101 protein-coding genes and 1 pseudogene (2 of these 102 cut by a window edge) are annotated in these 112,376 nt (G+C 71.5%); 52 read left to right on the forward strand and 50 right to left on the reverse strand.

Going from position 1 to position 112,376, the window contains the following annotated elements:
• Positions 1-450, forward strand: the 3' portion of a protein-coding gene (locus AC1MLT_RS16765; RefSeq protein WP_481035159.1) for a universal stress protein. 57 nt of this gene lie to the left of the window's left edge; 450 of the gene's 507 nt are visible here — the last part of the coding sequence; the start codon falls outside the window, past its left edge; it ends in the stop codon at positions 448-450.
• Here the strand turns inward: AC1MLT_RS16765 and AC1MLT_RS16770 are convergent.
• Both AC1MLT_RS16770 and AC1MLT_RS16775 read right to left on the reverse strand, forming a co-directional pair.
• The gene (locus tag AC1MLT_RS16770) at positions 444-2,954 is read right to left on the reverse strand and encodes a cation-translocating P-type ATPase (protein WP_481035161.1); all 2,511 of its coding nucleotides are present in this window, start codon (positions 2,952-2,954) and stop codon (positions 444-446) included. The genes AC1MLT_RS16765 and AC1MLT_RS16770 overlap by 7 nt on opposite strands.
• Before the next feature lie 5 nt (positions 2,955-2,959).
• Positions 2,960-3,163 (reverse strand): YgaP family membrane protein, encoded by a 204-nt coding sequence (locus AC1MLT_RS16775; protein ID WP_481035162.1) that lies wholly within the window; start codon positions 3,161-3,163, stop codon positions 2,960-2,962.
• A gap of 208 nt (positions 3,164-3,371) precedes the next feature.
• Between AC1MLT_RS16775 and AC1MLT_RS16780 the strand changes: the two genes are divergently transcribed.
• Entirely contained in the window at positions 3,372-4,157 is a 786-nt protein-coding gene (locus AC1MLT_RS16780) for a Crp/Fnr family transcriptional regulator (RefSeq protein WP_481035163.1), read from the forward strand.
• A gap of 8 nt (positions 4,158-4,165) precedes the next feature.
• On the opposite strand, the gene AC1MLT_RS16785 is transcribed toward AC1MLT_RS16780, so the two are convergent.
• The gene (locus AC1MLT_RS16785) at positions 4,166-5,239 is read right to left on the reverse strand and encodes a zinc-binding dehydrogenase (protein WP_481035164.1); all 1,074 of its coding nucleotides are present in this window, start codon (positions 5,237-5,239) and stop codon (positions 4,166-4,168) included.
• Between the two features lie 135 nt (positions 5,240-5,374).
• Between AC1MLT_RS16785 and AC1MLT_RS16790 the strand changes: the two genes are divergently transcribed.
• Positions 5,375-6,229: a universal stress protein gene (locus AC1MLT_RS16790; protein ID WP_481035165.1), complete on the forward strand. Its 855-nt coding sequence runs from the start codon at positions 5,375-5,377 to the stop codon at positions 6,227-6,229.
• A gap of 124 nt (positions 6,230-6,353) precedes the next feature.
• A complete protein-coding gene (locus AC1MLT_RS16795) occupies positions 6,354-7,181 on the forward strand; it encodes a universal stress protein (RefSeq protein ID WP_481035167.1) in 828 nt (275 codons plus the stop codon).
• 40 nt (positions 7,182-7,221) lie between these two features.
• Here AC1MLT_RS16795 and AC1MLT_RS16800 read toward each other — a convergent pair whose 3' ends face one another.
• Both AC1MLT_RS16800 and AC1MLT_RS16805 read right to left on the reverse strand, forming a co-directional pair.
• Complete coding sequence (locus tag AC1MLT_RS16800) at positions 7,222-7,875, reverse strand: BON domain-containing protein (protein ID WP_481035168.1); 654 nt, start codon at positions 7,873-7,875, stop codon at positions 7,222-7,224.
• A gap of 121 nt (positions 7,876-7,996) precedes the next feature.
• Positions 7,997-9,565: a bifunctional aminoglycoside phosphotransferase/ATP-binding protein gene (locus AC1MLT_RS16805; RefSeq protein ID WP_481035170.1), complete on the reverse strand. Its 1,569-nt coding sequence runs from the start codon at positions 9,563-9,565 to the stop codon at positions 7,997-7,999.
• A gap of 170 nt (positions 9,566-9,735) precedes the next feature.
• Here AC1MLT_RS16805 and AC1MLT_RS16810 point away from each other — a divergent pair, with 170 nt between their 5' ends.
• The 3 genes from AC1MLT_RS16810 to AC1MLT_RS16820 are packed head-to-tail and all read left to right on the forward strand — an operon-like array spanning position 9,736 to position 14,061.
• Positions 9,736-12,408: a bifunctional acetate--CoA ligase family protein/GNAT family N-acetyltransferase gene (locus tag AC1MLT_RS16810; RefSeq protein ID WP_481035171.1), complete on the forward strand. Its 2,673-nt coding sequence runs from the start codon at positions 9,736-9,738 to the stop codon at positions 12,406-12,408.
• A 47-nt stretch (positions 12,409-12,455) separates the two neighbouring features.
• The gene (locus AC1MLT_RS16815) at positions 12,456-13,364 is read left to right on the forward strand and encodes a murein L,D-transpeptidase (protein WP_481035172.1); all 909 of its coding nucleotides are present in this window, start codon (positions 12,456-12,458) and stop codon (positions 13,362-13,364) included.
• Positions 13,365-13,416: 52 nt separating this feature from the next.
• A complete protein-coding gene (locus AC1MLT_RS16820) occupies positions 13,417-14,061 on the forward strand; it encodes a hypothetical protein (protein ID WP_481035174.1) in 645 nt (214 codons plus the stop codon).
• Positions 14,062-14,153: 92 nt separating this feature from the next.
• On the opposite strand, the gene AC1MLT_RS16825 is transcribed toward AC1MLT_RS16820, so the two are convergent.
• Positions 14,154-15,062: a LysR family transcriptional regulator gene (locus AC1MLT_RS16825; RefSeq protein WP_481035176.1), complete on the reverse strand. Its 909-nt coding sequence runs from the start codon at positions 15,060-15,062 to the stop codon at positions 14,154-14,156.
• Positions 15,063-15,206: 144 nt separating this feature from the next.
• On the opposite strand from AC1MLT_RS16825, the gene AC1MLT_RS16830 reads away from it, so the two are divergent.
• From AC1MLT_RS16830 to AC1MLT_RS16860, 7 genes are read left to right on the forward strand one after another with little or no spacing between them, the layout of a single operon-like run.
• Positions 15,207-16,196, forward strand: coding sequence for a tripartite tricarboxylate transporter substrate binding protein (locus AC1MLT_RS16830; protein ID WP_481035178.1), 990 nt, complete (start codon positions 15,207-15,209; stop codon positions 16,194-16,196).
• A gap of 4 nt (positions 16,197-16,200) precedes the next feature.
• Positions 16,201-17,115, forward strand: coding sequence for an HTD2 family dehydratase (locus tag AC1MLT_RS16835; RefSeq protein WP_481035179.1), 915 nt, complete (start codon positions 16,201-16,203; stop codon positions 17,113-17,115).
• 22 nt (positions 17,116-17,137) lie between these two features.
• The gene (locus tag AC1MLT_RS16840; protein WP_481035180.1) at positions 17,138-18,319 is read left to right on the forward strand and encodes an acyl-CoA dehydrogenase family protein; all 1,182 of its coding nucleotides are present in this window, start codon (positions 17,138-17,140) and stop codon (positions 18,317-18,319) included.
• Positions 18,320-18,327: 8 nt separating this feature from the next.
• Complete coding sequence (locus tag AC1MLT_RS16845; protein ID WP_481035181.1) at positions 18,328-19,509, forward strand: CaiB/BaiF CoA transferase family protein; 1,182 nt, start codon at positions 18,328-18,330, stop codon at positions 19,507-19,509.
• The gene (locus tag AC1MLT_RS16850) at positions 19,509-20,900 is read left to right on the forward strand and encodes an MmgE/PrpD family protein (RefSeq protein WP_481035182.1); all 1,392 of its coding nucleotides are present in this window, start codon (positions 19,509-19,511) and stop codon (positions 20,898-20,900) included. Before AC1MLT_RS16845 ends, AC1MLT_RS16850 begins: the two co-directional genes overlap by 1 nt.
• Complete coding sequence (locus AC1MLT_RS16855; RefSeq protein WP_481035184.1) at positions 20,897-21,763, forward strand: HpcH/HpaI aldolase/citrate lyase family protein; 867 nt, start codon at positions 20,897-20,899, stop codon at positions 21,761-21,763. Before AC1MLT_RS16850 ends, AC1MLT_RS16855 begins: the two co-directional genes overlap by 4 nt.
• Complete coding sequence (locus AC1MLT_RS16860; protein ID WP_481035185.1) at positions 21,760-22,758, forward strand: tripartite tricarboxylate transporter substrate-binding protein; 999 nt, start codon at positions 21,760-21,762, stop codon at positions 22,756-22,758. The genes AC1MLT_RS16855 and AC1MLT_RS16860 overlap by 4 nt, the downstream gene beginning before the upstream one ends.
• A 43-nt stretch (positions 22,759-22,801) precedes the next feature.
• Here AC1MLT_RS16860 and rhmD read toward each other — a convergent pair whose 3' ends face one another.
• Complete coding sequence (gene rhmD, locus AC1MLT_RS16865) at positions 22,802-23,989, reverse strand: L-rhamnonate dehydratase (protein ID WP_481035186.1); 1,188 nt, start codon at positions 23,987-23,989, stop codon at positions 22,802-22,804.
• Between the two features lie 42 nt (positions 23,990-24,031).
• Positions 24,032-25,324, reverse strand: a complete 1,293-nt coding sequence (locus AC1MLT_RS16870; protein WP_481035187.1) for an MFS transporter — start codon at positions 25,322-25,324, stop codon at positions 24,032-24,034.
• Between the two features lie 177 nt (positions 25,325-25,501).
• Between AC1MLT_RS16870 and AC1MLT_RS16875 the strand changes: the two genes are divergently transcribed.
• Positions 25,502-26,494 (forward strand): LysR family transcriptional regulator, encoded by a 993-nt coding sequence (locus tag AC1MLT_RS16875; RefSeq protein WP_481035188.1) that lies wholly within the window; start codon positions 25,502-25,504, stop codon positions 26,492-26,494.
• A gap of 18 nt (positions 26,495-26,512) precedes the next feature.
• On the opposite strand, the gene AC1MLT_RS16880 is transcribed toward AC1MLT_RS16875, so the two are convergent.
• Positions 26,513-27,385, reverse strand: a complete 873-nt coding sequence (locus AC1MLT_RS16880) for an MBL fold metallo-hydrolase (protein WP_481035190.1) — start codon at positions 27,383-27,385, stop codon at positions 26,513-26,515.
• A 97-nt stretch (positions 27,386-27,482) separates the two neighbouring features.
• On the opposite strand from AC1MLT_RS16880, the gene AC1MLT_RS16885 reads away from it, so the two are divergent.
• Positions 27,483-28,880 carry an MmgE/PrpD family protein gene (locus tag AC1MLT_RS16885; protein ID WP_481035191.1) on the forward strand — a complete coding sequence of 466 codons (1,398 nt, stop codon included), beginning with the start codon at positions 27,483-27,485 and terminating at the stop codon, positions 28,878-28,880.
• Positions 28,881-28,890: 10 nt separating this feature from the next.
• On the opposite strand, the gene AC1MLT_RS16890 is transcribed toward AC1MLT_RS16885, so the two are convergent.
• Positions 28,891-29,646: an IclR family transcriptional regulator gene (locus AC1MLT_RS16890; protein WP_481035192.1), complete on the reverse strand. Its 756-nt coding sequence runs from the start codon at positions 29,644-29,646 to the stop codon at positions 28,891-28,893.
• A gap of 240 nt (positions 29,647-29,886) precedes the next feature.
• Here AC1MLT_RS16890 and AC1MLT_RS16895 point away from each other — a divergent pair, with 240 nt between their 5' ends.
• From AC1MLT_RS16895 to AC1MLT_RS16920, 6 genes are read left to right on the forward strand one after another with little or no spacing between them, the layout of a single operon-like run.
• A complete protein-coding gene (locus AC1MLT_RS16895; protein ID WP_481035193.1) occupies positions 29,887-31,335 on the forward strand; it encodes an FAD-binding oxidoreductase in 1,449 nt (482 codons plus the stop codon).
• A 21-nt stretch (positions 31,336-31,356) separates the two neighbouring features.
• On the forward strand, positions 31,357-32,715 hold the full coding sequence (purB, locus tag AC1MLT_RS16900; protein WP_481035194.1) for an adenylosuccinate lyase: 1,359 nt from the start codon (positions 31,357-31,359) through the stop codon (positions 32,713-32,715).
• Between the two features lie 41 nt (positions 32,716-32,756).
• Positions 32,757-33,764, forward strand: coding sequence for a tripartite tricarboxylate transporter substrate binding protein (locus tag AC1MLT_RS16905; protein ID WP_481035195.1), 1,008 nt, complete (start codon positions 32,757-32,759; stop codon positions 33,762-33,764).
• Between the two features lie 41 nt (positions 33,765-33,805).
• A complete protein-coding gene (locus AC1MLT_RS16910; protein ID WP_481035197.1) occupies positions 33,806-34,666 on the forward strand; it encodes a sulfurtransferase in 861 nt (286 codons plus the stop codon).
• 15 nt (positions 34,667-34,681) lie between these two features.
• Complete coding sequence (locus tag AC1MLT_RS16915) at positions 34,682-35,668, forward strand: Bug family tripartite tricarboxylate transporter substrate binding protein (protein WP_481035199.1); 987 nt, start codon at positions 34,682-34,684, stop codon at positions 35,666-35,668.
• 3 nt (positions 35,669-35,671) lie between these two features.
• Positions 35,672-37,996, forward strand: a complete 2,325-nt coding sequence (locus AC1MLT_RS16920; RefSeq protein ID WP_481035201.1) for a molybdopterin-dependent oxidoreductase — start codon at positions 35,672-35,674, stop codon at positions 37,994-37,996.
• On the opposite strand, the gene AC1MLT_RS16925 is transcribed toward AC1MLT_RS16920, so the two are convergent.
• The 3 genes from AC1MLT_RS16925 to AC1MLT_RS16935 all read right to left on the reverse strand — a co-directional run bounded on the left by AC1MLT_RS16925 (position 37,918) and on the right by AC1MLT_RS16935 (position 41,904).
• Positions 37,918-39,090, reverse strand: a complete 1,173-nt coding sequence (locus tag AC1MLT_RS16925) for a CaiB/BaiF CoA transferase family protein (protein WP_481035202.1) — start codon at positions 39,088-39,090, stop codon at positions 37,918-37,920. The two genes, AC1MLT_RS16920 and AC1MLT_RS16925, sit on opposite strands and share 79 nt — an antisense overlap.
• Before the next feature lie 17 nt (positions 39,091-39,107).
• Positions 39,108-40,091: a Bug family tripartite tricarboxylate transporter substrate binding protein gene (locus tag AC1MLT_RS16930; RefSeq protein ID WP_481035203.1), complete on the reverse strand. Its 984-nt coding sequence runs from the start codon at positions 40,089-40,091 to the stop codon at positions 39,108-39,110.
• 73 nt (positions 40,092-40,164) lie between these two features.
• Positions 40,165-41,904, reverse strand: coding sequence for an acyl-CoA dehydrogenase family protein (locus AC1MLT_RS16935; protein ID WP_481035205.1), 1,740 nt, complete (start codon positions 41,902-41,904; stop codon positions 40,165-40,167).
• Between the two features lie 106 nt (positions 41,905-42,010).
• Between AC1MLT_RS16935 and AC1MLT_RS16940 the strand changes: the two genes are divergently transcribed.
• Positions 42,011-42,916, forward strand: coding sequence for a LysR family transcriptional regulator (locus tag AC1MLT_RS16940; RefSeq protein WP_481035206.1), 906 nt, complete (start codon positions 42,011-42,013; stop codon positions 42,914-42,916).
• Here AC1MLT_RS16940 and AC1MLT_RS16945 read toward each other — a convergent pair.
• Positions 42,868-43,860, reverse strand: coding sequence for a LysR family transcriptional regulator (locus tag AC1MLT_RS16945; RefSeq protein WP_481035208.1), 993 nt, complete (start codon positions 43,858-43,860; stop codon positions 42,868-42,870). The genes AC1MLT_RS16940 and AC1MLT_RS16945 overlap by 49 nt on opposite strands.
• 98 nt (positions 43,861-43,958) lie before the next feature.
• Between AC1MLT_RS16945 and AC1MLT_RS16950 the strand changes: the two genes are divergently transcribed.
• The 3 genes from AC1MLT_RS16950 to AC1MLT_RS16960 are packed head-to-tail and all read left to right on the forward strand — an operon-like array spanning position 43,959 to position 47,061.
• Complete coding sequence (locus AC1MLT_RS16950) at positions 43,959-44,990, forward strand: tripartite tricarboxylate transporter substrate binding protein (RefSeq protein WP_481035210.1); 1,032 nt, start codon at positions 43,959-43,961, stop codon at positions 44,988-44,990.
• Positions 44,991-44,995: 5 nt separating this feature from the next.
• On the forward strand, positions 44,996-46,057 hold the full coding sequence (locus AC1MLT_RS16955) for a maleylacetate reductase (RefSeq protein ID WP_481035836.1): 1,062 nt from the start codon (positions 44,996-44,998) through the stop codon (positions 46,055-46,057).
• A gap of 38 nt (positions 46,058-46,095) precedes the next feature.
• Complete coding sequence (locus AC1MLT_RS16960) at positions 46,096-47,061, forward strand: SMP-30/gluconolactonase/LRE family protein (RefSeq protein WP_481035211.1); 966 nt, start codon at positions 46,096-46,098, stop codon at positions 47,059-47,061.
• Positions 47,062-47,087: 26 nt separating this feature from the next.
• Here the strand turns inward: AC1MLT_RS16960 and AC1MLT_RS16965 are convergent, their stop codons facing one another.
• The 11 genes from AC1MLT_RS16965 to AC1MLT_RS17015 form a co-directional block, all read right to left on the reverse strand.
• Positions 47,088-47,789, reverse strand: a complete 702-nt coding sequence (locus AC1MLT_RS16965) for a MarC family protein (protein WP_481035212.1) — start codon at positions 47,787-47,789, stop codon at positions 47,088-47,090.
• 12 nt (positions 47,790-47,801) lie between these two features.
• Positions 47,802-49,334 carry a BCCT family transporter gene (locus tag AC1MLT_RS16970; RefSeq protein WP_481035214.1) on the reverse strand — a complete coding sequence of 511 codons (1,533 nt, stop codon included), beginning with the start codon at positions 49,332-49,334 and terminating at the stop codon, positions 47,802-47,804.
• Positions 49,335-49,415: 81 nt separating this feature from the next.
• Positions 49,416-49,955: a DUF421 domain-containing protein gene (locus AC1MLT_RS16975; protein WP_481035215.1), complete on the reverse strand. Its 540-nt coding sequence runs from the start codon at positions 49,953-49,955 to the stop codon at positions 49,416-49,418.
• 49 nt (positions 49,956-50,004) lie between these two features.
• Positions 50,005-50,463, reverse strand: coding sequence for a BON domain-containing protein (locus AC1MLT_RS16980; protein WP_481035216.1), 459 nt, complete (start codon positions 50,461-50,463; stop codon positions 50,005-50,007).
• Positions 50,464-50,566: 103 nt separating this feature from the next.
• Complete coding sequence (locus AC1MLT_RS16985; protein WP_481035217.1) at positions 50,567-53,002, reverse strand: membrane-bound PQQ-dependent dehydrogenase, glucose/quinate/shikimate family; 2,436 nt, start codon at positions 53,000-53,002, stop codon at positions 50,567-50,569.
• Between the two features lie 129 nt (positions 53,003-53,131).
• Positions 53,132-54,007, reverse strand: a complete 876-nt coding sequence (locus AC1MLT_RS16990; protein ID WP_481035837.1) for a LysR family transcriptional regulator — start codon at positions 54,005-54,007, stop codon at positions 53,132-53,134.
• Between the two features lie 38 nt (positions 54,008-54,045).
• Entirely contained in the window at positions 54,046-55,026 is a 981-nt protein-coding gene (locus tag AC1MLT_RS16995; RefSeq protein WP_481035218.1) for a tripartite tricarboxylate transporter substrate binding protein, read from the reverse strand.
• Positions 55,027-55,117: 91 nt separating this feature from the next.
• Positions 55,118-56,119 (reverse strand): tripartite tricarboxylate transporter substrate binding protein, encoded by a 1,002-nt coding sequence (locus AC1MLT_RS17000; protein ID WP_481035219.1) that lies wholly within the window; start codon positions 56,117-56,119, stop codon positions 55,118-55,120.
• A gap of 61 nt (positions 56,120-56,180) precedes the next feature.
• Positions 56,181-57,068 (reverse strand): amidohydrolase family protein, encoded by an 888-nt coding sequence (locus AC1MLT_RS17005; protein ID WP_481035220.1) that lies wholly within the window; start codon positions 57,066-57,068, stop codon positions 56,181-56,183.
• Positions 57,055-57,924, reverse strand: a complete 870-nt coding sequence (locus AC1MLT_RS17010; RefSeq protein WP_481035222.1) for an isocitrate lyase/PEP mutase family protein — start codon at positions 57,922-57,924, stop codon at positions 57,055-57,057. Before AC1MLT_RS17010 ends, AC1MLT_RS17005 begins: the two co-directional genes overlap by 14 nt.
• 164 nt (positions 57,925-58,088) lie before the next feature.
• Positions 58,089-58,859 (reverse strand): DUF2076 domain-containing protein, encoded by a 771-nt coding sequence (locus tag AC1MLT_RS17015; RefSeq protein WP_481035224.1) that lies wholly within the window; start codon positions 58,857-58,859, stop codon positions 58,089-58,091.
• A 141-nt stretch (positions 58,860-59,000) separates the two neighbouring features.
• Between AC1MLT_RS17015 and AC1MLT_RS17020 the strand changes: the two genes are divergently transcribed.
• The 5 genes from AC1MLT_RS17020 (at position 59,001) to AC1MLT_RS17040 (ending at position 63,660) form a co-directional block, all read left to right on the forward strand.
• Positions 59,001-59,897, forward strand: a complete 897-nt coding sequence (locus AC1MLT_RS17020; protein WP_481035225.1) for a LysR family transcriptional regulator — start codon at positions 59,001-59,003, stop codon at positions 59,895-59,897.
• Positions 59,898-60,029: 132 nt separating this feature from the next.
• Positions 60,030-61,028, forward strand: coding sequence for a tripartite tricarboxylate transporter substrate binding protein (locus AC1MLT_RS17025; RefSeq protein ID WP_481035227.1), 999 nt, complete (start codon positions 60,030-60,032; stop codon positions 61,026-61,028).
• 23 nt (positions 61,029-61,051) lie between these two features.
• Entirely contained in the window at positions 61,052-61,852 is an 801-nt protein-coding gene (locus AC1MLT_RS17030; RefSeq protein WP_481035228.1) for an SDR family NAD(P)-dependent oxidoreductase, read from the forward strand.
• Between the two features lie 3 nt (positions 61,853-61,855).
• Positions 61,856-62,641 carry an SDR family oxidoreductase gene (locus AC1MLT_RS17035; protein WP_481035229.1) on the forward strand — a complete coding sequence of 262 codons (786 nt, stop codon included), beginning with the start codon at positions 61,856-61,858 and terminating at the stop codon, positions 62,639-62,641.
• Positions 62,642-62,688: 47 nt separating this feature from the next.
• A complete protein-coding gene (locus AC1MLT_RS17040; protein WP_481035230.1) occupies positions 62,689-63,660 on the forward strand; it encodes a tripartite tricarboxylate transporter substrate binding protein in 972 nt (323 codons plus the stop codon).
• 31 nt (positions 63,661-63,691) lie between these two features.
• Here AC1MLT_RS17040 and flhD read toward each other — a convergent pair whose 3' ends face one another.
• From flhD to AC1MLT_RS17075, 7 genes are all read right to left on the reverse strand, one after another.
• Positions 63,692-64,024 carry a flagellar transcriptional regulator FlhD gene (gene flhD / locus AC1MLT_RS17045; RefSeq protein ID WP_481035232.1) on the reverse strand — a complete coding sequence of 111 codons (333 nt, stop codon included), beginning with the start codon at positions 64,022-64,024 and terminating at the stop codon, positions 63,692-63,694.
• A gap of 186 nt (positions 64,025-64,210) precedes the next feature.
• Positions 64,211-64,840: an antibiotic biosynthesis monooxygenase gene (locus tag AC1MLT_RS17050; protein ID WP_481035233.1), complete on the reverse strand. Its 630-nt coding sequence runs from the start codon at positions 64,838-64,840 to the stop codon at positions 64,211-64,213.
• Positions 64,841-64,964: 124 nt separating this feature from the next.
• Entirely contained in the window at positions 64,965-65,198 is a 234-nt protein-coding gene (locus tag AC1MLT_RS17055; protein WP_481035234.1) for a DUF3072 domain-containing protein, read from the reverse strand.
• 109 nt (positions 65,199-65,307) lie between these two features.
• Positions 65,308-66,273, reverse strand: coding sequence for a LysR substrate-binding domain-containing protein (locus AC1MLT_RS17060; protein ID WP_481035236.1), 966 nt, complete (start codon positions 66,271-66,273; stop codon positions 65,308-65,310).
• A 43-nt stretch (positions 66,274-66,316) separates the two neighbouring features.
• Complete coding sequence (locus tag AC1MLT_RS17065; protein ID WP_481035237.1) at positions 66,317-67,750, reverse strand: FAD-binding oxidoreductase; 1,434 nt, start codon at positions 67,748-67,750, stop codon at positions 66,317-66,319.
• 70 nt (positions 67,751-67,820) lie between these two features.
• The gene (locus tag AC1MLT_RS17070; protein WP_481035238.1) at positions 67,821-69,146 is read right to left on the reverse strand and encodes an MFS transporter; all 1,326 of its coding nucleotides are present in this window, start codon (positions 69,144-69,146) and stop codon (positions 67,821-67,823) included.
• Positions 69,147-69,313: 167 nt separating this feature from the next.
• A complete protein-coding gene (locus AC1MLT_RS17075; RefSeq protein WP_481035239.1) occupies positions 69,314-70,207 on the reverse strand; it encodes a LysR family transcriptional regulator in 894 nt (297 codons plus the stop codon).
• Positions 70,208-70,343: 136 nt separating this feature from the next.
• Here AC1MLT_RS17075 and AC1MLT_RS17080 point away from each other — a divergent pair, with 136 nt between their 5' ends.
• From AC1MLT_RS17080 to AC1MLT_RS17145, 14 genes are all read left to right on the forward strand, one after another.
• Positions 70,344-71,345, forward strand: a complete 1,002-nt coding sequence (locus AC1MLT_RS17080) for a Bug family tripartite tricarboxylate transporter substrate binding protein (RefSeq protein ID WP_481035240.1) — start codon at positions 70,344-70,346, stop codon at positions 71,343-71,345.
• A gap of 36 nt (positions 71,346-71,381) precedes the next feature.
• Positions 71,382-73,433: a hydantoinase/oxoprolinase family protein gene (locus AC1MLT_RS17085; RefSeq protein WP_481035241.1), complete on the forward strand. Its 2,052-nt coding sequence runs from the start codon at positions 71,382-71,384 to the stop codon at positions 73,431-73,433.
• Between the two features lie 53 nt (positions 73,434-73,486).
• The gene (locus AC1MLT_RS17090; RefSeq protein WP_481035839.1) at positions 73,487-75,145 is read left to right on the forward strand and encodes a hydantoinase B/oxoprolinase family protein; all 1,659 of its coding nucleotides are present in this window, start codon (positions 73,487-73,489) and stop codon (positions 75,143-75,145) included.
• A 31-nt stretch (positions 75,146-75,176) separates the two neighbouring features.
• Positions 75,177-76,076: a LysR substrate-binding domain-containing protein gene (locus tag AC1MLT_RS17095; RefSeq protein WP_481035242.1), complete on the forward strand. Its 900-nt coding sequence runs from the start codon at positions 75,177-75,179 to the stop codon at positions 76,074-76,076.
• A gap of 173 nt (positions 76,077-76,249) precedes the next feature.
• Complete coding sequence (locus tag AC1MLT_RS17100) at positions 76,250-77,386, forward strand: NAD(P)/FAD-dependent oxidoreductase (RefSeq protein WP_481035243.1); 1,137 nt, start codon at positions 76,250-76,252, stop codon at positions 77,384-77,386.
• Positions 77,370-77,675, forward strand: coding sequence for a (2Fe-2S)-binding protein (locus AC1MLT_RS17105; RefSeq protein ID WP_481035244.1), 306 nt, complete (start codon positions 77,370-77,372; stop codon positions 77,673-77,675). The genes AC1MLT_RS17100 and AC1MLT_RS17105 overlap by 17 nt, the downstream gene beginning before the upstream one ends.
• A complete protein-coding gene (locus AC1MLT_RS17110) occupies positions 77,672-79,132 on the forward strand; it encodes an FAD/NAD(P)-dependent oxidoreductase (protein ID WP_481035245.1) in 1,461 nt (486 codons plus the stop codon). The genes AC1MLT_RS17105 and AC1MLT_RS17110 overlap by 4 nt, the downstream gene beginning before the upstream one ends.
• Positions 79,133-79,248: 116 nt before the next feature.
• On the forward strand, positions 79,249-80,751 hold the full coding sequence (argH, locus tag AC1MLT_RS17115) for an argininosuccinate lyase (protein ID WP_481035246.1): 1,503 nt from the start codon (positions 79,249-79,251) through the stop codon (positions 80,749-80,751).
• Between the two features lie 28 nt (positions 80,752-80,779).
• Complete coding sequence (locus AC1MLT_RS17120; protein ID WP_481035247.1) at positions 80,780-81,745, forward strand: Bug family tripartite tricarboxylate transporter substrate binding protein; 966 nt, start codon at positions 80,780-80,782, stop codon at positions 81,743-81,745.
• Between the two features lie 781 nt (positions 81,746-82,526).
• Complete coding sequence (locus AC1MLT_RS17125) at positions 82,527-84,722, forward strand: multicopper oxidase family protein (protein ID WP_481035248.1); 2,196 nt, start codon at positions 82,527-82,529, stop codon at positions 84,720-84,722.
• A 53-nt stretch (positions 84,723-84,775) separates the two neighbouring features.
• Positions 84,776-85,264, forward strand: a complete 489-nt coding sequence (locus tag AC1MLT_RS17130) for a hypothetical protein (RefSeq protein WP_481035249.1) — start codon at positions 84,776-84,778, stop codon at positions 85,262-85,264.
• 62 nt (positions 85,265-85,326) lie between these two features.
• Positions 85,327-86,283, forward strand: a complete 957-nt coding sequence (locus AC1MLT_RS17135; protein ID WP_481035250.1) for an SCO family protein — start codon at positions 85,327-85,329, stop codon at positions 86,281-86,283.
• A gap of 71 nt (positions 86,284-86,354) precedes the next feature.
• Positions 86,355-88,073 carry a hypothetical protein gene (locus AC1MLT_RS17140; RefSeq protein ID WP_481035251.1) on the forward strand — a complete coding sequence of 573 codons (1,719 nt, stop codon included), beginning with the start codon at positions 86,355-86,357 and terminating at the stop codon, positions 88,071-88,073.
• A gap of 46 nt (positions 88,074-88,119) precedes the next feature.
• Positions 88,120-90,204, forward strand: a complete 2,085-nt coding sequence (locus tag AC1MLT_RS17145; RefSeq protein ID WP_481035253.1) for a cytochrome-c peroxidase — start codon at positions 88,120-88,122, stop codon at positions 90,202-90,204.
• 110 nt (positions 90,205-90,314) lie between these two features.
• Here AC1MLT_RS17145 and AC1MLT_RS17150 read toward each other — a convergent pair whose 3' ends face one another.
• The 12 genes from AC1MLT_RS17150 to AC1MLT_RS17205 form a co-directional block, all read right to left on the reverse strand.
• Positions 90,315-90,644, reverse strand: a complete 330-nt coding sequence (locus tag AC1MLT_RS17150; RefSeq protein WP_481035254.1) for a hypothetical protein — start codon at positions 90,642-90,644, stop codon at positions 90,315-90,317.
• 266 nt (positions 90,645-90,910) lie between these two features.
• Complete coding sequence (locus tag AC1MLT_RS17155; protein ID WP_481035255.1) at positions 90,911-91,321, reverse strand: hypothetical protein; 411 nt, start codon at positions 91,319-91,321, stop codon at positions 90,911-90,913.
• Positions 91,322-91,461: 140 nt separating this feature from the next.
• Positions 91,462-91,965, reverse strand: a complete 504-nt coding sequence (locus AC1MLT_RS17160) for a Rossmann-fold NAD(P)-binding domain-containing protein (protein ID WP_481035256.1) — start codon at positions 91,963-91,965, stop codon at positions 91,462-91,464.
• 169 nt (positions 91,966-92,134) lie between these two features.
• Positions 92,135-94,267, reverse strand: a complete 2,133-nt coding sequence (locus AC1MLT_RS17165) for a PAS domain S-box protein (protein WP_481035257.1) — start codon at positions 94,265-94,267, stop codon at positions 92,135-92,137.
• A complete protein-coding gene (locus AC1MLT_RS17170) occupies positions 94,260-94,994 on the reverse strand; it encodes a response regulator (RefSeq protein ID WP_481035258.1) in 735 nt (244 codons plus the stop codon). The genes AC1MLT_RS17165 and AC1MLT_RS17170 overlap by 8 nt, the downstream gene beginning before the upstream one ends.
• A gap of 106 nt (positions 94,995-95,100) precedes the next feature.
• Positions 95,101-95,544 carry a universal stress protein gene (locus tag AC1MLT_RS17175; protein WP_481035260.1) on the reverse strand — a complete coding sequence of 148 codons (444 nt, stop codon included), beginning with the start codon at positions 95,542-95,544 and terminating at the stop codon, positions 95,101-95,103.
• 108 nt (positions 95,545-95,652) lie between these two features.
• Positions 95,653-96,495 carry a universal stress protein gene (locus tag AC1MLT_RS17180; RefSeq protein ID WP_481035262.1) on the reverse strand — a complete coding sequence of 281 codons (843 nt, stop codon included), beginning with the start codon at positions 96,493-96,495 and terminating at the stop codon, positions 95,653-95,655.
• A gap of 178 nt (positions 96,496-96,673) precedes the next feature.
• Entirely contained in the window at positions 96,674-97,585 is a 912-nt protein-coding gene (locus AC1MLT_RS17185) for an NAD(P)-dependent oxidoreductase (RefSeq protein ID WP_481035264.1), read from the reverse strand.
• Positions 97,586-97,675: 90 nt separating this feature from the next.
• Positions 97,676-98,140, reverse strand: a complete 465-nt coding sequence (locus AC1MLT_RS17190; protein WP_481035266.1) for a cupin domain-containing protein — start codon at positions 98,138-98,140, stop codon at positions 97,676-97,678.
• A 67-nt stretch (positions 98,141-98,207) separates the two neighbouring features.
• Entirely contained in the window at positions 98,208-99,185 is a 978-nt protein-coding gene (locus tag AC1MLT_RS17195) for a Bug family tripartite tricarboxylate transporter substrate binding protein (RefSeq protein ID WP_481035267.1), read from the reverse strand.
• A gap of 112 nt (positions 99,186-99,297) precedes the next feature.
• Positions 99,298-100,062, reverse strand: a complete 765-nt coding sequence (locus tag AC1MLT_RS17200) for a TetR/AcrR family transcriptional regulator (protein ID WP_481035268.1) — start codon at positions 100,060-100,062, stop codon at positions 99,298-99,300.
• Positions 100,063-100,115: 53 nt separating this feature from the next.
• A complete protein-coding gene (locus AC1MLT_RS17205) occupies positions 100,116-101,084 on the reverse strand; it encodes a Bug family tripartite tricarboxylate transporter substrate binding protein (RefSeq protein WP_481035269.1) in 969 nt (322 codons plus the stop codon).
• 90 nt (positions 101,085-101,174) lie between these two features.
• Between AC1MLT_RS17205 and AC1MLT_RS17210 the strand changes: the two genes are divergently transcribed.
• On the forward strand, positions 101,175-102,428 hold the full coding sequence (locus AC1MLT_RS17210) for an LVIVD repeat-containing protein (protein ID WP_481035271.1): 1,254 nt from the start codon (positions 101,175-101,177) through the stop codon (positions 102,426-102,428).
• 3 nt (positions 102,429-102,431) lie between these two features.
• On the forward strand, positions 102,432-103,532 hold the full coding sequence (locus AC1MLT_RS17215) for a CobW family GTP-binding protein (RefSeq protein ID WP_481035272.1): 1,101 nt from the start codon (positions 102,432-102,434) through the stop codon (positions 103,530-103,532).
• Positions 103,533-103,652: 120 nt separating this feature from the next.
• On the opposite strand, the pseudogene AC1MLT_RS17220 reads toward AC1MLT_RS17215, so the two are convergent.
• Positions 103,653-104,159, reverse strand: a pseudogene (locus tag AC1MLT_RS17220) (tripartite tricarboxylate transporter substrate-binding protein); the annotation flags it as partial.
• Here AC1MLT_RS17220 and AC1MLT_RS17225 point away from each other — a divergent pair.
• From AC1MLT_RS17225 to AC1MLT_RS17245, 5 genes are all read left to right on the forward strand, one after another.
• Entirely contained in the window at positions 104,153-104,506 is a 354-nt protein-coding gene (locus AC1MLT_RS17225) for a hypothetical protein (RefSeq protein WP_481035274.1), read from the forward strand. The pseudogene AC1MLT_RS17220 and the gene AC1MLT_RS17225 overlap by 7 nt on opposite strands.
• Before the next feature lie 366 nt (positions 104,507-104,872).
• Positions 104,873-105,793 carry a type VI secretion system Vgr family protein gene (locus tag AC1MLT_RS17230; protein ID WP_481035840.1) on the forward strand — a complete coding sequence of 307 codons (921 nt, stop codon included), beginning with the start codon at positions 104,873-104,875 and terminating at the stop codon, positions 105,791-105,793.
• Positions 105,790-106,950: a M23 family metallopeptidase gene (locus tag AC1MLT_RS17235; protein ID WP_481035275.1), complete on the forward strand. Its 1,161-nt coding sequence runs from the start codon at positions 105,790-105,792 to the stop codon at positions 106,948-106,950. Before AC1MLT_RS17230 ends, AC1MLT_RS17235 begins: the two co-directional genes overlap by 4 nt.
• A complete protein-coding gene (locus AC1MLT_RS17240) occupies positions 106,935-107,267 on the forward strand; it encodes a DUF2515 family protein (RefSeq protein ID WP_481035276.1) in 333 nt (110 codons plus the stop codon). The genes AC1MLT_RS17235 and AC1MLT_RS17240 overlap by 16 nt, the downstream gene beginning before the upstream one ends.
• Before the next feature lie 125 nt (positions 107,268-107,392).
• Positions 107,393-108,373 carry a hypothetical protein gene (locus AC1MLT_RS17245; RefSeq protein WP_481035278.1) on the forward strand — a complete coding sequence of 327 codons (981 nt, stop codon included), beginning with the start codon at positions 107,393-107,395 and terminating at the stop codon, positions 108,371-108,373.
• Positions 108,374-108,400: 27 nt separating this feature from the next.
• Here AC1MLT_RS17245 and AC1MLT_RS17250 read toward each other — a convergent pair whose 3' ends face one another.
• The 5 genes from AC1MLT_RS17250 to AC1MLT_RS17270 form a co-directional block, all read right to left on the reverse strand.
• The gene (locus AC1MLT_RS17250; protein WP_481035279.1) at positions 108,401-109,372 is read right to left on the reverse strand and encodes a Bug family tripartite tricarboxylate transporter substrate binding protein; all 972 of its coding nucleotides are present in this window, start codon (positions 109,370-109,372) and stop codon (positions 108,401-108,403) included.
• Positions 109,373-109,451: 79 nt separating this feature from the next.
• Complete coding sequence (locus tag AC1MLT_RS17255) at positions 109,452-110,594, reverse strand: acyl-CoA dehydrogenase family protein (protein ID WP_481035280.1); 1,143 nt, start codon at positions 110,592-110,594, stop codon at positions 109,452-109,454.
• 219 nt (positions 110,595-110,813) lie between these two features.
• On the reverse strand, positions 110,814-111,464 hold the full coding sequence (locus AC1MLT_RS17260) for an enoyl-CoA hydratase/isomerase family protein (RefSeq protein WP_481035281.1): 651 nt from the start codon (positions 111,462-111,464) through the stop codon (positions 110,814-110,816).
• Between the two features lie 3 nt (positions 111,465-111,467).
• Complete coding sequence (locus AC1MLT_RS17265; RefSeq protein WP_481035283.1) at positions 111,468-112,304, reverse strand: enoyl-CoA hydratase-related protein; 837 nt, start codon at positions 112,302-112,304, stop codon at positions 111,468-111,470.
• A gap of 61 nt (positions 112,305-112,365) precedes the next feature.
• Positions 112,366-112,376, reverse strand: partial view of a TetR/AcrR family transcriptional regulator gene (locus AC1MLT_RS17270; protein WP_481035285.1) — the 3' end only. 643 nt of this gene lie beyond the right edge of the window; 11 of the gene's 654 nt are visible here — the last part of the coding sequence; its start codon lies beyond the right edge, outside the window; it ends in the stop codon at positions 112,366-112,368.

Raw genomic sequence — 112,376 nt, forward strand, 5'->3', positions numbered from 1 at the left:
CGCGAAGCCATCCGGCTGGCCGGACTGATCGGCGCGCGCCTGCGGCTGGTCCACGTCATCGACGAACTCTCCTGCGCGCTCGCCATGGACGCATACGCCGGCCCTTCGGGCGACTGGCTCGGCGAACTGCGCGGCACGGGCGAGCGGCTGCTGGCCGAGGCCAGGGACCAGGCGGCCGACGCCGGCGTGCCGGCCGACTGCGTGCTGCTCGACAGCTTCCGCAGGTCGGTGCACGAGCAGGTGATCGCCGAGGCCGTGGCATCGGACGCCGAGCTGATCGTGCTCGGCACGCATGGACGCCGCGGCCTGGGCCGCTGGGTCATGGGCAGCAGCGCCGAGCACATCCTGCGCCACTCCCCGGTCCCGGTGCTGCTCGTGCGGGCGCCCGAGGCCGCCCGGGCCGAGGCGGAACGTTTCACCGTCCCGGCGGGCCTGCGGCCTCCTCAGTGAATCCGTGGCGCCGTGGCGCCGGGGCCATGGCGGTGGGCGAGCTGCCAGGCGGCCCAGAGCGCCGGCGCCAGCACCGCCCAGGCCCAGGGCGAGGACTCGGCGGGCAGGCCCAGCAGCGCGCCGGCGCCGGGTGCCAGCATCAGGGCCAGCCAGATCAGGCAGACACCGACGATCAGGGCATTGAAGACCGGGTTGGTCGCCAGGCGGGCCAGCCCCGCCGCCCGGAACCACACCAGCAGCAGCAGGTTGCCCAGCACGATCGATCCCAGGCTGGCGCGGCGCAGCTCCTCGACGCTGGCGTCGCTCCACAGGCGCAGGGCCCCCTGGACCGCGGCCACCCCGGCGAAGGCCAGCAGGCCCAGGGCCAGCGCGCGGATGGCCGTGGCGAGTGGAAACAGCCGCTCGTCGCGGGGCCGGGGCGGCACCCGCATGCCGTCCTCGGGCGCCGCCTCGGCTTCGAAGACCAGCGAGCAGGCCGGGTCGATCAGCAGCTCGAGCAGCACCACGTGCAGCGGCAGCAGCAGGACCGGCCCGCCCAGGACCACCGGCATCAGGGCCACGCCGACGATGGGGACATGCACCGCGAACAGATAGCCCAGGGCCTTGCGCAGGTTGAGGAAGATGCGCCGGCCGGCGCGCACGGCTTCGACCAGGGAGGCGAAGTTGTCGTCCAGCAGGACCAGGGAGGCGGCTTCCCGCGCGACGTCGGTGCCGCGCCGCCCCATGGCGACGCCGATGTCGGCGGCCTTCAGCGCGGGCGCGTCGTTCACGCCATCGCCGGTCATCGCGACGACGTCGCCCTGCTGCTGCAGCAGCTGCACGATCCGCAGCTTCTGCGCCGGATCGATCCGCGCGAACACGCTCACCTCGCGCAGGCAGCGGCCGAGCGCGATGTCGTCCAGCGCATCCAGCTCGGCGCCGGTCAGCACCCGGGCCGCCGTGTCGTCGACCAGGCCGGCGTCGCGGGCGATCGACCGCGCCGTCAGCGCGCCGTCGCCGGTGATCATGATCACGCGCACGCCGGCGGCGTGGCATTCCTCGATGGCGGCGGGCACCTCCGCGCGCAGCGGATCGGCGAAGCCGAGCAGGCCGAGTGGTTCGAGGCGCGGCGCCGGGGGCAGCGCGGCATCGGCGCCGGGGCCGGGGCCGGCGGCGCAACCCTCGGCCACGGCCAGCACCCGCAGCCCCTGGGCGCTCCACCGGTCGGCGGTCTCGCGCAGTCCGCGCAGCGTGTCCGCGTCGGCGTCGCAGCAGGCGAGCACGGCTTCGGGGGCGCCCTTGACGACCACGTGACGGGACGCGCCCCGCGGCGCGTTCCACCAGTGGATCACCATGGGCGAGCCGGCGCGGATGCCCCGGTGCGGTCCGGGCGTCCAGCCGGACTCGTCCGCCTCCAGTCCGGCCGCCCGGGCGGCGGCGCGCACCGCCTGGTCCATGGGTTCGATGCCCTCCGGTCCGCTCGCGCGGCGGGCGCCGGCCAGCAGCCGGCGCAGGCCCGGCGCCTGGATCCCGCCGCCCGGCTCGATGCTCTGGTCGCCATCGTGCAGCGCGACGAGCGTCATGCGGTTGTGCGTCAAGGTGCCGGTCTTGTCGACGCACAGGACCGTGGTGGTGCCCAGGGCCTCGATCGCCTGGGGCTGGCGCGTCAGCACGTTCAGGCGCGCCAGGCGCCAGGCCCCGATCGCCAGCATCACGCTCCAGACGACGGCGAATTCCTCCGGGATCAGCGACATCGCCAGGGTCAGGCCGACCAGCAGACCCTGCGTCCACGAGCCATCGCGCTGCGCGAAGACGGCCGCCGCGGCCAGGCAGGTGAAGGCCGCCAGCCAGGCCACCCCGACCACCAGGCGCCGCAGTTCCCGCTGCAGCCGGCTGTCGCGTGGCGTCAGCAGGGCGATCGAGCCGTGGATCGCTCCCAGCAGGGTGTGGGCGCCGGTGCGCGCGACCTCGGCCGTGCCCTCGCCCTGCACGACCAGGCTGCCGGCGAAGAGCCAGCCGCTGTCGCCGGCCCCCCCGGGGGACTTGTCCAGCGGCACCGGTTCGCCGGTGCGCTGCGATTCGTCGACGCGCAATCCGGCCGCTTCCAGCAGGCGCGCGTCGACCGACAGGCGATCGCCCTCGTTGACGATCAGGCGATCCCCACGCACCACGTCGCGACTGGCGATGCTCAGCATCCGGCCCTCCCGCACGACCGTGCAGCGCGGACTCGACAGGTCCTTCAGTGCCTCCAGCACGCGTTCCGTGCGCCGTTCCTGGAACACCGTGAGGCCGCCCACGAGCAGCACCGAGACCCCCAGCAGGGCCGCATCGGTCGCGCTGCCGAGCAGCGCGTAGAGCGCCGCCGTCGCGATCAGGAGCAGGAACATCGGTTGCGTCAGCACGCGAGCGACGAGGCGCGCCAGCGAGCCGCCGGGCGCCGCCGGCAGCACGTTCGGGCCATCGCGGCGCAGGCGTCGCGCCGCCTCGGCGGCATCCAGGCCCTCGGGCAGCGGGGCGGCCGGCACCGGGGCTAGTCCCGCAGGATGCGGCGGGTATCGATGCCCCACCACGCATAGAGCGGGCAGGTCCCGAAGGCGCCCGTGAGCAGCGGAACGAGACCGATGTAGCCCCACGCGCCGATCTCGCGCGTCGCCGCCAGGGTGATCAGCAGCAGGCCGACGCCAACGCGCAGCAGCCGGTCGACGAAGCCGACGTTGTTCGACAGGAACGCCATGGTGTTTCCCCCGGGGAGTGGACGAGGTCCCGATCGTCGGCCGTTTCCCGGTCCGGGTCGTTGCGGTGGATCAAGGCATGCGGACGGATACACCGGACACACGGCGTTCACACGGCGTTACCCATGGCGGCGCGGCATTGCCACGGCGGAGGGGCGGGCGGCCCAGCATCGGGGCATCGACCTTCCGACGACCTTCCAGGAGTTCCCCATGCTCACCCCGACCTCCGCGTTCCCCGCCACCGCCGCCACCGCCAACCCCATCCTGCGGCCGGCCGCGCCCTGGACCCCCGCCGGCCCCGACGCCGTGGGTCCGCCCACCATCGCCACGCTGCGCCTGCTGTGCGATCGCCTGCAATGCCAGCGCCGCGTGGTGCGCGGCGGCGAGGTGATCTACCGCGCCGGCGATGTCTTCGAGCGGCTGCACATCCTCGGCTCGGGCTTCCTGAAGATCGTCAACCTGTCGGTCGACGGGCGCGAACAGATGGTGAGCCTCAAGTTCCGTGGCGACTGGCTCGGCCTGGACGGCATCGCCACCGGTCGCCACTCCTGCGATGCCGTGGCGCTCGACACCAGCGAGGTGTGGTCGGTGTCCTATGCCGCGCTGATGGCCGCCGCCGGCGCCCATCCGGCGCTGCTGCAGGCCCTGCACGCGGCCATGAGCCGCGAGATCGCGCACGAGCGCCACTCGCTGATGTCCGTCTGCACCCTGTCGGCCGATGCCCGCGTGGCCGACTTCCTGCACCACTGGGCGCAGTCGCTGGCCGAGCGCGGCCTGCGCACCGATGCCATCACGCTGCGCCTGACGCGCGCGGAGATCGGCAACTACCTCGGCCTGACGCTGGAGAGCGTGAGCCGGGCACTGTCGCGGCTGGCCCGTGAAGGCGTCATCGCCTTCGCCACCCGGGGCCGGCGCGACCTGCTCATCCCCGATGTCGCGGCGCTGTCGGCGTTCGTGCAGCGCTGCCTGGGCCCGGCATCGCTGGTGCTGCAATAGCGCTGTCGTCAGGGCGTGATGGCGACCTTGATGACGCCATCGCGCTGGTGGGCGAACAGCTCGTAGGCGGCCTCGATGTCGTCGAGCCGGAAACGGTGCGTGACCATGGCGCCGAAGTCGACCCGCCGCGCCGCCACCATCGCCATCAGGCGGCGCATGCGTTCCTTGCCGCCGGGGCACAGCGTGGTGACGATGCGGTGGTCGCCCAGCCCGGCGGCGAAGGCGCCCAGCGGGATCCGCAGGTCCGACGAATAGACGCCCAGGCTCGAGAGCGTGCCGCCCGGGCGCAGCACGCGCAGGCAGGCCTCGAAGGTCGCCTGGGTGCCCAGCGCCTCGATCGCCACGTCGACGCCGCGGCCGTCGGTGAGCCGCATGATCGCCTCGACGGCGTCCACGCGGCTGGCGTCGATCACCTGGTCGACGCCCATGCGCCGCGCGACGTCCAGGCGCCCGGACAGGCGATCGACGCCGATCACCAGGCTGGCGCCGCTGAGGCGGGCGCCCGCGCTCGCGCACAGGCCGATCGGACCCTGGGCGAAGACCGCCACCGTGTCGCCGATGCGGATGCCGGCGTTCTCCGCGCCACCGAAGCCGGTGGACATGATGTCCGGGCACATCAGCACCTCCTCGTCGCCGAGCTCGTCGGGCACCGGCGCCAGGTTGGCCATGGCATCGGGCACGCGCAGGTATTCGGCCTGGCAGCCGTCGATGGTGTTGCCGAACTTCCAGCCACCCATCGCCTTCCAGCCATGCGCGGTGCCGGCGCCATCCTGCGAGCCCTGCCCGCACAGGCAGGCGTGACTCCAGCCGCTGGGCGTGATCGCGCCGGCGATGACGCGCTGGCCTTCGCGCAGTCCCGTCACCCCGCTGCCCAGGCGCTCGATCACGCCGACGGGCTCGTGGCCGATCGTGAGGCCGCGGGCGACCGGGTACTCGCCCCGCAGGATGTGCACGTCGGTGCCGCAGAGGGTGGTGGTGGTCACGCGCATCAGCGCGTCGAGCGGACCGATGTCCGGGATCGGCTTCTCGTCGAGCACGATGCGTCCCGGCTCGACGAAGATGGCGGCTTTCATCATGGGCATGGCGTGGGTCCTTGCAGCTTCGATGCGCTGGTCGGCCATTCTTCGCGCCCGGACGACAGCGCGCCTTGATCGGCCTCAACTCCGGGCCGCGCGACCCGCGCGAGCATCGCCATGTCGCCTCACCGGAGCCGTGGCATGTCGTTGCGAACCATCCTCGTCCATCTCGACCATGGCACGCCCTGCGCGGGGCGCGTCGATCTGGCCGCCGCGCTCGCGCGGCGCCACGATGCCCGCCTCGTCGGCCTGCTGCCCTCGGGCCTGCACGACGGCACCATCCCGGCGGCCCTGCTCGCGCCGGGCGGCGACGACTTCATCGCCGGGTCGGCGCATTTCCTGCGGGTGCGCTCGGAAGCCATCGCGCAGGTCTTCGAGGACCGCGTGCGCCAGGCCGGGCCCCTCTCGCACGAGGTGCGCAAGGTCGATGGCACGGCGGTCGACGCGCTGGTGCGGCATGCCCGCGCGAGCGATCTGGTGGTGGTGGGGCAGGTCGGCCAGCATGCCACCGAGCGCGACCCGACCTTGGGCGTGGGCGTGCGGACCCTGCCGCAGGATGTCGCCCTGGGCGCCGGCCGGCCGGTGCTGGTGGTGCCGAGCACCGGCCGGTTCGCCGATGCCGGCCAGCGCGTGCTGGTGGCATGGGACGGCTCGCGCGAGGCGGCCATGGCGCTGCGCGACGTCCTGCAGCTCGTGGATCGCACCTCGCGCCTGTGGCTGATGTCGATGCACGTCGACGAGCCGATCGACGATGAGACGCTCCAGATCGGTCCCGTGCTGGCCTGGCTGGCGCGCCACGGCATCGTGGCCGAAGCCCATCGGCAAGCCAGCTCGATCGACTTCGCGGGCGCGCTGCGCTCGAATGCCGCCGCCTCCGGCGCCGATCTGCTGGTGATGGGCTGCCACGGACACAGCCGCCTGCGCGAGCTGCTGCTCGGCGGCGTCACGCACGCCATGATGGCGCACCTGCACCTGCCGGTGCTGATGTCGCACTGAGGCGTCCGGCCGGGCGCTTGATCGGCGTCAAGGCGTCGCGCCGCCGGCGCCGGGATGATGGCGCCATGCGTCCGACGCCCTCCGGCGTCGGCCCGATCCGGGCCCGCATCCGCAGGAGACCGCCATGACCACGCCGCGCAGCATCCTCGTCCATGTCGACAGTTCCCGCCACGCGGTCGAGCGCGTGCGGACGGCCCGCCGGATCGCCGAGGCCTTCGATGCCCAGGGAACGGGCATGCATTGCGCCGTCTCGGCGATCCTGCGTTATCCCCATGGGCTGGACGCCCTGTCGGCGGAAGCGATCGATGCCTTCGCCGACATCGACCGGCGCTGCCATGCCCAGGCGCGCGCGGCCTTCGTCGAGGGCCGGGCCGGCTCGGAACGCCTGCTGTGGGAGGAGGCATCGGGCAACGAGCCCTTCGACTTCGCCAGGCGGGCCTGCTATGCCGACCTGCTGATCGTGGGCCAGCGCGACGACGCGGATGCCTCGGCCGACGAATTGCCGCCGACCTTCCTGCCCTCGCTGCTGGTGGGCAGCGGGCGGCCGGCGCTGGTGCTGCCCTTCATCGGCGCGCAGGCCAACCTGGGGCGCCGCATCCTGATCGGCTGGAAGGAGACGCGGGAGGCGGCGCGCGCGGTCTCGGCGGCGCTGCCCTGGCTGCGGGGGGCCGCGCGCGTCGATGCGGTCTGCCACGGCCCCGGCGCGGCCGATGCGCTGGCGCGACTGGCGCAGTACCTGCGGGCCCATGGCGTGACGCCGGCCCTGCGCGCCAGCGACGCCCCCGACGCATCCGACATGGGCGAGCGGCTGCTGTCGCTGGCCGCCGACGTGGAAGCCGATCTGCTGGTGATGGGATGCTATGGCCACAGCCGGGCCCGCGAGTGGCTGCTGGGCGGCGCGACCCGGACCGTGCTGGAGACCATGACGCTGCCCGTGCTGATGTCGCACTGAGCGCGGCGCGGGCCGGGCCTCGCCGCGTCGCGCCGCTTCCTCAGGAGACCACGACCAGCTCGTCGATCACCGTCGAGACCCCGGGCGTGGACCAGGCGGCGCCCTGCGCCGCGTCGCGCTCGGCCCAGGAATGGACCTGGCCGCGCAGCGTCACGCGCGCGCCCTCGACCGTGACCGACAGCCGGCGCGCCTCCCGGTCGGCCTGGCGCGCGAGCGCCGCCTGGATCTTGCGCTCGACATCGGCCGGACTCAGTCGCGGCGTGACCTCGATCAGGTTGGTCACGCCCGTCACGCCCATCAGGTCGCGCACGGCGTGCTCGGCGGCCCTGCGCTGGTAGTCCCACTCGACCTCGCCGGTGAGGCTGAGCCAGCCGCCCTCGATCGTCGCCTGGACCCGGTCGTCGGGCACGAGCGCGTTCCAGGCCAGGGCGCGCTCGGCGGCCAGGCCGATGTCGGCATCGGTGCGCTGGTGGTCGAAGGGCAGGCGCACCGTCATCTCCACGGCCAGGGCCTTGACGCCATGCACGCGCCGCGCGGCGTTCTCGGCGGCGAGTTTCTCGGCATGGCTGGCGAGGTGGCCGGTGAGCGTGACCACGCCATCCTTGGCGCTCACCCCGATGTCGGCGGCGGTGATCTCGGGCGTCCAGTGGATTTCGGCCTGGACGTCGTCGCGCAGTTGCGTGTCGGTCTTCATGGGGATTCCTTGGGAGAGGGAGGGTGGGGGACAGGGTGGCGCGGTGACGGTTTCCGATATCGGAGCGCGCGCCGGCGGCCTCGACTCTAGGAGCGGCCGACCGCGCGCGCCTTGCGCTGCGTCAAGGGCGCGCCGACCAGCGCGCGGCGAGCGCCGCGACATCCACCGCCGCGTCGGTCGCGATGTCGATGGTCGCGTCGAGCTCGTCGGCGCCGAGCGGCTCGGCATGGGCGATCTGCCGCGCCAGCACCGCGACATCGGCCTCGGAGGCATCGCCGCGCGTCCGGTCGCGCGCGTCCACGCGATGCTCCAGCGTGGCGCGCGAGGCCCGGCAGTCCAGGATGGCGAAGGGCACGCCCAGCCGCGCGGCCAGCGCCGCGAAGTCGCGGCGTTCGGCGCGGCGCAGGAATGCCGCATCGACGATCACGGGAAGGCCCGCGCGCAATGCGGCATGCGCATGCCGGGCCAGGCGCTCGAAGGTGCGGCGCGTGGCGTCGGCGCCATAGAGGTCGAGGCCGCTGCCGGCCGAGCGCGCCAGCGCATCGAGCCCGAACAGGCGCTTGCGCTCGACATCGGAGCGGATCCGCACCGCGCCGGTGACGCCGACCAGCTGCAGCGCCAGGCTCGACTTGCCCGAGCCGGAGAAGCCATGCGTGATCAGCAGCCGGGCGCGCCGCGCGGCGGGATGCGCGAGCCGCGTCGCGCAGTCCAGGTAGTCGGGACCGGGGCGGGCATCGGCGCCCGGCAGGGCCGTCGCCATGGCCCGCACCAGGGCCCGCTGCACCTCGTGGAAGCCGAGCACGCCCAGCCCGGCATAGTCGCCGCTGGATTGCAGCCAGGCATCGAGCACGCGAGCGGCGAGATCGGCGCGTCCATGCGCCTTCAGGTCCATGGTCAGGAAGGCGAGGTCGGCGACGATGTCGATCCAGCGCAGGGCCGGATCGAACTCGATGGCGTCGAATGGCGTGAGCATCCCGTCGAGCCACACGATGTTGGCCAGGTGCAGGTCGCCATGGCAGGCGCGGATCGCGCCTTCGACGCGGCGCGCCAGCCAGACCGGGCGCAGCGCCGTGGCCTGGGCCCGGACCCAGGCGCGCAGGGTGGCGAGGCGGCCGTCGCCGGTGACCGGTCCCGGGCGCCGCTGATGCTCCAGCTGCTCCAGCTGCTCCAGCCGGTCCAGCACGTCCGTCGCCGCCCGCAGCGTCCGCTCCGGTCCGCCGAAGGGCGAATCCGGCGCCGCGCGGGGCGCCTGCGCGTGCAGCGCCGCCAGCCTCGCGGCCAGCGTGTCGAGCCATTCGGGGCGCACGTGGCGCGTGGTCACGAGTTCGCGCAGCAGCGCCGCCTCGGGAAAGCGCCGCATCCGCACCAGGTGGTCGATCGGCGTTCCGCCGCCATCGAGCGTCGGCGCCGCCGGCGTGCCGCGCACCGGCACGACGTCGAGATAGAGCATCGGCGCGAAACGCCGGTTGATGCGCAATTCCTCCTCGCAGCAGCGCCGCCGCGCCTCGACGCTGCCGAAATCCAGGAAGGGCAGGCGCAAGGGCTTCTTCAGCTTGTAGGCCTCGGTGGCGGTCAGCAGGACCCAGGAGATGTGGGTCTCGACCCGCTCGACCGGCTGGCCGGTGCGTCGTTCGAGCAGTCGGCGCAGCGCGTCGACCAGGGTCGGGTCCGGATCGGAGGGCATGGGCATGGTGTCCAGGGAGCTGCGGTCGGCCGGGCGGCCTCGGACTGCCACGATACGGAGCATTCCGACGCCGGCGCTTGATCCGTCGCAAGTGCCGCGCGGGTGGCGGGCGTCCGCGAGCGCCGGGCACCGCTGCGTCGCGGCACCATCGGGCACCACTCCGGGGAGGTCCTCGCATGAGCATCCGCCATCTCGACCGCCTGCTGTCGCCGGCCTCCGTCGCCGTCTATGGCGCTTCCGGTCGGCCCGGCAGCGTCGGCGCGACGGTCTGGCGCAACCTGAGGGCGGGCACCTTCGCCGGCCCGGTCTATGGCGTCAACCCGAAGCATCGCGCCATCGAGGGCGTGCCGATCTTCGAGCGCACGAGCGCGCTGCCGGCGGTGCCCGACCTGGCATTGCTGTGCACGCCGGCGGCGACCATCCCGGCGCTGGTGGCCGAGCTCGGCGCCTTCGGCACCCGCGCGGTCGTGGTGCTCACGGCGGGGCTGACGGCGGCCGGGAAGGAGGCCGCCCTGGCGGCCGCGCGGCCCCACACGCTGCGCCTGCTCGGGCCCAACTGCCTGGGCCTGCTCAGTCCGCACCTGGGCCTGAACGCCAGCTTCGCCCCCACCGACGCCCTGGCGGGCGATGTCGCCTTCGTCTCGCAGTCCGGGGCGCTGGTCACGGCGATGCTGGACTGGACGCGCAGTCGCGGGCTGGGACTCTCGCACCTCGTCTCGCTGGGCGACCATTGCGACGTCGACTTCGGCGACCTGCTCGACCACCTGGCCAACGACGCGCGCACGCGCTCGATCCTGCTCTACGTCGAGTCGATCGAGTCGCCGCGCAAGTTCATGTCGGCCGCGCGCGCGGCGGCGCGCAACAAGCCGGTCATCGTCGTGAAGGCCGGCCGTTCCCCGCGCGGCATGCAGGCCGCCGCCTCCCACACCGGCGCCCTGGCGGGGTCCGACGCGGTCTACGACGCCGCGATCCGGCGCGCCGGCATGCTGCGCGTGGACTCGCTGCAGGACCTGTTCGTGGCCGTGCAGATGCTCTCGCGCTTCGCCGGCAACCGCGACGAGGCGCTGTCGATCATGACCAACGGCGGTGGCGCCGCCGTGCTGGCCGCCGACGCCGCCGCGCGCGAGGACGTCCCGCTGGCGCCGCTGGATGCCGCGCTGGCGGCGCGGCTCGACGGCCTGCTGCCGGCCACGTGGTCGCACGCCAATCCGATCGACATCATCGGCGACGCGCCGGTCGCGCGCTACGTGGAGACGCTGGCGGCGCTGCTGGCCGACCGGACGGCCGGCGCGGTGCTCTTCATGCACGCGCCGACCGCGATCGTGCGCGGCGAGGACATCGCGCGCGCCTGCCTGCCCGCGCTGCGCGGGCACGAGTCGCGGGTGATGGGCGTCTGGCTCGGCGGCGATGGCGTGGCGTCGGCGCGGCGCCTGTTCCGGGAGGCCCGCGTGGCCGACCACGCGACGCCGGAGGAGGCCGTGCACGCCTTCGCGATGCTGCGGACCTACCGGCGCAACCAGGCGCTGCTGCTGCAGACGCCCGAGGCCGGCGCCACCGTGGCGCCCGACGCCGGTGCGGTCGCGCGCTTGCTGGACCAGGCGCTGGCCGACGGGCGCGAATGGCTGGACGCGCCGACCGCGAGAGCGCTGCTGGGCGCCTATGGCATCGAGACCATGCCGGGCGAAGCGGTGGCCGCGACGGCCGAGGCGGCGGCCGGGGCGGCGCTGGCGCTGGGCTATCCGGTGGCGCTGAAGATCCGCTCGCCCGACATCCTCCACAAGTCCGAGGTCGGCGGCGTGCGCCTGGGCCTGCCGGACGAGCCGGCATTGCGCTGGGCGGCCGCCGAGATGCTGGCCACGCTGCGCGATCGCCTGCCCGCCGCGCGCATCGACGGCTTCAGCGTCGAGCGGATGGCGCACCGGCCCCAGGCGCAGGAGGTCATCGTCGGCGCCCGCATCGATGCCGTGTTCGGTCCCGTGGTCCTGTTCGGCCAGGGCGGCACCGCCGTCGAGGTGATCGCCGACACGGCCATCGCGCTGCCGCCGCTCAACCGCGCCCTGGCGCGGGAGCTGGTCGCGCGCACCCGCGTCGCCCGCCTGCTCGCCGGCTTCCGCGACCATCCGCCGGCGCGGCTCGATGCGCTCTGCGACGTGCTGGTCGCGGTGTCGCGGATGCTCGCGGACCTGCCCCGGCTGGCCGAACTCGACATCAATCCGCTGTGGGTCGATGCGCAGGGGGTGGTCGCGCTCGACGCCCGCGCGCGGTTCGCGCGCGAAGCGGTCGGCGGGGCCGGGCGCTTCGCGATCCTGCCGTATCCGTCCGGGTGCGTCGGCACGCGGGACTGGCAGGGCCGGACCCTCGTCGTGCGGCCCATCCGCCCGGAGGACGAGGCGCAGCACCGCCGCTTCCTGGCCGCGTCGACGCCCGAGGACCTGCGCATGCGCGTCTTCCACACCCGCGGCGAGCTCTCGCACACCGAGCTCGCGCGCCTGACGCAGATCGACTACGACCGCGAGATGGCATTCATCGCCGAGGACCGCGACGAGCGGGGCGAGGGCCAGACGCTGGGCGTGGCGCGCCTGGGCGGCGACCCCGATGGCGTCGAGGCCGAATTCGCCGTGCTGGTGCGCTCCGACCTCAAGGGCCGGGGACTCGGACGGCTGCTGCTGGAACGCCTGATCGACCATGCGCGCGAACGCGGCTTCAGGCGCCTGGTCGGCGTGGTGCTGCGCGACAACCACCGCATGCTGGCCCTGGTCGCCGATCTGGGCTTCGTCGACGACGTCGCGGCGGCGAGCGAGCCGGGCGTGCGGCGCGTCGTCCTGCCGCTCGGAATCGGCCCTGGTTGACGTCGATCAAGGCCTGGGCGCGGCAGCGGCGCAGACTGCCCGCACCCATGAAACCCATCCTGTTCCCGAAGGCCGTGATCCTGGTCGCGGCGATCCTCGCGCTGGCCCTCCCGCCGGCCCCGGGCGCCATCGCCCGGGCCGGGCCCGCGCCGGCCGATGTCGTCGCGGCGTTCCGCGACCGGCTCGACCACGCCTTGCGACCGCCGCCCGACGCGGTCGCCTGGTATGGCCAGTCGGCCCTCGAGGCCCTGGCGCGCGCGGGCATCGCCTCCGCAGCGCAATACGTGGTGGTGGTCGATCGCAATCCACGCGTGCAGGCGGTGCTGGTCTACTGGATCGATGCGGCCGCGACGCCCCTGCTCGTCGGCGCGGCATCGGCATCGACGGGCGGCAGCACCGCCTTCGATCATTTCGAGACGCCCCTGGGAGTCTTCGAATCGACCCTGGACAACCCGGATTTCCGCGCCGAGGGCACGCGCAACGGCAATGGCATCCGTGGCTATGGCGACAAGGGCCTGCGCGTCTTCGACCTGGGGTGGCAGCGGGCCCGGCGGCTCTGGGGCCCGGGTGGCGACAGCGTCATGCGACTGCAGATGCACGCCACCGATGCGGACCGGCTGGAGCCCCTGCTGGGCAGCGCGCGCTCCAAGGGCTGCATCCGCATCCCGGCCAGCCTGAACCGCCTGCTCGACCACTTCGGCCTGCTCGACGCCGACTATCTCGAAGCGGCCGGGGAGGGCGAGCGGCCGTGGGTGCTGCCGCGTGATCAGGAGCCCGCGGATGGCGCGGGCCGCTACGTGATCGTCGTCGAGTCCGATCACGCGCAGCGCCCGGCCTGGGCGCCCGAGGGGTGGAGGCATCGGACCGGCGATGCCTTGATGCGGCGCAATGGGGTCCCGGACCCGCCCGCCTACAGTGGTCTTCCCTCGACAGCCTCGCTGGAGCAAGACCCATGAACACCGCCTCGTCCGGCCCGGACCGCATCGACGACCCACGGCCGGAGCAGCCATGAGCCCGGGCTTCGATCCCGGCTCCGGGCGCCGCGCACGGGCGCGGCTGGTGCTCGCGTTCGGCATCGCCGCCGGCGTCGCCGGTGCCATGGGCGCCGCCTCCGTCGCCGCCGCGTCCGATCCGCCCCCGGCGGCGGCATCCGGGCTGCGGCAGGAGGCCGAGCGCGCGGCGCGCGACGCCGAGACGGCCGCCCGCGAGGCCGCCAGCGCCGCGGCCGATGCGGCGCATCGCGGCCGGCTGGTCACCGGCCGCTGGTCGACGGCCATGGCCGAGGCGGTCCGGCATGCCGCGCGCAAGGCCGCCGATGCCGCCACCCGGCTGGAGGAGAAGACCGCCCTGGCCACCGCGCGGGCGTTCGACGAGACCCGCGACGCCGCGCGGCAGGCGCAGGCCCGCAGCGCCCGCGTGACGGCCGCGACCCGGGACGCGCTGACGCGCGCGGACGAGTCGGCGCGCCGCGCGCTGCAGGACGGCCGGGAGGAGGCGGAGCGGGCGGCCGAGGCGACCCGGGAGGCGCTGGATCGGGCCGAGCGGGCCGCGCGGGAGGCCGCCCACGGCGCGGCCGACTTCTCCCGGCGCACCCTCGAGGCGATCAAGCGTTCCGCGCGGCCGGGCGGCGCGCCCGCGGCGCGGCGCGGCTGATGGGCGCCACGCCGGTGGCGGCACGGCGCGCGGTCGGGGTCCGGGTCCAGATCGAGGATCGGTGGCGATGGCGCGGCGACCGCGCCGGTGGATCAGTCGGGCGCCGCCGGCGCCGCGCCGACGCAACCCGTCAGGTGCGTCACCAGCGCATGCAGGGGTGACGCCTCGGCCGGCTCGGCGCGCAGGCACAGCCACATGCGCCGTTCGGCCCAGGGCTCGGCCAGCGGCACCACGCGCAGCTTCATCGCCGTGGCGAAGCTGCGCGCCGCATGCAGCGGCAGCACCCCGACGCCGAGCCGGGCCTCGACGGCGCGGCACACCGCCTCGAAGCTGCGCACCTGCACGCGCAGCGCCATCGGCCGCATCAGCGCTGCCGCCTGCGCCTCCAGCAGGCGGGTCAGCGTGCTGCTGCCTTCGAGGCCGACCAGGTCGCGCTCCAGCAGGTCGTCGAAGGTGAGCGCGTCCGCCTGGGCGGGATCGTCCTCGCGCACGATGGCGGCGAGCTGGTCGCTGCGATAGGGCCGCACCCACAGTCCGCCGAGGTCCGGGCCGTCGACGCACACGCCCAGGTCGATCTCGCCGCTGCGCACGCGGCGCACCGCGTCCTCGCTCCAGCATTCCTCCAGCACGATGCGCACGTCGTCGTGGCCGTTCTGGAAGGTGGCGATGTCGCCTGGCAGGAACTGCGTCATGGCCGAGGTGTTGCCATGGACGCGCAGCACGGCCTGGTGGCCCCGGGCGTAGTTGCCCATCTCGGCGCGCAGGTGGTGGACGCTGGCCATGACGTCGCGCGCCAGCCGCAGCAGGCGCTCGCCGGCCGGCGTCAGGTCGAGGCCGCGCGAATGGCGCTCGAACAGCTGGGCCTTGAACTGGTGCTCCAGCAGCGCGAGGCGCCGACTGGCGGCGGGCACGGTGATCAGGCTGGCCTCGGCGGCCCGCGTGAGGTTGCGCATTTCCGCGGCGCGGACGAAGAGGGCGAGGGAATCGATGTCCGGCAGCATGCGGGCGATTGTCCACGGGGCGCCTCGCCCGCGTCGCCACGCGGTCGCACCTCCAATCCCGACAAGGCTGCGTTGTTCAAATTCTCATGGCCGGCCGCGGGGCGGCTGCCCAGAATCCGGCCCACAAGGTACGGAGACACACACATGCAGATGCATCGCTCACTCAAGACCATGGCGCTGGCCCTGGCGGTCCTGGCCGGCTCGCTGTCGATCGCGCCGGCGACGGCCCAGACCGCCTATCCCTCGCGCCCCGTCACGCTGGTCGTGCCGCAGGCCGCCGGCGGCACCAACGACATCGTCGGCCGGCTGGTCGGGCAGAAGCTCGGCGAGGTGATGAATGCCGCCGTGGTGGTCGACAACCGGCCGGGCGCCGGCGGCAACATCGGCACGCAGCTGGTGGCCAAGGCGCCCAAGGACGGCCACACGCTGCTCATGACCATCAGCAGCAGCCAGGCCATCAACCCGGCGCTCTACAAGAACCCGGGCTTCGACCCCGTCAAGGATTTCCGCCCGGTCGGCCTGATCGGCGCGGTGCCCAACGTATTGCTGGTCAACCCGGCGTTCCCGGCCCGCACGCTGGGCGAGTTCCTGACCGCGACGCGGTCGAAGGACGCCAGCTACCAGTACGCCTCGGCCGGCAACGGCACGCTCAACCACCTGCTGGGCGAGATGCTCAACGAGATGGCCGGCATCCGACTGCAGCACGTGCCCTACAAGGGCGTGGCGCCGGCCATCAACGACGTGCTGGGCAACCAGTTGCCGATCGTCTTCGCCAGCCTGCCCTCGGCCCTGCCGCACATCCGCAGCGGCAAGCTGCGCGCATTGGCGGTCAGCGGCGCGAAGCGCTCGCCGGTGCTGCCCGACGTGCCGGCCATCGCCGAGGCGGTGCCGGGCTACGACGGCACGCTGTGGATCGGCCTGTTCGCGCCGGCCGGGCTGCCCGCCGCCGTGCAGACCCAGCTGCAGGACGCCACGCGCCAGGCGCTGGCCGCGCCCGACCTGCGCGAGAAGCTCGCGCAGCAGGGCGTCGAGATCGCCGAGCCGACTTCGCCGGAGCAGTTCTCGACCCTGCTGCGCAACGACCTCGCCAAGTGGGCCCGTATCGTCGCGTCGTCCGGCGCGGCAGTGGATTGACGCCATGACCAACCCCACCAACCCCATCACCGCCACCCCCACGCTCGCCGCCGACGAGATCGCCCGCCTGCAGGCCTGGCAGGGGCGCGACGAGACCCTCGCCGACACCCTGGGCGCCGCGCCGGTGCGCGCGCTGTCGGCCACGCTCGACCGCGACGATCCGGCGCCCGGCACCGGCACGCGCCTGCCCGAGCTCTGGCACTGGCTCTACTTCCTGCCGCATCACCGGCAGTCGGAGCTCGGCCCCGACGGCCATGCCCGGCGCGGCGGCTTCCTGCCGCCGGTGCCCCTGCCGCGCCGCATGTGGGCCGGCGGGCGCCTGCGCTGGGAGCCGGACAACCCGCTGCGCGTGGGCGACGAGGCGACGCGCACCTCGACCATCGTGTCGGTGACGCACAAGACCGGACGCAGCGGCGAGCTGGTCTTCGTCCTGGTGCGCCACGAGGTGCGCAATGCGCGCGGCCTGGCGCTGACCGAGGAGCACGACATCGTCTATCGCGCCGCCGCCGCGCCCGGCGAGGCCGCCCCGGCGCCGACGGCCGCGCCGGGCGACGCCGCCTTCGGCCGCACCGTGGTGCCCGACGACGTGCTGCTGTTCCGCTACTCGGCCCTGACCTTCAACGGCCACCGCATCCACTACGACCGGCGCTACGTGACCGAGGTCGAGGGCTATCCCGGCCTGATCGTGCACGGCCCGCTGATCGCGACCCTGCTGGTCGACCTGCTGCGCCGCGAGCGCCCCGACGCCACGCTGCGCAGCTTCGAGTTCCGCGCCGTGCGGCCGACCTTCGACATCGCCCCGTTCCGGCTGCAGGGCCGGCCCGTGGCGGCCCGCCCGGGCGAGGGCGAGACGTTCGCCCTGTGGGGCGAGGACGCCGACGGCTGGCTGACCATGCAGGCGACCGCCATCCTGGCCTGAGAGACAAGCGAGACCATTCCCCATGAAGACCCAGATCCCGACCCCCGACGACCACCAGGAACTGCGCGAGGCGCTGCGCGCGCTGTGCCGCGACTTCGATGCCACCTACTGGCAGAAGGTCGACCACGAGCGCGGCTACCCCGAGGCCTTCGTCGACGCCCTGACCAGCGCCGGCTGGCTGGCCGCGCTGATCCCGGCCGAGTACGGCGGCTCCGGCCTGGGGCTGGCCGAGGCCTCCGTCATCATGGAGGAGATCAACTTCTCCGGTGGCAACGCGGGCTCGTGCCACGGCCAGATGTACAACATGGGCACCCTGCTGCGCCATGGCAGCGAGGCCCAGAAACAGCGCTACCTGCCGAAGATCGCCAGCGGCGAATGGCGCCTGCAGTCGATGGCCGTCACCGAGCCCACCACCGGCACCGACACCACGCAGCTCAAGACCACCGCCGTGAGGAAGGGCGACCGCTGGGTCGTCAACGGCCAGAAGGTGTGGATCTCGCGCATCCAGCACTCCGACCTGATGATCCTGCTGGCGCGCACCACGCCGCTGGCGGACGTCAAGCGCAAGTCCGAAGGCATGTCGATCTTCATCGTCGACCTCGACGACGCCATGCCCGAGCGCGGCGGCCGGGGCATGACCGTGCGGCCGATCCCCAACATGGTGAACCACGAGACCAACGAGGTGTTCTTCGACGACCTCGAGATCCCGGCGGAGAACCTGATCGGCCAGGAGGGCCAGGGCTTCAGGTACATCCTCGACGGCCTGAACGCGGAGCGCACGCTGATCGCGGCCGAATGCATCGGCGACGCCTACTGGTTCATCGACAAGGCGCGCCGCTATGCCAGCGAGCGCCAGGTCTTCGGCCGCCCGATCGGCCAGAACCAGGGCGTGCAGTTCCCGATCGCGGCCGACTACATCGAGACCGAGGCCGCCAACCTGATGCGCTTCAAGGCCTGCGCGTTGTTCGATGCCGGCCGGCCCTGCGGCGCCGAGGCCAACATGGCCAAGTACCTGGCGGCCAAGGCCAGCTGGGAGGCCGCCAACACCTGCCTGCAGACGCACGGCGGCTTCGGCTTCGCCTGCGAATACGACGTCGAGCGCAAGTTCCGCGAGACCCGGCTCTATCAGGTGGCGCCGGTCTCCACCAACCTGATCCATTCCTATGTCGCCGAGCACCTGCTCGGCCTGCCACGCTCGTTCTGAGGCCCGCCATGACACGACCGCTCGACGGCATCACCGTCATCTCGCTCGAACACGCCATCGCGGCGCCGTTCTGCACCCGCCAGCTCGCCGACCTGGGAGCGCGCGTCATCAAGGTCGAGCGTCCCGGCGTCGGCGACTTCGCGCGCGCCTACGACCAGCGCGTGGCGGGCGAGGCCTCGCATTTCGTCTGGGTCAACCGCTCCAAGGAGAGCCTGACGCTCGACCTCAAGCAGCCGGCCGCCCTGGCCGTGCTGCGGGAACTGATCGCCGATGCCGATGTGCTGGTGCAGAACCTGGCGCCCGGCGCCGCCGCGCGCATGGGCCTGGACCATGCCACGCTGGAAGCCGCGCATCCCCGGCTGATCGTCTGCGACATCTCGGGCTATGGCGAGGACGGGCCGTATCGCGACAAGAAGGCCTACGACCTGCTGATCCAGAGCGAGGCCGGCTTCCTGTCGGTCACCGGCACGCCCGACGAGCCCTGCAAGTCCGGCAATTCGATCGCCGACATCGCCGCGGGCATGTATGCCTACACCGGCGTGCTGGCCGCGCTGCTGCAGCGCGGCCGCACCGGGCGCGGCTCGCACATCGATGTCTCGATGCTGGAGTCGCTGGCCGAGTGGATGGGTTTCCCGATGTACTACGCCTACGAGGGCGCGCCGCCGCCGCCGCGCAGCGCCGCCTCACACGCGACCATCTATCCCTATGGCCCGTTCATCGCCGGCGATGGCGGCACGGTGATGCTGGGACTGCAGAACGAGCGCGAGTGGCGCGTCTTCTGCGACAAGGTGCTGCTGCGCCCGGAGCTCGCCACCGACCCGCGCTTCGATGCCAATGCCCGGCGCAACGAGCACCGCGCCGACCTGCGCGCCATCATCCTGGAGACCTTCGCCACGCTCACCAGCGCGCAGGTGCTGGAGCGGCTCGATGCCGCGCAGATCGCCAACGCTCGCATGAACGACATGGCCGGCCTGTGGGCCCATCCGCAACTGCGCTCGCGCGAGCGCTGGCGCGAGGTCGAGTCGCCGGCGGGCGCCATCGCGGCCCTGCTGCCACCGGGCCGCCAGAGCGCGTTCGACTACCGCATGGATCCGATCCCGGCGGTCGGCGAGCACACCGAGGCGATCCTGCGCTCGCTCGGCCGCGATGCCGGCGCCATCGACGCGCTGCGCGCGGCGGGAGCGATCTGATGACGACCGGATCGCTCGCCCGCTTCGCCGCCGGATTGCGCTTCGAGGACCTGCCCGATGCCGTGGTGGCCCGCGCCGAGGACCTGCTGGTCGACTGGTTCGGCTCCGCCATCGCCGGCCATGGCACCCGCCCGGTGGAGACCATCGCCGCCTTCGCCCGCGCCATGGGCCCGGCCGACGGGCCGAGCGAGGTGCTGGTCGGCCGGGGCCGCAGCAGCCCGTACTTCGCCGCCATGGTCAACGCCGCCGCCTCGCACGTGGCCGAGCAGGACGACGTGCACAACGGCTCGGTGTTCCACCCGGCCACGGTGGTCTTCCCGGTGGCGCTGGCCTGGGCCCAGGCCCTGGGCGCGAATGGCCGGCAAATGCTGACGGCGGCGGTGGCCGGCTACGAGGTCGGCATCCGGGTCGGCGAGTTCCTCGGCCGCTCCCACTACAAGGTGTTCCACACCACCGGCACCGCCGGCACCCTGGCCGCGGCCGCCACCGCCGGCCACCTGCTGGGACTGGACGCCACGCGCATGGGCCACGCCTTCGGCTCGGCCGGCACGCAGGCCGCCGGCCTGTGGGAGTTCCTGCGCACCGCCGCCGATTCCAAGCAGCTGCACACCGCGCATGCCGCCGCCGCCGGCCTGATGGCCGCCAGCCTGGCGCGCGACGGCTTCACCGGCGCGCAGCGCATCCTGGAGGGATCGCAGGGCCTGGCGGCCGGCATGTCGAGCGATGCCGATCCCAGCCGGCTGGTCGATGGCCTGGGCACGCGCTGGGCGCTGACCGAGACCTCGTTCAAGTACCACGCCTCGTGCCGCCACACGCATCCGGCGGCCGATGCCTTGCTGGCGGTGATGCGCGAGAACGACCTGCGCGCCGACGACATCGAGGACGTGCGCACGCACGTGCACCAGGGCGCGATCGACGTCCTGGGGCCGGTGGTCGATCCGGCGACGGTGCACCAGTCGAAGTTCTCGATGGGGACGGTGCTGGCGCTGGTGGCGCGCTTCGGGCAGGCCGGGCTGGCCGAGTTCGAGGCCCATTTCCGCGACGATGCCACCCGCGCCTTCCGCGACCGCGTGAGCATGGGGCTCGATGCCGAGGTCGATGCCGCCTATCCGCGCCGCTGGATCGGCAAGGTGACGGTGCGCACCCGCGACGGCCGCGTGCTGGAGGGCCGCGTCGACGAGCCGAAGGGCGATCCGGGCAACACGCTCGATCGCGACGAGATCACGGCCAAGGCCCTGCGCCTGGCGGCCTTCAGCGGCGGCGCCGGCGTGGCCGAGATGCGCGCCGCCATCGAGGCGCTGTGGCGCGTGGCGGATGCCGCGACGGTCGGTCCGCTGCTGGCACCAGCATCGGCATCCTCCACGTCGTCGGTCCCGGGGGCCACGGCATGAGCGACGCGGCGGCCTCCCCGGTGGGCCTGGCGCGCACCTTCCTGTTCGTGCCCGGCGACCGGCCCGAGCGCCTGGCGCGGGCGCTGGCCAGCGGCGCGGGCGCCGTCATCGTCGACCTGGAGGACGCGGTCGCGCCCGAGCGCAAGGCCGAGGCGCGCGTCCTGGTCGAGCAGGGCTTCGCCGGCCTGCCGGCCATGGCGCACGGCCGCCTGCTGGTGCGCTCGAACGCCAGCGACACGGCCTGGCACGCGGAGGATCTCGCCCTGCTGGGCCGGCTGGCGGCGCGCGGCCTGCTGGCCGGCGTGGTGCTGCCCAAGGCCGAGCGCGCCGCCGACCTGGCCGCGCTGGCGCGCGCCGTCGGGCCGGCGGTGGCGCTGCTGCCGCTGATCGAATCGGTCGCCGGGCTGGATGCGGTCGATGCGCTGGCGGCGGCGCCGCAGGTGCTGCGGCTGGTGTTCGGCCACCTCGACTTCCAGGCCGATGCCGGCCTCGCCTGCGCGGCCGACGAGGCCGAGCTGGTGCCGGTGCGGCTCGCGCTGGTGCTGGCATCGCGCCGGGCCGGCCGGGTGCCGCCGGTCGATGGCGTGACGGCGGACTGGCGCGATGCGGTGCGTCTCGCGACCGATGCCGCGCGCGCGCGGCGCGGCGGCTTCGGCGCCAAGCTGTGCATCCATCCCGACCAGGTCGCCGGCGTGCAGGCGGCCTTCACGCCGAGCGCCGACGAACTGGCCTGGGCGCGCCGCGTGCGCGATGCCGTCCGCACCGCCGGCGGCGGCGCCATCAACGTCGACGGCCGGATGGTCGACGCACCCGTTCTGAAACTCGCCGAGCGTCTGCTCGCGCAGGAAATGGAGACACCATGACATCGAAGAAGAAGATCAAGACCTGGCTGGGCCTCGCTTTCGGCGCCGGCCTGCTGACCCTGCAGGCCGCCGCCGTGGCGGAGAACGCCTGGCCCGACAAGCCCGTCACGCTGGTGGTGCCGTACTCCGCCGGCGGCCCGACCGACGTGGTGGCGCGCCTGCTGGCCGTGCCGATGGGCCGCTCGCTGGGCCAGACGGTGATCGTCGAGAACACCGTCGGCGCCGGCGGCACCATCGCGCCGGCCCGGGTGGCGCGCGCGACGCCCAACGGCTACACCCTCCTGCTCCACCACATGGGCATGGCGACCGCGCCGGCGCTCTACAAGAAGCTGCCGTTCGATCCGCTGAAGGACTTCGAGTACATCGGCCAGGTGCTCGACGTGCCGATGACCTTGCTGTCGCGCAAGGAGTTCCCGGCCCGGAACTTCCAGGAACTGCTGACCTACGTGAAGGCCAACAAGGACAAGGTGACCCTGGCCAATGCCGGCGTCGGCGCGGTCTCGCAGCTGTGCGGCCTGCTGTTCGCCAGCCGGGTCGGCGTCGAGCTGACGACGGTGCCCTACAAGGGCGCCGGCCCGGCGCTCAACGACCTGATGGGCGGACAGGTCGACCTGCTGTGCGACCAGACCACGCAGACCGCGCCGGTCATCAAGGATGGCACGCGGGTCAAGGTGTTCGGCGTGACGACGCCGACCCGGCTGGCCTCGATGCCCGACATCCCGACCCTGGACGAGCAGGGCCTGAAGGGCTTCGACGTCAAGGTCTGGCACGGCATGTACGCGCCCAAGGGCACGCCGCCCCAGGTCACCGCCCGGCTCAACGCCGCCCTGCGCGCGGCGCTGCAGGACGACGTGGTCAAGGCGCGCATCGCCGAGCTCAGTTCGGAGATCGTGCCGATGGACAAGGTCACGCCGGAGTCGCTGCGCACGCTGCTGACCTCGGAGACGCAGCGCTGGGGCAAGGTCATCAGGGCGGCCGGCGTGCAGGCCGAGTGACGGGCCCCGGCCCCCACGCCCGTGCCGGTGCCGGCGCCCTCGCTCAGCGCGGGTAGGGGCGATGCAGCGCGATGTCGGGATTGAGTCGGACGCCGAAGCCCGGCGCGTCCAGCGCCGAGGCCTTCATGCGCCCGCCGACGGGCACCGGCTCGTCGAGCAGCTGCGGATGGAACATCGGCACCACCTGGTCGGCCTGCGGCGCCATCATGAGGAACTCGGCGAACGGGCTGTTGTGGCGCGTGATGACGAAGTGGTAGCTGTAGACGGAGGAGCCGTGCGGCACCATCAGCTTGCCGTGCGCATCGGCCAGGTTGGAGATCTTGATGAGCTCGGTGATGCCGCCGCACCAGCCCACGTCCGGCTGGATGATGTCGCAGCACTCCATCTCCAGCAGCATGCGGAAGCCCCAGCGCGTGGCCTCGTGCTCGCCGGTGGTCACCAGCAGGCCGCGCGGCACGTTGCGGCGCAGTTCCGCGTAGCCCCAGTAGTCGTCCGGCGGCAGGGCCTCCTCGATCCACTTGAGCCCGTGATCGTTGCGCGCCGCGATGGCCAGCCGCGTGGCGTACTCGACATCCAGGCTCATCCAGCAGTCCAGCATGAGCCAGAAATCGTCGCCGACCCGCTGGCGCATGTCGCCGAGCATCGCCAGGTTCTTCCTCAGGCCCTCCTCGCGCTCGGCCGGTCCGTGGTGCAGCGGCAGCTTGCCGCCGATGAAGCCCATCTCCTTGGCCAGGTCCGGGCGGGCGCCGGTGGCATAGAACGTCAGCTCGTCGCGCACCGGGCCGCCCAGCAGCGCGTGCACCGGCTCCCGGCGGACCTTGGCCAGCAGGTCCCACAGCGCCAGGTCGACGCCCGAGATGGTGTTGATCACGATGCCCTTGCGGCCATAGAAGAGCGTCGAGTGGTACATCTGGTCCCAGATGCGCTCGATGTCGGTCACCCGGGCGCCCTCGAGGAAGCGCGCCAGGTGCTTCTCGACGATCCAGCAGCCCAGGTCGCCGCCGGTGGTGACCGAGAACCCGACCGTGCCGTCGGAGGCCTCGATCTCGACCACCAGCGTGCCCAGCACGTTCAGGCCGAAGCTCTGGCGGCTCTGGCGGTACTCGGGGTACCTGCTCATCGGCGTGGCGATGTGGTCGTCGATCCAGTGGCCGCCGGCCTGGTCGTGGTAGTCGGCGCCGCCGCCACGGACGGTGAAGGCGCGCACGTGTCGGATGGTGGGCATGCTCATGGGGAGTCTCCGGTGATTCGTTGGAGGGGCGGGGGCGGGGGCTCAGCGCGCGACCGGCACCGATGCGCCGGCGCGGCGCAGCGCCAGGAACAGCAGGGCGCCGATCACCGTGGTCATCGCCAGCAGGTTGAGTCCGGCGCTGGCCGAGGCGAAGAACTGCTCGGCCCAGGTCTTGACGTTGGGGGCGACGAAGCCGCCCAGGGCACCCAGCGAATTGATGAGGGCGATGCCGCCCGCCGCCGCCGCGCCGCCGAGGTAGGCGGTCGGGAAGCTCCAGAACACCGGCTGCACGGCGATGAAGCCGGCGGCGGCGAAGCACAGCGCCACCAGGGCGACCATCGGCGAGGATGCGTTGACCGAGACGGCGATGCCGGCCGCCGAGACCGCCAGCGTGACCAGGGCGGTCATGGCGTGGCGGCCGGTGCGCTCCGCCACGCGGGGGATGGCATGGGCGGCCGCCAGCGCGCAGATCCACGGGATGGCGGTGACCAGGCCGACCGCCAGGCCGACGTTGCGGCCCATCAATGCGGCGACCTGGGTCGGAAGGTAGAACACGACGCCATAGACGCTGACCTGGATCAGGAAGTAGATCAGGGCCAGGAACAGCACGCGGCCGTTGGTCAGCGCCTTCAGCACCGTGGCCGGGCCGTGGGCCGCCTTGTGCTGCTCCTCGGCCGCGATGGCGTCCTCCAGCGCGCGTCGTTCCTCCGGCGTCAGCCAGCGGGCGTCGCCGGGGCGGTTGTCCAGATACCAGAAGGCCCAGATGCCCACCAGCGAGGCCATCACGCCCTCGACCAGGAACAGCCACTCCCAGCCCCTGAGGCCCAGGGCGCCGTCGAGCTCGAGCAGCAGGCCCGACAGCGGACTGCCGAAGATGAAGGCGAGCGGCGCGCCGAAATAGAACATGCCCAGCACCCGGGTGCGGGAGCGGGCCGGGAACCAGCGCGTCAGGAAGTAGATGACGCCTGGGAAGAAGCCGGCCTCGGCCACGCCGAGCAGGAAGCGCAGGACGTAGAAGGTGGTCTCGGTGTGGGCGAACATCAGGGCCGCCGAGACCAGGCCCCACGTCACCATGATCCGGCACATCCAGGCGCGCGCGCCGACGCGATGCATGATCAGGTTGCTGGGCACCTCGAAGAGGGCATAGCCGATGAAGAAGATGCCCGCGCCGAAGGCGAAGACGGCATCGGACAGGCCGGTGTCGAGCTGGAAGGCCTTCTTCGCGAAGCCGATGTTGGCGCGGTCCAGGAAGGCCAGCACGTACATCAGCAGCAGGAAGGGCACCAGGCGCCGGGTGGCCTTGGCGACGGCGCGGTCGAGGACCGGGGTGCTCATGCCGGATTCCCCGGCCCGATGGGCAGTGATGTCATTGCGATGTCTCCGTTGTTCGTGTGATCGACGGGCTGGACTCTAGGCATCGCGGCCATGACATTCCAATCAATAATTCGCGTCCCGACTTTCCGGAATGGAATATCGACCGCCCGTGGGAAGTCGTCGCCGGAGCCCCCACCCATGCCCATCGAATCGCCCCTCGGTCCCTCGCGCCTGATCAACCGCCTGCGCCTCAAGCACTGGGCCCTGCTGGCGACGCTGGCCGAGACGAGCACCCTGGCGCAGGCGTCGATCCACCTCAACACCACCCAGCCCTCGGCCACCAAGATGCTCGCGGACATCGAGCAGGCCTTCCAGTTCCCGCTGTTCGAGCGTCATCCGCGCGGGCTGCGGGCCACGCCGCTGGGCGAGGAGGTGGTCGCCTACGCGCGGCAGTCGCAGGCCTCGCTGGCGCGCTTCCTGGAGGCGCTGGAGTCCAAGCGCCGCGGCGGCCACGGGCAGCTGGTGCTGGGCGCGATCATGGGCGCCGCGCCCGACCTGCTGGCCCATGCGGTGGCCGAGATCAAGCGCGAGCGCCCCTTGCTCAACGTGCGCATCCTGGGCGAGACCAGCGACCAGGTCGGCTCGCTGCTGGAGCGCCAGGACATCGAGTTCGCGGTAGGGCGCTTCTCCAGGCTCATGCAGCACAACACCTTCGCCTTCGACCCGCTGGCCAACGAGACCATGCAGCTGGTGGTGCGCCGGGGCCATCCGCTGCTGCGCCGCAAGGGCCTGTCGATGGCCACCCTGGTGGCCTGGCCCTGGATCCTGCAGCCCTTGACCAGCCCCGCGCGACAGCTGATGGAGGAGGAATTCGGCGCCGCCGGCGTGAGCACGCCGATGAACATCGTGGAGTGCGCCTCGGTCTTCGCGACCCTGCAGTTGCTGCAGTCGAGCGACGCCGTCGGCGCGCTGCCCGAATCGGTGGTCCGCGACCACGTGCGCGCGCGGCTGCTGCGCGTGCTGCCGCTGGTGATCGGCGAGGACCTCAAGGGCTTCGGCGTCCTCACGCGCATCGGCGAGCCGCTGTCCGAGGCGGCGACCACCTTCATCGCGCATCTGCGGCGCTTCGCCGGCGCCGGAGCGGGCGGTCGCGCGCGGCGTGGCGCGGCGCGCGAGCCCAGGCGGGTCTGAGGTCCGCCCGCCCGCCTTTCAGAGCAGGTCGATCGGGATCTTCAGGTAGGCCGTGCCGTTGGCCTCGGTCGGCGGCATGCGGCCGCCGCGCATGTTGACCTGCACCGATGGCAGCATCAGCGCGGGGAGGTCCAGCGTGGCGTCGCGGGCCTGGCGGCGGGCGACGAAGTCGGCCTCGGGAATGCCATCGCGCACATGGATGTTGCCCGCGCGCTGGTCGGCCACGGTGGTCATGCAGGTGGCGTCGCGGCCCGCCGGCGGATAGTCGTGGCAGAGGTAGAGCCGGGTCCGCGGCGGCAGCTCGAGCAGGCGCCGGATGGAGCTGAACAGCACATGCGCGTCGCCGCCGGGGAAATCGCAGCGCGCGGTGCCGAGATCGGGCATGAAGAGCGTGTCGCCGACGAACACCGCATCGGGTCCGCCGGCCGGATCGGCGATGCGGTAGGCCACGTCGGCCGGCGTGTGGCCGGGCACGTGCAGCGCGGTGGCCCGCAGGCCGCCGATGGAGAAGGTCTCGCCATCGGCGAACAGATGCTCGAACTGCGACCCGTCCGTCGCCAGGTCGTCGACATTGAAGATGCCGCGGAATTCCTTCTGCACCTGCGTGATGCCGGCGCCGATGCCCAGCGCGCCGCCCAGGCGCTTCTGGAGCCACGGCGCACCCGAGAGGTGGTCCGCATGGGCATGCGTCTCCAGCAGCCATTCGAGCTGGAGGGAGTGCTCGGCGAGGTAGGCGGCCACCGCCTCGGCCGGGCCGGGATCGGTGCGGCCGGCCTTCTGGTCGAAGCCCATCACGGGATCGATCACGGCGCAGCGGCCGGCGCCGTCGTCCACCACATACGAGAAGGTGGAGGTGGCGCGGTCGAAGAAGGGTCGGATGGACATGCGCATGCAATTCTCCTCGGAGTTCATTCAATTTTATAGAATGAAAAACATGTCATTCAATAAAACGACTTTGACAGCGGACGCGACAGGGTCGTCCGCCACGATGCCGTCCGCCGGCCCGGCCGCGCTGCCCGAGGCGCGCCTGGTGGCCCACGTGCTGGCGCAGGGCGCCCGACCGCTGTCCGTGGCGACGCGCGAGCGTCTCGCGCAGGCGCTGCTGGACTGGTTCACCGCCGGCTGGTCGGCGCTCGACCTGCCGGCCGCCGAGCGCCTGCGCGCGCTGGCGCGGACGGTGTCCCCGGGCGCGGAGGGCGCGCCGGTGTTCGGCGCGGCGCGCGGCCTGGCGCCGGTGGCCGCCGGTTTCGCCAACGCCGGCATCGCCCACCTGCGGGAGATCGACGACGCGCATCGCGCGGCGATGCTGCATCCGGGCGTGATGGCGGTGTCGCCGGTGCTGGCGCTGGCGCCGGCGCTGGGCCTGTCGCGCGAGCGCGTGGCGCGGGCCATCGTCGCCGGCTACGAGGTCGCGCTGCGGATCGGCGAGGCCCTGGGTCCGCGCCACGCCGCCCTGTTCCATGCCACCGCCACCGCCGGCTGCGTGGGCGCGGCGGCCGCCGCCGGCGTCGCCCTGGGACTCGACGGGGCGCGGCTGCACCACGCCCTGGGCATCGCGGCCACGCAGGCGGCCGGCCTGTGGCAGCTGGTGGACGACGACGCCCACGAAGCCAAGTCGCTGCATCCGGCGTTCGCGGTGCGCAACGGCATGACCGCCGCCCATGCCGCCCAGGCCGGTCTCCCCGGCGCGCGGGCCTTCGTGACCGGCGCGCGCGGCCTCCACGCGGCGCTGGCCGGCTCCGGTCCGCTCGCGGTGCTCGATGGCGATCTGGACGCGCCCGAGCGGCTGCACACCGCCACCATCAAGGCCTGGCCGGCCTGCGCCATGCTGTTCACGCCGCTCGACGCCATGCAGGCGCTGATCGACGCGCACGGCCTGCGCGCCGACGACGTGGTCGCGGTGGAGGTGGCGATCTTTCCGCATGCGCTGAAGATCGCCGGCGTGGTGTGGCCGAGCCGCCCGGCCGAGACCAGCTTCAGCCTGCGCTATGTGCTCTCGGTGCTGCTGCAGAAGGGCCGCCTGGGCATCGCCGACACCGAGGCGCCGGACCTGGATGACCCGGTCCTGCGCGCCCTCGGGGAGCGCATCACGGTGTTGCCCGACGAGGCCTACCAGCGGGCCTTCCCGCAGCGCCGGCCGGCCCGGGTCGAGGTCCTGCTGCACGACGGGCGGCGCCTGCGGGCCTTTCGCGACCTGCGCCGTGGTGACCCGGAGGATCCCTTCACCTGGCCCGCGCTGCAGGCCCGCATGCGCGCCTTCGCGCCCGCCATGGACGACCGCCATGCCGCCGCGCTGGTCGCCTGGTGCGAAGGCTTCCTCGATCCCTCCCGTGATGGCGAGCCCGGCGCGCCGGCGCCGCTGCTGTTCGGAAGTCCCGGGATCTAACCGCACCGGCTCAGGCGCCGCCGGTCCAGTCGCGCGGCGGACGCGCCGCGAAGCCCTGCGCGGCCAGCGCGCGGCGCGCGATCTCGACCGCCTTGCGCTGGGCCGCCGCGCTCTGCCGTGGCGCGATGCCGATCACCACCAGCGCGCCCAGGAACACGCCGTCGCCGTCGAAGACCGGCAATGCCACCGAGGCGATCTGCGGCACGCGTTCCTCGCGCGTGATGGCGAAGCCGTCGCGGGCGATCGCCTGGGCCTGCGGCGTGCTGCCGCCGGTGAAGGCACGCAGCACGTGCGAGGACGAACCCCCCGCGACCAGCTGGATGCGCGCGCCGACCTCGACGTGGTGGCGCACCTCGTTGTGGCTGTTCTCGCGGTAGAGGCAGACCCGCTCGTCGCCGTCGCGGATGTAGAAGGCCACGGTCTCGCCGGTCTGCCGCATGACCTCCTGCAGGGCCGGCTGCAGGCGCGAGCCGACGTCGAAGGTGCGCCGGTACAGCATGCCCAGGTGCAGCAGCGCCGGTCCGGGCGAATAGGCGCCATTGTCGAAGCGATGGACCATGCGCGCGCGCACCAGCACGCCCAACAGGCGCAGCAGCGTGGCCTTGTCCAGGCCGGTGCACTCGGCGAGTTCGCGCAGCTGCAGCTTGAGCCGGTCCTCGCTGAAGCATTCGAGGATCGAGAGCCCGCGCTCCAGCACGCCCGAGGGCGGCGTGCGGGGCGGGGATCCGTCCGTGGCGGAGCGGGTCTTGGAAGGGGAGGCGGTCATCGTGGAGAGAAGCAGACGAGGCCGGCGCGCGGTCTCCGGGCGAGTCCCGTTGACACCGAACACCTGCGTGATATAGTTTTATCGATTGAAATGTATTTCATTCAATGAAATAAGAAAAGCGTTTTGTTCGTTCCTTTCCCGTTCGCCGCCGATCGCGCGGCGTCGTTCGACGATGGAGACTCCCGTGCATTTCCGTTCCTGGTTGCCGCGTCGATCACGCGCTCGCGTGAAGTCTGCCTCATGAGCGCGTCCGCCCCACTGATCGATCGCCTGGCCGGCATCGTCGGACCCGCGCAGGTGCTGGTCGCGCCCGGCGACACCGCCCGCTACGAGGCCGAGTGGCGCCGCACCTATCCGGGCACCGCGCTGGCCGTGGTGCGGCCGGCCACGACGCGGGAGGTCTCGCGGGTGGTGGCCGCCTGCGCCGCCGCCGGCGTCGCGCTGGTGCCCCAGGGCGGCAACACCGGACTGGTGGGCGGCTCGACGCCCGACGATTCCGGCACCGAGATCGTGCTCAGCCTGGAGCGCATGCGCGCGGTGCGCCGGGCCGATCCGCTGGACAACACGCTCACCGTCGAGGCCGGCTGCACCGTGCGGGCCACGCAGGAGGCGGCGCTGGCGGCGGGGCGGCTGTTCCCGCTGTCGCTGGCGTCCGAGGGCAGTGCCACCGTGGGGGGCGTGATCGCCACCAACGCCGGCGGCGAGCAGGTGCTGCGCTATGGCAACACACGCGACCTGGTGCTGGGCCTGGAGGTGGTGCTGGCCGATGGCCGCGTGCTCGACCTGCTGGGCTCCCTGCGCAAGGACAACACCGGCTACGACCTGAAGCAGCTGTTCATCGGCAGCGAGGGCACGCTGGGCATCGTCACCGCCGCCACCTTCAAGCTCTTCGCGCGGCCCCGCGCCGTGGTCACCGCCTGGGTCACGGTGCGCGATCCACGGGCCGCGGTGGAACTGCTGTCGCGCCTGACCGATGCGGTGGGCGAGCGCGTCACCGCCTTCGAGCTGATCGGCGACGGCCCGCTGGGACTGGTGCTGCGGCATGGCGCGGCCGGCATGCGCGCGCCATTGGGCGAGGTGCCGCCGTGGTCGGTGCTGTTCGATGTCTCGGAGGTCTCGGCGCGCCTGGACCCGGCGCCGCTGGTGGAGGAGGTGCTGGGCGCCGCGCTGGAGGACGGCCTGGTGCGCGATGCCGCGCTGGCCGCGTCCGAGGCCCAGGCGCATGCCTTCTGGGCGCTGCGCGAGCATGTCCCTGAGGCGCAGCGGCTCGAGGGACCGTCGATCAAGCACGACATCTCGGTGGCCATCTCGCGCATCCCGCGCTTCATCGACGAAGCCGGCGCGGCGCTGGAGGCGCTGATGCCGGGCATCCGCATCGTCTGCTTCGGCCACGTGGGAGACGGCAACCTGCACTACAACCAGAGCATGCCCGCCGGCATGGCCGCCGCCGAGTTCCGCGCCCGCGAGGAGGCGGTGCACGACATCGTGCACGCCACCGCGGCCCGGCTGGAGGGCTCGATCTCGGCCGAGCACGGCATCGGGCGCCAGAAGCAGGCCGCCTTCCTGCAGCACAAGAGCCCGGTCGCGCTCGACGCGATGGCGCGCATCAAGCGCGCGCTCGATCCCGCCAACACCTTCAATCCCGGCCGCGTGCTGCCCCGCGCGCTGGTCGTCCCTCCGCGTTCCTAAGCCCACCTCCCAGGACTCCACATGCCCGTTTCCGTTTTCGACATGCAATCGCTCCAGCACCTCTGGGGCACCGAGGAACTCCGCACCATCTTCGGCGAGGAGAACCGCATCCAGAAGTGGCTCGACTTCGAGGCCGCGCTGGCGGCCGCGCAGGCCGAGCTGGGCATCATCCCGGCCGCCGCCGCCGACGAGATCGCCACCCAGGCCCGCGTCGCCAACATCGACATCGCGACGATGTCGGCCGAGATCCGCCGCATCAAGCATTCGCTGGTGCCCACGCTCAAGCAGCTGCAGGCGGCGTGCTCCAGGGAGAGCGGCGAGTGGGTCCACTACGGTGCCACGACCCAGGACGTGGTCGACACCGGCGTGGCCCTGCAGCTGAAGGAATTCCATGCCGTCGCGATGCGGGACATGCAGGCCGTGGGCCGGGAGCTGGCGCGCCTGGCCACGACCCACCGCGACACGCCGATGGTCGGCCGCACGCATGGCGTGCAGGCGCTGCCGATCACCTTCGGCCACAAGTGCGCGCTGTGGCTGGACGAGCTGGGCCGCCACCACGAGCGCCTGACGCAGGCCGCGCCGCGCGTGCTGGTGGGCATGCTCGCCGGTGCCGTGGGCAGCCAGGCCTCGCTCGGGCCGAAGGCCGTGCAGCTGGAGGCGCTGATGCTCGCCAAGCTCGGCCTGGGCGCGCCGGCCATCAGCTGGGCCCCGGCGCGCGACCGCCTCACCGAGTACGCCTGCCTGCTGGCGATGATCGGCGCCACGCTGTCGAAGATCGGCAACGAGCTCTTCAACATGCAACGCAACGAGTTCGGCGAGGTGGAGGAGGGCTTCTCCGAAGGCAAGCTGGGTTCCTCCACCATGCCGCACAAGCGCAATCCGACCTCGGCCGAGAACCTGGCCGGCCTGTCGCGGCCGCTGCGCTACAACGCCGCCATGATGGTCGAGGGCATGGTCCAGGAAGGCGAGCGCGACGGCATCGCCTGGAAGATGGAATGGAAGGCCCTGCCCGAGTGCTGCCTGATCGCCGGCGCCATGCTGTTCCAGGCCAAGAACCTGCTGGCGGGCCTGAAGGTCAATGCCGACGTGATGGCCGCCAACCTCGACAAGATGCGCGGCTACCTGCTGTCCGAGCGCGTGATGCTGGAGCTCAGCGAGCGCGTGGGCAAGCAGACCGCCCACGAGTGGATCTACGAGGCGTCGATGCTCGGCATCACCGGCAAGCTCGGCTTCGCCGATGCCATGCGCCAGCACCACGGCCTGGGCACGCTGCTCGACGACGACGAGATCCGCGACCTGACCGATCCGGGGGCCTATCTGGGCGAGTGCGGTCCCTCGGTCGACCGCGTGGTGGCGGCGCAGCGGGCCTGGCTCGGCTGAGGCCACCCGGCGCCGCGCGCCGACATCAGGAGACAAAAGACATGACGACCACGTTCGATGGTTCCACGATGCGCCGCCGCCATGCGGCGCTGATGCTGGCCGGCCTGCTGGGCCTGGCCGCGATGGCCGCGCCGCCCGCGCTGGCGTCGTCCTATCCGGCGCAGCCGATCAAGCTGGTGGTGGGCTTTCCGCCCGGCGGCGGCGGAGACCTCTACGGCCGCCTGATCGCCAACGCCATGAGCAGGACGCTGGGCCAGACGGTGGTGGTGGACAACCGCGCGGGCGCCGGCGGCAACATCGCGGCCGACCTGGTCGCCAAGGCGAGCCCCGACGGCTACACGCTGCTGCTGGCCATGAGCGGCAATCTGGCGGTGGCACCGGCCACCAAGGCGCGCGGCCTGCCCTACAAGGTGCCCGACGACTTCACGCCGATCGGCCTGATCCTGGAGGCGCCGCACGGCCTGTTCGTGGGCCACAACTCGCGCTTCCGGACCGCGCAGGAGCTGCTCTCGGCCGCCCGGACGCAGAAGCTGACCTTCGCCTCCACCGGCACCGGCGCCGCCGCGCACATGGGCATGGAGATGGTCAAGCAGTCCGCCGGCATCGACATGCTGCACGTGCCCTACAAGGGCTCGGGCCCGGCCATCACCGACATGCTCGGCGGCCAGGTCGACAGCTTCTTCGCCACCGCCTCGCCGCTGGTCGGACAGGTCCGCCAGGGCCAGCTGCGGCTGCTCGCCATCACGGGCGACCGGCGCAGTCCGGCGCTGCCCGACGTGCCGACCTTCAAGGAACTCGGCGTGAGCGTGCCCGTGGTGCAGTGGTATGGCCTGGCGGCGCCGGCGGGCACGCCCGCGCCGGTGGTCCGGCACCTGTCCGAGCACCTCGGCCGCGCCCTGGCCAGCGCCGAGGTCCGCGACGCCATCCGCAAGGACGCCGCCATCGAGCGCAACCTGACGGGCGACGCCTTCCGCCAGTTCATCCTCGACGACATCGCACGCTACAAGGCCGCGATCACGCCGGAGCTGATGAAGGAAATCTCCCAGTGAGCCCGTCCCCGGCCGCCCCTTCCCATCCCACACCCCCTCCCATGACCACCTACGACACGCTCATCTCCGCCGACCAACTGGCGGCCGCGCAACGCGCCGGCACGCCGCCGCGGGTGCTCGACTGCAGCTTCGAGTTGACCGATCCCGAGGCCGGCCGAATGACCTACGGCGCCGGCCACGTGCCGGGCGCCCACTACCTGCACCTGGACCAGGCGCTGTCGGCCGCCAAGACCGGCCGCAACGGCCGCCACCCGCTGCCGAGCCGCGAGACCTTCGCCGCCACCATGGCCGCCCTGGGGGTGGGCGACGACACGCAGGTCGTGGCCTACGACAACGCCGGCGGCATGTACGCCGCCCGCCTGTGGTGGATGCTGCGCTGGGCCGGGCATCGCGCGGTGGCGGTGCTCGACGGCGGTCTGGCGGCCTGGACGGCAGCGGGCCAGCCGGTGGCCACCGACAGCCCGGACGCCCCGCCCGCCGGCGACTTCAGCCTGCGCGAGCCGCTGGTCGCCACCGTCGACTACGAGGCGGTCAAGGCCAATGTCGACAGTCCCCGGCGGCTGGTGCTCGATGCCCGCGCGCCCGACCGCTTCCGGGGCGAGAACGAGACCATGGATCCGGTCGGCGGCCACATCCCCGGCGCGCGCAACCGCCTGTTCAAGGACAACCTCGATGCCGATGGCCGCTTCAAGCCCGCCGCGCGCCTGCGTGCCGAGTTCGACGCCATCACCGGCGGGCGGCCCGCCGACGAGCTGGTCAACCAGTGCGGCTCTGGCGTGACCGCCTGCCACAACCTGCTGGCCATGGAGGTGGCCGGCCTGAAGGGCGCTGCGCTCTATCCCGGCTCCTGGAGCGAGTGGAGCGCCCAGCCCGGCGCGCCCATCGCCACCGGCGCGGCGTAGGTCGAGGAGACATCCATGCGCACACCCGATTTCCTGCGCCGCTCGGTCGGGGCGGTCATCCTCGTCGTGGGCGGACTGCTGGCGTGGTCCGGCGCCGCGCAGGCCGCCTATCCCGACCAGCCGATCAAGCTGGTGGTGGGCTTTCCGCCGGGCGGTGGCGGCGACCTCTACGGCCGCACCATCGCCAATGCGCTGTCCCGCCACATCGGCCAGACGGTGATCGTGGACAACAAGGCCGGCGCCGGCGGCAACATCGCCGCCGAGAGCGTGGCGCGCGCCCGGCCCGACGGCTACACGCTGATCCTGGCGATGAGCGGCAACTTCGCCAGCGCGGTCGCGTTGCGCGCCAACCTGCCCTACAAGGTGCCCGAGGATTTCGTGCCCATCGCGCAACTGGTGGAGACGCCCTTCGGCCTGATGGTGGGCAGCAATTCGCCCTTCAAGACCATCGGCCAGTTCGTGGCCCAGGCGCGCGCCAGGCCCGGCGAGCTGACCTACGCATCCACCGGCGCCGGGGGCGCCGCGCAGATCGTCATGGAGATGGTCAAGCAGCGCGCCGACCTCGACATCCTGCACATCGCCTACAAGGGCTCCGGTCCGGCCCTCAACGACCTCTACGGCGCTCAGGTGGCCAGCTTCTTCGCGCCCTACACGCCGCTGATGGGCCAGATCACCGGCGGCAAGCTCAAGCTGCTGGCGGTCAGCACGCCCCAGCGCATCCCGTCGCTGCCCGATGTGCCGACCCTGAAGGAATCGGGCATCGACATCGTCATGACGCAGTGGTATGGCCTGGCGGCGCCGGCCGGCACGCCGAAGGACGTGGTGGACCACATCGCGCGGGCCGTGCAGGCATCGATGAAGGACCCCGAGCTGCTGAAGGTGTTCCGCGCCGATGGCGCCCAGGAATCGCAGGTCACCGGCGACGCCTTCCGCGACTTCATCGTCAGGGACGTCGCCAACTACCGCCGCGCCGTCGAACGCGGCAACCTGAAGGCGGAATAGCCCATGACGTCCGAAACCCCCGTCTACCATCCGCACAGTTCGCACTGGGGCGTGTTCTCGGCCGCCTGGGATGGCCAGACGCTGGCGGTGAAGCCCCATCCGGGCGATCCCGATCCCAATCCGCTGATCGACAACCTGCCCGCCGCCCTGCGCCACAAGGTCCGCGTCACCACGCCGATGGTGCGCCGGGGCTGGCTGGAACGCGGGCCCGGGCCCGATCCCGCCCGCGGGTGCGACGAGTACGTGGCCATGTCGTGGAACGAGGTGCTGGACCTGCTGGCGGCCGAGCTGCGGCGCGTGAAGGACGCGCACGGGGCCGAGGCCGTCTTCGGCGGCTCCTATGGCTGGTCGAGCGCCGGCCGCTTCCATCACGCCCAGAGCCAGGTGCACCGGTTCCTCAACACCACCCTCGGTGGCTACGTGCGCTCGGTCAACAGCTACAGCGCCGGTGCCTCGGGCCCCATGCTGCCGCATGTCCTGGGCAGCATGGAGGAGGTGGCGCGCCGCAACGTGACCTGGGAGCAGGTGGTGGCGCACACCGACGTGGTGCTGGCCTTCGGCGGCATGGCGCTCAAGAACTCGCGCGTGGCCTCCGGCGGCATCAGCCGCCACGTCGAGCGCGACGCCATGCGCCGGGCGGCGGCGCGCGGCTGCCGCTTCGTGTCGATCAGCCCGATCCGCAGCGACCTGCCCGACGAGGCCCGCTTCGAGTGGCTGGCGCCCGTGCCCGGCACCGACACCGCGCTGATGCTGGCGCTGGTGCATCAGCTGGTGAGCGATGGCGCGCACGACCGCGAATTCATCGCCCGCTGCTGCGACGGCTGGGAGGTCTTCGAGGACTATCTGATGGGCCGCGCCGATGGCGTGCCCAAGAGCTGCGCCTGGGCCGCGCCCGTGTGCGGCCTGCCCGAGGCGCAGCTGGTGGCGCTGGCGCGCTCGCTGGTCGGCAAGCGCGTGCTGGTGGTGGTGGCGCATTCGCTGCAGCGCGCCGAGCATGGCGAGCAGCCGGTGTGGATGGGTGCCGTGCTGGCGGCGGCGCTCGGCCAGCTCGGCCTGCCGGGGGGTGGCTACAACTACGCGCTGGGCACCCTGGCCCACTATGGCAAGCGCAACAACGCGGTGCCCGCCGCCGCGCTGCCGCAGGGCACCAACGGCGTGAAGGCATTCATCCCGGTCGCGCGCATCAGCGACATGCTGCTCCATCCCGGCCAGCCCTTCGACTACAACGGCGTGCGTCGCGCCTACCCGCACATCCGGCTGGCCTACTGGGCCGGCGGCAATCCCTTCCACCACCACCAGGACCTGCAGCGTCTGGCCGAGGCCTTCCGCCGGCTCGACACCTTCGTCGTGCACGAGATCGCCTGGACCGCCACCGCCCGGCATGCCGACATCGTGCTGCCCTGCACCATGACGCTGGAGCGCGAGGACATCGGCGCCACGCCGACCGATCCGCTGGTGGTGGCCATGCATCGCATCGCCGAGCCGCACGGCCTGGCGCGCGACGACTACGACATCTTCTGCGATCTGGCGCGCCGCCTGGGCGGGCTCGAGGCCTTCAGCGAGGGCCGCGACACGCGCCAGTGGCTGGCGCACCTGTACGAACGCACCCGTGGCGGCCTGGAGAAGCTCGGTCTGGAGGCGCCGTCGTTCGAGGAGTTCTGGCGGCGCGGCGAGATCACCCTGCCGCAGAGCGATGACGATGGCGGCATCCTGCGTGCCTTCCGCGACGATCCCGCGGGCGCGCCGCTGCCCACGCCCAGCGGCAGGGTGCAGGTCAGCTCGCCCACGGTGGCGGCCTTCGGCTATGCCGACTGTCCCGGCCATCCGGCCTGGCTGCCGCCCCGGTTCGCCCCCACGCCGGAGCATCCGCTGTGGCTGGTCGCCAACCAGCCGCACAGCAAGCTGCACAGCCAGCTCGACTATGGCGGCCACAGCCAGGCCAGCAAGCGCCGGGGCCGCGAGGTCTGCACGCTGCATCCCGCCGCCGCGGCGGCGCGCGGCATCGCCGAGGGCGACATCGTGAGGATCTTCAACGAGGTCGGCGCCTGCCTGGCCAGCGCCCACCTCGACGCCGACCGGCGCGCCGACGTGGTGCAGCTGCCCACCGGCGCCTGGTACGCCCCGGTGACGGATGCCCAAGGCCGCGCCCTGTGCGCCCATGGCAACCCCAATGTGCTGACGCGCGACATCGGCACCTCGTCGCTGGCGCAGGGCTGCGCCGGCCAGCTCGGCACGGTGGAGGTCGAGCGCTACGAGGGCGAGCCGCCGCCGGTGCTGGCGTTCGAGCCCCCGGTGTCGAACGAGTCGCCCGGCGTCAATGGCGCGTGACGGTAGCTCGCGGGCGTCCGCGACAGCTTGACCGGCGCGCCGATCCCGCGATAGCCGCCCGGCAGTTCCACCCGCATGCCCCGGTGGGCGGTGTGCGGATGGTCCAGCGCCTGGTCGACCGAGAGCACCGGCGCGGCCGGCACGCCGGCGGCCATCAGGGCCTCGACCAGCATGTCGCCATCGACGTCCCGGGTCCCGGCCTCCAGCGCCTCCTTCAGGGCCGCGCGGTGGATCGAGCGCGCGCCGGCGCTGGCATAGCGCGGATCGTCGGCCAGCGCCGGATTGCCGATGCAGCGGCAGAACGCCGCGAACTGGCGGTCGTTGCCCACCGCCACGAAGACCGGCGTGGTGCCCGTGGCCAGGGCGTCGTAGGGATAGATGTTGGGATGCGCATTGCCGGTGCGCCCGGGCGTGCGCCCGTCGAGGAACCAGTTGGCCGCGTGGGGGTGCAGCAGCGACAGGCCGCTGTCGTAGAGCGCCGCCTCGACGAACTGCCCCAGGCCGCTGCGCTGGCGTTCCTGCAGGGCCAGCAGCACGCCGATGACGGCATTCAGCCCGGTCACCATGTCGACCACCGGCAGGCCGACGCGCAGCGGCCCGCCATCGGCCTCGCCATTGACGCTCATGATGCCGGTCATGGCCTGCACCGCCGCGTCGTAGCCGGGCAGGCCGCCGAGCGGGCCGTCCGATCCGAAGCCCGAGACGCGGCACCACACCAGCCGCGGAAAGCGCGCCATGAGCACCTCGGGGCCGATGCCCCAGCGCTCCATGGTGCCGGTCCTGAAGTTCTCGACCAGCACATCGGCCTCGGCCACCAGCGCCAGCAGGGCGTCGCGGCCCTCGGGCCGGGCGAGGTCGAGCTGCAGGGTGCGCTTGTTGCGATTGAGCCCGTGGTAGTAGGAAGCGACGCCGTCCTTGAAGGGCGGGCCCCAGGTGCGGGTGTCGTCGCCCTGCGGCGGCTCGACCTTGAGCACGTCGGCACCGTGGTCGCCCAGGATCTGGCCGCAATAGGGGCCGCCCAGGATGCGCGAGATGTCGAGGACGCGGATGCCGGCCAGGGCGCCGGCGGGCGGGGGGAGGGACGAGGCGTTCATGCGGTCTCCGGTGCGGGTCAGTCGAGCTGGGCGCCGGCCTGCTTCACCACGCCGGCCCACTTGAGCACCTGGGCCTGGATGAAGCGGCCCAGCTGCTCCGGTGTCGAGGCCGGGGCCGGCTCCAGGCCCTGCGAGGCGAACAGCTGCCTGACCTTGGAGGTGGCGAGCACCTCGACGAAGGCCTGGTTGAGCCTGGCGATGCGCTCGGGCGGCGTGCCCGCCGGCGCCACGATGCCGAAGAACACGCTGACGTCGTAGCCCGGCACGCCCTGCTCGGCCACCGTCGGCACCTCCGGCAGCGCCTGCGAGCGCTCGGCGGTGGTGATGCCCAGCGCGCGCAGCTTGCCGGCCTTGACATAGGGCAGGGCCGTGAGCACGTCGGTGAAGCTCATGCTCACCTGGTTGCCGAGCAGGTCGTTCAAGGCCGGGCCGGTGCCCTTGTAGGGCACATGCTGGAACTGGGTGCCGGCCGAGGCGTTGAACAGCACGCCCGCGAGGTGCGAGGAGGCGCCATTGCCCGACGACGCATAGCTCAGCTCGCCGGGCCGGGCCTTGTCCAGGGCGATCAGCTCGCGCACGTTCTTCGCCGGCACCGCCGGATTCACCACCAGGATGTTGGGCAGGTGGCCGACCTGGATCACCGGCGCGAAGCTCCTGACCGGGTCGTAGCCGACCTTGCGGTAGAGGCTGGCGTTGATGGCCAGCGGGCCGGAGGTGCCGAACAGCAACGTCTGGCCATCCGGCGCCGCGCGGGCGACGTGTTCGGCGCCGATGTTGCCGCCGGCGCCGGCCCGGTTCTCCACGATCATGGGCTGGCCGAGGCGGTCCTTCATCTCCGCGGCCAGCGTGCGCGCCATGGCATCGGTCGGCCCGCCCGGCGGGAAGGGCACCACCAGCATGACGGGCTTGTCGGGGAAGGTGTCGGCCCGGGCGGGCGCGGGCGCGGCCAGGTGCAGCGCGGCGGCGGCGCCGGCCAGGGCCAGGGTGGCGAGAAGTCGCATGGGGAGGTCTCCGTCGTTGTGGGTGTCGAAAGGCGAAAGGCGAAAGGCAAGACGCGAAAGGTGCGGGCCGGTCTCAGCCCGGGGCCGTCGCCCCGGACGCGACGGGGACGTCGGCGCCCCAGTCGCGCGGCACTTGCGCATCGGCCAGGGGATCGCGCGGCAGCACGCGCTGCAGCAGCACCTGCTGCGCCCAGGCGATGCGCCGGGTGGAACCGCCGCGCGCGCCTTCCCACGCCATGGCGATCGCGCTGACCACGTGGTAGAGCCCCGAGGCCGCCTGGCGCGCGAGCCGGTCGCCATCGGCCTCGGCCGCGCGCTCGGCCAGCCGCGCCGCGCGTTCCAGCGCCGCGCGCAACGCGTTGGCGAAGGCCGGCGCCAGCGGCGCGTCGTCGAGCAGGGCCTCGAAGTGCGCCCGCAGGGCCGGCAGCGAACCCTCGCGCCGGATCGCGCGGACGACGTCGAGCGCGACGATGTTGCTGGTGCCTTCCCAGATCGAGCCCAGGTGCGCGTCGCGCAGCAGGCGCGGATCGCTCCATTCCTCGATGTAGCCGCAGCCGCCGCGCACCTCCATGGCGTCGCCGGTCACCTTGCGCGCATCGCGGCAGGCGCGGAACTTGATCAGTGGCGTGAGGATGCGCAGCAGCGGATAGGCCGCCGTCTCGCCGCCATCGGAGCGCGCCAGCGCCTGCGCGGTCTGGAACATCATGCTGCGCGCCTGCTCGGCCGGCAGCCGCAGCTTCGACAGCTGCCGCTGCATCAGGGGCATGTCCTCCAGCCGGCGGCCGAAGGCGCGGCGCTCGTGGGCGATGTGCTCGGCCTCGGCCACCGCGCGGCGCATCAGGCCGGCGGCGCGCACGCCGTTGGACAGGCGCGAGTTGTTGACCATGTCGGCCATCTGCACGAAGCCGCGCCCGGGCTCGCCCACCAGGTGGGCCAGCGCGCCCTCGAGCCGGATCTCGCCGCTGGCCATGGAGCGGGTGCCGAGCTTGTCCTTCAGGCGCAGGATGCGGTAGTGGTTGGCGCCGCCATCGGCGAGCCGGCGCGGCAGCAGGAACAGCGACACGCCCTTCAGGCCCGGCGCGCCACCCTCGATGCGCGCCAGCACCATGGCGAGGTCGGCATCGGGGTTGGAGCAGAACCACTTGTCGCCATGCAGGCGCCATTGCCCGTCGGCGTCGCGCCGCGCCAGCGTCTCGGTCGCGGCGATGTCGGAGCCGGCCGCCTGCTCGGTCATGAACATCGCGCCCTGCGCCAGCGTGTCGACGTCGAGCGAGCGCAGGCGGGGCATGAAGCGCTCGACCAGCTCGGGGTCGCCGAACTTCTTCAATGTGCGAGCGAGCGAGTCCGTCATCGACACCGGGCAGCACAGGCCGAACTCGGCCTGCACGAAGAGGTAGGTCAGCACGTACTTGACCAGGGGCGGCATGCGGCCGCGCCAGCCCAGGGTCTCCTCGCGATGCGACATCGCGGCCAGGCCGAATTCGCCGAACGCCAGCCGCTCCATCTCCACGTACGCCGGATGCTTGTGGACCCGCGCGTCGTCGATGCCGGTGCGGGTGCGCAGCGTCAGGGTCGGCGGGTGGCGGTCGGCGGTGTGCGCCAGCTCGTCGAGCCGTCCGCCCGCCAGCGCGCCCAGGCGCTCGAAGTGCGGCCGCATGTGGGCCAGCAGATCGGCGTCCAGGTAGAGCGCCAGCAAGGCGTGCAGTTCGGTGTCGTCCTCGTAGAGGCTGCGGCCGTGACGGTCGGGCACGGGATGGACGGCGAGGGCGGCGAGGGCGGCGTCGCCGTCGGCCGATGCGGCGGTGGGGGGCATGGCGGGTCTCCTGGTGAGACCGGATTCTTGGCTGCTCGACGATCCGTGTCTAATATCGATTGGGTCTCGATCGATTCGATCCGCCTATCGCAAGAAAGCACGCGCCATGGAACTCAGACACCTGCGGTACTTCATCGCGCTGGCCGAGGAACTGCACTTCGGCCGCGCCGCGCGGCGCCTGTCGATCTCGCAGCCGCCCCTGAGCGTGGCGATCCGCCAGCTGGAGGACACGGTGGGCGCCCAGCTGTTCGAGCGCAACAGCAAGGCGGTGCGCCTGACGGCCGCCGGTCAGGCCCTGCGGATCTCGGCGGCGACCCTGCTGCGCGATGCCGAGGAGGCATTGCTGGAGGCGCGCCGCGTGGCGCAGGGTTCGGCCGGGCGGCTGCGCATCGGCTTCGTCGGCGCCATGCTCTATCGCGGCCTGCCGCAGGCGCTGACGCGCTTCCAGGCCGCCCATCCGGCGGTGCGCGTGACGCTCACCGAGCTCAACTCGGGCCAGCAGGTGGCCGAGCTGCTGCACGACCGGCTCGACCTCGGCTTCACCCACACGCGCCGCGTGCCGGACGAGCTGCAATGCCGCCTGCTGGTCTCCGAGCCCTTCGTGGTCTGCCTGCCGACGCGGCACCGGCTGGCGCGCCAGCCCGTCGTGTCGCTGTCGGACCTGCGCCTCGAATCCTTCGTCCTGTTCTCGCGCGGCGCCTCGCCGGACTACCACGAGCGCATCCTGTCGATCTGCGCCGATGCCGGCTTCGTGCCGGAGGTGCGGCAGGAGGTGCGCCACTGGCTGGCGGTGGTGTCGCTGGTGTCGCAGCGCATGGGCGTGGCGCTGGTGCCCGACGCCATGCGGCATTGCGCGCTGCCCGGCGCGGTGTTCAGGCCGCTGCGCGAGGACTCGACGCCATCGGAGGCCTATGGCATCTGGCCGCGCGCCTCGCCCAACGTGCTGGTGGAGCGGCTGCTGGATCAGGTGCTGGCCGACGCGGCCGTGGAGCGGGCGCACGCGGCGGGCTGAGCGACCGGCGCGGCATTGCGGGCCGTCTCGGCATCCTGCACCCAGCTCGCCGATCGCCCGATGCTGTCGAGCAGGTGCCGGGTGAAGGCGCTGGTCCGGGTGTTGGCGCGCTGCGCGGCCCGCATCAGGTGGATGCCGGTGGCTTCCAGTGGTGGCGCGCCCGCCAGCTCCAGCGCGACCAGCCGTCCGGCCGCCAGGTCCTCGCCGATGGCCCAGTTGGGCATCAGGGCGATGCCCAGGCCCTGCGCGGCGGCCATGCGCCGGGCATCGCAGTCGTCGCACTCGAACGCGAATTGCTCGGGCAGCCAGGCGCCGGGCCCGGTGACCTCGCGCCAGCCGCGCATGCTGGTGCTGTGCTGCCGGTCGATCAGACGATGCTGCGCGAGTTCGTCGAAGCGCGTGGGGTGGCCATGGCGCCGCAGATAGGCCGGCGAGGCGCCGATGATGTAGCGCTGGTAGCCGATCCGCTGGCCGACCATGCTGCTGTCGGGCTGCGGGCCCAGCCGGATGACCAGGTCGAAGCGCTCGACCACGGCGTCGACTGTGCGTTCGGTCAGTTCGAGCTCGACGCGCAGGCCCGGATGCTTCTCGGCCAGCGTCCCCAGGTGCGGCACCACGTGGCGGCGCCCGAAGGCCGGGACGCAGCTCACGCGCAGCAGTCCCTCCACGGTCCGCTCGGCCGCCACCACCTCGCCGCGCACGGACCGCAGGTCGTGCAGGATCCTCACGGCGCGCTCGAACAGCAGGCTGCCGGCGTCGGTCATCATGAGCGCGCGCGTCGAGCGCGTGAACAGCACCACCCCGAGGTCCTGCTCCAGCGCGTCGATCTGGCGCGCCACCGACGACGCCACCAGGCCCTTGCGCCGGGCCACGGCGGAGAAGCTTCCGGCCTGCGCCACATCGACGAACATGGCCAGGTTCTCGGCGAACTTGATCGATTCCATTTGTGCGGCCTGCGCAAAGGCGTTTGGCGCCCGGAGGTGGTTCCGGCGCCGGGGCGCGAACCATACCATCGGCGCATCGAGCCCACAAGGAGACCACGATGCACCCGCCAGCGATCGACCGGCAGCCCGCCGCCCATCCTCCACGACGCCCGCGCGCCGGCGCGACGCTCCGATGGCTTCGACCCCTCGGGCTCGCCCTGGCGCTGGGCGCCGCCATGGCCGGCGCCGCCCTGGCGCAGGCCTATCCGTCGCGCAACGTCACCCTGGTCGTGCCGTTCGCCGCCGGCGGCACGGTCGACCGGGTGGCGCGGCAGATCCAGGAGCCGCTGCGCGCGCGGCTGGGCCAGCCGCTGATCATCGAGAACAAGGGTGGCGCCGGCGGCACCATCGGCATGGCCGCCGTGGCCAAGAGCGCGCCGGACGGCTACACCGTGGCGCTGGTGTTCGACTCCTACGCGACCGAGCAGCACATCTACCCACGCCTGCCCTACGCCACGCTGCGCGACCTGACCGGCGTGTCGTACGTGGCGCGCTCGCCGATGGTGCTGGTGGTGCCGGCGGCCTCGCCCTACCGGACGCTGCAGGACTACGTGGCCGCGGCCCGCAAGCCCGGCGCCGTCTCGTATGCCTCGGTCGGCGCGGGCAGTTCCAACCACCTGGCCGCCGAACTGTTCCACGAGACGGCCGGCACCAGCGGCGTGCACGTGCCATTCAAGGGCGGCGGCCCGGCGATCACCGACCTGCTGGGCGGTCATGTCGACTCGATGATCGCCAGCCTGCCGCTGGTGCTGCCGCAGCTGCAGGGCGGCAAGCTGCGGGCGCTGGCCATCACCTCGCCCAGGCGGGCCGCCGCGTTGCCCGGCACGCCGGCCGTGGCCGAGTCGTATCCGGGCTTCGAGGTCTATTCCTGGGTCGGCATGGTGGCGCCGGCCCGGACGCCGCCACCCGTGCTCGACCGGCTGGCCGCCGACATGACCGCCACGCTGCGCGATCCCGAGGTGGTGAAGCGCTTCACCGAGGGCGGCTTCGAGGTCGTGGCCGGTTCGCGCGAGCAGATGAACCAGCTCATCAGGGCCGAGAGCGAGCGCTGGGGCCGGGTCATCAAGGCCCGCAACATCGTCGCCGAATGACCGCCATGCGGGACTTCACCTTCACGAGCCACGCGCAGCGCGTGCGCTTCGGCGCCGGCACGCTGCGCGCCACGGCGGCCGAGCTCGATGCCATCGGCGCGCGCAAGGCGATCGTGCTGTGCACGCCGCAGCAGCGCGCGCAGGCCGAGCGGGTCGCCGAACTGCTGGGTGGGCGCGTCGCCGGCATCTTCGACGGCGCCGTCATGCACGTGCCGATCGAGACGGCCCGCGCGGCGCGCCGCTTCGCCGCGCAGCAGGGCGCCGACTGCGCCGTGGCCATCGGCGGCGGCTCCACCGTGGGCCTGGGCAAGGCCATCGCCTTCGATTCGGGGCTGCCGATCCTGGCCATTCCCACCACCTATGCCGGCTCGGAGATGACGGCGATCTACGGCCTGACCGAGCAGGGCGTCAAGCGCACCGGGCGCGACCTGCGCGTGCTGCCGCGCACGGTGATCTACGACCCGGAGCTCACGCTGGCGCTGCCGGTGGGGATGTCGGTGGTCAGCGGCATCAATGCCATCGCCCATGCCGCCGAGGGCCTGTATGCCGCCGATGCCGATCCGGTGACCAGCCTGCTGGCCGAGGAGGGCATCGCCGCGCTGGGCCGCGCCCTGCCGGCGATCCGCCGCGATCCCGGCGACCTGGCGGCACGGTCCGACGCGCTGTATGGCACCTGGCTGTGCGGCAAGGTGCTGGGCAGCGTCGGGATGGGCCTGCACCACAAGCTGTGCCACACCCTGGGCGGCAGCTTCGACCTGCCGCACGCGGAGACGCACACCATCGTGCTGCCGCACGTGCTGGCCTACAACGCCGCGGCGGCGGCCCCGGCCATGGCGCGCATCGCCCGCGCGCTGGGCGGCGCCGATGCCGCACGGGCCACCTACGACCTGGCCCGCGACAACGGCGCGCCGCTGGCGCTGCGGGACATCGGCCTGCGCGCCACCGACCTCGACCGCGCCTGCGCCCTCGCGCTCGAGAACGAATATCCGAACCCGCGCCCGGTCGAGGCGCGAGCGCTGCGCCGGCTGCTGCAGGACGCCCACGACGGCGTGCCGCCGGCGGGCTGAGCCGTCGTCCTTCCATCCCTCGTCAACGGAGAATTCCCATGGGCCCTCGTGTCTTGTGGCAGGCGCTCGCCTGCGCGTTCATCGGCGCAGCGGCGCAGGCGCAGATCCCGCCGGCGCCCGCCACGGCCGGCGGCGTGCGCGCCATCGTGGTCGCGCAACAGCCGGCACCGTCGTTCCTGGAGAGCATCGCGGTCGGCCCGGACGGCGCGCTGTACGTGACCGACTTCCAGGGCCGGCAGATCCTGCGCCACGTCGATGGCAAGGGCTTCGACGTGCTGGCAAGGCTGGACGTGCATCCCTGGGGCATGGTGTTCGACAGCGACGGCACGCTGTACTTCGGTGCCGCCGAGCGTGGCATCGTCGACCGGCGCTCGCCGCCGACGCAACTGGTCTACCGGATGGCGCCGGGCGAGGCGCCACGTCGGCTGCTGCGGCTCGACGATGCGCGGGCGCTCAACGGGATGACCCTGCTGGCGCCCGGCCGGCTGCTGCTGGCCGATGGCCGGGGCGGCGTCATCTGGCATCTGGACACGCGCAGCCTGGAGGTGTCGCGCTGGCTGCACGACGATGCCCTGGACATCGAGTCCGGCTTCGCGCTGCCGACGCCGGCGGCCAACGGACTGAAGATCCACGCCGGCCACCTGTATGTCTCCAACACGGCGCGCGGCACCCTGCTGCGGGTGCCGGTCGGTGGCGATCTCGCGCCCGCCGGCGCGGTGGAGATCTTCGCCCGGCCGGTGCGCGCCGACGACTTCGTGTTCTCGCCCGCCGGCAATCTGTACTACACGACGCATCGCAAGGAGATCATGCGCATCACGCCCGACCGGGTGGTGTCGGAAGTGCCCGGCATCGGCCCGGAACTGGTCGGCAGCACGGCGCTGGCCTGGCGGAGCGGCGACGACGGGCCCTTCGCCATCAACGACGGGGGTTTCATCGCGCACCACTGGTATGGCGGCCCGGCGCCAGTGGCTTCCAACCTGGTGCGCCTGCACGGGCTGGACTGAGCCGGTCGGCCGGCCCGCGCGTCGGATCAGCGCGGCAGCGCCACCAGCGCGTCGCGCAGCAGTCCGATGCCCAGCTGGTAGATCCCGTCCCAGATGATCTGGACGCCCAGGCACAGCAGGATGAAGGCCGACAGGCGCAGGAAGATGATGGCGCCGGCCTCGCCCAGGGGCTTGAGCAGCTGCTGCGCATAGCGGAAGGCCAGGTACAGCAGCACGGCGACCGCCAGCAGCGCCAGCACCCCGCCTCCCATGCGCGCCATCGAGATCGACAGCCGGGAGTCGGAGAGCGAGACCCCCACCGTGATGGCGGCGGCGATCGAGCCGGGACCGCAGCTGATGGGGAAGGTCAGCGGATAGAAGGCCTGCCGCTGGGCCATCTCGGCGGTGAAGCTCTCGGCCAGCTCGGTGCGGCTGTTCACGGTGGCCTGCGTCGTCGTCAGCAGGCGCCAGGCCGAGGCCGCGACGATGAGCCCGCCGCCCACGCGCACGATCGGCAGCGAGATGCCGAAGAAATCCAGCACGTAGGAGCCGACGGCCATCGCCCCCAGCAGCAGCCAGAACATGTTGCGCGCGATGCGGCGCGCCAGCATTTCGTGCGTGTGCCTGGAGGCGCCTTCGGTCAGTCCCAGGAAGATCGGCGCCGTCGCCGCCGGATTCAGGATCGGCAGCAGCGCGGCGAGGACGAACAGGAAGCTCTTGCCGAAGGCGCTGAACAGTTCGAGCGTCAATTCGGGCGCGCCTCAGGACTTCGGCGCCGTCGGCTCGACGAACTCGCGCAGGCGCCGCCGCAACGCGCGTTCGCGACGCTGCTCCTCCTCGTGGTCCTCGCGCAGTCCGCGCCACAGCGACACGGCCATCAGCACGATGACGATCGTGAAGGGCAATGCGAACACGATGGTCGCGGTCTGCACCGACTTCAGCCCGCCCGCCACCAGCAGGCTGGAGGCGATGCCCGCGACCAGCAGGCCCCAGACGACCTTCACGCGGGCGCTGGGATCGGCCTGGCCGCCGGTGCTCATCATGCCGAGCACCAGCACCGCCGAGTCGCCCGACGTGACGAAGAAGACGATGATCAGGATGGTCGCGATGCCCGACATCAGCGTGCCCAGCGGCAGCTGGTCGAACATGGTGAACATCGCCGTCGAGACGTCGGCGCCGACGGCGGCGGAGATCGGCACGCCGCGCATGATCTCCAGGTTGAGGGCCGTGCCGCCGAAGACCGAGAACCAGACGACGGCCGCGATGGTCGGCGCGGCCACCGTGCCCAGGATGAATTCGCGCACCGTGCGACCGCGCGAGACGCGCGCGATGAACAGGCCCACGAAGGGCGACCAGCTGACCCACCAGGCCCAGTAGAAGATCGTCCAGCCGCCGACCCAGGTGCTGTCGCGGAACGGCGTCGTGCGCAGGCTCATGCGCACGAATTCGCTGAGGTAGTTGCCCAGCGTCGTCGTCATGGTGTCGATGACGGCGACCGTGGGGCCGAGGACGAACACCGCCAGCGCCAGCAGCGCGGCGAGCAGCAGGTTGAAGGTCGACAGCCACTTGATGCCCTTGGTCACGCCGCTGACCGCCGAGGTGATGAACAGCACGGTGGTGACCGCGATGATGCCCAGCTGCGATGCCTGGCCCACCGGCAGGCCGAGCACCGCGTTCAGTCCGCTGTTGATCTGCAGGGCGCCCATGCCCAGCGAGGCCGCGACGCCGAATGCCGTCGCGATGACGGCCAGCACGTTGACGACCGGCCCGATGCGGTGCAATGGCTTCCAGGGCAGCGCCACCACCGCCGTGCTGACCAGCGCGGAGCCGCCACGGCGGAACTGGAAGAAGGCGATGGCGAGCGCCACGATGCTGTAGACCGCCCACGGATGGATGCCCCAGTGGAAGAAGCTGTAGCGCATCGCCGCGTTGGCGGCTTCGGGCGTGCGCGGCGCGATCCCCGGCGGCGGCATGCCGTAGTGCGAGATGGGTTCGGCCACGCCCCAGAACACCAGGCCGATGCCCATGCCGGCCGCGAACAGCATGGCGAACCAGGCCCCGACCGAGAACTCCGGCTCCTCGTCGTCGGCGCCGAGCTTGAGGGTGCCGTAGCGGCTGCAGGCCAGGACCAGTGCGAGCACCACGAGGCCCAGCACGATCCACAGGTACAGCCAGCCGAAATTGCGGGTGATCGTCGCCAATGCCTCATCGAAGACCAGACCCAGGTGGACGGGCGCGATGATCCCCCACAGGACGATGGCCATGATGAAACCGGCCGAGACGATGAGCTGCATGCATTCTTCCTTGCTTGATGACGAGGGCGCCGCGCATGACGGCATCCGCGTGGATGAGGGGGATCGGGCCGGACGCGCCGGCTATCGGGGGTCCCGGCTCCCGGCGCCGTCCGGCATGCCTTCGAGACGCCGGGCCCGGGCGCGGTCGTCGCGCTCGACGACGCTGCACGAGCCATCGGTCTCGAGCACCACCGCGCCGACCTCGGCCAGGCGCCCGAAGCCCGCCGCGCGCACGGCCGCCAGGACCTCGTCGGGCGACACGCGCGTCTTCCTCAACGCCGCCGGCAGCAGTTCGCCATCGTAGGCGAGCAGGGTCGGCTCGCTGGCGACGAGTTCGCGGACCCACTTGAAACGCACGCTCAGCCAGGTCACGACGAACTGCATGAACAGCAGCAGCATCAAGGCGACGAAGCCCTGCACCAGGCTGACGTCCTTGCTCAGCAGCACGGTCGCCAGGGTCGAGCCCAGCGCCACGGTGACGATCAGGTCGAACGCATTCATCTTGGACAGCGCGCGCTTGCCCGAGGCGCGCAGCAGGATCACCAGCCCCACATAGGACATGAAACCCAGGATCAGGGTGCGCGCCACCGGCAGCCACCCGTCGAAGATGAAATCCGACACTGTTTTCCTTCCAGGCCCGTGCGGCGACGCGCCGACGTCCGTGGGGCCCTCAGGGCGTCTTCAGGGTCAACCGGTTGTCGACCGACAGCACGCCCGCGGTGCCGCGAGCCACCGCCACGGCACGCTCGATGGCGGTCGCCGTCTCCTGCGTGCCGCTCAGCGAGACGACGCCGTCCCTGCTGTCGACGTTGATCTGCAGCGCCTTGACGTCGGCCGCGGTCAACAGGGCCGTCTTGACCTTGGCGGTCAGCGCGCCGTCGTCGAGCCGCTCCTCGGCCTTGCCCAGGGCCTGGCTGGCACCGGACATCGCCGAGGCGGCCACCGCGCTGGCGGAGGCGCTCAGGGCCGGCATCGCCGGCACGCCATAGGTCGTCGTGGTGCTGGTTCCGCCCGGAGTCTCGGTGGTCGTGGTCGTCTTCTGGCAGCCCGACAGCACGAGTCCCAGACCGAGGGCCGCCATCACCATGCCACCGGCCCGGCAACGAGCCCGAAAGGATGTGGAGATCATGGGTTCTCTCCTCGCGCGAAGATGGGACGTGGCTTGCATGTCTCGATTATGGACTGGCCGATTGGTCGATCCCGGTGGATGCGCACGGCGGCCCGGGCTCGTCTCATCGGGGCAGCGCATAGGCGATCACCGAGTCGCCCGCCTGGGTGTGGGTCGAGCCGTGACCACCCGCCACCACCAGCAGGTACTGGCGGCCGTCGGCGCCGGTGTAGGTCATGGGCGTGGCCTGGCCACCCGCGGGCAGTCGGCTCTCCCAGAGCTGCCGGCCGGTGCCGACGTCGTAGCCGCGCACGTAGTAGTCCAGCGTTCCGGAGAGGAACGCGACGCCGCCCGCGGTCATGATCGGTCCTCCCAGGTTGGGCACGCCCATGCGGAAGGGCAGGGGCACCGGCGCCAGATCCCGCACGGTGCCGTTGCGATGCTTCCAGGCGACCCGGCCGGTCGCCAGGTCGGCGCCCGCCACATAGCCCCAGGGTGGCGCGGTGCAGGGGAATCCCAAGGGCGAGACGAAGGGGCCGAGCCGGACCGCGAAGGGCGCGCCGAAGTTCTCGTTGAGCGCGGGCAGGGCGCCCTTGGGCGCTTCGCCGCCCTGCACCAGCAGGGCCGAGTCGTCGGTCCGGGGCACGAGCGTCGACACGAAGGCGAGATAGGTCGGGGTCGTGAAGGCGACCTGGCGTCGCGGATCCACCGCCACGCTGCCCCAGTTGAAGACGCCGAAGTTGCCCGGGTAGATCAGCGAGCCCTGGGTCGAGGGCGGTGTGAAGCGGCCCTCGTAGCGCAGGCGATGGAAGGCGATGCGGCAGGCCAGCTGGTCGAACATCGTCGCGCCCCACATGTCGCGCCCCTGCAGCCGGGGCGGATCGAAGGACAGCGCCGTGCGCGGCTGCGAGGGCGCGGTGCGGTCGCCGGCCGCCGCGCCCTGGGGCGCCGGCACCTCGGTCACCGGATGGACGGGCGTGCCGGTGCGGCGGTCCAGCACGAACAGTTCGCCCTGCTTGGTCGGCTGCACCAGCGCCGGCACCACGGCGCCGTCGATCGTCAGGTCGACCAGGCTGGGCTGCGATGGCACGTCGTAGTCCCAGAGGTCGTGGTGGACCGTCTGGAAGACCCAGCGCACCTTGCCGGTGGCCAGGTCGAGCGCCACCACCGACGACGAGTATTTCTCGACGGCGGCGCTGCGACGGCCACCCCACTGGTCCGGCGGCTGGTTGCCCATCGGCACGTAGACCATGCCCAGCGCCTCGTCGACGCTGGAGATCGACCAGCTGTTGGGCGAGTTCGCCGTGTAGGTCCGGCCATCGGCGATCGGCGCGGTGGCCTCCGGATTGCCGGAGTCCCAGTTCCAGACCAGGGCCCCGGTGTCGATGTCGAAGGCCCGGATGACGCCGGACTGTTCCTTCGTCGAGACGTTGTCCAGCACCGTGCCGCCGACGATGACCAGCCGTTGCGTGACGACGACCGGCGAGGTCGAGTAGTACGAGCCGGCGCGCGGATGCGGCATGTGGCGCATCAGGTCGATCTGGCCGGTGCCGCCACCGAAGGCGGCGCACACGGCGCCGTCGTCGGGGTTCAGGGCGATCAGCCGGGCATCGGCGGTGGGCATGAACAGCTTGCCGTGGGGGCAGTCCCGCGCCGCGCCGGCCGCGCCGTCGGTCGCGGCCGGCGGCTGGTAGGACAGGCCGCGGCACGTCAGATGCTGCAGCGCCAGCGCGCCCTCGATCTTCGGATCGTGGCGCCAGACCTCGGCACCGGTGGTGGCGTCCAGCGCGATCACCAGCTGGTGCGGCGTGCACAGGTAGAGCCGGTTGCCCACCTTCAGCGGCGTGACTTCGTAGGTGGTCTCGACCGGGTCGCCCGGCTGGCCGCGCACGTCCCCGGTCTGGAACCGCCATGCCTCCCGCAGCTGGGACACGTTGGCCGGCGTGATCTGGTCGAGCGGCGAATAGCGCTGGCCGTGGCCGGTGCGGCCATAGGCATGCCATTCGCCGGCGGGCAGGCCGCCCGCCGGACCCGCGCCCCCCGCCACGTCCGGAGCGGTTGCCGGTACCCGGGCCACCGGCAGTTCGCCCTCGATCCGGTGGACGTCCAGCGTCAGGGAATAGAGCAGCGGCAGCGCGCACGCGACCAGTCCCGCGCCGAGCGCCCAGGCGCCCCGGCGCCGCGCGCGTCCGCCATCGCCATCGCCATCACCAACGCGCGCCACGTCGGCCCGCCGCGCCCGCAGGGTCCAGGGCGCCAGCAGCAACAGCCCCAGCAGGAACAGGAAGCCCAGCCGCGCGGCCAAGGGCCACCAGTCCGGTCCCACCTCCCACAGCGACCAGGCGAGGGTGCCCAGCAGCAGGGCCGTGTAGATCCAGAGCGCCGAGGCCGAGCGCCGCGACAGCAGCACGCCGACCGCGAGCAATGCCGCGCCTGCGACCAGGTAATAGCCACTGCCGCCGAGGACGACGAGCCAGAGGCCGGCGGCGCCCAGCAGGGCACCCAGGATGGCGATGCCCGCACCGACGACGACGGTGAAGGCGGAGGATGGTGTTTTCATGGTTTTTCCCCGAACGAAAGCCATGTCAGGCTATGCCGGATGGTGTCGCGTCGAAGGCGGGGACGATGGACTCCGGCTGTCGGACGAAGTCCCTACCGGCGGGTCGTGGCGACCGCGCCGGCGCCTGGCTCACAGGTGCTCGGCCAGCTGCGCCGCCAGCGTCAGCCGGGAGGACGCGACCCACAGCACGCCCAGCTCGAAGTGCGGCAGGGCGTCGCCATCGCGCAGCTCGACGAATTGCACGCCGCGATGCGCCATGACCGCCGCCGACTGCGGCAGCAGCGACGCGCCCAGGCCGGCGGCCACGCACGACAGCACGGTGAGCGAGCGATTGGCCTCCTGCACGACGCGCGGCTTCAATCCGGCGCGCTGCATGGCGCCGAGGATGCCGGCGCGCACCATCGGCAACTGCCGCTCCGGGAACCACACCAGTCCGAGCGCGGCGACATCCGCCAGACCGACCCGGCCATCGGCGCCCACCGGATGGCCGACCGGCAGCACCGCGACGAAGCGCTCGCGCCGCACCAGCTTCATGCGCACCGGGTCGGCCAGCGGCAGCGGCGTGTGCAGGATGGCGAGGTCGATGGCGCCCTGCTCCAGGGCCTGCAGCTGGTCGGCGTTGCCCATCTCGCTGAGCACCACCTCGACCCCCGGGAAGCCGGTGCGCAGCAGGCGCAGTGCCGAGGGCAGCACGTCGTAGACCGCATGGGTGACGAAGCCGATGTGCAGCCGCCCGGCCCGGCCGCCGGCGATGTCGCGGGCCCGCTCGGTGGCCGAGACCGCCAGCGCCAGGCTGGCGCGCACGTCGTCGATGATGGCGCGGCCGGCCTCGGTGAGGGTGGCGCCGCGCCGCGAGCGGTCGAACAGGCGCACGCCGAGCTCGGTCTCCAGGCGCTTGAGGGCCTGGCTCAGGGCCGGCTGCGCGACGCCCAGGGCGGCCGCCGCATGGGTCAGGCTGCCGGCGTCGGCGACCGCCAGCAGGTAGCGCATCAGGCGGGTCTCCAGCAGCGGGGCCTCCGCGCCGGCGGGATCGCCCGGGATGCTCACTCGTCCTTCATGCCGGTGGCCTTGACCACCGATCCGAGGCGGGCGCGCTCGTCGCCGACGAACTTGGCGAACGAGGCGCGGGTGCCGCCGACCGGCTCGATGCCGATGCTCTTGAGGTGCGCGGCGGTGGTCGGGTCCTTCATGGCGGCATCGACGGCGGCGGCCATGCGGTCGAGGATGGCCTCGGGCGTGCCGGCCGGCGCATGGACGCCGCACCAGTGGGCGATCTGCATGTCGGGGAAGCCCTGCTCGACGGCGGTGCTGAGCTGCGGATAGGCCGAGATGCGCGCGGTCCAGGTGTCGGCCAGGGCCTTGAGTCGGCCGCTCTTCACGTAGGGCAGGGCGACGATGCTGGCCTCCGAGGTGGCCTCGACCTGCTTGCCGATCACCGCCGTGATGGATTCGGAGCCGCTCTTGTACGGCACGATGTCGAGCTTGGCGCCGTACTGGGTCTCCAGGATGCCGGAGACGAAGTGCGGCGTGCTGCCGGTGCCGGCGGTGGCCCAGTGGAAGCCCTCGCCCTTCCTGGAGGCGGCGATGAATTCCTTGAGGTTGTTGTATGGCGCGTCGGCCGGCACCAGGATCACCGAGGGCGCCAGGCCGACCATCGCGACCGGCGTCAGGTCGGCGTCCTTGTAGGGCAGCGTCTTCTTGATCATGCTGTTGGAGATGACCCCGGCCGCGCTGATGAGGAAGGTGTAGCCATCGGGCTTGCTCTGCGCCACCACGGCCGCGCCCAGGCTGGTCGAGCCGCCGGGCTTGTTCTCGATCACGATCGGCTGGCCCAGGCGCTTGGAGGCGCCCTCGGCGGCCGCGCGGGCCATCAGGTCGTTGGCGCCGCCGGCCGAGAACGGCACGACGAAGCGGATCGGCTTGGTCGGCCAGGCATCGCCCTGGGCGAGGGCGGGCAGGGCGGCGGCGGTGGCCGCGCAGGCCAGGGCGGCGAGGGCGGTGCGGCGGAGGATGCGGTGGGTCATTGGAAGGTTCTCGCTTTGAAGTTGTGAGGTGTGCAAGAGGTTTCGGAGGGAACGGGATCGGGAACGGGATCGGGATCGGGAAGAGTGGGGGTCAGTCGAGTTCGATGCGCGCCTGCTTCGCGAGTCGGGTCCAGCGCTCGATCTCGGTGCCGCGGAAGCGCCCGAGCTCGGCCGGGGTCGAGCCGATGACCTCGGCGCCCAGCGCGATCAGGCGGGCATGGATCTCGCGGTCGGCCAGGACGGCCGCGATGTCCCGGGAGATGCGCTCGACCAGCGGGGCGGGCGTGCCGGCCGGCGCGAAGACGGCATTCCATTCATACATGTCGTAGCCGGGCACGCCGGCCTCCGCCACGGTCGGCACGTCGGGCAGCACCGGCGAGCGCCGCTGGCCGGCGACCGCCACCGGCGTCAGCTTGCCGGACTTGAGGTAGGGCAGGGCCGAGGCCATGCTGGCAAAGAACACCGGGACCTGGCCGGCCATGACATCGACCATGGCGGGGCCGCCGCCGCGATAGGCGACGTGGGTCATGCGGGTGCCGGTCATGATGCCGAACAGTTCGCCGGCCAGGTGCGGCGACGAGCCATTGCCGGAGGATGCGTAGTCGATCTGGCCGGGCTTGGCCTTGGCCAGCGCCACCAGGTCCTTCACGGTGCGCGCCTCGAACTGCGGATTGACCACGATCATGTTGGGCACCCGCACCAGCAGCGAGACCGGCAGCAGGTCGCGCTGGGTGTCGAAGGGCATGCGCTTCTTCAGCGCCGGGTTCTGCGCCTGGTTGGAGGCATCGAACAGGAGCGTGTAGCCATCGGCCGGGGCCTTGACGACGATCTCGCCGCCGATCAGGCCGCCACCGCCGGCGCGGTTGTCGATCACGACCGGCTGGCCCCAGCGCGCCGACAGCTTCGGCCCGAGGATGCGGGCGACCGCGTCCACCGTGCCACCGGGCGGATAGGTGACGACCAGGCGCACCGGCTTGGTCGGGAAGGCGCCGGCCGGGGCGGCGGGTGCGGGCGTCTGGGCCGTCGCGATGCCGCCGGCGGTGGCGGCGGCGCCCGCGAGCAGGGCCAGGAGGGCGATGCGGCGTCGGTTCATGGGAGGTCTCCTGATTGTTGTCGAAAGAAGGCGGCCGGGTCGGGCGGACCGACCGGCCCGGCTAGCGCAGCCCGAACAGCTCGGCCGGCGTGTCCACGAGGATGCGCTGGCGCTGCCCGGCATCGGGCACCCAGTCGTCGAGCAGCGCGCGGCTGGCGCCGAAATCGATGAATTCCTGGTGCTGCGTGTGCGGCCAGTCGCTGCCCCAGACCAGCCGCTGCGGACCGAACGCGGCCAGCAGCGCCCGGGCGGTCGCGCGCGCCGCGTCGGCGTCCCGTATCGCCAGCGCCGCGTCGCGTGATTCGATGGCCAGGCGCGGCGCCCGCGCGCTACGGTAGGCGGCCGACAGCTTGACCCAGACCCGGCCGCTCTCGGCGGCGCGCAGCAGGGCCGCGAAGCCGGGGTCGGCGTTGCCCAGGGCCGGGTCCGGTCGGCCGAGGTGGTCGACCACCAGGCGGCAGCCGCTCGGCAGCAGGGCCGCGAGCAGCGCCGGCAGGTCGCGCGCGTCGCGGTGGATCTCCAGGTGGGCGTCGAGCTCGCGCAGGTGGCCCAGCAGCGCGCGCCACTCGGGGGCGGCGAAGTCGGGGATGTCGAGGCCGACCAGGTTCACGCGCACGCCGGTGTTGCCCCGCGCCCGCAGGGCCCGCAGGTCGTCCAGCGGGGTGCCGGGATCGACCACCGCCACGCCGCGCAGGCGCCGCGGATGGCGCGCGATGGCATCCAGGAAGTAGTGGTTGTCGGTGCCCAGGAAGCTGGGCTGCACCAGCACGCCATGCGAGACGCCATGGCGGTCGAGCAGGCCCAGGTAGTCGTCGAGCAGCGCATCGAAGTCGGGCGCGTGGCGGCGCCGCTGCGCCAGCGGCAGGCCGCGTTCGAAGACGTGCGCGTGGCTGTCGACGGCGGTCACCGCCACGGTCGTCCCGGTGGCGCCGCCCTCAGCTGCCGGCATAGCGCTCGTCCAGGGCATCGAACAGGGGTTTGCGCACCAGGGCCTGGCGCTCGGCGAAGGTGGCGACCACGGCCGGATCCTCCGGCAGCTCGCCATCGCGCTGGAGCCGTGAGAGCGCCTGCGTCATGCCGCGCACCGCGCCCTGCAGTGCGGCATTGGCATAGAGCACCAGGCCGAAGCCCATGGCGCCGAACTCGGCCGCCGGCAGCGCCGGCGTCTTGCCGCCGATGACGATGTTGACCACCTGGGGGCAGGCCAGTTCGGCGGCGATGCGGCGCAGCTCGTCGATGCCGGTGGGCGCCTCGACGAAGGTGACGTCGGCGCCGGCCTCGGCGAAGGCGCGGGCGCGGTCGAGCGCGTCGTCCAGGCCGTGGATGGCGCGGGCATCGGTGCGGGCGATGACGAGGAAGTCGCCATGCTGGCGGGCATCGACGGCGGCCTTGACCTTGCCGACCATCTCCGCCGTGGCGATCACCGCCTTGCCGGCGAAGTGGCCGCATTTCTTCGGGCTGACCTGGTCCTCGAGCTGGATGGCGTTGGCGCCGGCGCGCTCCAGCGTGCGCACGGTGTGGCGCACGTTGAGGGCGTTGCCGAAGCCGGTGTCGGCATCGACGATGAGCGGCAGCTCGATCGCGTCGCGCAGGGCGGCGGTGTGGCGGGCGATGTCCTCGAGGCCGACGAAGCCCAGGTCGGGCATGCCATAGAAGTTGTTGGTGAGCCCGGCGCCGCTGAGGTAGACGGCCTCGAAGCCCAGGCTCTCGATGACCCGGGCCGCGAGCGCGTTGCCGGCGCCGGGTACGAGGAGGCCGCGTTTCTCGGCCAGGGCGGTGCGCAGGCGGGTGCCGGGATGGATCATCGGATCGTCTCTCTGGGTGGGAAGGAGGCGAGTCTACGAAGCCGATGAGGAGGCTGGCAGGCGGGGAAAGGCGTCATTTGCATAAGCTGCGCTTATGGCTGGACGGCCCGCCGCCAGGCGAGCGCGGGGTCGATGCGTGGCCCCCATGGGCACGCCGCGGATCCTCAGACGAAGCGGTCGTCGTCGAACGCGGCGTCGTCGTCGAAGCCGGACCAGCCGGCGCCGGCGTCGTCGGCCAGCTGGCGCATGCCGTCGCCACCGCCTGCGTTGCCGCCGTCGCCGCCGTTGCCGACATCGCCGCCGCCGGGCTCGGCATGGAAGTTCTGGGTGACGTTCTCGAGCACCTCGGTGGGGCCGCCGTTGCCGGGCTGGCCGCCCAGGCCCAGGAAGCCGCTCCCGCCACCGCCGATGCCACCGCCACGTCCGCCCCCGAGCAGGTGCTCGATGCCATTGAACAGGAACATGCCGCCCGCCACGCCCGCGGCGGCGGAGGCGGCCTGGCCGAGGAAGCCACGGCCACCGGCGGCGGGCGCGGCCGGCGCCGCAGCGGCGCCACCGAACAGCCGGTCGCGCCATCCCGGTGCCGGTGCCAGTGCCGGGGCCATCGACGGCGCGCCGGCCGAGGGCGCCCGCTCCGGCGCGTAGGCCTCGCGGTCCGCCGGATCACGTCCGAAGCCCGGCTCCAGGCCGCGCCGCAGGAAGGCCGCGCCCCCCGGATCGGCCGGCGTGGCGGGGCGCTGGGCCAGCTGGCGGCGCGCGTCGTCGAGAGCGTGCTCCAGCAGCAGCGTGCGCTGCACCAGCAGGTACAGCGCATCGGGCTGGCCCGCCAGGCGTTCGCGGATGAGCGCGTCGGCCTGCGGATCCTTGACGACGCCGTGCACCGCGCCCAGGCGCTGCAGCATGTTCTCGAGCATGGAAAGTTCTTGAGGGGTCATGTCGTTCTATCTTTCTTTCTGCTTCCCGGCCACGGAAATGAGGGGCCGCGACGTCATGGAGTCGCCGAGGGGGCCGGATGTTCCTGGACGGGGGTCGGGGACGGGACATACTGCGACCATGCCCATCGCCGCCATCGAACCGTGGAATTCGGAACGCTCGAGATCTTCGTAGCCGCCGTCGAGGAGAAGAGCCTCTCGCGCGCCGCCGAACGCGCCAGCCTGGTGACCTCGGCGGCGAGCAAGCGCATCTCCGAGCTCGAGCGGCGCCTGGGCGTGCGGCTGCTGGAGCGCCACGGGCGCGGCGTGCGGACGACGCCGGCGGGCGAGGTGCTCTACCAGCAGGCCAAGACGATCCTGCGCCAGGTGACCCAGGCGCGCCGGTCGCTGGCGGCCTTCTCCGCCAGCGGCCTGCCGCAGATCCGCCTGGTGTCGAACTCCTCGGCGGTGCAGCAGTTCCTGCCGCGCGAGATCAGCGCCTTCGCCCGCATCGCGCCCGGCGCGCGGGTCGATCTGACCGAGGCCTTCAGCTACGACGTGCCCCGGCTGGTGGCCGACGGCGAGGCCGACATCGGGCTCTATCACGCGGCCCATCCGGCCTCCGGCGTGGTCTCCATGCCCTATCGCAACGACCTGGAGGCGCTGGTGGTGCCGCTGGGCCATCCGCTGGCCGGGCGCGCCAGCCTGAGGATCGAGGAGGCGCTCGACTTCGACTTCCTCGGGTTCTTCCCGCGCCACAGCCTGGAGGAGTTCCTGCTGCTGGCCGGCCCCAGCATCTCGCGGCCGCTGCGCGTGCGCGCCCAGGTCTCCAATCCGGAGGCGCGCTGCGGTCTGGTGCGCGAGGGCCTGGGCGTGGCCATCGTGCCCTCGGCCATCGCGCGCAACCACGCGCAGCGCCTGGGACTGGCGGTGCTGCCGCTGGAGGACGCCTGGGCGCGGCGGCAGATCTGGGTCTGCGTGCGCGACGCGGAAAAGCTCTCCGATGCCGGCCGGGCATTCCTCGCGCAATTGCTCAGCCGCGCCGACGAGCCGCCTCCCTGAGCGGGCGCGCCGAGCGCTCGCCAGCGGGAAACGGAGCCTTTCCCAGAATTCACAGCTCGAGGTCGTCGTCTTCCTAGACTGGGCGCGGACCGATGCCATCCGCACCGGATCGAATCATCAGGAGACAAGACCATGATCGAGCAATCCCTCAGCCGGCGCGGCCTGCTGCGCGCCACGGCGGCCGCGCTGGCGCTGCCCGCCCTGGCCGGCCGGCCGGGCGGCGCCTTCGCCGCCGACGCCTTCCCCTCGCGCGTGATCCGGCTGGTGGTGCCCTTCACCGCCGGCGGCGGCACCGATCTGGTCGCGCGCACGCTGGGACTGGGCATGGGCGAGGACCTGGGGCAGACCCTGGTCGTCGACAACAAGCCCGGCGGCGGCACCGTCATCGGCTCGGACACCGTGGCCAAGGCGCCGCCGGATGGCTACACCCTGCTGCTGACCACCTCGGCATTGCCGATCAACGCCACGCTGGTGAAGAAGCTGCCCTACGACACGGTGCGCGACTTCGCCCCGGTCGCGCTGATCTGCCGCGGGCCCAACGTCCTGGTGTCGCGGCCCGACAGTCCCCACCGGACGGTCGCGGACGTGGTGCGCGCCGCCAAGGCGAATCCCGGCAAGCTGACCTATGGCTCCTCGGGCAATGGCACGGCGGTGCACCTCGCGGGCGAGCTGTTCAAGAACCTCGCGGGCATCGACATCACCCACGTGCCCTACCGGGGCGCGGGACCGGCGATGACCGATCTCCTGGGCGGCCAGATCGACTTCGTCATCGGCACGCCCGGGGGCACCGGCAAGTTCGTCGAGAGCGGGAAGATGCGCGCCATCGCCATCACGTCGGCCGAGCGGTCCCCGGTCTTCAAGGACGTGCCGACCATCGCCGAGACCCTGCCGGGCTACGAGGCCGATGTCTGGTATGCGCTGTACGCGCCCGGCGGCACGCCGCCGGAGGTGATCGCGCGGCTGAACGCGGCGGTGGTCAAGGCCGCCCGCGCGAGCGAATTCCGCCAGCGCGTCGAGGCCGAGGGCCTGAGCGTGGCGACCAACACCCCCCGGGAGATGACGGCCTTCGAGCGCGCCGAGGAGGCCCGCTGGCGCCAGGTGATCCAGCAGGGTCGCATCTCCACCGAATGACGAACCGCAAGAAGGAACACACCATGGCATCCGGAAGACTCGACGGCAAGATCGCCGTCCTCGTGGGCGCGGGCCAGCAGCCCGGCGGCACGCCCGGCAACGGCCGCGCGACGGCGGAGCGCTTCGCCGAGGAAGGCGCGACGCTGCTGCTGGTCGACATCAACGAGGCCTGGGCCCACGACACGCTGGCCGCCGTCGAGGCGCGCGGCGCGACCGCCTCGGTCTTCGTCGGCGACGTCACCCGCGAGGCCGACTGCAAGGCGATGATCGACGCCTGCGTGGCGCGCCACGGCCGCATCGACGTGCTGCACAACAACGTCGGTCGCTCCAAGGGCGATCGCCGCACGGCCGACATGGATGCCGACATGTGGGACGACATCATGCGCATGAACCTCAAGGGCATGTTCATGACCTGCAAGCACGCGCTGCCGCACATGGTGGCGCAGCGTTCGGGCAGCATCATCAACATCTCCTCGACCTCGTCGCTGGCCGGCCGGCCGACCGTCACCTACAAGACCAGCAAGGGCGCCATCAACACCCTGACGCAGCACATCGCCTTCGAGAACGCGATCCACCGCGTGCGGGCCAACGTGATCCTGCCGGGGCTGATCGACACGCCGATGGCGATCGAGCGCCGGGCGCAGGAGCGCGGCGTCGACCGCAGCGTCGTGCGCGCCGAGCGCGACCAGCTCGTGCCCATGGGCTACATGGGCAGCGCGCTGGACGTCGCCAACGCGGCGGTGTTCCTGGCCTCCGACGAGTCGGCCTACATCACCGGCGCGCTGCTGCCGGTGGATGGCGGCCTGCTGCTCAAGCGCGGCTGAGGCATGGATCTCGGACTGACCGGCCGGCACGTGCTCGTGACCGGCGCGAGTGGCGGCATCGGCCTGGCCTGCGTGCGCGCCTTCCTGGCCGAGGGCGCCCGCGTGAGCCTGCTGGCGCGCGATGCCGCCCGCCTGCGGGCCGCCGTCGACGCGCTCGAGGCGCCGGCGACCACGGCGATCTTCACGGCCGACCTTCGCGATGCCGCGGCGGCGGCGGCGGCGCTGGACGCGGTGGAAGCCGGCTTCGGGCCGCTCGACGTCCTGGTCGGCGCCGCCGGCGCCGCGCAGCGCACGCCCGCCGCGCAACTGACGCCGGCGGCCTGGCGCGACGCCATGGACGCCAAGTTCTTCAGCGCCATCCATCTCGCCGATCCGGCCGCGCGGCGCATGGCCGCGCGTGGCGGCGGCGCCATCGTGACCATCGTCGGCATGGGCGGCAAGGTCGCCAACCCGACGCACCTGGCCGGTGGCTCGGCCAACGCGGCCCTGATGCTGGCGACGGCCGGCCTGGCGGCGGCCCATGCGCGCCAGGGCGTGCGGGTCAACGCCATCCATCCCGGCATGGTGCTGACGGCGCGCCTGGCCGCGCGCCTGGAGGTCGAGCGCCGACTGGCCGCCTCCGAGGGCCGCCCGCCGCCCCCGGACCCGGGCGCCGCGCTGGCCCTGGGCCGGCCGGCGCGCCCGGACGAGATCGCCGACGTGGTGGTGTTCCTGGCATCCCGGCGGGCCAGCTATGTGAATGGCGCCTTCGTCGCCATGGATGGCGCCACCACGCCGCTGGCCGTCTGAGCCGCGCCATCCCCCGCCGCATCCGCAACCCTCTCGGAGACCCGTCCATGCCGTCCTCTTCCTTCTCCCTCGGCCGGCGCGCGCTGCTCGCCAGCGCCGCGCTGCCCCTGATCGCGCGGGCCGCCGGCTATCCGTCCAAGCCGGTCAAGGTGATCGTGCCATATGTCCCCGGCGGCGGCGCCGACATCCTGGCGCGCTACATGGCGCAGATGCTGACCGGGGCGCTCGGCCAGCCGGTGATCGTCGACAACCGCTCCGGCGCGGGCGGCATGATCGGCGTCGATGCCGGCCTGGCCGCGCCCGCCGATGGCAGCGTGCTGACGCTGATCTCGTCGAGCTACACGGTCAATCCGAGCCTCTACAGGATCAAGTACGACCCGGTGCGCGACATCACGCCGATCGGCCAGATCTCCGCCGGTCCGCTGCTGGTGGTGGTGAGCCCCGCGTCCCCGATCCGCAGCATCGCCGATCTCGTGGCGGCGGCGAAGTCCCGGCCCGGCCAGCTCACCTATGCCTCGTCGGGCCAGGGCAGCGCCCTGCATCTCGCGGCGGCCCAGTTCGCGCGCCGCGCCGGCGTGCAGATGGTCCACGTGCCCTACAAGGGCGGCGGCGCGGCGCTCACCGATGTCATGAGCGGCCAGGTCGATGTCTATTTCGCCGCCACCGCCAGCGCGCTGCCGCATGTCGAGGGCGGCCGGCTGCGGGCGCTGGCGGTCACCACGGCCGATCGCATCCCGTCGCTGCCGGAGGTGCCGACCATCGCCCAGTCGGGCTTCCCGGGCTACGACGTGACGCTGTGTTACGGACTCATCGGTCCGAAGGGCCTGCCGGCGGACATCGTGCGGCGCGTCAATGGCGAGATCGCGACGATCCTGCGTCTGGGCGCCACCACCGAGAAGTTCAAGGCCGATGGCGCGGTGCCCGCGGGCGGCACGCCGGAAGCCTTCGGGCAACGCATCGCCAGCGAGATCGCGACGTGGCGCGAGGTGGTCGGGGCGCTGAACATCAAGATCGACTGAGCACAAGGGCCGGCCCGGTCGACCCGGCGCCTCAGGCCGCCGCTTCGACGAAGCGGCTGGACATCAGCAGGTTGGCATGCAGCCGCGCGGTCGACTCGTTGACCGTGCGCGCGGCCGGGTTGGACTGGGTCAGCAATCGCCAGATCCGCTCGTCGTCGGCGCGGAAGCGGCACAGCAGCATGTTGCTCGATGCCAGCTTCATGATCTGCGATGGCGACAGCATGGCGATGAGGTCGGCCGAGGCTTCGGAGATGCCCAGCCGGAACAAGGCCTGGGCCTTGTCCTGGCGGATCAGGTTCTGGGACAGCATGAGATAGGTGAGGTTGGCTTCCCTGATCTCCGTCAGTGTCTGTTCGCTGGTCATCGTCAGCCTTTCCTGGGACCGGAGTCCTGTGGTTCGATGACCCAGGATCGACCGCTCCGACGATCGCGTCATCAGCCGGGAGCCATCGAATCGGGCGATTCGTCCGATCCTCCGGTAGGCGGGTCCTTTACGTCCGAAGTATTGAACGCCGGCGTCCCAGCATCCGTGCCGCGGGCCGCGGGGCCTTCATCGATAGAGCCAGCGCGCCATCAGCCGCGTGTAGCGCGGCATGATCACGTAGACCATCAACGCCACCACGATCGCCGCCGAGACGAGATGCGCCACCACATAGCCGCCGAGCCAGGGCGCGACCCCCTGCAGCCGATGCAGCAGCGCCGGCACCGCCATCGTGAGCGGGAAGATCACCGACAGCGTCAGCAGGAACTGCCGGTAGCGCTTGGCGGGTGGCTGCCCGGGGGGCGGATGGAACCAGAATTCGAGCCCGCTGCGCGTCTCGATCGTCTCGGCGGCCTGCAGCAGGGGAGCGACCTCCTCGACCAGTCGCCGACGCAGGTCCGACGCGAACCATTCCTGCGCGTGCGGGAGCGAATCGAAATGGATGGTGATGGTGTAGTGCAGGCCGCCGGCGGGCGGATGGATCACATCGACACCGCGATGCCCCGGCGCGCGCGAGGCGATCGGCACCACCTTGCGCAGCCAGGCCTCGTAGCCGGCGATCGCTTCTTGCCGCACCCGGTGTTCGATGACGGCGGTGACGGGTCCGGGGGCGGGCGGTGGTGGCTGCTGCTGCCGTGGCCGAGCGACGTCGACTGGCGGCGCGGCGGGGAACTCGGGTGGTGGAGAGGACGCGGGCATGGGTGGAGGCCTTGCGGTAACGACGATGTGATCACCGGTCGGTCCGCCGCTCCATGGCATCGCGGGACCGGCCCGGCCGTCATTCTCGGCCGAAGCGCGGTCCCGCACCGTCCGCGTCGCCGGGTCAGGTGTCGCTCTTGGACTCGCCCCGGCCGGTCTCGTGCTGCAGCTCGTCGATGCGCATCGACGCCTCGGCCTTGGTCAGGTTCTCGTCGACCGGCACCTTGGCTTCCTCGGACAGGGTCTTGAGGTAGGAGTGCTGGGCGCCGGTCATCTTCTCGTCGCCGGTGACCCAGTCCTTCGGGTCCTTCTGGGTGTTGCCTTCGTCGGCATGGGCCTGGGTGGTCTTGTCGGTCATGGGATGCTCCTTAAAGATTCCACTGTATGGGCATACAGATGCCGGGCTGTCGGACGATGTCCCTTGCTTCTATCGTCGATGCGATGACCCCGCCGTTCGCGGCGAACGGTCAGGCCACGCCGGCCGCGGCCTGCGGACCGACGTATGCCGCCCCCGCCCAGCGACCGTCCTCGCACAGCTGGCGCACGACGTCGTCGATCAGCTTGCAGATCGCGCCACGGGCATTGGTCCCGGGCAGGTGGCGCGAGGTGCACAGCCCGAGCACGCGCGCCATGTCCGGCGCCTGGATGCGATGCGCCACCAGGCGTTGCTCCTCGACCTCGCGCTGGGCCAGGCCCAGCGGCATGATGCTGGCGCCGATGCCGGCCTCGACGGCGCTCTTGAGCACGTAGACCGAATTGATCTCCGCCGCCACCCGCTGCGGTGGCCGGCCGGCGCGCGCCAGGGCCTGGTCGACCACCCAGCGCGTGCAGTGGCCATGCTGCGGGCTCGGCAGCACCAGCGGCCGCGCGGTGGCCTGGTCGAGCGAGACCTCGCCCGGTGCCGGCGCCGACGGGTCGTGGGGCGCGTGCATCAGCACGAACGCCTCCTCCACCAGCGGCACGAAGGCGATGTCGCGCGCGGGCATGGTGTCGGTGAAGAGGGCGATGTCGACCCGGCCACCGAGCAGCTGGTCGATCATGTTGCCGGTCAGTTCCTCGTTGAGGTGGAACAGCACGTTCGGGTAGCGGGCGGCGGCCGCGCGCATCAGAGGCAGCGCCAGCGTGGCGGCGACGCTCTGCGGCAGCGCCACGATGACCGAGCCGACCACCGTGTCCGACGAGCGCAGCACGGCCTCGCGGGCGTCCCGGATCTGCTGGAGGATGCCCCGGGCATATTCGTGGAAGACCTTGCCGGCCTCGGTCATCGTCACGCCGCTGCGGCTGCGCTGCAGCAGGCGCACGCCCAGCTCGGCCTCCAGCTCGGCCATCTGCCGGCTCAGGGCCGACTGCGCGACATGCAGGTGCGCCGCCGCGCGCGACAGGCTCTTGTGGTCGACGATCTCGATGAAGTACTTGAACTGGCGCAATTCCATGGGGGGAATTCTGGGCCGTCCGGCGGACCGTCGGCCGGCTCGCTCAGGCGACGAAGCTGACGACCTTGCCGGGGTTGAGGATGTTGTGCGAATCGAGCGCCTGCTTGATCGAGCGCATCAGCGCCACCGCGTGGATGCCATGTTCCTCGACCAGGTAGCGCATCTTGTGCAGGCCCACACCATGCTCGCCGGTGGAGGTGCCGCCATGGCGCAGCGAGCGCTGCACCAGGCGGTGGCTGAAGGCCTCGGCGGCCGCGTTCTCCTCGGCCGAGTCGGGGTCCACCAGCACCAGGCAATGGAAATTGCCATCGCCGACGTGGCCGAAGACCGGCGCCAGCAGGCCGTGCGAGCGGATGTCCTCGAGCGTCTCCTCGACGCAGCCGGCCAGCGCCGACAGCGGCACGCAGGCATCGGTGGTCATGCTGCGGCTGCCGGGCCTGAGCTGCAGCGAGGCGAAGTAGGCGTGGTGCCGGGGCGTCCACAGGCGCGAGCGCTCCTCCTGCAGACTGGCCCACTGGAACTCGCCGCCGCCGTGGGCGTCGGCGAGCTCGCGCACCACCGCCGCCTGCGCGTCGACCTGGGCCCGTCCGCCGGCGAACTCCAGGAACAGCGTCGGCTGCTCGGCCAGCGCGGTGTGGCTGTGGGCATTGACGGCCCGGATCGTCAGGGCGTCCAGCATCTCGGCGCGCGCCAGCGGCACGCCCAGCTGGATCGACTCGATCACGCAGTCCACGGCGGCGCGCACCGTCGGGAAGTTGACCACCGCCGCCGCCACCATCTCGGGATGCGGGTGGATGCGCACCGTGACCTCGGTGATCAGGCCCAGCGTGCCCTCCGAGCCGCAGTACAGCTGCGTCAGGTTGTAGCCGGCCGAGCTCTTGCGCGCGTTGGAGGCGGTGCGCACGACCTCGCCGGCGGCGGTGACCACCGTCAGGCTGACGACGTTGTCGCGCATGGTGCCGTAGCGCACCGTGTTGGTCCCCGAGGCCCCCGTCGCCACCATGCCGCCGACGGTGGCGTCGGCTCCGGGATCGACCGAGAAGAAGAAGCCGGTGCCGGCCAGCGCGGTGTTGAGCTGGGTGCGGGTGACGCCGGCCTGCACGGTGGCGTTGAGGTCGCCCGGGCGGATCGCCAGCACGGCGTTCATGCGCGAGAAGTCGACGCAGACGCCGCCCTCGACCGCCAGCAGGTGGCCCTCGATCGAGGAGCCGACGCCGAACGGGATCACCGGCACGCGCTCGGCGGCGCAGGCGCGCACCAGGTGGGCGACCTCGTCGGTGTCCTGCACGTGCACGACGACGTCGGGCGGCTGCGGTCGGTAGCTCGACTCGTCGCTGCCATGCTGCAGCAGCACCGCCTCGGCGGTCGAGCAGCGCGCGCCGAAGTGCTCGCGCAGGGCGGCCACCAGTCGCGGCGATGGCATGCGGCGGGGCGCGGCGGGGCGCGGGTGCGCCGGGGTCGTCACGGGAGCGTCCATGGAAGGGTCCTCGTCGATGGGATGGGCGCGCGCGCATGGCGCGGCGGGGGGGAGGGGACGGCGGTCGATGTCAGCGCGCCGTGGCGGCCTTCGACGGGCGCACGAACAGCACCAGCACCGCGCCGATGACCAGCAGCGCCGCGAGCAGGTGCAGGCCGGCATCGGTGCTGCGCGTGGCGTCCTTGATCATGCCGATCATGAACGGCGCGGCGAAGCCCGAGAGGTTGCCGAAGGAGTTGATGAAGGCGATGCCGGCGGCGGCGGCGGCGCCACCGAGGAAGCCGGTCGGCATGCCCCAGAACACCGGCAGGGTCGACATGATGCCCATCGTCGCGATGGTCAGGCCGACCAGCGACCAGGCGGTGCTGCCATGCATGGCCACGCTCATCACCAGGCCGGCGGCGCCGACCACGGCGGCCACCGCCGAGTGCCAGCGGTGCTCCAGGTGGCGGTCGGCGCTGCGCGCGGTCAGGTACATGGCGACGACGCCGAACGACCACGGGATGGCGCTGAGCAGGCCGATGTCGAGCGCGCCCTTGACGCCGATCGCCTTGATGATGCTGGGCAGCCAGAACGAGATGCCATAGAGCCCGGAGACGAAGGCGAAGTACACCAGCGCCAGCAGCCAGACGCGGCCGTTGGCGATCACGCGCCAGACGCCGGCCTCGGACTTGCCGCTGCCATCGGCGGCGATGTCGCGCTCGATGATGGCGCGCTCGCGGGGCGTGAGCCAGGCGGCGTCGGCGACGCGGTCGTCCAGGCGATTCCACACCACCAGGCCTAGCGCCACCGTGGGCAGGCCCTGCAGCAGGAACAGCCACTGCCAGCCCTGCCAGCCGTTGACGCCCGCCATGCCCTGCAGGATCCAGCCCGAGACCGGGCCGCCCAGGATGCCGGCGAACGGGATCGCGGCCAGGAACAGCGAGGTCGCCTTGCCGCGCCGCGCCGCCGGATACCAGTAGGTGAGGTAGAGGATGATGCCGGGGAAGAAGCCGGCCTCGGCCGCGCCGAGCACGAAGCGGATGACATAGAAGGTCATCGGCGAATTCACGAACATCGTGGCGGCCGACAGCAGGCCCCAGGTGATCATGATGCGGGCGATCCAGCGCCGCGCGCCGACCCTGTGCAGGATCACGTTGCTGGGCACCTCGAACAGGAAGTAGCCGACGAAGAAGATGCCCGCGCCCAGGCCGTAGACCGCCTCGCTGAACTGCAGCGCGTCCTGCATCTGCAGCTTGGCGAAGCCGACGTTGACGCGGTCGAGGTAGGCCACGATGTAGCAGACGAACAGCAGCGGGATGAGGCGCCAGCCGACCTTGCGGTAGACCGCGTCCGCTTCGGCGGCCGGGAGGGAGGCGGCATCGCCATGCGAGGGCGACAGGGTGCTGCTGGTCATCGGTCTGCCTCGGGAGGTTGGAGTCGAGCGTCGATGGTCGACGATGCGTCGGGGCGACCGCAGAGGGTTAACTCGCAACATTCATATGGATCGCAGAACGATCCATCTCGAAACGAGATGGCGGCGCCGGGGCCGGTACCCGGGGCCTGGCGTCTCGATCGAGCTTCTCAGTACATCGCGCCGATGAACTGCCGCACCCAGGCATGCGCGGGATCGCGGTGGTGGCGCTCGTGCCAGTAGAGCGACAGCGTCAGCATCGGCAGGGGCAGCGGCACGTCGAGGGTCACCGTGCCGGCCTGGCGGCCCAGCGCCTTGGCGACGCTCGCCGGCACCGTGGCCACCAGGTCCGACTGGCCGACCGCGAACGGACAGGCCAGGTAGCTCGACAGGGTCAGCGCGATGCGGCGCGAGCGGTTCTGCGCCAGCAGCGCCTGGTCGATGCGCTCGCTGAAATACCGCGTGTGGGCGGCCAGGTTCACGTGGCCGTGGGCCAGATAGGCATCCAGGTTCCAGGGCCGCTGCAGGCAGGGATGGTTGGCGCGCACCAGGCACACCGCCTTCTCCTCGAACAGGAAGCGCGTGCGCAGGTTGGCGCCCGGCTCGGGGTAGTAGCCCGCGATCATCTCGACCTGGTTGCTCTCCAGCATGTCCAGCCCCAGCCGGGGCTGCGCCGCGACCACCCGCAGGTCGATGCCCGGCGCCTCCCTGGCCAGCCGGCCCATGACCCGGCCGATGACGGCGAACTGCACGTAGTCGGTCGCGAAGACATTCAGCGAGCGCTGGCTGGTGCGGGGGTCGAAGGTCGTGCGCGGCACCGAGACCTGGCGCCACATGTCCAGCAGCGGCCGGAACGAGGCATGGAGGTCCTGCGCCTTGTGGGTCGGCTGCCAGGCGCCGCCGACGCGTTCGAGCACCGGGTCGTTGAAGAGCCGCCGCAGGCGGCTGAGCGCGGCGCTCATGGCCGGCTGCGTGATCTCCAGCTCGACGGCGGCGCGCGACACGCTGCGCCAGCTCATGAGGGCATCGAAGTGCAGCAGCAGGTTCAGGTCACCGGGACGCATGGAACGGGCCTCCCGTGGGTATAGATGGGGGTGATGGCGACATAAATATAACCAGCTCGCCCAACGCAAGAGCCATACCTAGGATCGACCGCAGTCCCCTCGTTCCTCCACCGTTCCCGATCCACAGGAGTTCTCCATGCGCTTCCTCCAGCGTGTCTTCCTCGGTCTGACGCTCGCCTGCGCGGCCGTCGGCGCGGCCCAGGCCCAGGGCCAGGGCCAGGGCCAGGGCCAGACCGATTGGCCCCACGGCAAGATCATCAGGCTCGTCGTGCCCTTCGCCGCCGGCGGCTCGACCGACCTCATCGCCCGCCAGCTGGCGCAGGACCTGGGTGAACGCCTGAAGGCCTCGGTGATCGTCGACAACCGCCCGGGCGCCGGTGGCACCGTCGGCAGCGAGTACGTCGCGCGCCAGCCGGCCGATGGCTACACCCTCCTGATGGGCTCGGTCAGCACCCATGCCGTGGCGCCGAGCATCTATGCGAAGCTGCCCTACGACCCGGTGAAGGACTTCACGCCCCTGACCATCGTGGCCACCATCCCCAACGTGATGGTGGTGCGCAGCGAGCTCCCGGTGGCCAACCTGAAGGACCTGGTGGCCGCCTCGCGCCGGCCCGACGCCAACATGTCCTTCGCCTCCAACGGCACCGGCACCTCCAACCACCTGGCGATGGAGCTGCTCAAGAGCACCACCGGCATGAACGCGGTGCACGTGCCCTATCGGGGTTCCGGGCCCGCCCTGACCGACACGGTGGCGGGCCACGTGACCACCATGATGGATGTCGTCATGACGTCCTACCCCTACATCAAGGGCGGCAAGCTGCGGCCGCTGGCCGTCACCTCGAGCACCCGCTCGCCGCTGCTGCCGGACGTGCCGACCGTCGCCGAGGCCGGCTATCCGGGCTTCGAGGCCATGGTCTGGTTCGGCCTGTTCGCGCCGCCGAGGATGGCGCCGGCACTGACCGACCGGCTCGGCCGCGAGCTCATCGCGGTGGTGCGCGGCAGGAAGACGAGCGATTTCCTCATCGCCCAGGGGGCCATGCCCTCGGGCATCGAGCCGGCGGAGTTCGCCCGGGTGATCCGCGACGAGACCGTCAAGTGGCATCGGGTCACCGTGGCCGCCGGCGTCCAGCCCGAATGAACCAGCGCATCCGCATTTTTCCAAGGAGACAGATCCATGTATCGCATCGGCATTGACGTCGGAGGCACCTTCACCGACTTCACCCTCATCGACGAGAGGCTCGGCGAGGTCAGGTTCCACAAGGTGCCCTCGACCCCGCACGATCCGTCCGAGGCCATCGAGCAGGGCATCTCGGACCTGCTGGCGCGCCACGGCATCGCCGCCGCCGAGATCTCGCACGTCGGCCACGGCACGACGGTCGCCACCAACCTGATCATCGAGCGCAAGGGCGCGACGGTGGGCCTCATCACCACGCGCGGCTTCCGCGACATCCTGGAGATCGGGCGCCAGACCCGGCCGCACCTGTTCGACTATTCGGTCGGCAAGCCACCTGCGCTGGTGGCGCGGCGCCATCGCATCGAGGTCGACGAGCGCATCGGCGCGCGTGGCGACGTGCTGGTGGCGCTGGACGAGGCGGGGGTGCGCGCGGCGGCCGTCGCGCTGCGCGATGCCGGCATCGAGGCGGTCACGATCTGCTTCCTGCATTCGTACGGCAATCCGGCGCACGAGCAGCGCGCCCGCGACATCGTGCGCGAGGTCATGCCCGCGGCCTATGTCAGCGTGTCGAGCGAGGTGCTGCCGGAGTTCCGCGAGTACGAACGCCTGTCGACGTCGGTGCTCAACGCCGCCGTCGGCCCGCGCATGGCGCGCTACCTCGACCGCTTCCTGGAGCGCGTGCGCGGCCTGGGCATCGCCCACGAGCCCTACACCATCCACTCCAACGGCGGCCTGATGTCGGCCGGCTCGGTGCGCCAGTTCCCGGTGCGCACCTGCCTGTCCGGCCCGGCCGCCGGCGTGGTGGGCGCGGCGGCCGTCGGTCGCGCCATCGGCCATCCGGACCTGGTGACCTTCGACGTCGGCGGCACCAGCACCGATGTCTCGCTGATCGCCGGCGGCCGGCCGCTGTTCACCTCCGACCGCCAGGTCGCCGGTTATCCCGTGAAGACGCCGATGGTCGACATCCACGTCATCGGCGCGGGCGGCGGCAGCATCGCCTGGATGGACGACGCCGGCTCGCTCAAGGTCGGGCCGCACAGCGCCGGCGCCGTGCCGGGCCCGGTCGGCTATGCCCGTGGCGGCACCGAGCCGACCATCACCGACGCCGAGATCAGCCTGCACCGGCTGAACCCCGAGGCGCTGCTCAAGGGCCGCATGCCGGTCGACGCGGCGGCCGCCCGGCGCGTCATCGAGGAGCGCGTCGCCGCGCCGCTCGGGCTGTCGCTGGAGGATGCCGCCGAGGGCATCATCCGCATCGCCAACGCCAACATGAGCCGCGCCATCCGCGCCGTCTCGACCGAGCGCGGCTACGACCTGTCGGGCTTCGCGCTCTACGCCTATGGCGGCGCCGGTCCGCTGCACGCGCTGGAGGTGGCCGAGGAGTGCGGCATCCCGACGGTGATCGTGCCGCAGGAGCCCGGCACCATGTGCGCGCGCGGCATCCTGTTGACCGACATCTCGTTCGACTTCGTGCGCAGCCTGATCGTCCAGGTCGGCGCGGCCACCTGGCCGGCGGTGGAACGCGCCTTCGCGGAGCTGCGCGCCGACGCGCTGGCGTGGCTCGACGCCGAGCACGTGCCCCGCGACCACCAGCGCTGCCGGTATGCCATCGACGCGCGCTACGACGGCCAGAACTTCGAGGTGCAGGTCGACATGGACGAGGGCGAGTCGCTGTCGCTCGCGACCTTCGCCCGCCGCTTCGACGAGGCGCATGCCCGCGAGTACGGCTACCAGGTGCCGGGCCGGCCGGTCCAGATCATCAACTGCCGCCTGCAGGCGGTCGGCCAGGTGCTGAAGGCGCCGCTGGCGCCGGCACGCACCGACACCACGCTGGCCGATGCGCGCATCGGCAGCCGCGAGGTCTACCACGGCAAGGCCCGCGGCTGGCACGCGACGCCGGTCTACGACCGCGACCTGCTGTCGGCCGGCACCCGCATCGACGGCCCGGCGGTGATCGAGGAGATGAGCTCCACCACCGTCATCGGCCCCACCCACCACGCCATGGTCGACACCCACGGCACCCTCGTCATTTCGCTGGAGAAGCTTGCGTGAACCCGAACGACATCGCCCCGAATCCCGCCGAGCGGCTGTCCGACCCGATCGAGATGGAGGTCTTCACCAACCGCCTGCTCTCCATCACCGAGGACATGAACAACACACTGGTGCGCTCGTCCTTCTCGACCAACATCAAGGAGCGCAAGGACTGCTCGGTGGCCCTGTTCGACGCTGCCGGCCGCCTGGTGGCGCAGGGCACGCAGATCCCGCTGCACCTGGGGTCGCTCAATGGCGCCATCCAGGCCGTGCGCGAGCACTATCCGGCCGAGACGATCCGCGAGGGCGACGTCTTCATCTGCAACGATCCCTACCTGGCCAACGGCAGCCACCTGCCCGACATCAACATCATCACGCCCGTGTTCTGGGACGGCACGCTGCGCTTCTTCACCGCCAACATCGCCCACCATTCGGATGTCGGCGGGTCGGTGCCGGGCTCCATCGCCGGCGGCCTCAGGAGCATCTTCGAGGAGGGCATCCGCATCCCGGTGGCGCGCATCGCGCGCGCCGGCGAGCTGCAGGAGGACCTGCTGCGCCTGATCTGCAACAACACCCGCGATCCGGAGGAACGCCGGCTCGACCTCAAGGTGCAGATCGCCACCAACCGGCGCGGCAGCGACGCGGTGCTGGGCCTGATCCGCCAGATGGGACTGGCGGCGGTGCTGCGCTCGGTCGACGACGTCATCGCCTACACCCGGCGGCGGCTGCGCAACCGCATCGCCGAACTCAGGCAGGGCAGCTACGGCTTCACCAGCTACCTCGACGACGACGGGCTGGGCGGCGAACCGGTCGCCATCAGCGTCACGCTGACCGTCGGCGAGGGGCGTCTGCGCTTCGACTTCACCGGTTCGGGCGGGCAGGCGCGGGGAGCGATGAACCTGCCGATCAATGCCCTGCACGCCACGGTCTACTACGCCGTGAAGGCCCAGCTCGATCCCGATCTGGCGCCCAATGCCGGCCTGTTCGAGCCGATCGACATCCACGCCCCGCTCGGCACCATCACCAACCCGCGCCATCCCGCGGCCGTCGGCGCCCGCTCCATCACGGCGCAGAAGGTCGCCGGCACGCTGTTCGGCGCCTTCCGCGGCCTGCTGCCGCGCGAGAAGGTCATGGCCTCGAGCAACGACCTGTGTCCGGCCATCGTCTTCTCCGGCCAGCTGGCCCAGCGCGAGGGCCAGTTCGTCTATCTGGAGACCATCGGCGGCGGCGCCGGCGCGCGCTTCGACACCGACGGCATGGATGGCGTGCACGTGCACATGACCAACACCTCCAACCTGCCCGTGGAGGCGCTGGAGAACGAGTACCCGCTGCTGATGGACGAGTACGCGCTGATCGCCGATTCCGGCGGCGCCGGCCGCACGCGCGGCGGCATGGGCATCGCCAAGCAGATCCGGGCGCTGGCGCCGGGCATCGTGTTCTCCTCGCGCTCCGACAGCCATCTGGTGGGCGTGCCCGAGGGCGTGGACGGCGGGCTGGACGGACGGCGCGCGCGTCTGGTGCGCAACCACGGCCGGCCCGACGCGGTCGAGATGTTCTCCAAGACCGCCAACATCCAGCTCGAACGCGGCGAGAGCGTGCGCCTGGAGACGCCCGGCGGTGGCGGCTGCGGCGAGCCGGCCGAGCGCTCGCGCGACAGCCTGCGCGACGACCTGCTCGACGGCCGGGTCAGCGACGCGGCGGCGCGGCGCGACTACGGGGCGCCGCCGGCGTGACCGTCGCCGCCCGGTTCTTAAACTCGCGCGCATGAAGTTCAAGGAAGTCGACGCATTCCGGGCCGTCATGCGCTCGGGTTCCATGACCGCCGCGGCCGCCGAGCTGTACACCTCGCAGCCCAACGTCAGCCGGCTGATCGCGCAGCTCGAGGCCTCCACCGGCCTGGACCTGTTCACCCGCAGCGCGGGCCGCCTGACGCCGACCGAGGAGGGCCTGGCCTTCCTGCGCGAGGTCGACCGCGCCTTCGTCGGCCTGGGCACGCTGAAGGACGCGGCGCGCAACATCCGCCAGTTCGGCAGCGGCCGCCTGCGGGTGGCCACCGTGCCCTCGCTGGCCCTGACGGTGCTGCCGCTGGTGCTGCAGCGCTTCCATGCCGCGCATCCGGGGGTCACCATCGCCATGGACACCGGCAGCACGCAACTGGTGGCCGAATGGGTCGGCAACCGCATCTGCGACCTGGGGCTGGTGTCCTACCTGCCGCCCACCGCCGTCAGCGAGGCACGGCCACTGTGCGACCTGGCCGGCTGCTGCGTGCTGCCGCCGGGCCATCGGCTGGCCGGCCGGGCGGTGATCGAGCCGGCCGACCTGGCGGGAGAGTCCTTCATCTCGATGGCGCATGGCGACGGCCTGCGCGCCGCGGTGGACGCGGCGTTCGCCGGCGACGATCGCCGCGTGATGCACTTCGAGACCCCGTATGGCGCCACCATCTGCCAGATGGTCGGCCTGGGGCTGGGCGTGGGCGTCGTCAATCCGCTGGTCGCGCGCATGCATCGCCACACCGGCATCGAGGTGCGGCCGTTCCGCCCGCGCGTGCCCTTCGTCAACTACCTGCTGCTGGCGCGCAACCGGCCGGCCAATGCCCTGGTCGACCGCTTCAACGCCCTGGTCGAGGAGGTCATCGCGAGCGAGACGGCGGCGATGGGCGGCTGAGGCCCATACGGGTTTCGCATGGACGCCGCTCGGACTCGTATTTGCGCCGGCGCCGGCGGCGCTGCACCATCGGGGACACCGGAGCCGCCCGGCTCCGCGGCCCATCCCACCCCACCTCCCATGACCGTCCGCCGCTCCGGGCCTCGACCCCCCTCCCGCCGGAGGCCACGCTGATGGCCGCCGCCAACGCCACCTCCACCATCTTCGACATCGCCGTGATCGGCGGCGGCCTGGTCGGCTCGTCGATCGCCTATGGCCTGCGTGACCGCGTCGGCTCGATCGCCGTGCTCGACGAGGGCGATGTCGCCCTGCGCGCCTCGCGCGGCAACTTCGGCCTGGTCTGGCTGCAGAGCAAGGGCCATGGCATGGGGGCCTACAGCCGCTGGACGCTGGGCTCGACCCGCCTCTGGCCGCGCCTGGCCGCGCAGCTGCTGGAGGAAACGGGCATCGATGTCGCGCTGGAGCAGAAGGGCGGTCTGACGCCGCTGATGGGCGACCACGAGATCGAGGCCCGCCACCAGTGGGTCCGCGCGCTGATGGCGCAGCCGGGCGTCGAGCCCTACGAGTGGAAGCTGCTCGACCATCACCAGGCGGCCTCGCTGGTGCCGGGCCTGGGCAAGGACGTGACCGGCGCGATCTGGACGCCGCACGACGGCATCGTCAATCCGTTGAAGCTGCTGCGGGCCTTCCATACGGCCTTCGACCGCTCCGGCGTCTCCTATCTGCCGCACCATGGCGTCGCCGGCATCGCGCACACCGCCCAGGGTTTCGAGCTGACCACGCCCGCGGGCATCGTGCGGGCGCGCCGGATCGTGCTGGCCTCGGGCCTGCGCAATGGCGAGCTGGGCGCGCAGGTCGGGCTGCGGCTGCCGATGGCGCCGCAGCGCGGCCAGATCATCGTGCTGGAGCGCACCCGCCGGCTGCTGGACACGCCGATGGTGACGTTGCGGCAGAACGACGAGGGCAGCTGGCTGGTCGGCGATTCGCAGGAGGACGCCGGCTATGCCGAGCACGTGACGACCCTGCCGGTGCTGGCCACGCTGGCCGACCGCGCGGTGCGCACCCTGCCGGCGCTCAAGGAGGTGCGCGCGGTGCGGGCCTGGTCCGCGCTGCGCGTGCGGGCCCAGGACGGCTTTCCGGTGTACGAGCAGTCGAGCACCCCGCCGGGTGCCTTCATCGTCACCTGCCACAGCGGCGTGACCCTGGCCGCCACCCATGCCCTGAAGCTCGCGCCGATGATCGCCGAGGGCGCCCTGGAGGCCGAGCTGGCGCCTTTTTCGACCCGGAGATTCCATGTTCAGACGACTTGACACGCCCGCCGAGGCCGGCGCGCGCGTGGTGCGCATCACCATCGACGATGTGGCGACCGACTGCCGCGAGGGCGACAGCGTGGCCGCCGCGCTGTTCGCCGCCGGCTTGCCGGCCTGCCGCGACACGGCGGTCTCCGGCGCGGCGCGGGGCCCGTTCTGCATGATGGGCGTCTGCTACGACTGCCTGGTCGGCATCGACGGCCATGCCAACCAGCAGGCCTGCATGACGCGCGTGCGCGAGGGCATGACGGTGCGGCGCCAGCTCGGCGCCCGCGAGGTGGGCGCATGAGCGCCGGACTCCCCGCGACGACCTGCGAACTGCTGGTCATCGGCGCCGGCCCGGCCGGCCTGGCCGCCGCCACCCGCGCCGCCGGCCTCGGCCTGGACACCGTGCTGATCGACGAGCAGCCCGCCCCCGGCGGCCAGATCTACCGCGCCATCGGCAGCACGCCGGTGCGCGATCGCGCGATCCTCGGCGCCGACTACTGGCACGGACTCGGACTGCTGGAGCCGTTCCAGCGCAGCGGGGCGCGCCATGTCGCCGGCGCCACGGTCTGGGCCGTCAACCGGCGGGAGGACGATGGCTTCGAGGTCGCCTATTCCATCGCCACGCCCGGACAGGACGCGCGGGCCGGCCTGCTGCACTGCCGCCACGTCATCCTCGCGACCGGGGCGCAGGAGCGGCCGTTCCCCATTCCCGGCTGGACCCTGCCGGGCGTCATCACCGCCGGCGCGGCGCAGATCCTGCTGAAGACCTCGGCGGTGGTGCCCAGCGGCACCACGGTGCTGGCTGGCGGTGGGCCGCTGCTCTACCTGCTGGCCTGGCAGTACCTGAACGCGGGCGTGCCGATCCACGCCATCCTGGAGACCACGCCGGCCGGCCAGTGGCGCCGGGCCCTGCCGTTCGTCTGGGGCTTCCTGCGCTCGCCCTACCTGGGCAAGGGCCTGAAGCTGCTGCGCGCGGTCCGGGCGCGGGTGCCGATCGTCACCGGCGTGAGCGCGCTGGAGGCGCTGGGCGACGCGCGCGGCCAGCTGGCCCGCCTGCGCTATCGCGCGGGTGGCCGCACCGAGGAGCTGGCGCTCGACCAGCTGCTGCTGCACCAGGGCGTGGTGCCCAACACCAACCTGTCGCGCGCGCTCGGCCTCGAGCATGTCTGGAGCGAGCGCCAGGACTGCTGGGAGCCGGTGGTGGACGCCTGGGGCGCGAGTTCGGTCGCGCAGGTCACCATCGCCGGCGACGGCGCCGGCATCGCGGGCGCCATCGCCGCCGAGCACCGGGGGCGGGTGGCGGCGGTGCATGCCGCCGTCGCGCTCGGCCGCCTCGACGGCCCGGCGCGCGACCGCGAGGCCGCCACGCATCGCGCCGCCCTGGCGCGCGCCGTGCGCGGACGCGAGTTCTTCGAGACGCTCTATCGCGCGCCGGATGCCTTTCGCCGGCCGGTCGGCGACACCATCGTCTGCCGCTGCGAGGAGGCGACGGCCGAGCAGGTGCGCCAGGCCGCGCGCATGGGCTGCCAGGGCCCCAACCAGATGAAGGCCTTCCTGCGCTGCGGCATGGGGCCGTGCCAGGGCCGCTTCTGCGGCCTCACGGTGACCGAACTGATCGCCGACGAACAGGGCCGCCATCCGCGCGACGTCGGCGCCTATCGCGTGCGTTTCCCGATCAAGCCGGTGACCCTGGGCGAGATCGCCAGCCTGCCCCAGACCGAGGCCTCGCGCGCGGCCGTGGTGCGCTTCAGGAAGTAGCGCCCGTGCCCCGCAATGGCGCATCGGGATGCGCCTTTCCGGGGCATATCAATGACGTATGGAAGCACCGCGTTTACTGATTTGACCGCATGGGATGGCTTGCTGAAACTCGCCGCATGACATCCAAAGTGAGCCGCCGCCTGACCGAGGGCACCGCCCGGGAAGTGACCGAGAACATCTATGCGCCGCGCCTGGCGAAGGACTTCCCGGCCGTCTTCCCGCACCTCAACGACGTCAACCAGGCGCACCTGCTGATGCTGCTCGAACAGGGCCTGATGCCGCGCGACGCCGCCGCCCGGCTGGCCCGCGCGCTGGCGCGCATCGAGGCCGAGGGCATGGCGGCGGTGCCGCTAGATCCCTCCATCGAGGATGCCTACTTCAACTACGAGGCCCACCTGATGGAGGTGGCCGGCAGCCACGTCGGCGGCTATCTCCACATGGCGCGCAGCCGCAACGACATCCTGGCCACGATGGACCGCATGCGCGCGCGCGACCTGGCGCTCGACCTGATCGACCAGCTCGGCGCGGTGCGCCGCGCGGCGCTGGATGGCGCCTTGCGCCATGCCGAGACCGTGATGCCCGGCTACACGCACCTGCAGCCGGCGCAGCCCATCACCTATGGCTTCTACCTGGGCGCGATCGCCGAGGCCGTGTCGCGCGACATCGAGCGCGTGCGGCAGGTCGAACGCCTGATCGACCAGTGCCCGCTGGGCGCCGGCGCCCTGGCCGGGACCTCGTTCGCGATCGACCGCGCGGCCACCGCGCAGCTGCTGGGCTTCGAGGCCGTCGTGCCGCACGCGCTGGATGCCGTGGCCGCGCGCGACTTCGCCTTGGAGCTGCTGTCGGCGATGACGATCTGCGCCGTGGGATGGAGCCGCTTCGCGCAGGACTACTTCGTCTGGTGCACCCACGAGTTCGGCCTGATCGACTTCCCGGACCGGGTCGCGGGGACCTCCAGCATCATGCCGCAGAAGAAGAATCCGGTCGTGCTGGAATATCTCAAGGGCAAGGCCGGCCACCTGATCGGCCTGCTGACCGCCTCGCTCTCGACCATCAAGGGCGTCCACTACACCCACACCGGCGATGGCAGCCGCGAAGGCATGCGCAGCTTCTGGGAGGCCGGCGAGGAGTGCCTGCGCAGCCTCCGGCTGCTCGAGCTGGTGGTGCGCAGCGCCACCCCCGACGTCGAGGCCATGGCGCGCCGCGTGCGCCGCGACTTCAGCTCGGCGACCGACCTGGCCGACCTGCTCGTCAAGCGCTGCGGGCTCTCGTTCCGCGAGTCGCATCACGTGGTCGGCGCGGTGGTGCGCCAGGCCATGGACCGCTCGCTCGGCGCCGACGAGGTCGACCTCGCCATGCTGAACATCGCCGCGGTCGAGCAGCTGGGCGCGTCCCTGGACCTGAGCGACGCCGAGGTGCGCGCCAGCCTCGATCCGCTGGCCAGCGTGCGCGGGCGGCTGGTGGTCGGCGGGCCGGCGCCGGTTCGCCTGCGCGAGCGGGTGACCGCGCTCGAGGACCAGGCGGCGCGGGACCAGGCGGCGAACGACGCGCGCCGGCATCGCGCCAGCGAGGCGCGCCGGGCTCTCAAGGCGGCCGTGCACGCGCTCGCCGCCGATTGATCGATCCACTCTCAACCAAGGAACAGACATGGGCTTCCCCAAATTCGTCCCCGCGCTGCTGCTCGCCGCGGCCGCCGTCCAGGGCTTCGCGCAGGACCTGCCGCCATCGCCGATCCGGCTGCTGGTGGGCTTCGCGCCGGGTGGCGGCAACGACGTCATCGCGCGTTCGGTGGCCACGCAGTTCCAGCTGCAGACCAAGGAGACGATGGTGGTGGAGAACAAGCCCGGTGGCGGCAGCACCGTGGCGACGGCCGAGATGGCGCGCGCCCGGCCGACCGGCCAGACCCTGCTGCTCGGCTCGGTCGGTGGCCAGGCCATCGCGCCGGCCGTCTACAGCAGGCTGCCCTACGATCCCATCAAGGGCGTGCAGGCCGTGTCGCTGGTGGCCAAGTCGGCCAACGCGCTGGTCGTCAACGCCGAGCTCCCGGTGAAATCGGTCGCCGAGCTGATCGCCTATGCCAAGACCCATCCCGGCCGGCTCAATGTCACCTCGCCGGGCAACGGCACCATCTCGCACCTGTCGGCCGAGCTGTTCAAGAACATGGCGGGCGTCTTCATCACCCACATCCCCTATCGCGGCGACGCGCCGGCCATGCAGGATGTGATGTCCGGCCAGGCGCAGCTGACCTTCGCCAGCCTGCCATCGGCGCGCGCCGGCGCCGATTCCGGCAAGGTGCGCATCCTGGCCGTGACCAGCACCAGGCGCGTCGATTCGCTGCCCGACGTGCCCACCATCAGCGAAGCCGGCGTGCCGGGCTACGAGGTGCTCTCCTGGTATGGCGTGTTCACCACCGGCGGCACGCCGCAACCGGTGGTCGACCGGCTGGCGCGGGAGATCGCCGCCGTCGTCGCATTGCCGGCGATCAAGGAGAGCTTCACCAGGATGGGCATGGAAGCCAGCGCGCTCGGCCCGGCGGATTTCTCGAACCTGGTGGCCACCGATGCCCGCAAGTGGGACAAGGTCGTCAAGACGGTGGGCCTGAAGCTCGACTGAGCGCATCCGCGCGATCCCCCGCGATCCCCGACCGGCCCGGCGTCAAGGCCGGTCGGGCTCGATGCGCTCCGCGTCGAGCGCCGTTCGCAAGACGCATCCCGCCAGGGAGGCCGTCGTTCAGGAACGATTCAGACAGGGCTCCGATACTGAATTTGTCTTACATCGCGTCGGGCAGTCAGCGCCGTCGCGATTCATCGACCCAGGATGCGATCCAGTGGCCCTTCGCGACAGCGTGGTCGATGCCGATGACGGGACTGGAATCGCCAATAGGCCATCGAGTGGATCGATTGCGTATCGTCGATGGACATTCGCGCCATGAGTGGTCGGGCGAGTCGGTCCCTGCATGGATGGAGCACCGACGGGAAATGAATGACGCGGGTCATTCACGGTCAATTCATTTCCAATCCGAATTGAAATCCAATTGCAATTGGATGCCGGACTCGTCGACTCCGATCATCGCGATGAATGCGAGAGACCGATCGCAGTCCCATGGCGGACTGCCGATCGCGCGTCGCGCATCAATTCCCGACGGCATTGGACTCCGCGGATCATCCATTCGGTCCGAGTCGAATCGACAGTCGGACTCTCCATCGAATGAGTCTCCAATCGGTATTGCAGGTCGATGATCGATGTCGAAATCAATGCCGACGCGTCATCAGAATTGATGTATTTCCATGTCGGATGAGCGCGCACAATGCGGTCGTCGATCGGATGCAATGCAAGTAATGAAGCATGCATTGCATCGGATATCGATGACTCGAATCACCGCATTGGAGGACGAATGTACCTGGCGAAGAATGCTTCCGCACAGCAGATCCGCGAGGCGACGCGTGCGCGACAGAACCGTTACGACATCGTCCGGGCGCTCTCGACCGGCGAGGTCTCGCGCCGCGACCTGCTGCGCTGGGGCCTGTTCACCGGGGCCGGCGGCCTGGCCGCCACGCAGGGCCTGAATCCGTTCTTCGGCCAGGCCCATGCCGCCATCCCGACCGGCGTGCCGGCCAGCCCGCTCTTCGGCGCGCTCCCGTTCCAAGCGCCGATGCCGCGCTGCGACCTGATGCAGCGCAGCGAGCTGTCGACGCTGACACCGGCGCCGCAGAAGCAGGCTCTCACCAGCAAGACCCGGGTCGCCGCCTCGGATGGCACGCTGGTCGACGGTCCCATGGAGGGCCGGCCGCCCGGCGCCTTGTGGGCGCACCAGGGCTGGGACCTGTTTCCGCCGCGCGTCGCCGTCGAGCAGTGGCAGAAGGGCGCCGAGGAATGCCTCGACTACCACCCCGGAGTCGGCTCCAGCCACAACTGCGACATCGATCCGGCGCAGGCCGTCAAGCCCTGCTTCGCTCCGCGCATGCCCGCGCAGTCGGCGCAGTCGCTGTGGACCTTCGGTGGCACGGTGCCACCCAAGCTGCTGCTGGGCCGCTATGGCGAACCCATCCTCTTCCGCCATCACAACGCCCTGCCGGGCCGGGTGGCGAGCAATGGCGGCTTCGGCCGCAACACCATCTCCACCCACGAGCACAACGGCCATCACGGAGCCGAGAGCGACGGCTTCACCGGCGCCTATTTCTATCCGGGCCAGTACTACGACTACCACTGGCCGATCGTCCATGCCGGCTTCCGCACCATCAATGCCAATGCCACCGATGCGCGCTGCGGCGCGCCGGACGGCCATGGCGGCATCACCAAGCTGCCGGGCGACTGGCGCGAGACGATGAGCACGCACTGGTTCCACGACCACATGTTCAGCTTCACGTCGCAGAACGTCTACAAGGGCATCGCGGCGATGTTCAACCTCTACAGCTCGCTCGATCGCGGCAACGAGGCGATCAACGACGGCGTGAACCTGCGGCTGCCCAGCGGCACCGCCAAGGATTGGGGCAATCTCGAGTACGACGTCAACATCATGCTCAGCGACAAGGCCACCAACGCGGAGGGGCAGCTGGCCTTCGACATCTTCAACTTCGACGGCTTCCTCGGCGACCTGATGATGGCCAACCTGACCTACAAGCCGTACTTCTTCGTCGAGCGGCGCAAGTACCGCTTCCGTTTCCTCAACGCCTCGGTCGCGCGTTTCTTCAAGCTGGCGCTGAGCAATGGCGCGCCGATGATCCAGATCGGCAACGACGGCAACCTGCTGCCGCGCGCGGTGCAGCTGACCGAGCTCGACGAGATGGGCATCGCCGAGCGCTACGACGTGGTGATCGACTTCTCCAACTACAGCGACGGCACCCGCATCCACCTGGTCAACCTGGCCGAGCACCAGGACGGCAAGCTGGTCTCCAAGCACCTGTCGATCAGGGAGGCGATGTCGGGCAAGTCGCAGGACCCGTGCGTCGGCCGGTTCCTGGAGTTCCGGGTCCGCGGCACCACGCGCGCGGTGGACAACAGCCGGGACTTCAGCCGGCCGGGCGGCATGGACCTGATCCCCAATCCGGACCTGAGCAAGATCCCGGTGGCGCGCAGGCGGACCTTCGAATTCGGTCGCGGCGCCAACCAGACCACGCGCGATCCGATCTCCTCGGCGCTCGGGCCCTGGGGCGTGAAGGTGGACGGCGGGGCGATGCTGGCGGCGGACTTCGGCCGCGTCTCGGCCGCGCCCAAGGCCGGCACCCGCGAGATCTGGACCCTGGTCAATGGCGGTGGCGGCTGGGACCATCCGATCCACATCCACTTCGAGGAAGGCCAGGTGCTGGCGCGGGACGGCTCGGCCAGCGCGGTGCCGCCCTGGGAGCGTGGCCGCAAGGACGTCTATCGCCTGCGCCCCGGCGGCAGCATCACCATCACCATGCAGTTCCGGGACTGGGGCGGCATGTTCATGGAGCATTGCCACAACACCGTCCACGAGGACAACGCCATGCTGCTGCGCTGGGAGATCGATCCGGGCGGCAATGCCGTCCTCAACCCCCTGCCGACCCCGATCCCGAAGCCGACCGGCGTCGAATTCGTGGCGCCGACGCAGCGGCTGGCCGGCGCCTGAGGCGCCGACATGAATCCGGAAACCGCATCCCTGGGCGTGATGGAGGTGTCGAGATGAAGACCATCGTGAGATTCCCGCGCATCGCGCGCCGGCGCCTGGCGCCGGGTGTCGTGGCCCTGGTGCTGGCCATGCCGCTGGCGGTGGTGGCCGTCTCCGTGCGCGCGCCGCTGCTGCGGGTGCTGGCCGAACTGGACAACGGCGTCGAGCGCATCGCCTTCGCCGGCCAGATCGACATCGCCAGCCGCATCATCGACGACCCGGTGTTCAACGGCCCGACGATGCTGGAGATGGTGGTCGACTTCCGCAGCGTGCGCGGTGTCGGCCGGGCCAACGGCCGGGCCTTCGGGACCGAGGCGCAGACCGTGGTGCACCGGCCGCTGCTGCCCTTCGACGAGTTCGAGCTGACCTTCCCCTACCAGCCCGGCAACGACGTGCATTCGGCGCGGACGGCGAAGGCCACGATCAGCGTCGCCTTCACGCCCCAGACCGGCCTGCGCATGACGTCGAAGCTCGACCTGGTGCGCGCCGACGTCGTCAACTGACGCGCCACCGCTTTCCCCACCGCCGTGTTGCGCGGGCCCGTCGGCCCGCCTGAAGGACCGTCATGAGAACCCTGATCCGGCGCATCCGCGCGCGGGCGGCGAGATGCTGCGCGATCGGCCTGGCGCTGCTCGGACTGCAATGCGCGGCGGGCGCCGCGCCATTCGACCGCGCCTACTGGCCGCGCGCCACCTTCACCACGCACGAGGGCCGGCGCGTCGACTTCTACGACGACCTGGTCCGGGGTCGCGCCGTCGCCGTCAACGTCATCTACACGCTGTGCCAGGACGAGTGTCCCCTGGAGACGGCGCGCATGGCCGAGACCCAGCGCCTGCTGGGCGCGCGCGCCGGCCGCGACGTGCTCTTCATCTCCATCAGCATCGATCCCGAGCACGACACGCCGGCGGTGCTGGCGGCCTATGCCCGGCGCTTCGACGTCGGCCCGGGCTGGGTGTTCCTGACCGGAGCGAAGCGGGACATCGTCGAGCTGACCCGCAAGATCGGCCTGTCGCGCCGCAGCGACGCGGTCAGCAAGGACGGACACGCCAGCAGCCTGATGCTCGGCAACGACGTCGACGGCCAGTGGATGCGGACCTCGGCGGTCGAGAACCCGCCATTCCTGGTCGCCACCATGGGCGGCTTCTTCGGCTGGAAGGACATGGGTTCGACGGTCGGCTACGAGCAGGCCCGGGCCCTGACGATCGATCGCGCGCAGGCGACCTTCGAGAGTCGATGCGCCTCGTGCCACACGATCGGCGGCGGCGACCGCATCGGCCCCGACCTGGCCCGCGTCGGTGAACGCCGCGATCCGGCCTGGCTGCGGCGCTACCTGAAGGAACCCGACCGGGTGCGCGCCGAGGGCGATCCCGTCGCCCTGGGGCTCACCGCCCGCTATGCGCAGGTGCGCATGCCCAACCTGCGCCTCGGCGACGAGGACGTCGATGCGCTGGTGCGCCACATCGACCGCGTCGGCCGCGCGCAGCCGACCGCCGCGACGCCGGCCCACGTGCATCGGCACTAGCCGCCGGGGCGCGACGCCCCGCCATCCCTGCCTTCCCGCATCACCATCCACCCACGTCCGAGGACACCGCCATGAACTTCCCGAACCACCCAAGCCACGGGCCGCGGGGCCAGGCGCTCCGTCGCGCCGCTCCCGGGCGGCCGCGCCTGTCGATCTGGATCGGCGCCCTCTGCCTGGCGGCCGTGGCGCTCGCGGGCCCCGGCCGCGCGCCGGCCCAGACCATCGACAACCCGCCGCTGCTGCCCCAGGACATCACGGTGTTCCCGGATCGCGACTTCACCTCGATCGCCGGCTTCGCCGCCAATGCCGACCTGCTGGTGCAGGTCCGGCGCAATGGCGTCGTCGGCGATGCCGTGGGCCGCACCGATGGCGCCGGCGTGCTGGAGGTCAACCACCCGGGCGGGGTCTGCTGGCGCAACGTGACGCCCGACATCGGTCCCGGCGACACCGTGCGCGCCACCTATCGCGACACCTCCAACAACCGCGTCCTGGTGCCGGCCCTGATCGGCTCCGGCGGAGCGACCAACAGCCAGAACATCAGCGCCGTGCATGCCGTGGACGCCGGCAACGGCACGGTCGTGATCCGGGGCACCGCGCTGCTGCCCAACGGCAACCGGATCCCGCTCGCCCGGCTCGAGGTCAGGATCGTCAATCCCGGCTTCATCGATCCGCCGGCGAGCCGGATCGGCAAGCGCGACATCCGCGCCGACAGCCTGGGCGGGCGCGTCGACGGCAGCGATGGCAACCCGATCCCCGGCACCGGCGGAACGCTGGTCTACGAGGGCACGACCGCCAACCTGGTCGCCACCTTCTTCGGCCTCAACGCCGACGAGCGCCAGCGCGCCGTCGAAGGGCAGACGCGCCTGATGGCCTGGCAGCAGACCACCTCGGCGGGCGACCGCCTGGGCATGACGATCCACGAGGTCGGCGAATTCGGCGGACCGGGCTTCGGTGGCTGCCCGCCCGGGCCCGGCGGGGTGGTGCCCTCGGCCAGCCCGACGCCGCCGGTGCACTATGTGCCCTCGTTCCTGCTGAAGGCCGGCGTCGTGGCCAACCAGGCGCAGCTCAAGGACGTGGTCGTGTTCCCGGAGCGCGACTTCATCTCGATCGCCGGCTTCCCGGCCGGCGCCGAACTGCAGGTGGCGGTGCGCCGGGGCACGTCGAACCGGCCCGTCATCGGCACCGCGCGCGGCATCGTCCCGAACGGCGGCGTCTTCGAGGTCAACCATCCCGGCGGCGTGTGCTGGAGCGGCCAGACCCCGGACATCCGGGCCGGCGACATCGTCGACGTGTTCCAGGTCGTGAACCTGGCCTTCTCGTCCGGCCAGCAGCAGGAGGTGATCGACACCCGCGTCACGCGCAAGGCCTTCCTGACCTCGGCCGGCGAGCTGCGCGTCAACGGCGTCGCCTCGGATGCGGCCGGCGCGCCATTCCCGCTCGGACGCATGGAGCAGCGGATCATCAATCCGGACTTCAACACGACCCGCATCGGCCGCCGCGACATCCGCGCCGACACCTCCGGCGGCCGGGTGCAGAACGTGCCCGGCGGCGCCGGCAACCTGTCGCGCGTGGGCGGCAGCACGAGCAGCGAGTGGCGGGCCGTCTACACCGGGCTGAACGACATCGAGAAGCAGTTGGCGATCGCCGGCCAGAGCCGCGCCATGGCCTGGCTCGCCACCAATGGCAATGGCGACCGCTTCGGACTGACGATCTCCGAGTTCGGCGAGATCGGCGGGCCGGGCATGGGCAACTGCCCGGCGCCCGGCAACGCCTCGATCGCGATTCCCTGAACGACCCGCACCGAGAAGGAGTCGTACCATGACATCCCTCCCATCCATGGCTCCCGCGAGGCCGGCGCCTGTCTCCGGCTGGTGGCGACCGGCCCCGGTCCAGGGGCTGGCACTGGGACTCGCGCTGTGCCTGACCGCCTGCGGCGGCGGCGGATCCGACGACACCGGCGCATCCGGCGTGCCCGGCGCGCCCGGTGGGACCACGCTCTCGCCGGACCGGGCCAAGCAGGGCGGCTCGAACGCCTCGGCGACACCCGTCGCCACGCCCGAGCGGGAGCCGGAGCTGGAGGAGGAGCAGCAGCTGGAGAGCCTCGCCGGCCTGCGCCCGCCGGACCCGACCGGCACCGAGGACGGCCGATCCGTCGGCCTGGCCGACTATGTGCGCGACCGCCAGGCGGCGGTCCGCCTGGGCAAGGCGCTGTTCTGGGATGCGAAGGTCGGCAGCGATGGCAGCACCGCCTGCGCCAGTTGCCATGCCCATGCCGGCGCCGACGATCGCGCCAAGAACCAGATCTTCCCCGGCCTGTCGAACCTCGACGTCGTGGCCGGCCATGCCTTCAACCGGCCGGCGCGCTCGGCGAGCTGGGGGCCGAACCACGCGCTGCGCTTGTCGGACTTCCCGCTGCACGTGCTGGCCGATGCGCTGGACCGCAACTCGGCCATCGTGTCCTCGACCGACGATGGCGTCTCGTCCCAGGGGGTCTTCGACGCCACCTTCACCCGCCCCGGGCAGTCGCGCTTCGACGACTGCATCCGCCAGCCCGATGGCATCTTCCACGTCGGCAACGTCAACGTGCGCCGGGTGGCGGGCCGCAACTCGCCCTCGGTCGTCAACGCGGCGCTGAACCAGCGCAACTTCTGGGACGGCCGGGCCGCCGAGACCTTCAATGGCGCGACGCCGTTCGGCGGCGCCGATCCGGATGCCGGCATCTGGGTCGCCGGCGTGCCCGGCGCGGCGGCGGTCAAGGTACGCCTGGCGCTGGACCATGCCAGCGCGGCCTCGCAGGCCGTGGGGCCGCCGGGCAGCGACTTCGAGATGTCGTGCGGCGGGCGTTCGTTCGCCCAGATCGCGCGACGGATCCTCGATGGCCCGATCCTGGCCGGCCAGAGCATCGACCCGCGCGACTCGGTCCTGGGCGCATCCGAGGGCGGCGCCCGGCCCAAGTACCGCGAGCTGATCCAGGCGGCCTTCCAGCCGCGCCTGTGGAACAGTGGCCAGCCGGTGCCGATCGGCACGGTGGCGTTCAGCCACATGGAAGCCAACTTCCCGCTGTTCTTCGGCTTGGCGATCCAGCTGTACGAGGCGACGCTGATCTCCGACCAGACGCCGCTGGATGCCTACCTGCGGGGCGACGCCGCCGCACTGGGGGCGTCCGAACGCCGGGGCCTGCGGATCTTCGCCGGCAAGGGCCAGTGCATCGGCTGCCACAGCGGGCCGGCCCTGACCAGCGCGGCCATGCGCCTGACCGACCGGAGCGCGGCGCAGCAGCGCATCGAGACCATGTCGATGGGCGACGGGCGGACGGCGCGCTACGACGCCGGCTTCTACAACATCGGCGTGCGTCCCAGCGCCGAGGACGTGGGCGTGGGTGGCACCGACCCCTGGGGCGGCCCGCTGTCCTTCACCCGCCGCCAGCGGACCGAGGGCGAGGTCCGGGATGCCGTGGATGGCTCCTTCAAGACACCGGGTCTGCGCAATGTCGCGCTGACGGGGCCGTACTTCCACAACGGCAGTCGCGCCACGCTGGAGCAGGTGGTCGAGTTCTACAACCGGGGCGGCGACAACCGGGGCTCCAGGACGGTCAACACCTCGGGCCTGGGGCCCAATCCCTCCAACCTGGCCCCGGACATCCGCCCGCTCGGCCTGAGCGCGCAGGAGAGCGCCGACCTGGTGGCCTTCCTGCGCAATGGCCTGACCGATCCGCGCGTGGCCTGGGAGCGCGCGCCATTCGACCATCCCTCGCTGACCCTGCCCGACGGCCACCTGGGCGACGAGTTCCGGGTGGCGGGCCAGCCGCACCTGGCCGCGCGGGCGGTGGATGCGCAGCGCCGGATCCCCTCGGTCGGGGCCTCCGGGCGCTCGGCCGTCGAGGGGCCGTTGCAGCCCTTCCATGCCGGCCTGGCGCCGTGAGGACCCGTGGTGTCCGCGGCTTGATGCGGATCAAGCAGGATCCGATGCCGCACTGGGATCATGGCGCCGGGCCCGCGGCGCCGATGACGGGCGCGGCGCGATGGGCGGTCTCAGCCGTCGAGTGGCACGCCGCCGCCGAAGCGGACGATCCACTGGTCCATGACCTCGCGCTGGGCGCCGCCGAACCAGCGCTGCTGGCTCTCCAGCATGCGCCACTGCTCGCGCTGGAGCAGCAGCAGGCCGCTGCCGATCAGGAGCTGCCATTTCGTCAGCCCGGCGACATAGGCCTGGACGAAGCCGGACGACGCCGTCGGCACCAGGCTGTCGGACCAGGGGTTCGTGAACCCGGTGCGCGGGCCGGGACTGGAAGAGGTGGGGCCGGAAGGGGCGGGAGGCGTCCTGAACGCCGAGGCGCTGGAGGGGAGAGCGGTGAGTGTCATGGCGTGTCGTCTCGTTGGTTGGGGGGGATGGGAGGGGGAGGCGGCGGGCCGGCCGCGCCCGTAGACACGATAGGCAGCGGGACGCGCCCGGGCCTTGATCTGGCGCAAGCGCCACCACGATGGGTCCGTCGCGCGACGGTCCCGCATCTGAAGGAGTCGGAAGTCATGCCCATGAACATCCTGGGACGCGTGGAGGCCGGGCCGTTGCCGATGCGCTTCGTCGAGCGCGACGACATCGATCACCTCCAGGACCTGCGGGACGCCGGCTATGTACGCCTGCGGTTCGACATCTCCGGGCGCATCTGCACCGGTGCGACGGTGATTGCGATCACATCGCTCGGCCGCCTCGCGATGTGCCATTTCGGGCCCACCGCGCCGGGCTCGGCCGGGCCCTGAGGCCATGGCGCACGGTCCATGGCCAGCGGTCGCGCCGCCGCCGCGCCGGGCGATTCCGGCGCCAGGTCGTCGGCCAGCCTGGCCCAGCCCCGGGGCGTGATCTCGAACACGGTGGCCGCGTCCTGGCGCAGGCAGTCGTCGCAATCGACATGGGCCGGCGGGATCAGCACCCTGACGTGGCCGGCGGCCTCCAGGCCGCGCAGCCCTTCGATCGTCGCCGGATCGAGCGCCACCGCGGGCAGCGCCATCGCGGCCAGTTGCCTGAGCAGGTCCATGGACATCGGCATGTCTCCTCGAACGGGTCGCGTGCCACGACAAGCCCGGGCCCGCGACGGAGCCGGTGATCGGCCCCGCCGGCCAGTCTAGGCGCGCGGCGGGCCGCCGGTCTTGCGCTGGATCAAGACCGCCCCGGAGGCCGTGTTCAGCCGAGGGCCTCCAGCAGCAGCGCCTGCAGCACGAAGCGGCGGTTGTCCGCTGGCGAGGCGCGATCGGTCGGCAGCAGGTCGGCGAGCTGGGCGACCGGATGGCCGGGCAGGGCGGCGCCCTCGAACATCGGGATGCCGGCCTGCTCGACGAGACGGCGGATCAGCGCCGGGTCGGGCCCCTGGCATTCGACGGCGTCGTAGAGCCGGCCCAGCAGCCGGGCGGTGTCGCGCACCTCGTGCCAGGCGCTGTGCGTGGACAGGCCCACGCGCAGCACGGCCACGTGGGCGCCGAGCTCCTCGGCCGCCCGACGGAACATTCCCGGGCCCTCGACGGCCGGCGGCTCGCACCACAGCGCCAGGTGGCGGCCCCGCAGCAGGGGCGGGATGTGCGTGACCAGGGCCGACTGCTGCAGCAGCCGGGCGCGGTGCAGGAGCGTCGTCACGTCCCACGGCGGAACCGGTGCGTCGACCTGGACGGGAGCTGGAGCGGGAATCGGCATGGGATGGGACGACGCGCTGCATGCGGGCTGCGGGGAGGTGCGGGGCTGCGGGCTGCGATGGAGGCAAGGTTAGGAACGTCGGCGTTCCCGGGCTTGATGCAGGTCAACTTTCGAAATGGATGCGCGCCGGATCCGACGCGCGGCGGCCGGCCACCGCGTGCCGGGCGTCTCAGGCGTGCCCGGCCAGCGCGTTCGCCATGGCGCGCGCCAGCGCCGAGCGCGTGCAGGGCTTGCGCAGCACCTCGCGCCGCCGGCCGGTGGATCGCTCGCCGCCTTCCAGCGCCGGCGAGTAGCCCGACATCAGCAGCACCGCCAGGGCCGGGCGGCGGCGCTGCGCCTCGTCGGCCAGGCCGGTGCCGCGCAGGCCGGCGCCCAGGGCGATGTCGCTGAGCAGCAGGTCGAAGGGCGGTGCCGCCCGGTCCAGCGCCGGCAGGGCCTGCTCGGCCGTGGCGACGGCCAGCACCCGGCAGTCCAGCTGGTGCAGGAAGGTCTCGATGACGGCGCGCACCTCGGCATCGTCCTCGACCAGCAGCACGCGCAGGCCGGGCGGCAGCACCGGCTCGGGGCGGGCCGGGCCGGGCGCGACGCCGTCGCCGGCGCCCTCGGGATCGGCCCGGGGCAGGTAGAGCGTGACCGTGGTGCCCCGCCCCGGTTCGCTGTCGATCGCCACGCTGCCCTGCGACTGGCTGGCGAAACCATGCACCGTGCTCAGGCCGAGCCCGGTGCCGCGTCCGGTCTCCTTGGTGGTGAAGAAGGGCTCGAAGGCGCGTTCCCGGACCGCCTCGGGCATGCCGATGCCGCTGTCGGAGATCGAGAGGGCGACGAAGCCGCCGCCGGATGCGGCCGCGCGGTCCCCGCCATGGCGATCCTCGCGTGGCGCGGCGGGCAGGGGGTCGCGGATCCGGCTGGCGAAGCGCAGCGTGCCGCCCTCGGGCATGGCGTCGCGGGCGTTGATGGCGATGTTCAGGAGCGCCGATTCCAGCTGGCCCGGGTCGGCCCGCACGTGGAGCCGCTGCGGCGCCGCCTCGATCTCGATGCGGATGCGCTGGTCGAGCGTGCGGCGCAGCATGCCGGCGAGCGAGTGCAGCAGCGCCTGCGTGTCGACGGCGACGGGCTGCAGCACCTGCCGCCGGGAGAAGGCCAGCAGCTTGCCGGTGAGCTCCGCGCCGCGCCGCGAGGCGCGGGTGGCGGCGCCCAGCAGCTGCCGGGCCTGGGCGTCGTGCACCAGCTCCGGCAGTTCCTGCAGCACCTGCAGGTTGCCCTGGATCACGGTCAGCAGGTTGTTGAAGTCGTGCGCGATGCCGCCGGTGAGCCGGCCGACGCTCTCCAGCCGGCGCGCGTGGTGCAGTTCCTCCTCGGTCTGCACGCGCTGCAGGCTGGTGACCAGCAGGCTGGAGAGCGCTTCCAGGAAGCGCACCTCCTCGTCGCCGAAGCGCCCCGGGGTGGTCGATCGCGCCAGCAGCAGGCCGGTCACGCGGCCCATGTCGTTGAGCGGCACCGCGATCGCGCTGCGCAGGGACGCATCGAGACAGGCGCGCGGCACCGGGAAGCGGTCCTCGGTGGCGTAGTCCGCCGTCAGCACCGGCTCGCCCCGGGCGCACAGGTAGCCCGCCGGCGTGCCGGGATCGTTGGCGACGCGCGCGCCGACCTCCTCGCCCGCGACCGCGCCGACACCGCTGGCGATCTGGAAATCGCGGCGATCGCGGTCCAGCAGCCAGACCGCCGCCACCTCCACCTGCAGCGCCGCGGCCATGATCTCCGGCACGTGCCGCAGCATGTTCTGCAGATCGCGCGTGTCGACCGCCAGCCGGCCGAGCTGCGCCAGGTGCTCGCTGTAGCGGGCGCGCCGCAATGCCTGCCGCACGCGCGGATAGACGCCGATGTCGCGGATGGCGGCGACGATGAACAGCTGGCCGCGATCCTGCACCGGACTCAGCGCGATCTCGACCATCACCACGCCGCCATCCTTGCGCTTGGCCATCAGCTCGGTGTGGGTGCCCATGGGGCGCGGACGCGGCGCGCGGCCATAGGCCTCGCGGTCGGCGGCGTGGCGTGGGCGGATGCCGTCGGGCACCAGCGCGTCCACGTTCAGGGTCAGCAGTTCCGCCTCGGTGTAGCCCAGCAGCGCGGCGGCCGAGGGATTGGCCAGCAGGATGCGCCCGGATCGGTCCACCACCAGCAGCGAGTCGGGGTAGGCGAAGAACAGCGCGCGGAAGATGCTGCCCTCGGCCACCTCCGAGGGCAGGTCGCGCATCGGTCCGGCGCGCCAGGCCTGCGGGTCGTGCGCGACCTCGTCAGCCATGCAGCACCGCTGGCACCAGGATGTAGCCCGCGCCCCGGACCGACTTGATGAGGCGCGGCGCTTCGATGTCGACCTCGATCTTGCGGCGCAGCCGGCCGACCTGGACATCGATCGTGCGGTCGAAGGGGCCGCTCTCGCGCCGGCGGGTCTGCGCCAGCAGGAAGTCGCGCGACAGCACGCGACCGGGATGGCGCGTGAAGGTCCGCAGCAGGTCGAACTCGCCACCGGTCAGGCGGACCTCCTCGCCCCGCGGGTTGAGCAGGCTGCGCGCGGCGAGGTCGAGCTGCCAGCCGGCGAAGCGCAGCCGGTCCTCCGATCCCGCCATGCCCGCCTGGCTGGCCGGTGGCATCGATGCCACCGTCAGGCGCCGCAGCACGGCCTTCACGCGCGCCACCAGTTCGCGCAGGTCGAAGGGCTTGGTCACATAGTCGTCGGCCCCCACCTCCAGCCCGACCACCTTGTCCACCGCGTCGCCCCGGCCGGTGACGATGACCAGGCCGCAACCCCAGTTCTCGCGGATCCGCCGCGCGATGGCGAAACCATCCTCCCCGGGCAGGCCCAGGTCGAGCAGCACCAGATCGGCCGGATCGCGCGCCATGAGTTCGGTCAGCGCGGCGCCGCCGTGCAGTTGCGTGACGCGGAAGCCATGGCTCTGCAGGTAGCCGGCCAGCAGCACCGTGATGTCGACCTCGTCGTCCAGGACCGCGATGTGAGGGGCGTCGTTCATGCGGTGGGAACCCGGTAGGGACCTCCATTGAATTAACCATTTTGGGTTAATTCAATGGGGTGACGCAAGTCGGGACGTCCCCCGCCCGCCGGATCGGCACTCGGATTCAGCGCAGGATCAGCACCGGCAGCTCGGTGTGCGTGAGCACATGCTGGGTCTCGCTGCCCAGCAGCAGCTTGCGGATGCCCTTGCGGCCATGCGAGGCCATCACGATCAGATCGCTGCCGTGCTTGCGGGCCGCGGCCAGCAGCGCGTCGGCCACGTGGTCGGAGCTGACGGTCTCCGTGGTCACGCGGGTGCCGGCGGCCGCGCCGGCGCGCGCGACGGTCTCGAGCATGGCCTGCGCGTCGTCGGCCCAGCGCTTCTCGGTGCGCGCGATCTCCTCGGGCGAATAGGTCATCGCGCCGTCGAGGAAACTCATCGGATAGCGGGGCACCACCGTCAGCGCCACGACCTCGGCGCCCTCCCGGCGGGCCAGCGACAGGGCGGCATCGACGGCCTTCAGCGACAGCGCCGAGCCGTCGGTCGCGACGAGGATCTTGTGGAACATGGGGGAGTCCTTCGGGCGTTTGCGGTGGAGCCCCCAGCCTAGGCCCGTGACCGGCCGACGGCCTTGATCCAGGTCAAGCCTCGGGTCCGGCGACCCTCCGGGGAGGGCTCAGCGCATCGCCAGCACGACGGTGCGCGCCCGGGTCAGCACGGTGCGCGTGGCCTCGTCGCAGGCCAGCCGGCGCAGGCGCTCGCGCTCGGAGCAGCCCATGACGATCAGCTGCGCGGCGACGTCGTGGGCGACCTGCAGCAGGTCGTCCCCGGTCAGCGCGGCGCGCAGGGGCGGATGCCGGTGGTCGATGCTCACGCCATGCAGTTTCAGAAAACTCTCGATGTCGAGTCCGGGCTGCGGCGGGTCGTGGGGTGTCGCCGGCCAGGTGCCCACCAGCAGGATCTCGCTGGCCTGCCGCATGAAGGGCAGGGCCGCGACGAGTGCCTGCGCCGTGGCGCGGGTCTCGCGCCAGGCGATCAGCACCCGCGCCGGCCGGGCGACCACCAGGCCGTGGCGCGGAATGATCAGCACCGGCCGCCCGCTCTCCGTCAGGACCGCTTCGACGAAGCCCTCCGGCAGGTCGGCGGCGGCGGCGTCGCGGGGATCATGCTGGCCCAGCACCACCAGATCCGACAGCCAGGCGCGGCGCGCCACCGCGGCCACGACCGGTTCGTGCCAGGCATGCGTCCAGGAGGCGGCCGGCACGCCGGTGCCCTGCAGGCGCTCGAACGCGGCCAGCGTCCGGGCCCGCTGCCGCGCGTGCCGGTGCAGGTGCAGGGCCAGCCGATGGGCGTCCAGGCCGATCTCGCTCCAGGCCAGCGACAGGCGCGGCGGCGAGACCGCGAATAGGACGTCGAGCCGGGCACGATGGGCGGCCGCCAGTTCGTGCGCGATGCGCAGGCGGACCTCCGCGCAGGCCGTGGCGTCGAGATGGACCAGGATGGAACCGAGAGCGGCCACGGTGGGGAGGAAGGATGGGGTCGTACCGGCCCCGCGCGACGCGCCGGTCCTTCGAGACTTCGAGAGGGTCGGCGCGAGGCCGGGGAGACGCCTGCGATTGTCCCGGCGCCCCGGCGTCGCCACCTTGCGCTGGCGCAAGACGGCGGCGCCCGTCGTGGCGGTGGGCGGAAGCGGCCGCCTACTCCGATCGCGCCGATGGCTCGTGGCTCGACATCCGCTCCAGCACGTGGAAGACGGCGGCGGTGTCGGCATCGCCCAGGCCCATGCCCATGGCGGCGTTGTAGATGGGGATCGCGGCATTGAAGAGCGGCGCGGGCACCCGGCCCTCGGCCAGCGCGGCGACGATCAGCGCGATGTCCTTCTGCCAGGTCGACACCTTCATGGTGGCCTGGTCCCAGGTGCGATGGCTCATCAGCGGGCCGCGCACCTCCAGCATGCGGGAGCCGCCGGCGCCATCGGACAGGACCGCGATCGCCGTGTCGAGGTCGATGCCCATGCGCCGGCCCAGCAGCAGCGCCTCGGCCGTCGAGAGGTTGTGGATCGACACCAGCAGGTTGGCCATCAGCTTCATGTGCATGCCCTTGCCGAAGCCGCCGATCACATGGGTCGCGCGCGCGAAGGCATCGAGCACCGGCCGCACCGCCGCGATGGCCGCCGCGTCGCCGCTGGCATAGACCGCGAGGTCGCGCGTGACCGCCTGGGCGCCGGTGCCGGAGATCGGGCAGTCCAGCAGGACGATGTCGCGCGCCCTCAGCGCGTCGTGCGCGCGCTGCTTGGCGGCCACCGCCAGCGTGCTGGTCTCGATCACGACCAGCCCGGGAGTGCCGGCGGCCAGGATGTCGGCGACGAGGTCGTCGAGCACGCGCTCGCCCGGCAGCGACAGCAGCAGCACGTCGGCCGCGCGGATCACCGACGCTGCGTCCGGCAGGGCCCGCCCGCCATCGGCCGCGAGTTGCCGCCGCGCCGCCGCCACGGGGTCGTAGCCGCTCACCTCGAAGCCGCCACGGATCAGGTTGGCCGTCATGGCCGAGCCCATGATCCCCAGGCCCAGCACGCCCACCCTGCGGAGCGCCGTCGTCGTCGATGTCAAGTCGTTCTCCCGACCGTCACGCCGAGGCGCGCCGGTGATCCATTGATAAATTGAAGATCATACGTGAGGGCGGCGGCGTCATCGATGGCGTCAGACGTCGAAATGACCCCCCGTGGCGCGGCCGTCGACGGCCTGGCCATGGATGCCATGCGACAGGTCCTTGACGGTGAAGAAGACCACGTCCTCGTCGGCGGTGGCGACGGTGGAGTGCACGATGTGGGCCGGGAAGTACAGCACCGTGCCGGGGCCGCAGAGCTGCTCGGGCTGGTCGCCGACCTTCACGCGCAGCGTGCCCTTGACGATGAAGTTCCACTGCTCGTTGGGATGGGTGTGCGGCCGCGCGCCGGTGCCCCGGGCCTTCTGGATCAGTCCGACCTGCATGCGCTCGCCCTCGACCACCGGGCCGAAGGCGGTCGAGTAGCCACGGCCGGCGTCCATGCCGGCCATCTCCTGGAGGTTGAAGATGTAGCGGCCGTCGCCGGCGACCACCGCGCCTTCGTTCCTGGCCTTGGCGAGCGGGATGTCGGCGGTGGGGGACTGCTGTGGGGTGGTCATGGTGTTCTCCTGAAGGATGCGGGTCGCGGCCCGCGGACGGGTGGGGGTGCCGGATGCGGCGCGACGCTCATTCGAGCGCGATGCCGGCGTCCTTGACGAGCTTCTCGAAGCGCGCGTATTCGGTCCTGACGAAGGCCGAGAACTCGGCCGGCGAATCGCCGACCGCCTCGGCTCCCTCGAGGGCGAAGCGCTCCCTGATCTCCGGTGACCTGACGATCAGCGCCGTCTCCTTCTGCAGGCGGTCGACGATGTCCCGGGGCGTGCCGGCCGGCGCGAAGAGGCCGAACCAGGAACTGATCTCGTAGCCCGGCAGGCCGGCCTGCGCGATGGTCGGCAGGCCCGGGACGCTGGCCGAGGGCTGCGCCGATGTCAGGGCGATGGCGCGCAGCCGCCCGGCCTTGACGTGCGGCAGCACGGCCACGATGGGCGCGAACATCATCTGCACCTCGTTGGCGAGCAACGCGTTGACCGCCGGGCCGGCGCCCTTGTAGGCCACGTGCACCATCTGCACGCCGGCCATGCCGTTGAACATCTCGCCGGCCAGGTGGCTGGGCGCGCCACTGCCGGCGGAGGCGAAGTTGAGCGTGCGCGGCTGGCTGCGCGCCAGCGCGATCAGCTCCTTGACGCTGGTCACGGGCACCTGTGGATGAACCACCAGGATGTTGGGCACCAGGGCCACCAGGCTGACCGGCGCGAAGTCGGTCAGCGTGTCGTAGCCGACCTTCCTGTAGAGATGCGGCGCGATGGCCACGCTGGTCGACTGCGCCATCAGCAGCGTGAGGCCGTCCGGTGGCGCCTTGGCCACCATGCCGGCGCCGATCGTGCCCGAGGCGCCGGCCTTGTTCTCGATCACGATCGGCTGGCCGAGCGCCTGGCCCAGCGGCACCATCAGGATGCGCGAGAAGAAGTCGGCCGCGCCGCCCGCCGCCGATGGCACGATCAGGCGCACCGGCCGCTCCGGGTAGGGCGCGGCGGCGGCCCGGAGCGTGGGAAGCGTGGCCAGCAGGCCGGCGAGCAGCAGCGCGATCGGTCGGGCGAGTCTCATGGCGTCTCCTTGTTCTTCCCCGATCGACCCCAATTAATTGAGCAATCGATCAAAAAAGGATCGTAGCGCCCGCGCGATGTTTGGCGTCGAGGGTTATCCCGCGCGGGACGCGCTACTTGCCGGCCGTCGACTTCGCCGCTGCCGCGCGCTTGCGGGCCGGGGCGGCCGGGAGGGCCGGCGTCGTCGTGCCCTGCTGGCGGGCGACCAGCCTGGGCAGCGTGACGCGCGCGCCGGCGAGGAAGTTGCCCACCGCCATCCGGACCTTCTCGTCGAAGCTGATGGCCATGGGCGACTGGTAGATCGTCTCGCGGATGGCGGTGTAGAACAGGCCGTCGTGCAGGGTCCAGTAGAACTCGATCTCCTGCTCCGAGATCTCGATGTCGGTCTGCGTGATGCCGCAGTGGACGCGCAGTTCCTGGCAGCACGGGATCAGCAGTTCCTTCTTCAGCAGCTGCAGGTAGCGACGGTTGAGGTCGCTGCTCTCCAGGCCGGCGAACATGTAGATCCGGATCCATTCGGGCTGGTAGGTGGCGCGGGCGTAGTCCTGGTAGAACTGGATCAGGCGCGTCTCCAGCGGCGTCGTCCGGTCGCGCAGCGCGACGATCCATTGCGGCTGCCAGCGCCCCATGAACACGTGCACGTAGACCTTGTCGATCAGGTCCTTCTTGGACTTGAAGTAGCGATAGAGGAGAGGCTGCGTGATGCCCAGGCGGCGCGAGAGTTCGCGCGTCTGGCCGGCGAAGCCCATCTCGGAGAAGTAGCGGATGGCGCCATGGAGGATCTGCTGCTGGCGCTCTTCGGCGCGCAGTCGCGGTTTCTTGACGCGCTCGGCCGGGACCGGCGGCGGCGTCGGGAGGGATTTGGAGGAGGTGACCACGGGCGCCATTAAACTCCAGCGCCCCGCGGCGGCGCCCGCGCCGCGCCGCCGTCTCAGTCGGCCTTGATGCCCTGCTCGCGGATGATCCGGCCGAACTTCGCGGTCTCGGCGGTGTTGAAGGCCTGCAGCTCCGCCGCCGACGAATGCAGCGCATCGACGCCCAGCTCGCCGAAGCGGCGCACCAGTTCGGGGTCGACCATGATCCGGTCGATCGCCGCCTTGTACTGGTCGACCACCGGACGCGGCGTCGCCGCCGGCAGGTACACGCCCCAGGAGTTCAGCGCGACGATGTCGCTCATGCCCTTCTCGGCGAAGGAGGGGACGTCGGGCAGCATCGCGAAGCGCTTCTCGCTGGTCACGGCCAGCGGCCGCAGGGTGCCGGCCTTGATGTGCTGCATCACCGCCTGCGGATCGGCCGCCACCATGTCGATCATCCCCGCGAGCAGGTCGTTGACGGCCGCGATGCCGCCCTTGTAGGGCACGTGCTGCATCCTGACCTTCGCTGAATGGTTGATCATCTCGCCCACCAGCTGCGCCATGTTGCCGGCGCCGCCGGAGCCGAAGTTCAGCGGCTGGGTGCGCGCCGCGGCGATCAGGTCGTCCAGCGTCCGGTAGGGCGACTTGGCGTTGACCACCAGCACGCAGGGGCCGGTGGCGATCAGCGAGACCGGCTGGAAGTCCTTCCTCAGGTCGAAGGGCACCTTGGAGAGCAGCGGCGTGATGAGCGAGGGCCCCATGTTGCCCATCAGGAAGGTGTAGCCATCGGCCGGCTGGCGCGCCGCGTACTCGGTGCCGATGGCGCCGGCGGCGCCGGGACGGTTCTCGATCAGTACGGTCTGCTTCCAGAGCTCCCCCAGCTTCTGCCCCATGAGCCGCCCCATGACATCGGAGGCGCCGCCGGGCGGATAGGTCACGACCAGCCGCACGGGCTGGGACGGAAAGGTCTGCGCCACGGCCGGCAGCGCCAGCGCGGCCATCACGAAAACACCCATGGCAATGCGAGCGCAATGCTTGAAGCTCATGTCCTTGTCTCCTGCCGGTGGCCGGCTCTCGGTCTTGTAGTGGCAATGGACTATATACTATCGATCGATAAATTAGAAACAGGAGCAACCATGACGATGTTGGACATGCCGGCGCAGGCCGGGCGCGCGGACCAGACGCTGGCCCACAACATGAAGCTGCTGGCGCACCACGAGCTGGGCGGCTTCGGGGGTCTGGGCGAGGGCATCGCCATGCAGCAGACCGACGACGGCCGGCGCATCCTCTGGCTGGCGCACGAGTCGGCGCCGAAGAACTTCACCGGCGTCGATGTCACCGATCCGCGGCAGCCGCGGATGGTGGTGCAGACCGAGCTGCCGCACATGAAGGTGCGTTCCAACTCGCTGGACGTGGTGGGCAACGTGATGGCGGTGGCCTACCAGGTGGTGGAGCCCGGCATGAAGCCGGCGGGCTTCGAGCTGTTCGACATCAGCGTGCCGGAGGAGCCGCGCCTGCTGTCGCACTTCGACTGCTCCGGCCCCTGCTCGCGCGGCGTGCACGCGCTGTGGTTCGTCGACGGCAAGACGGTGCACATGGCCAGTGGCGCGCCGGACTTCGAGCCGCACAACCAGCGCGACGACCAGTTCTACCGGATCATCGACGTCAGCGATCTCACGCGGCCGGTGGAGGCCGGGCGCTGGTGGATGCCCGGCACGCGCAAGGGCGACACCGTGCCGCAGCCGCCGCGCCTGCCGCCCCGGTTCGACACGGGCTTTCGCGCCCACAACACCAATGTGTTCCCGCAGCGGCCCGATCGCGCCTTCGTCGGCTACATCGACGGCGGGGCGGTGGTGCTGGACATTTCGGACCCGGCCGACATCAAGGTGGTCTCCAAGTGGAACCACTCGCCGCCGTTCAATGGCTTCACCCACACGGTGCTGCCATTGTTCGATCGCGGGCTGTGGATCGTCACCGACGAATGCGTGCAGGACGATGGCGCCGACTGGCCCAAGCTGGTCTGGGTGGTCGATGCCCGCTCGGAGGCCAATCCGTTGCCCATCAGCACCTTCCCGATGCCGCCGCCCGAGCAATTCAAGCGGCGCGGAGGCCGCTTCGGCGCCCACAACCTGCACGAGAACCTGCCGCTGCCGGTGTCCTTCCAGTCCGATACGCTGATGATCGGCACCTTCTTCAACGGCGGCGTGCGGGTCTACGACACCACCGATCCCTATCGCGTCGAGGAGGTCGCCTACTACGTGCCGGGCGCGCCCAAGCTGTCGCCGGCCGGCGCCATCCAGCTCAACGACGTCTATGTCGACGACCGCCGCATCGTCTACACCGTCGACCGCTTCGCCGGCGGGCTGTACATCCTCGAGATGACGGTCTGAGCCGTGGCGGCGTTCGAACGCGACGCGCTGGCCGGCAAGCTGCCGGTGACCCTGATCACCGGTTTCCTCGGCAGTGGCAAGACGACCCTGATCGCGCGCCTGCTCAGGCATCCGGGGATGAACCGGGTGGCGGTGGTGATCAACGAGGTCGGCGAGATCGGCATCGACCACGACCTGGTCACGATGTCGTCGGAGAACGTCAGCCTGCTGGCCAACGGCTGCCTGTGCTGCACCGTGCGCACCGACCTGCAGGACACCCTGCGCGAGCTGTTCGGCCAGCGGCGCGCCGGCCAGATCCCGGATTTCGATCGCGTGGTCATCGAGACCACCGGCCTGGCCGATCCCGCGCCGGTGATCCAGACCCTGGCCAGCGACACCATGCTGGGGGCGCAGTACCGGCTCGACGGCGTGGTCACGCTGGTCGACGCGGTCAATGGCGCCGGTCAGCTGCGCGAGCAGCCCGAGGCGGCCAAGCAGGCGGCGGTGGCCGACCTGATCGTGGTCTCGAAGGAGGATCTCGCCACGCCCGGGCAGGTCGCGGCGCTGGTGGCGTCGCTGCGGGAGATCAACGCCCACGCCGCCGTCCGGCACAGCGTGATGGGCGAGATCGAGCCCGCCGAGCTGGTCGGCCTGGGGCTGGGCAGTTCCCGCGCCGGGCCGGGCACGCTGCGCTTCCTGGGCGAGCTGGAGCCGGCGGCCGCGCCCGCCGGGGCGCCGGGCGAGGGCAGTGGCGATGGCGACGGCGACGGCGACGGCGGCGCCTACCTGGGTGGCCGCCTGCCCAACCGGCACGATCCCGCCATCCGCACGTTGAGCCTGCGTTTCGACGAGCCCTTCGACTGGCGCACCTTCGCCGCCGCGCTGGACCTGCTGATCGGCCTGCGCGGGACCGACCTGCTGCGCCTGAAGGGCATCGTCAATGTCGAGGGCGAACCGGTGGTGGTGCAGGGCGTGCAGCATGTCATGCATCCGGCGGTCAAGCTCGATCGCTGGCCCAGCGACGACCGGCGCTCGCGGCTGGTCTTCATCACCCGGCGCATCGAGGAGCGGACCATCCGCGCATTGTTCGACGCCGTCGGAGCGGTCGGCGCGACGCGGGTCTGAGGCCGACGCCGATCCGGCCCGTTCGACCTGTTCGGCCTTCACGCCCGAGTCGGCCACCACCTTGCTCCAGTGCGTCGCTTCCTTCGCGACGCAGGACCTGAACCGGTCCGGGCCGCCGGGCGTGCCCACCTCGACATGCCGATGTTCCCGCCCGCTGCGCACGGTGGGATCGGCCAGGGCCTGGTTCAGATGCCCGTTGAGCCGCTTCACGACCTCGGCCGGCGTGCCGGCGGCGGCGAACAGGCCGAACCATCCCTCCCGCACCACCGAGGGGGAGTTCAGTTCCTTGAAGGTCGGCACATCGGGGAAGAAGCGGCTGCGCTGGTTCGAGGCCACCGCCAGCGGCCTGAGCCGGCCGGCCGCGAAGTACGGCGCCACCGCGCCCGCCATGCCCCGATGCCCCGATGCCCGTCGAGCCATAGGTGACGGGGCTGGAGCCGGCGGGCGCGAGCAGGGCCCCCAGGGTGCCCGGTCCGTCGGTCGGCACGACCAGCACGCTGGCCGAACCGCCGATGAAGCCGAGGGGAGCGAAGTCCGCCACCGGGTCGTAGGGTCGGGCCTGGTTGTCGACGACGTCGGTGCCCAGGGCGACGCCGGGGCGCGCGGCGACCCGTCGCGCAATGCCATCGGTCGCGCCCCCGGCCGGGCCCGCCACGACGATGGTGATCGGCCGGCCGGTGGGCGTTCACGGTCTTGTGCGGATCGGTGACGCGCTCGAAGCCCAGCCGCAGCTCGCCGGCGCCGTTCAGGCTCGCATCGTGGATGCAGTCGAGGTCGGCGATGGTATGCCGTGGTCGATGCGCGGGCGGTCGATGCTCGCGCCGAGCCTCGGCTCGTCCGCCCCGGCGTTCCGCGGGAACCCGACGATGCGCCGGATCTTGGGCTCGTCGATGACGCGGGACGCGCATGCGGGCCGGGACGAGGCAGAGGCCAAGGTGGATCCGCTGCCACTGCGGTCCGCTCCTACGAAATGACACAAATCTCGATGTCCGCGCGGTCGTTGCTGGCGATCGCCGGGTGATTCGGCCCCATGACCGTGAGGGAGCGCTCGGCTCGATGCAGGGCCGAAGCTGGAGGTCATGTGAGCGCGGAGCCCGATGGATGCTTGCTTCCGGCAGAGCGGAAGCACAGGCATGTCGTCCGAGAAGGATCGCCTCACATATGATGTGCGCGTCTCCTCATTTTCGAGGGCGAAGCAATTGCTTCGAGAGTATGCCAAAACTTCTTTAATTTATGCAAGATTTAGTGAATGGATGTAACTCCAAGTTCACGAGTCGTCATCGGATGAGGTGTCTCCGGAGGCGTCGATGACTCTTTTCCATGCCCCCCGAGCCTTGACGGTGCGAAGCGCGGCGATCCCCGAAGTGGCCGGCGCGCCGGCGCTGGTGCCGCTGAAGCTGGCGGGCCGCGAGGGCGTCAACAGCCTGTTCGAGTACCGATTGATCCTGCAGACGCCCGACGCGTACAACTTCAAGGCTGGCGAGGGGGCGAACTTCGATCTGGACGCCTTCATCGGCCTGGAGCTCACCTGCGGCATCGAGCTCGAAGGCCATGGCAGCTTTGTGCCCGGGATGCCGGGTGGGATGGGTGCCAACCAGGGGGCGGGCGAGCGTGAGATCTCCGGGCTCATCACGCGGGCACGCTTCATCGGCGAGAGCAGCCGCCACGCCTTGTACGAGTTCACGCTGCGGCCCTGGCTGCACCTGGCCACGCTGACGACCGACTGCCGGGTCTATCAGGACCAGAGTCCCGTCGAGATCATCGAAGCGGTGCTCGCGCGCTATGCCTTCGCCGCCGACCGGCGGCTCATCGAGACGTATCCGCGCCGCGACTACACCGTCCAGTACAACGAGAGCGACTTCGAGTTCATCACCCGCCTGATGCAGGAGTGGGGGATCAACTATCACTTCGAGCATTCGGGCGGGGTGCACCGACTGGTCTGGAGCGACCACAAGGGGGCGTTCCAGCCGACTGGCACTGGCACCGGCCCTAGGACCAGCACGAGTACTGGTCCCGGCGATAGCGCCGGCACCGGCATCGGCACCAATGCCAACGCTCACCACCGCATCCCGTTCTACCCACTGGGCCACAAGATCGATCGGGAATACATCCACGGCTTCGGTCCCACCGACGCTCTCACCACCCGCGGCAGCTACGGCAGCCGAGACTACGACTACGACTACACCCGACCGCGCGCCATCCTGGATGCGCACGCCTACGTATCGCAGCTTATTCCGCCTCCTTCTGAGCGACGCCCATGATCATCAGCCCGCCTTTCCTGCCCGATCGAGCCCAACTCAGCGAAGAAGCCTGGCTCGACATCGCGATGGCGCAACCGCTCTCGCGCCTGAGCAGCACGGGCGCCCCGGAAGGCTCCTTTCCGCTGAGCCTGAGGCTCGCCTGGCACAACGGCCTGCACATCCAGGCGCCGCAGCCCGACGGCAGTTACCTGCCCGTGCGCGCCATCGCCGATGGCAAGGTCGTCTACGTGCATGCGCCCACGACGCCCAACGCCGACGTCACGCACGCGCTCAACTACAACCCCTTCGGCGATGGCACGCCGAGCGCGGCGTGGACCAGCGACGGCTTCGTCGTCATCCGCCACACGACCGAGATCGGCGCGGCCGGCACCACCCCGACCGAAGTCAGTTACTTCAGCGCGTACATGCACCTGAGTCACATCGCGAACTGCCCGAAGCGCCATGCGCCATGGGAAGCCGGCGATGACATCCACCGCAAGGACGAACTCGGAGCACCCGGGCGGATCTATGGCCACGGCGGCCAGATCCACTTCGAAATCTGCTGCGACGAAGCCAATCTGCGCCAGTTCGTCCCGCGTGCGCCGGCCTGGACCGATCCGTTGGCGCCTGTGGCGCCCAGCGCCGACGGGCGCACCGACAGTGTCTTCGGCAGCATGTATGTCTACCTGCCGGCCGGAACGCCCACCAGCATCACGCCGCCGAGTCTTCACGTCCGCGCGGCCACCAGTGTGGGCGCGCCCGCATTGCCACAGCCCCAATGGGTGCAGATCACGTATGACATGGGCAGCGCAATCCTCGGCAGCCACACCCCATCGGGTGAGCCGATCGGCAAGCGTTGCCATGCGAAGGACTTCGAATACAACCTGTACGCCAAGGCCAACGAACGCCACGGCAGTCTGGACGCCACCACCCAGGCCCTCAGCAGTCCCAGCGGCTGGTACGAGTTGCTGCGCTTCGGGCGCAACCTGGGTCCCGACCCGTTGCCGGCCCATGCGGCCCATTGGCGCGAGATACCCACCGCCACAGGCACCGTCTGGGCGGACCTGAATGCCGAGGGAACCTTCAAGTTCAGCGATGCCGATTTCCCGGCGTTCAAGGGCTGGAACTGCTTCGACGACGATGGCAGCACGAGCAAAAAATCGTGTTGCAGCCTCTGATCTATGACGACGAGGAATTTGCCTGGTGGCTGCGGCAGCAGCGCAAAGCCTGGGTGAAATGGGCATCGCCGACCCTGCAACTCGTGTTCGCGGCAGCATGCGACACCGATGATCCGGAATTGAAGTCCGTCGCACCGGATGACATGGTGCTCGAAAATTTCAAATCCCGATTTTTCTGGATCGAAAAAGCGGCGAATAAATACCATGGCTTGATGCAAAAACGACAACTCGATATGGAAGCAGAGCTTCAGATCATCGCATCTTGGATCGACATCAACGACCGAGCGCCTCGCCCTATTCCACCCATGATGCGTTGATCGCCGTGGCTCCTCTCATCGTTCGTCTCATTGTCGGATTTCTGGCGTGTCTGGCATGTGCTGGGTGCACACGTCAATCTCCAGAGCCTGCGGCATGTCCTGCCGACTTACCAAAGCATCACACCATGAAGCAAGAAGTCATATTGCGTCTTGGCTTAAGCGGTCAAGATCTTTCCATTGCACTGGGGCAAGAAAATGTTCTCACAACCAAGCAGCCAATGGATGTGAATTTCTATGATCTGAATTGGCCTATTGCGCGTCCCGGGAAAATCAACGTGATTCACGGAATTCACAGCTTTTCAGTGAATCATGCTCTCGGTGTGATGGGGACAGAAGACCTGCGTTTGCCTGGTGGTATGCAACAATTGGATTTCAGTTTTGGCGTCACCGCTGCTGATTTGATTCCGCATGATGAGGCCCGCCTGGAGATCATGGCCCTTCTCAAACGTTTGCAAGATGCAGGCTGGCGGCAGAACTATTACTTCAGCGCGGCCCGCATCAAAGGGCGCAGCACGCTGAAGAAGTCGAGTTCTCTGGATGTTCGCTACGCCCCTACCTTCGAGGAATGGATGTCCCTGGACGATGCCGGTTGGAAACTGCAAGCCAATGGCGTATTCATGGATATCTCCATGCACCGCGATGGCGATCGGATGGACCCATCGTGGCCCGGTGCCTACATCATGTCCATGACGCTCGAAACGGAAGAGCAATACATGCGTAGTCACTTCTCAGAGCAAGACCGCGACAACTGGAAGGCTCTGTGGCCCGAGTTCTCCAAGGTATTGAAGAAGTCTCGCGCACGGAAAGAAGCCGAGTCGCGAGCGCAAGGCCTGGAAATAGACACTGATTACCAGGACCCTCCGATCCTGGCGTTGCAGGCACCGGTCGTCAGTCTGCGTGTGGACCAACCCTGTTCGAGAAGCGGCTGGTGGCAAGCCATGCCGCCGCCAAGTCATCCGGCGGCCCATCTCCTGATGAAAGCTCCTCAAAGGTGGCGACTGGTCCGTGCGGGTGAGCCCATGCCCCGGATGTATTCGCGCCTCATGTTCGACTCCGCCGATGCAGACAATGCCGCCATCACATGGGTGTGGGTGCGTGAAGCATGAGGCCGACTCGGAAATCGAGCTTCGCACCTAGTCCGCCTTGATGTCCTGTTCCCTGACGATCTTCGCGTAGCGCGCCGTCTCGGCGGCGACGAAGGCGCGCAGTTCGTCGGGCGTCGAGTGCATCGGCTCGGCGCCCATCTCGGCCAGGCGGGTCTTGAGCTCCGGATCGTCCATGGCCTTGACCAGCGCCTTGCCGAAGGTGTCGGCGATCGGCTTGGGCACGCCGGCGGGCAGCCAGATGCTCCACAGGTTCGCGCCGACCAGGTCCTTGTAGCCGCTCTCGGCGAAGGTCGGCACATCGGGCAGCAGCGGGCTGCGTTGGGCGCCGGTGTAGGCGATGGCGCGCAGCCGGCCGCCGCGCAACTGCGGCAGCGCGGCCGGCGGATCGACCGCGATCATGTCGAGCTGGTTGGCCAGCACGTCGTTGAGCGCCTGCACGCCGCCCTTGTAGGGCACGTGGGTGATGCGGATGCCGGCGGCCTGGTTGAGCATGGCGCCGGTGAAGTGGGCGAAGGTCCCCAGGCCGCCGGAGCCGTAGTTGAGCTTGTCCGGCTGGGCCTTGGCCGCCGCCACGATGTCGGCCACGGTGCGATGGGGCGAGGCGGCATTCACCACCAGCACGGCCGGCCCGGTCGCGATCAGCGACACCGGCATGAAGTCCTTCGCCATGCTGTAGGGCACCTTGGTGATGAGCGGCTGCGTGATGGCCGAGCCCAGTGTGCCGATGGTGAAGGTGTAGCCGTCGGCCGGCTGCTTGGCGGCGTAGACCATGCCGATGGCGCCACCCGCGCCGGGCCGGTTCTCGATCACCACCGGCTGGCCGATGGCCTCGCCCAGCTTCAGGCCGAAGATGCGTGCCAGCGCGTCGGAGGCCCCGCCGGGCGGGAAGTTGACGATGAACTTCAGCGGCGCCGAGGGATAGGGGTCCTCGGCCATCGCGGCCAGGGGCGCGGCCGCGGTCGCGGCCAGCAGGGTGCACAGCAGGAGGCGTCTCGTCATGGCTTGTCTCCGACGGATTCTTCTGGTTCCGGCCGGGAACGCGCCCGGCGCGCACTCATCCGCTCACTCGCTCATGTGCTCACAGGCCCAGCGTGGCGGCGATGATGTTCTTCTGGATCTCCGAGGTGCCGCCGCCGATGGTCGCGAGGCGCGAGTCGCGGAAGAAGCGCTGCATCGGATATTCCATGCAGTAGCCATAGCCTCCGAGCACCTGCAGGCAGACATCCGAGATCGTCTTGTACGACTCGGCCACGTGGTACTTCAGCACCGCCGCATCGGCGCGCTCGGCCCGGCCGTTCTCCATCAGCCAGGCATAGCGGCGCACCAGGGCCTGCGAGGTGTCGAGCAGGACCTTCATGTCGGCGAACTTGTGCTGCGTGACCTGGAAGCTGCCGATGGTCTTGCCGAACTGCTGGCGCGTCTTCGCATAGTCGAGCGCGTATTCGAAGGCCCGCCGCGCCGCGCCGATGCGCGCCGCCGACAGGCACAGGCGCTCGTAGCGCAGCGTGTCCTCGCAGATCGACCAGCCCCGGTCGAGCTCGCCGAGCAGGGCGCTGCGCGGCACCCGCACATCGGTGTAGGTGACCTCCGTGGTGCCGATGGCGCGCTGGCCCAGGGTGGGGATGCGGCGCACCTCGATGCCGGGCAGCGCCGTGTCGACCAGGAAGGTGCTGATGCCCTGCTGCTTCCTGGCCTGGTCGCTGGTGCGCACGGCCAGGAGGACGTACTGCGCGATGTCCATGCCGGAGGTCCATTGCTTGCGGCCGTTGATGACGAAGTGGTCGCCATCGGCCACCGCGCGGGTGCGCAGCGCCGCCGCGTCGGAGCCGGAGTCGGGTTCGGTCAGGCCGAAGGCGAAGGACAGCTCGCCGGCGATGACCCCGGGGACGATGCGGCGCTTCTGCTCCTCGGTGCCGTGCTTGAGCACCGCGTAGCAGCCGAAGGTGAAGCTGCGGAACAGCCACAGGCCCAGTTCCTCGAAATGGTTGCCGGTCTCCTCCAGCAGCAGCGCCAGATCGGTCGCCGAGCCGCCGGCGCCGCCGTACTCCTCCGGCGCGATCAGGCCCAGCCAGCCATTGCGCGCCAGGGCCTGGAAGGCCTCGCGCGGCGGTGTCTCGGTCTCGTCGCAGCGCGCCACGTAGTCCATGCCGCAGACGTCGTCCAGCAAGGCGCGCACGTGGCCGAGCATGGCTTCCTGGTCGCTGGTGATGCCGAAATTCATGGGAGGGGCTTCCTTGGAAGGACGGGAACGGCGGCGGTCGCGTCACGACGGCAGGATCGGCCCCGGAGTGTTGCAGATGATTTAATCAGGTGATTGAATCGTAGGGCGAGCCATGGCCGCTGTCAATCGAGGGGCGATGTGAAAGGCGATGCGACGGGCCCGGGCGCGCGACGCCGCAGGGCGGGCCGCTCGGGCCTGCTCGGGCCCGCTCGGGTGCGCTCAGCGTGGCGACCGGGCCGGCGTGGAGCCGGTCGTGGCGCCGGCGTGCCCGGCCGCCAGCGCGCGCGCCAGGGCCAGCGCGTGGGCGAGCGGGTCGTCGTCGACGACCTCGGTCACCAGGCCCCAGCAGCGGGCCTGCGCGGCATCGAAGGTGCGGCCGGTGAGCGCCGCGTAGGCGGTGCCGCGCGATGTCATGGCCTGGCCCACCGCCTTGACGATCTGGCTGCCGGGCACCAGGCCGAAATTGATCTCCGGCAGGCCGAACCTCGCATCCTGGGCGGCGAACACCACGTCCGAGGCCTCCAGGATCGGCAGCGCGCCACCGAAGCAGTAGCCACGCACTGCCGTCAGCACGGTCTGCGGCAGCTGGTGCAGCAGGCCGGTGCGCCAGTGGTCGGTGGCGGCGCGGGCGCGTCGCAGCAGGTCCGGCGGCCGGGTCGAGCTGTCGAAGAAATCCTTCATGTCCATGCCGGCCGAGAAATGCTCGCCGATGCCATGGAACACCAGCGTGCGCACGTGCTCGTCGTGCCGCGTGCGCAGCAGCGCCTCCTCCAGCGCCAGCGTCATCTCGACGCCGATGGCATTGCGCTTGGCCGCCCGGTCCAGGCCGATGCAGCGGATGCCGTCGCCGACGTCCTCGATGCGCAGCATGGCCTACCCGCCCAGGCCGGGCTTGCTCCGGCCGGCCAGGAAGCTCTCCACCGCCGCCGCGCGCGGCGAGGGCCGGCCGGCCTGCAGGGCCTTGAGCTCGGCGAAGCGGGCGGCGTTGTAGCTGAGCGCGCCATCCCAGCTCATGGCGCCGACATGCTGCAGGGTCTCCTTGGTGAAGCGCAGCGCCAGCGGGTCCTTGGCGGCCAGCTCGGCGGCCAGGAGATCGGTCTCCGGCGCCAGCCGCGCGGCCGGGAAGCTGCGGGTGACCAGGCCGTTGCGCGCGGCCTCCACGCCGTCGAAGGAGCGGCCGGCCAGCGCGTGGTAGCGCGCCGCGCGTGGTGTCATCACCCGCGAGACCGACTTGGCGACGGCTCCCTCGGGCATCTCGACGTCGTCGATGCCGGCGAGGCGGAAGTCGGCATCGTCGGCGGCGAAGGCGATGTCGCAGCCCTCGACCACAGCGATCGCGCCGCCGTGGCAGCAGCCGTGCACCATGGCGATCACCGGCTGCGGCAGCAGGCGCAGGCGCCGGACGCGCCAGTCGTCGGCGGTCGCCCGCGCGGCGCGGCGCGTGCGCGCGTCGTGTCGCGTGGCATCGTCGAAGTCGGCCGTGTCCAGGCCGGCGCAGAAATCTTCGCCAGCGCCACGCAGCACCAGCACCCGCACCGCCGGATCGAGCATCACGGCATCGAGCAGGGCGTCCATCGCCAGCGTCATCGCCACGTCGATGGCGTTGCGCCGCGCCGGCCGGTGCAGGGTCACGGTGAGGATGCCATCGGCCAACTCGGCGAGCAGCGGCTCGGAGGGCGGCAGGCGGTCGTCGGGTCCGGCGTAGGGCATGCGGTCGGTCTCCTGGAGGGCGGCGGGCGGCGGGCGACAGGCCGTGGAAGGGGCGGATGGCTCAGGGCGCGC

This window comes from Variovorax sp. PEI5 (assembly GCF_056679935.1).

Bases quoted from the DNA above. Each gene is read 5' to 3' on its own strand.
- AC1MLT_RS16985 (WP_481035217.1), bottom strand. From the start codon at position 53,002: ATGAAAACACCATCCTCCGCCTTCACCGTCGTCGTCGGTGCGGGCATC.
- AC1MLT_RS17005 (WP_481035220.1), bottom strand. From the start codon at position 57,068: ATGCCGGCAGCTGAGGGCGGCGCCACCGGGACGACCGTGGCGGTGACC.
- AC1MLT_RS16820 (WP_481035174.1), top strand. From the start codon at position 13,417: ATGAGCCCGGGCTTCGATCCCGGCTCCGGGCGCCGCGCACGGGCGCGG.
- AC1MLT_RS17150 (WP_481035254.1), bottom strand. From the start codon at position 90,644: ATGACACTCACCGCTCTCCCCTCCAGCGCCTCGGCGTTCAGGACGCCT.
- AC1MLT_RS16915 (WP_481035199.1), top strand. From the start codon at position 34,682: ATGCGCACACCCGATTTCCTGCGCCGCTCGGTCGGGGCGGTCATCCTC.
- AC1MLT_RS16890 (WP_481035192.1), bottom strand. From the start codon at position 29,646: ATGACCGCCTCCCCTTCCAAGACCCGCTCCGCCACGGACGGATCCCCG.
- AC1MLT_RS17090 (WP_481035839.1), top strand. From the start codon at position 73,487: ATGGAGGTCTTCACCAACCGCCTGCTCTCCATCACCGAGGACATGAAC.
- AC1MLT_RS16845 (WP_481035181.1), top strand. From the start codon at position 18,328: ATGACACGACCGCTCGACGGCATCACCGTCATCTCGCTCGAACACGCC.
- purB (WP_481035194.1), top strand. From the start codon at position 31,357: ATGCCCGTTTCCGTTTTCGACATGCAATCGCTCCAGCACCTCTGGGGC.
- AC1MLT_RS17140 (WP_481035251.1), top strand. From the start codon at position 86,355: ATGAACTTCCCGAACCACCCAAGCCACGGGCCGCGGGGCCAGGCGCTC.
- AC1MLT_RS16785 (WP_481035164.1), bottom strand. From the start codon at position 5,239: ATGCCCATGATGAAAGCCGCCATCTTCGTCGAGCCGGGACGCATCGTG.
- AC1MLT_RS17070 (WP_481035238.1), bottom strand. From the start codon at position 69,146: ATGACCAGCAGCACCCTGTCGCCCTCGCATGGCGATGCCGCCTCCCTC.
- AC1MLT_RS17015 (WP_481035224.1), bottom strand. From the start codon at position 58,859: ATGACCCCTCAAGAACTTTCCATGCTCGAGAACATGCTGCAGCGCCTG.
- AC1MLT_RS17225 (WP_481035274.1), top strand. From the start codon at position 104,153: ATGCCATCGGTCGCGCCCCCGGCCGGGCCCGCCACGACGATGGTGATC.
- AC1MLT_RS17050 (WP_481035233.1), bottom strand. From the start codon at position 64,840: ATGCCCGCGTCCTCTCCACCACCCGAGTTCCCCGCCGCGCCGCCAGTC.
- AC1MLT_RS17145 (WP_481035253.1), top strand. From the start codon at position 88,120: ATGGCTCCCGCGAGGCCGGCGCCTGTCTCCGGCTGGTGGCGACCGGCC.
- AC1MLT_RS17110 (WP_481035245.1), top strand. From the start codon at position 77,672: ATGAGCGCCGGACTCCCCGCGACGACCTGCGAACTGCTGGTCATCGGC.
- AC1MLT_RS16950 (WP_481035210.1), top strand. From the start codon at position 43,959: ATGCACCCGCCAGCGATCGACCGGCAGCCCGCCGCCCATCCTCCACGA.
- AC1MLT_RS17245 (WP_481035278.1), top strand. From the start codon at position 107,393: ATGAAGCAAGAAGTCATATTGCGTCTTGGCTTAAGCGGTCAAGATCTT.
- AC1MLT_RS17025 (WP_481035227.1), top strand. From the start codon at position 60,030: ATGATCGAGCAATCCCTCAGCCGGCGCGGCCTGCTGCGCGCCACGGCG.
- AC1MLT_RS16910 (WP_481035197.1), top strand. From the start codon at position 33,806: ATGACCACCTACGACACGCTCATCTCCGCCGACCAACTGGCGGCCGCG.
- AC1MLT_RS17060 (WP_481035236.1), bottom strand. From the start codon at position 66,273: ATGGAATTGCGCCAGTTCAAGTACTTCATCGAGATCGTCGACCACAAG.
- AC1MLT_RS16795 (WP_481035167.1), top strand. From the start codon at position 6,354: ATGACCACGCCGCGCAGCATCCTCGTCCATGTCGACAGTTCCCGCCAC.
- AC1MLT_RS17175 (WP_481035260.1), bottom strand. From the start codon at position 95,544: ATGTTCCACAAGATCCTCGTCGCGACCGACGGCTCGGCGCTGTCGCTG.
- AC1MLT_RS16870 (WP_481035187.1), bottom strand. From the start codon at position 25,324: ATGAGCACCCCGGTCCTCGACCGCGCCGTCGCCAAGGCCACCCGGCGC.
- AC1MLT_RS16840 (WP_481035180.1), top strand. From the start codon at position 17,138: ATGAAGACCCAGATCCCGACCCCCGACGACCACCAGGAACTGCGCGAG.
- AC1MLT_RS16800 (WP_481035168.1), bottom strand. From the start codon at position 7,875: ATGAAGACCGACACGCAACTGCGCGACGACGTCCAGGCCGAAATCCAC.
- AC1MLT_RS16810 (WP_481035171.1), top strand. From the start codon at position 9,736: ATGAGCATCCGCCATCTCGACCGCCTGCTGTCGCCGGCCTCCGTCGCC.
- AC1MLT_RS17040 (WP_481035230.1), top strand. From the start codon at position 62,689: ATGCCGTCCTCTTCCTTCTCCCTCGGCCGGCGCGCGCTGCTCGCCAGC.
- AC1MLT_RS17205 (WP_481035269.1), bottom strand. From the start codon at position 101,084: ATGAGCTTCAAGCATTGCGCTCGCATTGCCATGGGTGTTTTCGTGATG.
- AC1MLT_RS17165 (WP_481035257.1), bottom strand. From the start codon at position 94,267: ATGGCTGACGAGGTCGCGCACGACCCGCAGGCCTGGCGCGCCGGACCG.
- AC1MLT_RS17210 (WP_481035271.1), top strand. From the start codon at position 101,175: ATGACGATGTTGGACATGCCGGCGCAGGCCGGGCGCGCGGACCAGACG.
- AC1MLT_RS17155 (WP_481035255.1), bottom strand. From the start codon at position 91,321: ATGTCCATGGACCTGCTCAGGCAACTGGCCGCGATGGCGCTGCCCGCG.
- AC1MLT_RS17100 (WP_481035243.1), top strand. From the start codon at position 76,250: ATGGCCGCCGCCAACGCCACCTCCACCATCTTCGACATCGCCGTGATC.
- AC1MLT_RS17035 (WP_481035229.1), top strand. From the start codon at position 61,856: ATGGATCTCGGACTGACCGGCCGGCACGTGCTCGTGACCGGCGCGAGT.
- AC1MLT_RS17080 (WP_481035240.1), top strand. From the start codon at position 70,344: ATGCGCTTCCTCCAGCGTGTCTTCCTCGGTCTGACGCTCGCCTGCGCG.
- AC1MLT_RS16940 (WP_481035206.1), top strand. From the start codon at position 42,011: ATGGAACTCAGACACCTGCGGTACTTCATCGCGCTGGCCGAGGAACTG.
- AC1MLT_RS16880 (WP_481035190.1), bottom strand. From the start codon at position 27,385: ATGCGCATGTCCATCCGACCCTTCTTCGACCGCGCCACCTCCACCTTC.
- AC1MLT_RS17105 (WP_481035244.1), top strand. From the start codon at position 77,370: ATGTTCAGACGACTTGACACGCCCGCCGAGGCCGGCGCGCGCGTGGTG.
- AC1MLT_RS17075 (WP_481035239.1), bottom strand. From the start codon at position 70,207: ATGCGTCCCGGTGACCTGAACCTGCTGCTGCACTTCGATGCCCTCATG.
- AC1MLT_RS16980 (WP_481035216.1), bottom strand. From the start codon at position 50,463: ATGATCTCCACATCCTTTCGGGCTCGTTGCCGGGCCGGTGGCATGGTG.
- AC1MLT_RS16970 (WP_481035214.1), bottom strand. From the start codon at position 49,334: ATGCAGCTCATCGTCTCGGCCGGTTTCATCATGGCCATCGTCCTGTGG.
- AC1MLT_RS16960 (WP_481035211.1), top strand. From the start codon at position 46,096: ATGGGCCCTCGTGTCTTGTGGCAGGCGCTCGCCTGCGCGTTCATCGGC.
- AC1MLT_RS16925 (WP_481035202.1), bottom strand. From the start codon at position 39,090: ATGAACGCCTCGTCCCTCCCCCCGCCCGCCGGCGCCCTGGCCGGCATC.
- AC1MLT_RS17235 (WP_481035275.1), top strand. From the start codon at position 105,790: ATGATCATCAGCCCGCCTTTCCTGCCCGATCGAGCCCAACTCAGCGAA.
- AC1MLT_RS16830 (WP_481035178.1), top strand. From the start codon at position 15,207: ATGCAGATGCATCGCTCACTCAAGACCATGGCGCTGGCCCTGGCGGTC.
- AC1MLT_RS17260 (WP_481035281.1), bottom strand. From the start codon at position 111,464: ATGCTGCGCATCGAGGACGTCGGCGACGGCATCCGCTGCATCGGCCTG.
- AC1MLT_RS16995 (WP_481035218.1), bottom strand. From the start codon at position 55,026: ATGACCCACCGCATCCTCCGCCGCACCGCCCTCGCCGCCCTGGCCTGC.
- AC1MLT_RS16790 (WP_481035165.1), top strand. From the start codon at position 5,375: ATGTCGTTGCGAACCATCCTCGTCCATCTCGACCATGGCACGCCCTGC.
- AC1MLT_RS16780 (WP_481035163.1), top strand. From the start codon at position 3,372: ATGCTCACCCCGACCTCCGCGTTCCCCGCCACCGCCGCCACCGCCAAC.
- AC1MLT_RS16895 (WP_481035193.1), top strand. From the start codon at position 29,887: ATGAGCGCGTCCGCCCCACTGATCGATCGCCTGGCCGGCATCGTCGGA.
- AC1MLT_RS17120 (WP_481035247.1), top strand. From the start codon at position 80,780: ATGGGCTTCCCCAAATTCGTCCCCGCGCTGCTGCTCGCCGCGGCCGCC.
- AC1MLT_RS16855 (WP_481035184.1), top strand. From the start codon at position 20,897: ATGAGCGACGCGGCGGCCTCCCCGGTGGGCCTGGCGCGCACCTTCCTG.
- AC1MLT_RS17065 (WP_481035237.1), bottom strand. From the start codon at position 67,750: ATGGACGCTCCCGTGACGACCCCGGCGCACCCGCGCCCCGCCGCGCCC.
- AC1MLT_RS17010 (WP_481035222.1), bottom strand. From the start codon at position 57,924: ATGATCCATCCCGGCACCCGCCTGCGCACCGCCCTGGCCGAGAAACGC.
- AC1MLT_RS16885 (WP_481035191.1), top strand. From the start codon at position 27,483: ATGCCGTCCGCCGGCCCGGCCGCGCTGCCCGAGGCGCGCCTGGTGGCC.
- AC1MLT_RS16805 (WP_481035170.1), bottom strand. From the start codon at position 9,565: ATGCCCATGCCCTCCGATCCGGACCCGACCCTGGTCGACGCGCTGCGC.
- AC1MLT_RS17190 (WP_481035266.1), bottom strand. From the start codon at position 98,140: ATGACCACCCCACAGCAGTCCCCCACCGCCGACATCCCGCTCGCCAAG.
- AC1MLT_RS16920 (WP_481035201.1), top strand. From the start codon at position 35,672: ATGACGTCCGAAACCCCCGTCTACCATCCGCACAGTTCGCACTGGGGC.
- AC1MLT_RS16930 (WP_481035203.1), bottom strand. From the start codon at position 40,091: ATGCGACTTCTCGCCACCCTGGCCCTGGCCGGCGCCGCCGCCGCGCTG.
- AC1MLT_RS17255 (WP_481035280.1), bottom strand. From the start codon at position 110,594: ATGAATTTCGGCATCACCAGCGACCAGGAAGCCATGCTCGGCCACGTG.
- AC1MLT_RS16955 (WP_481035836.1), top strand. From the start codon at position 44,996: ATGCGGGACTTCACCTTCACGAGCCACGCGCAGCGCGTGCGCTTCGGC.
- flhD (WP_481035232.1), bottom strand. From the start codon at position 64,024: ATGACCAGCGAACAGACACTGACGGAGATCAGGGAAGCCAACCTCACC.
- rhmD (WP_481035186.1), bottom strand. From the start codon at position 23,989: ATGAGCATGCCCACCATCCGACACGTGCGCGCCTTCACCGTCCGTGGC.
- AC1MLT_RS16835 (WP_481035179.1), top strand. From the start codon at position 16,201: ATGACCAACCCCACCAACCCCATCACCGCCACCCCCACGCTCGCCGCC.
- argH (WP_481035246.1), top strand. From the start codon at position 79,249: ATGACATCCAAAGTGAGCCGCCGCCTGACCGAGGGCACCGCCCGGGAA.
- AC1MLT_RS17250 (WP_481035279.1), bottom strand. From the start codon at position 109,372: ATGACGAGACGCCTCCTGCTGTGCACCCTGCTGGCCGCGACCGCGGCC.
- AC1MLT_RS17030 (WP_481035228.1), top strand. From the start codon at position 61,052: ATGGCATCCGGAAGACTCGACGGCAAGATCGCCGTCCTCGTGGGCGCG.
- AC1MLT_RS16875 (WP_481035188.1), top strand. From the start codon at position 25,502: ATGCCCATCGAATCGCCCCTCGGTCCCTCGCGCCTGATCAACCGCCTG.
- AC1MLT_RS17055 (WP_481035234.1), bottom strand. From the start codon at position 65,198: ATGACCGACAAGACCACCCAGGCCCATGCCGACGAAGGCAACACCCAG.
- AC1MLT_RS17135 (WP_481035250.1), top strand. From the start codon at position 85,327: ATGAGAACCCTGATCCGGCGCATCCGCGCGCGGGCGGCGAGATGCTGC.
- AC1MLT_RS16775 (WP_481035162.1), bottom strand. From the start codon at position 3,163: ATGGCGTTCCTGTCGAACAACGTCGGCTTCGTCGACCGGCTGCTGCGC.
- AC1MLT_RS16905 (WP_481035195.1), top strand. From the start codon at position 32,757: ATGACGACCACGTTCGATGGTTCCACGATGCGCCGCCGCCATGCGGCG.
- AC1MLT_RS17160 (WP_481035256.1), bottom strand. From the start codon at position 91,965: ATGCCGATTCCCGCTCCAGCTCCCGTCCAGGTCGACGCACCGGTTCCG.
- AC1MLT_RS16815 (WP_481035172.1), top strand. From the start codon at position 12,456: ATGAAACCCATCCTGTTCCCGAAGGCCGTGATCCTGGTCGCGGCGATC.
- AC1MLT_RS17095 (WP_481035242.1), top strand. From the start codon at position 75,177: ATGAAGTTCAAGGAAGTCGACGCATTCCGGGCCGTCATGCGCTCGGGT.
- AC1MLT_RS17195 (WP_481035267.1), bottom strand. From the start codon at position 99,185: ATGAGACTCGCCCGACCGATCGCGCTGCTGCTCGCCGGCCTGCTGGCC.
- AC1MLT_RS16850 (WP_481035182.1), top strand. From the start codon at position 19,509: ATGACGACCGGATCGCTCGCCCGCTTCGCCGCCGGATTGCGCTTCGAG.
- AC1MLT_RS17125 (WP_481035248.1), top strand. From the start codon at position 82,527: ATGTACCTGGCGAAGAATGCTTCCGCACAGCAGATCCGCGAGGCGACG.
- AC1MLT_RS17000 (WP_481035219.1), bottom strand. From the start codon at position 56,119: ATGAACCGACGCCGCATCGCCCTCCTGGCCCTGCTCGCGGGCGCCGCC.
- AC1MLT_RS16935 (WP_481035205.1), bottom strand. From the start codon at position 41,904: ATGCCCCCCACCGCCGCATCGGCCGACGGCGACGCCGCCCTCGCCGCC.
- AC1MLT_RS17085 (WP_481035241.1), top strand. From the start codon at position 71,382: ATGTATCGCATCGGCATTGACGTCGGAGGCACCTTCACCGACTTCACC.
- AC1MLT_RS16860 (WP_481035185.1), top strand. From the start codon at position 21,760: ATGACATCGAAGAAGAAGATCAAGACCTGGCTGGGCCTCGCTTTCGGC.
- AC1MLT_RS16825 (WP_481035176.1), bottom strand. From the start codon at position 15,062: ATGCTGCCGGACATCGATTCCCTCGCCCTCTTCGTCCGCGCCGCGGAA.
- AC1MLT_RS17265 (WP_481035283.1), bottom strand. From the start codon at position 112,304: ATGCCCTACGCCGGACCCGACGACCGCCTGCCGCCCTCCGAGCCGCTG.
- AC1MLT_RS17170 (WP_481035258.1), bottom strand. From the start codon at position 94,994: ATGAACGACGCCCCTCACATCGCGGTCCTGGACGACGAGGTCGACATC.
- AC1MLT_RS17130 (WP_481035249.1), top strand. From the start codon at position 84,776: ATGAAGACCATCGTGAGATTCCCGCGCATCGCGCGCCGGCGCCTGGCG.
- AC1MLT_RS16945 (WP_481035208.1), bottom strand. From the start codon at position 43,860: ATGGAATCGATCAAGTTCGCCGAGAACCTGGCCATGTTCGTCGATGTG.